Origin of the sequence: Pseudomonas sp. PDM21 (genome assembly GCF_014852505.2) — a bacterium.
In the GTDB taxonomy this organism is placed as follows: Bacteria; Pseudomonadota; Gammaproteobacteria; order Pseudomonadales; family Pseudomonadaceae; genus Pseudomonas.
The window spans coordinates 3976611-4091953 of the sequence record NZ_CM181223.1 but is presented as its reverse complement, the minus strand read 5'-3'; the positions used below and the strand labels follow the sequence as shown (position 1 = coordinate 4091953).

The following is a 115343-nucleotide window of genomic DNA, read 5'->3' as shown; positions in this document are numbered from 1 at the left end:
CGCACGAGGAGGCGTTGCGGCTCGCCTTTGGCCTTGAGCGCAAACAGGGCGAAGGTGACGTCCGAGTACTCGTCGTTGACCAGCGGGCCGATGACGCCTTCGGGCAGGGTCTTCGCCTCGTCACTGATCTTCTTGCGGGCCTGGTAAAACTCCTCGGGGACCTCCGAAGGCGGGGTGCTGTCGAGCAGCGACAGGGTGGTGAACGCCAGCCCTGGCCGCGTATAGGTCTCGCTGCGGTCGTACCAACGCAGCTCCTGCAAGCGCTTCTCGATCTTCTCTGCGACCTGGCCGTGCATCTCCTGGGCGGTCGCGCCGGGCCAGGCCGTCACAATGGTCATCACCTTGACCGTGAACGCCGGATCCTCCGCCCGCCCCAGTTTGAAGAACGCGACAAGGCCCGCCAAAGAGATGAGGCAAACCATGAACAGGGTGATGGAGCGCTCGCGCACCGCAAGCGCCGACAGGTTGAAGCGGCCTCCACTCATCGCGAGGCACCCTCGACTGCAGCAACCTCGGCCTGACCCGCCACCCGCACCTGCTGCCCTTCGCGCAGCAAGTGCGCGCCAAGCGCAACGATCCGGTCGTCGTGCTTGAGCGCGCCGCTGATGCGTGCATGCTCATCATCGAGGCTCAGCACCCTGACAGACCGCCAGGACACTTTTACCGGGTTGCCTTGAATGACCCACACGCCCGGGCCTTTGCCTTCGTCGTACAGCGCGCCAATCGGAATCTGCAGATCGTTCTGCGCCTGCTCCTGCGCCATGCCCGTCGCGATCTGAACGGTGATAGTGGTGCCAAGCGGTGCCTGGGCCAGTTCACCATCGAGCACATACCGCGCCTCGAAAGTACGAGTCAGCCGATCGGCGACATCCGAGAGCTGGCGGAGGCTGGTCACGACACTGACGTTGTCTTTGCCGAACAGCGTGGCGCGGGCAGATGAACCAACCGCTGGACGCAAGGTTTCCGGCAGCTGGACAACCGCTTCACGAGGCCCGGCATGGGCCACCCGAACAACAAGCTGCCCGGCGCTCACAACCTGGCCAGGCTCGACGAGCGTCTCCATGACGACGCCGTCGGCGTCCGCCAGCAAGTCGGCGTACCCGGTCGCATTGGCGGCGACCTCGGCTTGAGCCTCGGCCGCGCTGAGTTGTGCTCGCGCCGTGTCCGCTGCGGCTTTGTACTGGGCATAGGCAGATGCCGATACCGCGCCGGTTCCGCGCAGGGTTCGGTAGCGCGCCTCATCTTCACTTGCTTGTTTCGCTAGCGCCCGGGCAGCGGCCACTGCTTCGCGCTGCGCATGGGCAGCGAGCTTCAAATCGACCGGATCGAGACGGAGCAGGACCTGGCCGCGCTTGACCGATTGGCCGGTATCGACGAGCCGTTCCAGCACCTTTCCGGAGACACGAAAGCCCAAGTCGCTCTGGACTCGTGCCGCAACAATGCCGGTGAACGAGCGCGGTGCGGGCACTGCGGACTGGGGAACGGCAACCCGCACCAGGGGGGCGTCAGTACGTGGGTCGTTAGGCGCTTTTTCGCCGCAGGCGATCAGCGCGATCGGGGTTACACCGATGAGAGTGGACAGAAGGAGGCTGCGCCGACGCATGAGGAGCCCATCGCAAGGAGGTAGGGAACCTCACTTTGTCTCTAGTGACCAATTTAGTCAATGGTCACAATCATTGCGGCGACAAACTACGGAGCACCAGGCTGGATAACAGGACGGGAGCTTCGTCGGTGGAGTCGAGGCTGTATTGCAGAAGTAGCGGGTTGAAATACGGGCGCATAACCAGGTGGACCGCCTTTGTGGCTTCATCGAGCGGGGTCTTGCGCTCGAAGTCGCCGCTCTGCCGACCTTGCTGCAGGATGTCCTGGATGATCTCCTCGATGAGATTTTCATACTCGAAAGTCACCTGCCAGCGTTCGGAAGCTGCGGACACGACAATTTCGTAGAGCTTACGGTCGTGAAACAGCAAGCGCAGGCATGCCTCCACAAGAGCCTTAAACATGCGGCGCAGCTTCTCTGGCGGCCGATCAGCCTCGCTGACAGCGGCCCGGACCTCGGACTCTATTTGGCTAATGCAATTCGAGCAGATCATTTCGCCAATGGCCTGCTTGGACTCGAAGAACTTGTAGATGTAGGCCTTGGAAAATCCGATCGACTTGGCGAGGTCGGAAACGGTGGTTTTTTCGTAGCCATAGCGGCTGAAGTGCTCGGTGGCTGCGGCCACGATCTGATCGCGCACCTCATGATCCGCTGGCCCACGGGTGGTTGTTTTTGCTGTGCGTGTCTTGTTCATGCGCCATAGCCTACATAGCCGTCAGGGGATGGACAACTTGTGACCAAAATGTATTATGGTCACAATCGCCCGGATTTCCTCCGGCAATGAAGAAGGCCATACCTGCCAGGCACCTCTATATCGCGATGATCAGCCGGCAATCCGTGCAGGTGGCCTTCTTCAGCAGCCTGGGCTGATCGAGTTTGTTGGAGTATTCCAACATGCAACGAGCCGATCGCGTAGCTAAGAAGGGGGAACGCAAATTCCGGCGCCCATCCATCCACAACGCGGAGCCCATCACCATGAATGACGTCATCATCATCGGCGGCAGCTTTGCCGGCCTTGCCGCCGCCCTGCAGCTTGGCCGAGCCCGCCGCAACGTCACCGTTCTCGATACCGGCCTGCCACGCAATCGCTTCGCCGGCCACTCGCACGGTCTGCTCGGCCACGATCACAAGCCACCGTTGGATATCCTGGCCGAGGCGCGACAGCAGCTGACGCGTTATCCCACGATTAGGCTCGTCAACGCCCGGGCCGACAGCATCTCCGGCACCATCGATGATTTCTCCGTCTTCACTGGTGAAGGCGAAAGCCTTGGTGCGCGCCGCCTGATCCTGAGCTATGGCATCACCGACCAGATGCCTGACGTTCCGGGCTTTGCCGAAAGCTGGGGCACGTCCATCGTGCCCTGTCCCTATTGCGACGGCTTTGAAGTCGCCGGCCAGCATTGGGGCCTCGTCTGGTCCGGCCCGCAGTCGCACCAATCTGTCAGGCTGTTCGGCGACTGGACTGACAAGTTGACTGTCTTTGCCGATGGTCATGACATTGCGCCCGATATCCAGGCCGATCTGGCGTGCCGAAACATCCCTGTCATCGATGGCCGGATCGTCGAGATCGCCCATCAAAAGGGGCACAGCACCACCGTCAATCTCGATACCCGCCGCAATGTCGCGGTCGACATCCTGTTCGCCCATCCGCGCAACAGGCCGTCCGCAGGCCTGCATGAAGCGCTTTGCCTCGCCACGGTCGAGACTCCCACCGGTATTGTCCTCAAGGTCGACGAGCGCCGCCAAACCAGCACGCCCGGCATCTATGCCGCCGGCGATCTCATGACACCCTTCTTGCCATCGGTCACCCAGGCATCATCGCAGGGCGCGATGGCGGGAATCTTTGCCCAGCAGTCGATGTTGGTCTGAGAGCACAGGTTCCCTTATCTGATTGCGTCATAGCCTTGGAGGCTGGCCTATAAGCCCTGACGAGGGCGGAATGCTTACCAAATTGCAGAGCCAGGGTTACGAAATCTTTCTCTTCCTCAACAGCTACTATCTCATCGTTCGCTCTTGGCAATAGTTGCCGTTGGAGAGAGGCCGCTACCGACCCATAGCGGACGGTCGCGCGTCGATGCACTCTTGGCTCGGCCACTCAGGATTCAAAGCAGGCGTGTGACATCCCCTACCTCGACCCTCGCACACCTGATAACACCACCTAGCCCCCATATGGACGCAACATTCACTTCGATGGACTGGTTCTCCAAGACAGTAAATTCAATCAAATCAATGACATTCTGGTGATTGAAATCCTCAAGAGACAGGTATTGCAGATCGCTGAACAAGAATTCAATCAGGACGCTCCTGATACAGACCATTTCGTAGTCTGCGGTCCCTGCACCGACCTCTTTGTACTGGCGAACGTTGACGCAGAGCCGTGCTGACGTGGCAACCGGATGGCCAGCCATGGCCCTGGTGGCAGACACCGAAATCACTTCCGCATCATGAAAGCCAGGCCAGTAGCCCAGCGCTTCGATTACTTTCTCGGTGTGTTGAACGCAACCTGGGCTTTCCATAAGAGGCTTTCCTTGAGAACGATGCTGCAGTCTAACCAATGCAGAACGGGTGCCCCAATTCGCTTTGGGCAGGCGGAAGCAGCTTTGGGCTCCTAATCCGAAAGGCAGTCACTGGTTATAAACGGAGAAAGTCGAATGTCCGCTTCTGGCCGGTTGCTGCCCATGGCGAGAGGCCGCTACCGCCCCATAGCGCCCCTGCCGTGCCTATAAAGCACAAATCTCGGGCCCTCGAACTCAACTGCTGCCCGAGTTGATTTGCCTGGCTTCCTGCGGGCTTTGTCCACACCACTCCTTGAACGCGCGGGTGAATGCACTGTGCTCCGAGTAGCCCAGCAGCATGGCGATATCCACGATCTGCAGACGTGGGTCGCGCAGATAGGAGAGGGCGAGCTCATGGCGGACCAGGTTCAGCTCTCTGCGAAAGCTGGTGCCAGCTTCCTGCAAACGGCGCTGCAGCGTGCGGGAGGAAAGATGCAGTTCACTGCCAATCCGTTCGACGTTCGGCTCGCCATGGCGCAGGGATCGGCTTATGGCCTTGCGCGTCTGCTCCACGATTTCATCCTGCCGGGGTAACTGCTCCAGCAGGTGTTCAGCATGCTGCTCCAGAATGGAGACCAGCGCCGGATCAGGACTCTTCAACGGCAGTTCGAGCAGTTTCCTGGAAAAGCGCAGGACAGCCTCTGCCTGACCAAAGCGAACCGGGCAGCCGAAGAAGGCCTCGTAGGGACGACTGTCGGCAGGACCGGGATGATTGAAGTCGATTCGAAGCGGTTTAGCGATGCCCCGAACCAGAGCGCGGCAGAACTGCACCATGGCAACGGTGCCCGTCTCGCTCACCAACGGTCCAGGTTGGTATTGGCCGGTATCCCAGACCAGCTCGAACCAGTCCGTACCTTCGCGGCGGCTCATCGGGATAACGTCGAACACCAGGCGCAGATAGCGCTCCAGGCGTTGCAGCGCGGTTTCAAGATTTCCGCAGGCGAGCAGTACCGATCCGAGTACGCCAAGGTGCCGGGCGGTGATGGTCTGGCCCACATGGAGGCCAAGCAATGGATCGCCCAGTAACGCCGATGCCGTCCTGAGCAGATAGTCCCAGCGTTCTACGTCGATTCCACCGGTACTTCCGGAGGCAGATGCGGGCCAAGGCTCGCCAAGTGCCCGTTCCGGGTCATGCCCGAAGGATTCCAGATATTCGTAGAGCAGTTGCACGTAAGTTTCGGGCACCACACGCCGGTACAGAGGCTGGCTCATCGGACTTGCTCTTATTGTTTGGCGCAAAGTGTCAAGCCGCTAGACGGGTAGCGTCAAGCCGCAGTTCCCAGCGTTTCCGAGAATGGCCGCCACCCGCCATTCCAATGGATACCGCCCATGAGCAAGATCACTGAACTCCTGGCCCCCACGACAAGGAGCTTCCTTTCCGGGGGCGTTCAGTGTGTGGCCGATCTCTACCATCCACCAGGTTCCGGCCCTTCACCCGTGGTGGTCATGGCGCACGGGCTGGGTGGCACCCGCAGGATGCGGCTTCCCGCATTCGCGGAGCGCTTCGCTGCGGCGGGTTATGCCTGCCTGGTGTTCGACTACCGCCACTTCGGCGACAGCGAGGGCGAGCCCCGCCAGTTGCTCGATATCCAGCGTCAGCTCGAGGATTGGAAGGCGGCCATTGCCTATGCCCGCCGCCTCGATGGTGTCGATGCCGAGCGGGTCGTTCTCTGGGGGACTTCCTTCGGTGGCGGGCACGTGCTGGCTGCCGCAGCCGAGGATGGCAAGGTCGCCGGTGTCATTTCCCAGTGCCCCTTCACCGACGGGCTGGCTTCGAGCCTTGCCACGCAACCACTGGTGTCGCTCAAGCTCACCGTGCTGGCTGTGGCAGACCGAGTGGGTTCCTGGCTGGGAGCTCGGCCAATTCTGGTTCCCCTGGCCGGTCGGCCGGGTGATACGGCGTTCATGACCTCGCCTGATTCGTGGGATGGATATCACGCGCTGATTGCGCCGGGAGCACGGGTCCGCAACGAGGTAACGGCACGCTTCGCTCTGGACATCATCCGCTACTACCCCGGCCGCAAAGCGGCCCAAATCCTGGCTCCCGTGCTGTTCAGCGTCTGCGATCCAGACAGCGTGGCACCCGCGAAGCAGACGCTGCGCCACGCCGAGCGGGCGCCTCGGCATGAGATACAGCGCTATCCGCACGGGCATTTCGCGATCTACGTCGGCAAGGCCTTCGAGCAGGTGGTACGCGACCAGCTCGACTTCCTCCAGCGCAATGTGCCAGTCACTTCAGTCGTGAAGGCGCATGTGTGAGCGACAAACTCAACCCTCATGCCAGTTCCGTTATCCGCCAAGAGAAGGTTTATTCATGAAGCGCTACTCATTGAACGGTCGTGTCATCGCCATCACGGGAGCCACTGGTGGCCTCGGTCGAGCTGCTGCGCAAGCCCTTCGCGCCAAGGGAGCGAAGCTGGTGCTGCTGGACCTCGATCTGGACGGTCTGAATGCACTGGCGGCCGCCCTGGGTGGTCCGGAGGTTGCCGCCGGCTGGGTGGCCAACGTGCGCTCGATCGAAAGTCTGGAAATCGCCATGAATGAGGCCGCACGGCACTTCGGCGGAATCGACGTGGTGATCGCCGGGGCCGGCATTGGCTCGCCCGAGAGCCTGGAAGCGATCACGCCTACCAGCTTCGAACGCCATATCGATATCAACCTTAACGGTGTCTGGCGTACCTTCCGGGCCGCGCTGCCTTATGTGAAGCCGCGCCAGGGATATCTGCTGGCCATTTCGTCAATGGCGGCGTTCGTGCATTCGCCGCTCAACGCCCACTATACCGCCAGCAAGGCCGGGGTCTGGGCCATGTGCAACAGCGCGCGCCTGGAGTTGCGGTCGCAGGGCGTCGGTGTCGGTTCGCTTCATCCCACGTTCTTCCAGACGCCCATGATGGACGCGGTCGTCGACGGTCCTTGCAGCACACTGGTGTGGAACAACCACCAAGGCATCTGGAGGTTCGTCTCGCTGGAGCAGGTGGTGAACGCCCTGGTCGACTGCATCGAGCGTCGGCGAGACCTGGTAACGGTTCCGGGCAGTAACAGCCTGGTAGCTAAGGCTCCTGGATTGTTCCGCAGGCTCATCGAGCGAATCGGCTTCGACGCTGGAAGAGTCGATGAGGCGGTGCAGTTTTCCCGTGGCGGAAACGCGTCCTGATGCTCTCGCAGTCGGTCTTTTCAAAGGTGTACCAAATGAGAGATCGACTGCTGATACTTCGGTTGGTGCTAAGCCGGCCAATGCCCGCTTCCGCCTGTGATATCGCGCGCGATGCACCCTGGTCCTTCACCGATGTGGAGGACGAATCATGACCACACCCAAAGCGAAAGCCCGCGAACCTTGGAACAAGGGCAAACTCGTCGGGCAAAAAGCGCCGCTAAGACTCAGGGATATCTGGGCTATAAGGGTGCGATTGGAAATCGCAAACAAGGATCGTGATCTGGCGCTGTTCAACCTGGCCATCGACAGCAAGCTACGAGCCTGCGATTTAACGAAGCTGCGCGTCAGAGACATAGCTCATGGTGATCATGTATCGACGCGCGCGATCGTGATGCAGCAGAAGACCCAGCGACCGGTGCAGTTCGAAATCACCGCTCAGACAAGAGCATCGGTTGAAGCTTGGATCCGCGCAGCTCACCGTCGCAACGACGACTTTCTTTTTCCCAGCCGTGCTCGACGCTCAGCTCACCTATCGACAAGGCAGTACGCCCGCATTGTTAAAGGCTGGGTAACCACGATAGGTCTCGACCCCACGCTATACGGAACTCATACGCTTCGTAGAACCAAAGCATCGCTGATCTATCGCAGAACGAAAAACCTGAGAGCAGTGCAGTTGCTGCTCGGTCATACGAAGCTGGAGAGCACTGTTAGGTATTTGGGGATTGAGGTAGATGACGCTCTGGAGATGGCGGAGCAGACTGAGGTTTGACTAAGTTCCCACGTTGGCGCCGGACTTCGAGCCGGCGCCTCCTGCGGCAGCTAGCGACCCATAGCGGACGCACGCAGGCGGCTCGCCCAGGGCGGCGTTGGTATATGCCCGCTTCTGGCGGGAAACGGACGTCCGCAATGTGACCTGCTGTAGCCAGAGTTCACCTGCTCAGCCCAACTGCCCTAGTCTCCCTAATTCCACCAGCGTCTCGACAACGCACTTGACCTTCGGCCGCAAATGGGCCGCCCTTGGCCAGACCGCATGGACGTCGATCAGATCCTGGGTGAATTCATCCAGTACTGTCACCAGACGCCCTTCGGTGATGTGTTCTCGTACCAGTGACTCCGGAATCTGGCACAGCCCCAGACCGGCAAGCGTTGCGTCGACAATCGCATCTCCGTCACCGAGCTGGTGCGTCGCCGGAGGGCTGAATCGTTGTGCCGCCCCCTCGATTGAAACCCGCCAGGATAAGGGCTGGTCGCGCCGATACCCTACGATACCCTGATGAAGCTCGAGGTCATCGAGAGTGACCGGGGTGCCGCGCTTTTCGAGGTACTTCGGCGCACCGCAGATCACCCAACGCTGACTGGTCAAGCGGCGTGCGATCAATTCAGTCGAGTCCTTCGGCTCCCCGAAACGGATCGCCAGGTCAACGCCTTCCTCGATCGGATCAATGAGGTGATCGGCAAATGTCATCGTGAAATGTAGATCGGGATACCGACACCCGATCTCCAGCAGAATCGGCATCATGACCTTGCGTCCGAAGACCACCGGCATGTCGATGCGCAGGCGACCGGATGGACTCATGGCACGGGCCCCCAGGCTGTTCTCGGCGGCGCCTATTTCCTCCAGGGCAGCGGAGCAGGCCGCGAAGTAAGCCTGACCGTCGGCAGACAATGTCACTCGCCGCGTCGTACGGAGAAACAGCTTTACCCCCAACCGCTCTTCCAGGCGGGCAATCGACTTGCCGACCGCAGATTTGGACACGCCCAACTGCGCAGCGGCGTCCGTGAAGCTGTGTGCGCGAGCCGCCACCACGAAGGTGGTGATTCCGCTCAACGATTCGATGGGGAGCATGGGAAGTCTCTGTAGACCTGAAGTCTACATAGTGACAATAAGTAGCGCGTTTATCGAGCTGAAAGTCATCCATAGAATCTCGAGCACGCGCTGGCCGGCTCTCCATCACCTGGTCGGCTCTCACTCGTTTATGGAGACACTATCAATGCCCCTCGCTATCTGGGCCCTCGCGATCGGAACGTTCGGGATCGGCACCACCGAGTTCGTCATCGCCGGGTTGTTGCCGCAAATGGCGGCCGAATATGGCATCACCATCCCACAAGCCGGGTACCTGGCGACCTCCTATGCACTGGGCGTCTTTCTCGGCGCACCGTTGTTGATCATTCTGGGCGGACAGCTGCCGCGTAAACGGATGCTCGCGATCCTGATGGTTCTCTTCGTCCTGGGAAATCTCATGACGGCCGCCGCGACGAGTTTCCCAATGGCACTGCTCGGCCGAGTGATTACCTCGCTGACCCACGGGGCCTTCATTGGTATAGGTTCGATCCTCGCCGCTGAACTGGTAGCTCCCAACAAACGGGTCAGCGCGATTGCCTTCATGTTTTCGGGTATGGCGCTGGCCACCCTGCTCGGTGTGCCTGCCGGCACCTGGTTGAGCCAGTTCATTTCCTGGCGGGCGACGTTCTACGCTATCACCGCTATCGGCATCATCGGCTTGCTAGCGGTGGTCTACATGATTCCCGATGTCGGCGGGAGCAAAGGTGCAAACGTTCGTCAGGAGCTGGCAGCGTTCAAGAACTCCAGGGTACTGCTGGCAATGGGTATCACCGTTCTCGGCCCAGCTTCGTTCTTCACCTCAATCACCTACATTGCGCCCATGATGACGGAAGTCGCCGGCTTCTCTGAGTCCGCAGTTGTATGGCTGATGATGGCCTTCGGCATCGGTCTGTTTGCCGGGAATTCTCTCGGCGGGCGCTTTGCCGATCGCTCACTGATGCCGCTGCTCTACATCACACTGCTCGCTCAGGCGATCGTCCTGTTCGTCTTCGCGTATACCGCTCACAGCCAGTGGATGTCCGTTTTGTGCATTGCGCTGATGGCGGGCTTTGGCTTCGCCACCGTGTCGCCCATTCAGAAGCTGGTTCTGGATAAGGCAGCGGCTGCGGGCGCTCCTACCCTTGCCGCCGCTGTGAACATCGGCCTCTTCAACCTGGGCAATGCCATCGGCGCCTGGGTAGGGGGCTGGGTGATCAGCGCGGGTTTCGGCCTGGTTGCCCCGAATTGGGCCGGCGGACTGTTGTCCCTCGGCGCTCTGGCACTGGCCCTGGTATCTGGCGCACTCGACAGGCGCGAAGCCATGGGCCTTCCGCAGCAGGCTTGAGCGAGGATTAGCGAGGGCCTTCGGCAGAGGGAGAGTGCTCTTTACTACTGAACAAGTGTTCAGCTATAAGGGTGTTCCTGAGCTCATGGCGCGCCGAGCGTCGGCGGAACACCACAGCTTTCTTCCCCAAGGGCGGTTAACTCCGCCTTTTCCCAGCTCTTCGCTGAACCGGAGTGCCCATGCGTAACCAGCTCTTCAGAACTCGCATTACCGAGATGCTCGGGATCCCTCATCCCATTCTTTGTGGCGGTATGGGGCCTGGGGTGTCAGACGCCAACTATGTCGCGTCGGTGGTCAACGCAGGCGGGATGGGATTTGTGGTTGCTGCCGGCTTCCCCGATCTGGAGGAATTCCGCGAACAGCTTCGTCGGTGTCGCAGCCTCACCTCGGGCAAAGGGTTCGGGGTGAATCTCTACCTTTCTGGCCTGGCCGGCGCAACCGAGCGCTTGCGTCAGCAGATGAGGATTCTTGCCGAGGAAGAAGTCCTCTGTGTCGAGACATCGGGTGGTAGCCCGGAAGCTGTTCTACCGGCGCTGCAGGAAGCGGGCATCAAGGTTCTGCACAAGGTTCCGGCGGTTCGCTACGCGCGCTCAGCCGCGCGTCTTGGCGTGGATGCGGTGATCGTCGTTGGCAACGACTGCGGCGGCCATCCAGGAACCTACGGCATCAGCAGCATGGTTCAAGCCGCCCATGCACCGAAAGAGGTTTCCATCCCGGTGGTTATCGGTGGAGGGATCGGCACCGGAAGCCAACTGGCGGCGACGCTGCTGATGGGGGGCGATGCTGTCCTGATGGGGTCGCGAATGCTGGTAGCCGAGGAACTGTGGATTCACCGCCAGTACCAGGAACGACTGGTTGCGAGCGATGGCACAGAAAGCATCATCGTGAAGACCGGCCTGCGGCAACATCACCGAGTCCTCAACAATGACAGCGCCAAGGCTGTCGCCGCATTGGACGCAGCGGGAGCGAGCGATTTCGAAAGCTATCGCCCTCACGTCATGGGCACGCTGACCACCCAAGCCTACAAGACAGGGGATAGCCGCCAAGGCATGCTCGATTACGGCCCATCGATCGTATTTGCCGACGCCGTGCAAAGCGTGGAAGCCATTTTTGATTCGATGCTCGATGATGCGCGCCATGCGATGCGGCGCCTCGAAGGTCTGCGTTGCAATGGGTGAGCGAACACATCTCCAATCTGGGGTTTCAAGCTGCCAAGGAGTGGCGGCAGAATCCGACCCATTGCTGCCGTTCGTGGTGGTAAAGACCAAGCAGTAGCAGCCCCACGTAATCACCATCCAGGAGAGGTCTCGCTGGGGCCAAAAAGCACTACGCGGAGTTCCTCCTTCCTCACGGCTAGAGCTTGTACCCACCACTCGCCTCAATCACTTGAGCTGTAGTCCAACGGCCTTCCTCGGAAGCCAAAAATGCCACGACAGCAGCGATATCCTCAGTTTCGCCGAATCGACCTAAGGCGGTATCAGCCTCGATGGCGGTGACCATGTCGGCGTTCTCGCGCACGGCGGCGTTCATGTCAGTGCGCACCCAGCCCGGCGCCACTGCATTCACCGTGATGCCACGTGGCCCCAATTCCATGGCCAAGGCATGAGTCAGATTGTTTATCGCGGCCTTGGCCATCGAGTAGATGGGCACCACCGGCAAGGGGCGCGCGCCAAGACTGGAAGACAGGTTAATGATTCGTCCGCCATCAGCGAGCCGGCACAATGCTGATTGGACAACGAAAAACGGCGCGCGGGCGTGGACGGCGAATATCCTGTCCCAGCTGTCCGGGTTTGCGTCGGCGAGGCCGCCCCAGCCGGAGTTGCCCGCGTTGTTGATCAGGATGTCGAGAGTATTGCTGCCAGTGTGGGCTATGAGTGCTTTGTCTAGCGCGTCGAATAACGTCGCGATGGCATGGGCGTCAACAAGGTCCGCGTGAAGCGCAAAGGCGTTACCACCGGCTCGCTTGATGGCAGTGACGACCTCCTCAGCGCTAGCTTGGCTTGCATTGTAGGTAAGGGCAACCGTTGCACCTTCCTTGGCCAGACGTTCAGCTATCGCACGACCAATGCCACGCGAGCCTCCGGTTACTAGGGCCGTTTTTCCAACAAGTGACTGGGGCATTCTGGGGTCCTCAAGGGAGTAAGGGGGTGTGGGCAGGTGGTGAGGTGCAGCGCTCAAACGATGCGTTCGCGCTGGATAGGGCCAGGGTTGGCTTCAACAATTGCGGCCCCCAGGCGGAGCAAATTGGCATCGCCGTTGTATTCATGCTCAGCCACTTGATGCAGCAGGACGCCCAGTTGCTCTAGTTGACGCGCGACCTTCAGAGGGCCGGCGTTGATGGGGGTAAACCCGGCGTCTTCGATCAGTTGCCGCGCCACCTGACCGGCGTACTGGTCGTCGGTGACATAGAAAACATTGGCGCGCACGGGGGAAGAAGCCCAGGCCGCAGCTTCAAGAGCTGGCGCCGCTAGCAGGCTGAAGGCCTTGACTACCCGCGCGCCGGGGAGGCGTTCCTGCAGGTACTCGGCGGTCGAGTTGTCGCGCATAAAGTCACGGTCGTGGAAGTGCACAAAGTCGTCGGTTACGCCGAGCGGGTTCATGGTTTCGATCACGATCTTGCCGTTCAGCGCATCGCCCACTTCGGCGATCAGGGCGTCGGTGCGTGGCCAGTAAACCGAGAACAGCACCACGTCACCGAAGGCTGCGGCCTGCTTGATGGAACCGAGCGCCACACGCTCGGCCAGTTCAGCCAGGAGCGGAGCGATCTTGCGCGTCTCGCCGTCTTTGGCAAGAACCAACTGATGGCCAGTGGCAGCCCAGGCCCTGGCGAGCCGGCTACCCACATTGCCCGCATTCAAAATGCCTATCTTCATGTGCGTTATGTATCCGTTTCTGCTGAGAGAAACGGCACTCTAGAACTGCAATGAAACTGGATAAATAGGACAAGAATCCAAACACTGTTGTCGCCAGGAGCATCAGTTTCGGCGCGGGAATCTGAGCGGAAATGGCCGGGATGCCCGGTGGAGGGGCCGAACGCCTGCAACGACGCGTCCGGCCGGACGAGGTTATCGCTGGACTGTATTGGCGCTGGCCAGCTCAAGGAACAGGGCGATATGGATCGGCGGCATCCCTTCCAGTGTGCCGCCGATGGGGGATGGGCGCTCGGCTCTGAGGATCAGTTGGCGGACCTGTTCCGGGGTAATGGGTGTGCCGCTCTGTTGATAGACCCTTTTTGCTTCGTCATCGGACAAGCCTGGCGCGATGGTAGGGGCATAGGGCCAGAAGTAGACCGGAGTATTGGGCTCGATGCGCCAGCTGTCTGCGAGCAAACCCGCGTCCACCACGTTGTAGCCAACGGCCTCGACAAAACGAGCCACGGTAGCTTTGGCATTCAGGTCATCACCGGCTATGGGCAGCGTGGTCCGCTCGCTATCACCTGCGGGCCGGGCGTTGTGTTGCATGTGAATCCAGCCCAGGTTGTGAATGCCCTTGACCACTTTTGCCCCGGGCAGATGCCGTTGCACCAGCTCGCTGGAAGTCAGCTCGCCGTTGTCCAGATCGGCTCGGCGAAAACCGCCGATGCCGGGATAGTAGTTGGTTTGGTCGATGACGATTTTGCCGACGAGCTTGTCCGCCGGTAACGCCTCGAAGTTGGCCAGGGGAATGGCCAACGACACGATGTCCGCCGCGGCGATGGCTTGTTCGACAGTGCCAGCCCGTGCGAGTGGCCCGAGTTCGCTCACCAATTCCGAGAGCGACTCAGGGCCCCGCGAGTTGCTCACCACAACGTGGATACCCGCCGCGACCGCCAGGTGTGCGACGGCTTTGCCAACCAAGCCTGAGCCGATGATTCCGATTGTTTGGGTCATTTTAGTGGTCCCTATATCAACGATAAGAGGCGCAAAGCCGCGACGGACTTCATGCGATGCGCGCCCTCAGGGCGCTGCATGGGGCGCACTCTAGAGGTGGTGTCATTGTTGATAAATAAGGGCTAACACCAAATACTGTTGTCCATGAATACATCAATCGATTTGCCGGAAATGCGAGTTTTCGCGGCCGTTGTTACCGAGGGCTCCTTCACCACCGCCGCCGATCGACTGGGCACCGACAAGGCGCGCATCAGCCGCATCGTTCGGCGTATGGAGGAGAAGCTCGGCGCGCAGCTGCTGACCCGCTCGACTCGCCGCCTGAGCGTGACGGAAGTGGGGCGCGACTATTTCGAACGTGCCATGAGCATCCTGACCGCCGCCGAGGCGGCCGAAGCAGCGGTGGCACAGCAGTCGAGGGAGCCCAAGGGGCTGCTTAAACTCACCGCAGGCTCCGAGTTCGGGACCATGGTCGTGGACGAGTGGATCGCGGCATTCCTGCGACAGGCGCCCAAGGTGACGGTCGAAGCGGAATACACCAACCGCCTGGTGGACATCATTCATGAAGGGTTCGATGTTGCCATTCGCATCGGCACACTTGATGATTCAGGCCTTTCTGCGCGAAAGCTAGGCGAGGTGGATTACGGTCTGTATGCGTCCACGGACTATCTCAAAGGCGCGTCAGTGATTGCCGTCATCGGCGACCTGAAGCAGCACGATCTCATCATGAAAACTACCCGTGGCCGCTCCCACTGGAACTTGGTGAACGGGGGAAGAACCGAGAAGATCACGCTCACTCCACGTTGCGCAGTCAACAGCACGATCGCGGCAAAGAACTTGGCATTGGCGGGAGTGGGAATCGCGCAGTTGCCGCGCTTTATGGCCGAGCCTTACTTGGCGTCAGGTGCGTTGGCGTGCGTGCTGCCTGGTTGGGCCGAGGTGCCTGCGCCCGTCCATGCGGTCTTCCCGTCCAGTCGTTACATGGACCCCAAAGTGCGTAGTTTCGTGGATCTCTGTCTGAGCATTTTTAGGTACGGCAAAGCACGTTGATGGCGGGTAAAGCCACAAGACCGCCCCATTGTTCGTCAGTAAGCCGCCACTAAGCCGAGAAAACTGGCGATGCCCGCTCCCGGCCGTTTGCTGCCTCTAGTGAGAGGCAGCTACCGACCCATAGCGGACGTTTTCCCCATGATGTTAGGGTGTATGGAGTCGAGAAATTTTAGTCCGACTGATGGGGCGCAGGTGACGCTCGTCGAGCTATCTACCTACGGGCAGATATCTATTGGGACAGGACAGCCGCTTTACGATGAAAATACGATTTATCTCAATCCTTCGGGGCAGAGAGATTCGAGCTCTTTATTAACTATCGGACGGTTGAGCGGTTATGAGTGATAATTTTGAAATCTCATGGGACGCACCAATTGTCCCAGGCGCGTCCCTGGCAGGAGTGCCTATAGGTATCAGTAAAAAGTGTCTTGATCTTGTATTGCCTCGATATCTGACTGACTCTAACGAATTCAAGTTTTTAAGGGGGCCATTGCTATGTCTGGAGAGCTATTTTGATGATGAGGATGGCGATGGAATTCTTTATTTTAACCTCTCTGATCGGAGCGTAATAAGTAAGTTTAAGCGAGAGATGCCTGCGCTATCCATGATGTTTAGGGAGGGAAGGCTGTACGCGATAAAAGCCTATGATTTTAGTTTTCCAGGTGACATGGCGGAGCCATTGATTTACCAAGGACGCCTCCCCGGTGAAATTGGCCTCGGCAGCTTGGTTGCGGATTTGTTAAGCTTTTCCGAATTGGAATACGATGATAACGAGCAGTGGTTCTATACTGATGAGAACTTTGGTGTGATGGAGATTACTGGCTGGGATGTCCCACTAGATTATCGGCCTGACCAGCGAATATACGCGCTATGTATAATTAACGGATAAAAATTTGAGGTTGATTCAGCAAGGTGCTCTTGTCGTATGTCCGCTAATGGCCGATTTCTGCAGTTCGTGAGAAGCAGCTACAGACATCATTTTGATTAGCGGATCCGCCGCAGAAGCAGTGCCTTTACCCGCCGGTGGGGGTATCGATCGGCGAAAGCCATAGTCCAATGCTTCAAAGATCGACGCGCGAGATTTCGAAGTCCACTGCACCATCACAAGGAATCGCACCTAACTCGATGTGAAAACCCAGTACTTCGACAAGGCCTGACGATCGATCAAGCACGCGCCCGCACCCTTGATAGGCGTAGGGTCCGACTTTCTGAAGCCTTTCTTTTCCTCTTTCTTCTATTTCATCAGATGGCCAGTCGGAAAGGCTGGCCGCACGTGCGTTAGCATCGAGTGCAAACAGAAAGTTCTCTACCCGATCTCCAGCTTTGAGATAACAGGGGTAACAAAACACCTCGATCTCACCATGAGAACTCTTCAGGGTAACGCTGGCAGACTCGCTGCCTGGGGCGTACGGCTCAACGTGCGCAACAAGGAGTGTGTTCATCCAGACCCCGAAATAATGCAGCCTGAATCCAACATCGCTGCGAACAGTGCAAACGGCGTTAGCCCTGGGCGTTTGTGGCTATTCGAGTGCATAAATCTCCAGGAGATACGGCTCTGCCAAAACCAAGTACTTGGCGTCTGCGCTGAACGAGGCGACAAACCAGTCTCCCGAGAATGTCCTGAAACTCAGAGTTTTGCTCCCTGAAGCGGATTTGATGGTGACTTTCTGAAAATCGTCCTCGGGGACAAAAACGTAGGACAGCTCATACGATCCCGCCTGGGCGATAGGTTCGCGCATAGATACCCCAAACCAATCGGTGCGTTTCAGTTCGAAGTCATTGGGGTGCTCATCGGTGACTTCAACGCTCGCCGGCTCAGACAACGATACCCGGAGCACCTCGTCGTAGTCGCAAATAAGGAACTCACTTGCAACAGGCAGGGTGAAGCCTCTGAAACGTACTGGAATGCGGGGCAAGTCGAGCTTCTGCATGGGTTTTCGCCAATGAGGATGAGCAGGCGAACCGTCGCTGCTCAGAGGGGGCGAGTGTAGCCTGAACTCTAGGGGCGACGGCCAGAATGAGACCATGTTTATGTCCGCTTCTGGCCGATTGCTGCCCCTGGGCAAAGGCAGCTTCCGGGCGGAGGCATCTATCGAACTCGATGAGCAAACGATCTCCGAGGGGGTGCCGTACGCACCGAAGAGATCACCGATCTGGCCTCCTGTGCGCGGCGCACCCGACGAAAAACATGTGGGTGACCTGACGGTAAATGTCTGCTGATCCTGCGGGTAGCGATTTACTGAACGGTGCCATAAAGCGCTGAGCGGAAGTACTCGTTGATCGGATCTGGGAGGAGGTCTTGAGGATGGTCGCCACCCAGGGTGGCAATCCCGCTTTTACCCTCAATCACAGTGGAGCTCTCCGCTTCGCCGGAGAAGACATCCACGATGTCGATCTTTACTTCGACCTTATCGCGCATGAAGTTCCACTCGGTGGCGCGGTCTTCCCAGTGCAGGATGGTGGGGAAAACCAGGTAGCTGTAGCCACCGATACGGGCGCTGTTGAGGGCTTGATCGAAGTCTTCGACGCGATTTGAGCTCGTCACCTTCTGCGAGTTCTTCTGAAGTGCGGACTTAATGGTGCTGGCGGTCATCTTGCCCGAGCCAGGGTAGGGCTTCGCGCCGTACTGCCCATCTTCAGGGAGAGCCACGTAGTAGCTGGAGTGGGAGGGCAGGCCGGTCGACTTGCCGTCTTTGACGAAGTGAGTCGAGTCCATGCAGCCCACTGACGAAAACGCGAATACTGCGACTGCTAGAAGCCTTGAGACTGAAACCGGGATCATCTTCTTTCCTTGGCGTGATGTGCAGCCACCCTCTGGCGAGGGTGAAAGCCGGGTTCAAAGAGTACCCGTGCGCGCCATTGTTTCGCCATGTTTTTACGGCGCCTGGATGCACGACTCGACCGGATCAGCTTTTAAGTGTGTTTCAGTCGGCTGGTAGCGACTTGTCACTTGAGGCAATGCAGCCAGCATGGGCCGAAGCAGCGGACAGCAGACCTACATGATTGATTCGCTGCTGTAGTCCGCGTCTGGCTGGCCTCTGCCCGTCGTGGCGGCCGGCCATCGGCCAGAGACCTCTCGAATGGACAATGGCCGGGCAGTCGACGGAGGTGCCTCAGCTGTGCCGCGCCTGGCTCGCCTGGACCACCCGGTGCGCCGGCACGCGCAATTGCGTCAGCAGGTAATCGGCGAAATCCTGCGAGAAAGGCTGCAGGGCAATGGCGCGCTCCATGCAGCCCAGCCAGGCGGCGCTGAGAGCTTCGTCGACGGGCCACTGGGCGTGGAAGGACGGGATGGAGATGGAGCCGTATTTTTCGCTGAACAGCCTTGGGCCGCCCAGCCAGCCGCTGAGGAAGCAGGCCAGTTTGTCGCGCGACTGCTCCAGGCTTTGCGGGTGCATGCGGCGCAGGTCTGCCGCCTCTGGCAGTTCATCCATCAACCGGTAGAAGTCGTCGACCAGGCGACGCAGGCCGTCGATTCCGCCAGCGGCCTGGTAGGAGGCATCGCCTGTGCCGAAGGGAAGGGTGCTGCTCACGTTCGGGGGCTCGCTGAAGTTTTGGGAAACCCGATCATACCCGGCGCGTCGACGGATGGCCCCAGGCTGGTGCCAGTTCAGACTCAACGCTCCCGCTCTGTGCGCCTCCCGATTCCTTCCTGGCCGGTGCAGCGAACGCCGCACACGCCGGAGTTGGTGCGGAACAAAGAGGCCAGCAGGGCTGGCCTCGGGACCTGCCTGCGGGTGAGGGTTCTTACTTTGCCCTGCTGCGCTGGTTCATCAGCCGCTCGATGATGCCCCAGTAGTTCACCGGCACCAGCCGCTCGATGATCGAGAGGATCAGCGCATCCATGCCGACGATGACCCGCGCGCGGTCTTTCTCGATGCCGTTGAGGATGATGCCGGCTGCCTTGGCCGGTGGCATGCGCAACAGGCGGTTCATTTCCTTGCGCTGGCGTTCGACCTCGGCCGGGTCGATGTCCTTCGGCGCCTTGGCATTCTTGGCGATGGAGGTGGCGATGCCGCCCGGATGGACGACCATCATGTCCACGTTGCTGCCACGCAGCTCGTGGCGCAGGGAATTGCTGAAACCACGCACGGCGAACTTGCTGGCGCTGTAGGCGGCCTGGCCGGGCGGGGAGACCAGGCCGTAGAGGCTGGAGACGTTGACGAACTTGCCGGGCGCGCCATTGCGCTGAAGCACCGGGAGAAAGCCGCGGGTGATATCGACGACGGCGTGGAAGTTGATCGCCATGAGCCAGTCGAAGTCTTCCTCGCTCACCCGGTCGAAGCTGCCGCCGACGGCTACACCGGCGTTGTTGATTACCAGATGGACTGTCGGGTGTTCCTGCAGCACCTGTTCCGGGAGCTGGCGAACGGCATCCCGTTGCGCCAGGTCGAGCACATGCAGGCTGACGTGGCGGCCGGTGCGGGGGAGGCGGGCGAGGGTCTCGCGCAAGCCGGCCTCGTCGCGGTCGACCAGGGCCAGGTGGCAGCCTTTCCCGGCGAGTTGCTCGGCGAGGGCGCGACCGATGCCGCTGGCTGCCCCGGTGAGTACGGCAACCTGATTATCGAGCTTCATGAAGGTTGTCCTGAGTGCGCTGGATGTGGTCGGCGATCAAGCGGGAGAGCTGATGCGCCTGGAACGAGTCGATCTGGTGGCGCATGCCACGGATCACCTGGTGAGTCGCGCGGGGAATAGCTCGGGCGGTGGCTTCGCCGCCGCTGGGGTGGACCATGCGGTCGAGGTCGCCGTGGAGTACCAGGCTGGGCGCGCTGATGGTTTTCAGGTGGGCCGTGCGGTCGCCGGAGCGCAGGATTGCGCCGATCTGCCGGAACAGCGCCCTGGCGTCGGCGCGCTCGCCGTTGCGCACCCAGGCCAGCGCGGAGTAGTCCTGCCACTGGGCCTGCGCATCCGGCGCGTTGGCGTCGCCGATGTGGCTCATCATGGCGCTGTAGCTGGCGATGGCTTCGTCCCGCGACTTCGGCGCCTTGGCCCGCGACAGGCGCCAGAGCGTCGAGTAGGCGGGCTGGCCGACGCGGCGGTTGCCGGTAGTGGAGAAGATCGACACCAGCGACTTCACCCGGCCGGGATGGCGGTAGGCGAGGGTCTGGGCAATCATCCCGCCCATGGACATGCCGACCAGGTGGGCGGCGCCGATATTCAGGTGCTCGAGCAACTGGGCGGTGTCGTCGGCCATCTGCTCCAGGCCGTAGCAGGCGTCCGGAGCCTTGCCGAGCAACTGTTGGAACTGGCTTGGATGGGGCGTCGAGCTGCGGCCGGAGCGCCCGGCGTCGCGGTTGTCGAAGCAGATGACCCGCAGCCCGCCCTCGACCAGTCGATCAATCAGTGCGGCGGGCCAGTAGACCATCTGCAGGCCGAGCCCGGCGATCAGCACCAGCGCCGGCGCTGCCTCGCTACCGTGTTCCGAGTAGCACAGGCGCAGGCCGTTGGGCAGTGTGGCGAAGCGTTCTTCGTGCAGGGCCAGGCTCATGCGTGCGCTCCCCCTGCCTTGGCGGAGATGAACTCCAGGGCCGGGTCGTCGATGCGGCCCTTGCGGAATACCTTCACGTCGGCAGCGTAGTTCCAGGACATGGACCAGGGCTGCGTGCTGCCCTGCCGGGGCAGTTTGTCGAGGGAGCGCTGGACGTAGCCGGCACCGAAGTTCAGCAGTGGTTCGGTCTTCATCGACGGGTCGGCCCTGGGGGTGCAGACCTCATAGCCGCGCTTGTGCATGTAGCCGAGCAGCCGTGTGAAGTGCTCGCACAGCAGGCCGATCTTCAGTGTCCAGGACGAGGAGGTGTAGCCGATTGCGATGGCGAAGTTGGGGATGCCGCTGAGCAGCATGCCCTTGTAGGTGACGCACTGCGACAGCGGCACCGGCTGGCCGTCGATCTTCGGCTGGATGCCGCCCAGCGGCTGCAGGTTCAGGCCGGTGGCGGTGACGATCAGGTCGGCTACGAGATGCTCGCCGGAGCGAAGCTGGATACCGGTCGGGGTGAAGCGCTCGATATGGTCGGTAACGATCGACGCCTTGCCCGAGGAAATCACCCGGAACAGGTCGCCGCCGGGCACCGCGCACATGCGCTGATCCCAGGGGTTGTAGGGCGGGTTGAAGTGAACGTCGACCGGGTAGCCTTCGGGCAGCATCCGCGTGTTCAGCTTATGGATGATCTCGCGGGCCTTGTTCGGGAAGCGCTGACAGAAGGCGTAGACCCAGCGCTGCTTGGCGATATTGAAACGGCGCGTCAGGGCGAACGCCAGGTCGACGCCCAGCCACGGACGCAGCCGGCGCGCGAGCGGGTCCTGCGCGGGCACCGGCAGCACGTAGGTCGGTGTGCGCTGCAGCATGGTGATGTGCGCGGCCTCGTCTGCCATCGAGGGAATCAGAGTCACTGCAGTGGCGCCGCTGCCGATGACGACTACGCGCTTGCCGCGGTAGTCGAGGTTCTCCGGCCAGTGCTGGGGATGCACAATCTGCCCCCGGAATTCGTCCTGGCCCTGGAAGTCGGGAGCGAAGCCCTGGTCGTAGCGGTAGTAGCCGGCGGCGGTGAAGATCCAGCGCGCCTCGATGACTTGTGTCTCATGGGTGTCTTCGCGGCGGATCGTGACCTGCCAGCGCTGCCGTTCGCTCGACCAGTCGGTGTCGGTCACCCGGTGCTGAAAGCGGATGTTCCGGTCGATGCCGTTCTCCCTGGCGGTTTCGGCGATGTAGGCCTTGATCGAGGCGCCATCGGCGATAGCCTTGTTCTCCTTCCACGGTTTGAAGCTATAGCCGAAGGTGAAAAGGTCGGAGTCAGAGCGAATGCCGGGATAGCGGAACAGGTCCCAGGTACCGCCCAGGTCGGCGCGCGCCTCGACGATGGTGTAGGAGAGGATCGGGCAGTCTTTCTGCAGGTGGTAGGCAGCGCCGATGCCGGAGATGCCGGCACCGATGATCAGAACGTCGACGGCAGCAGGGCTGTTGTTTTTTGTTGTAGTCATCGAGTCGCACTCTGGTTGTGGCAACGGATGGTGGTGGCAACGAATGGCTGTGACAGTGAACGGTTGTGACAACGATTGTTGTCAGTTAACTCTGGAGTGTGACAACGCTTGTTGTCAAGGAGTAAGATTTCGCCATGAGTGATTTACCTTCCCACGCCGATATGTCGGCGGAGCGCACCTATTCCGGTGTGGCAGTGGCCGAGCGCGCCGCCCAGCGGCGGCAGCGTTTCATCGAGGCCGGTATCGAGCTGTTCGGTACCGTGGGCTACCACGCCACCACCATGCGCACTCTCACGGCAGCGACGGGCCTGACCAACCGCTACTTCTATGAGTCCTTCGCGACCATGGAGGACCTGCTGGTGGCCTGCTACGAGCAGCTCATGGGCGATTACCGCGAGCGCCTGAGTCAGGTGCTGGACGCGGCGGAAGGCGGCGTGGAGCCGCGCCTGCGTGCGGGCCTGACCTGCTTCTTCGAAGCCATGACCAATCCCCAGTTCGCCCAGGTGACCCACCGCGAAGTGCTGGGTGTCAGCCCGCGGGTCGACGAGCTGTACAGCCGGCACATGGGCGAGTTCGCCGAGCTGATGATGGAGTACCTCGAGCGCGCGGGCGTGCCGATCACTTCCCATGATCCGCGTGAGATGGCGCTGGTCGGCGCAGCATTGGCCGGCTCGGCCATCCACGCTGCCGCCGCCTGGGTGCGCAGCCGCTACTCGGCGCCGATCGGCGTGGTGGTGGAAGCGACCCTGAAGATCTTCCTCGGCGCGGTGGGGCAGTTGCAGGCGCCGCGAAACTGAGGGCCGGCGGTGGCCTGGTCCCCCTGCTTATACAGCGCTCAGTGTGTTGCGTTCGAGGAATGAATCCACAGCCAACCGCCGCCTCTGGACAGAGGCAGCTACCGACCCGTAGCAGAAGTCAGCCAGACGAATATTGCGGCAATCAACCTTGCCGCGCATTCAGGAAGATTGCCCAGCTTCCCATGAGGTTGATATGATAATTATTCCCATTTGCACTCGAAAGATGATTGGCAATGACGAGCCAGGGCCCGATCCGTCAGCTCGAGGTCGGCGACCTCTATAAGGAACAGCACCGTTGGCTGCGTGGCTGGTTGCGCAGCCGTGTGGATTGCAGCCAACTGGCGGCTGACCTGGTTCAGGACGTCTTCGTCCGCCTGCTCGGCAGTACCGACCGGCAGGGGCGCATCGAAGCGGTGCGTGAGCCACGCAGCTTTCTGGCGACGGTTGCACGCCGCCTGATGATCGATCACTACCGCCGTCAGCGCCTGGAGCGCGCGTGGCTACAGGCGCTGGCCGAGGTGCCGGAAGCCCTGGACATATCCGCCGAGGATCGGCTGATCCTGATGGAAACCCTGGTCCAGCTCGACGCCATGCTCGCCGCGCTTGGCGACAAGGTGCGCCAGGCCTTTCTGTTGTCCCAGCTCGACGGCATGACCTACCGCCGCATTGCCCAGACCCTCGGGGTGTCGCTCGTCACGGTGAACCGCTACATCGCGAAGGCCTCGCGTCATTGCATGCTCTATAGCCTGGAGCACGGCTTGTGAGCGGCGCCGGCATCAGCGCTGCGCAACTGGAGTCCATCGAACAGGCGGCAGACTGGTTCAGCCTGTTTGCCAGCGGTGACGCCGTCGCGGCGGATCGCCAAGCCTGGCAGCGCTGGCTGGATGCATCCCCGCACAACGGTTGGGCCTGGCAGCAGGCTGAGAGATTGCAGCGGCGCATGCAGGGTATGCCCGGTGATTTCAGCGGACGTGTCTTCGGCCTGGCGCGGGAGGATAGACGCAGCAACCGTCGCACCGTACTCAAGGGCATGCTGCTGGCCCTCGGGACGGGCGCGCTTGGGCTGGGTGGCTACCGCGAGTTCGAGCAGGGCGCGCTGTTCGCCGATTACCGCAGTGCCATTGGCGAGCGGCTACCGATCACCCTCGCCGATGGCAGCCAGTTGCTGCTCAACACTCAGAGCGCGCTGGACGTCGCTTATGCAGACGGGCAATGCCGGATGATCTTGCGCAGCGGTGAAGTGCTGGTGAGCGCCCTGGCCGGCTCCAGCCTCAGCGTGGCAACGGGGCAGGGTGACGTCCGTGCCGTGGGCGGGCGTTTTTCGGTGCGCCAGTTCGATGCTGTCTCGCAGGTGGAGGTCTACAGCGGACAGGTGCAGGTGCAGCCGAAGAGCGCACTGGGCGCCACCGCGATGGATCAGGGGCAGGCCTGTCGGTTCGATGTCGTCGAGGTGTTCTCCACGCGGAGGCTGGATTACGCCGCTGATGCCTGGTCCCGTGGATTGCTGATCGCCAACGACCAGCGCCTGGCCGACTTCCTGGCCGACCTGGGTCGCTACCGGCCCGGCCTGCTGCGCTGCGACCCGCAGGTGGCGGACTTGCGTCTGAGCGGCACCTTCGAACTGGACGACACCGAGCAGACTTTTCGTGCGCTGGCCAGCGCCTTGCCGGTGCGCGTGGAGCGTCGCACACGCTTCTGGATCACGGTCGTGCCGGCCTGATCGGCAAGAAATAATTCATGTGGGGTGATATCAATTCGCATCTTCGTTCGACCCATGAAAGACGGCCGATTCATACGGTCGGTGACCATGAGAGAAGGACGACGATGAATACCCCGCATACCCCCCCGGCAAATTCCCTGCACCCTCTGCGCGCTCGTGTGCGGCTGGCGATCCTCTGCACCGCCTTGCTGGCGCCCCTGCCGGTGCTGGCCGATACGGTTGCCACACAGCGTTATCAGATTGCCGCGGGTGAACTTGGCCAGGTGCTGACGCGCTTTGCCGCCGAGTCGGGAATCGTGCTGTCGTTCGATTCGCGCTTGACCCGCGGCCTGAACAGCACGGGCCTGGAGGGCCGCTTCCCGGTGGAAGAGGGGTTGCGTACCCTGCTTGCTGGAACGGGCATTCGCGCCGTGCGAGAAAGTGATGGCCGCTTTACCCTGGTGGCTGCGTCCACCGAAGGCGCGCTGGAGATGGACGCCACTTCGGTGATCGGCCAGGGCCTGGGGGAAACCACCGAACACACCGGCTCCTACACCACCGGCAGCACCAGCACCGCCACCAAGCTGCCGTCATCGCTGCGCGAGACACCACAGTCGGTTACGGTGATGACTCGCCAGCGCATCGACGACCAGGCCCTGGCCGACCTCAATGACGTTGTGCAGAGCACCCCGGGCATGGTCATCCGGCGCACGGGGCCGGAGCGCTCCACTTACTACGCCCGTGGCTTTGCCCTCGACAACATCATGTACGACGGCCTGCCCACCAGCCTCGACAGCTCCCAGCTGTCCCAGGATCTGCTGTCCGCAGACATGGCCATGTACGACCGGGTGGAAGTGGTGCGCGGTGCCACAGGTCTGATGCAGGGTGCCGGAAACCCGGCCGCGGCCATCAACCTGATTCGCAAGCGTCCTACGCCAACCTTCCAGGCAAGCATCCAGGGCAGCGCTGGCACCTGGGACCGCTACCGCACCGACCTCGACGTGTCCGGCCCGCTGACCGACAACGGTGCCGTGCACGGCCGGCTGGTCACCGCCTACCAGACCCAGGGCAGCTTCCGCGACTCATTGGATAACGAGCGCAACCTGTTCTACGGGATCGTGGAGGCCGACCTGAACGACAGCACCACCCTGACAGTCAGCGCTTCGCGCCAGCAGGACGACTACAACGGCAACGGCTGGACCGGCCTGCCCGTGGGCTTCGATGGCAGCGACCTGAAGCTGTCGCGCTCCACCTCCCTGAGCAATGACTGGGAGTACTGGAACAAGACCAGCACCTCCGCCTATGCCGCCCTCGAACACGCGCTGGACAACGGGTGGAAACTCAACCTGTCGGCGACCAGGACCTGGGCCGACCTGGACATGCTGGGCACCTACATACTCGGGCGCACCGCCACCCAGACCTATGACCAGTATGTCGGTGCCGGCCATTACCGGGAAAGCCAGAACAGCTTCGATGCCTACGCCAGTGGCCCGTTCCGCCTGATGGACCGCGACCACGAGCTGGTGTTCGGCGCCAGCCATCGCCGCGTGGTGTTCAATGGTGATGTGCCGCCAAACGTGCTGCTGCACAGCAATATCGATATCTACAACTGGAACGGCGACACCCCGAAGATTGCCAGCCAGACCAAATACGGTTGGCAGAACACCAACGCCAAGCTCAACAGCGTTTACGCGACCACCCGACTGAGCCTGGCCGACCCGCTGAAGCTGATTCTGGGCAGTCGCCTGGACTGGTACGAAAACGATACCAGCGCGCCCTACAAAGGCACGGAGACTGAGCTGAAGGTCAACCGTCACGTCACCAAGTACGCCGGCCTGGTGTATGACCTGGACACGCATCATTCGGTGTACGTCAGCTACACCGACATCTTCAAGCCGCAGAGCTACTTCGATTCCTCAGGCTCGGTCATCGAACCGATCACCGGCAAGAACTACGAACTCGGCATCAAGGGCGAGTACTTCGACGGTGCGCTGAATGCCTCCGCCGCCATCTTCCAGCTGGACCAGGAGAACCGCGCCAAGGCCATTACCGACCAGAGCATCTGCCCCAGCTACCCCACGACCTCGTGCTACGAGGCGGCCGGCGAGGTGCGCAGCAAAGGCATCGAACTGGAGCTGCAAGGACAGCTCACGCCCAACTGGCAGCTGGGCGCCGGCTACACCTTTACCGAGGCCAAATACCGCAAGGATGCGAACAAGGCCAACGAAGGGCGCCTGTTCGATACCGACATTCCGCGGCACCTGTTCAAGATGAGCACGACCTACACCTTGCCCGGCGCGCTTGACCAATGGCGCATCGGTAGCTCCCTTTACCGGCAGAACCGCATCTACAACAAGGGCACCACCTACATGGTCGAGCAGGACGCCTTCACGCTGGTGGACTTCCTGGTGGGGTTCAAGCCGACTGCCCATATCGATGCGCAGCTGAACCTGAACAATGCGTTCGACAAGAAGTACTACAACTCGCTGAGCTCCTCCGTCACGGTGCCAAGCAATGTGTATGGGGAGCCGAGGAATATGATGCTGTCGCTCAAGTACAGTTTCTGAACAGGGTGGGCGTGCAGGCCTGCCTCAGCGCCGGGCGGGTGGATTGAATGTCCGCCCCTGGCCGATAGCTACCGCCAGGGAACGGTAGCTATCGTGGCCTGTGCCGATCACTAACGTCTCCGGGCGGCATCAGCCAGCGCTTTGCAACCTGCGTCGCTGTTTGGCCTTGTACATCTCGCGGTCTGCCAGCTTGATCGCTTCCTCGGCGCTCATCTGGCCAGGGGTGATGGCCGCAACACCGACGCTCGCGCCCGCATAGCTGTAGTCGCCCACGTCGCCACCCAGCTCGTAATTGCCGATGGTGGCCCGGGTAAGGCGCTCCTGGAGCAATTGCGCGGCATGCTCCATTTCCAGCGCCGGATCAGCAGGGCAGGCCGTCGGGCCGAGGGCGATCACGACAAACTCGTCACCCCCTGTCCGCCCGAGAATGTCGCTTGAGCGAAGGCCGTGTTTCAGTTGGCCGGCGACGCCGCAGAGGAGTTGATCCCCTGCCAGGTGGCCGAGCGTGTCGTTGATCTGCTTGAACCCATCCAGGTCGATCACCGCGACGAGGACGCAGGTCTTTTCCCGCTGGGCCAGGGCAAACAGGTGCGCGAAACTCTCCAGGATCGCGCGCCGGTTGGAGAGCCCGGTGAGCGAGTCCGTCAGCGCCAGTCTGGCCAGCTCGGCATTGGCGCAATGGAGTTGCTCGACCAGCTGCTCGCGCTCCAGCGAATAGCTCAGCAACCCCGACAGCAGGTTCAGCAGCGGCTCGGCATCGGGCTGTCGGGCCACCTGATCGGAGCTGGCGGCACAGACCGTGCCGAGCACCTTGCCGTCCTGGCCGCGGATGGGCGCGCTCACATAGGTCTTGATGCCCAACGCGGCGGCCGCTTCGGAGTCGCCCCAGCATTGCGCGACGTCGTCCGTGTACAACCGGTTCTCTTCCAGCGCGCGCTTGCACAGGGTATCTGCCCACGGCACCACCAGCCCTTCGGGAATGACCATGTTGCCGACGTTGCGGGCGAATTCGACGCGCTGGATACCTTCCTCGATGTTGATGGTCGTCAGGTAGGTTGATTCCATTCCGGTCACCTTGCTGAGCAGCGACAGCAATGGCCGCGTCAGTTCTTCGAGCGTTCGTGCCTTGGGAACGGTTTCGGAGAGAAGCGACAGTATCTGATCCATTTCGGTACTTCGGTCCCTGGGATTGATACGACGATTGTTAGCGAAACGGCTCTGTACGGAAAGGCCCGGAATGTCTATCAGGCATGCGCTTTTTCGCTGATATGTGGCCTGGGTCGAGTGCCGCTCTTTGCCGGCGAACTTCCTGCCGGTTCGGCGACCTGGCCCAGTAGCAGCACCGCCAACCCAGCAGTTGCATGCCCGAAAACGCGGTGCCCAGTGCTCCGCTAGATCGCTCGAGGAATTCTGTACGGCTGTACAGAAATTTATTGCGCGTCCTGCGCCTTGCTGATAATAATCTGTACAACTGTCCAAAAGCCTTCCGCCAGAGAACGCCTTGGCAGCCGCATTGAGGCGATAACAACTATCAGAAGACCGCAGGTGCCAGTTCGCTCCATGCCTGTACGGTCGTACAAAACTCACGTGTCTTGCGAGGTGTGGGATGAAGGAAAAGCAACCTGGGGAACCATCCTCCGGCGTAACCCGTCGTGACCTGGTGAAAGGGACGATGGGCCTGTTGTGGGCGGGCGTACTGCTGGGAGGCCTGCCGTTGCCGGCGTTCGCCGAGCCGAAGAAGGGCGGGCGGCTGGTGTTCGGCCTGGCCGGGGCGTCGACCACCGACAGCCTCGATCCGGGTCTGGCCGAAGACGATTTCATGATGCTGCTGAGCCAGGCGTTGCGCGGCAACCTGGTGGAGATCGACAGCAGCGGCAATGCCATCCCCGAGCTGGCCGAGTCCTGGGAGTCCTCGCCGGACGCCAAGGTCTGGACCTTCAAGCTGCGCAGCGGCGTGCAGTTCCATAACGGCAAGCCCTTCGTTGCCGACGATGTGGTGGCCACCCTCGACTACCACCGCAAGGACGGCTCCAAGTCCCTCTCCAAGTCCATCGTGTCGCAGATCGATGAGGTCAAGGCGGTCGACGATTCGACGGTGCGCGTCAGCCTCAAGGGCGGCAACGCCGACTTCCCGGTGCTGATGAGCGACTACCACCTGAGCATCCTCCCGCGCGGCGCCGACGGCCAGGTGGACTGGCGCTCCGGCGTGGGGACCGGTGGCTACATGCTCAAGGAATACAACCCCGGCGTGCGCGCCTTCGTGGTCCGCAACCCCAACTACTGGAAGCCGGGCCGCGCCCATGTCGAGGAAGCCGAGCTGATTGCCATCGCCGACCCGGTGGCGCGGCAGAATGCGCTGCTCACCGGCAAGGTCAACGTCATCAACCGCGTGGAGATCAAGACCCTGTCGCTGCTGCAGCGCAGCAACAAGGTGCGCATCGCCGAGGTCACCGGCCTCAACCACGCCACCATGCCGATGATCGCCCAGGTCAGCCCGTTCCAGGACAACAACGTACGCCTGGCACTCAAGCACGCGGTGGACCGCGACCAGTGGGTGAAATCGCTGCTGCGCGGCCACGGCAGCGTCGGCAACGACCATCCCATCGGGCGTCAGCAGAAGTACTTCAACAGCGAACTGCCACAGCGCCAGTACGACCCGGACAAAGCGCGCTTCTACCTCAAGCAGGCCGGCATGGACAGCCTGGACGTGAGCATCAGCGCCGCCGACGCGGCCTTCGCCGGAGCGGTGGATGCCGGCGTGCTGTTCGAGGAAAGCGCACGCAAGGCCGGCATCAACCTCAAGGTGGTGCGCGAGTCCAACGACGGCTACTGGATCAACGTCTGGTCGAAGAAGCCAATGTGCATGTGCTACTGGACCGGCCGCGCCACCCCGGACTGGATCTTCAGCCAGATCTACGCCAGCGGCGCTTCCTGGGGCGACACCCAGTGGAACAACGAGCGCTTCGACAAGCTGCTGCTGCAGGCTCGCTCCGAACTCGATGAGTCCCGGCGCAAGGCCATCTACTGGGACATGCAGGCCATGCTCCGCGACGAGGGATCCACCGTGGTGCCGATGTTCATGAACCACATCATGGGCATGGGCAACGACGTGGTCGCGTCGCCCACCATTGCCGGCGACATGGCGCTGGATGGCATGCGCGCCATCGAGCGCTGGTCGCTGGCATGAAGCGGGAGAGCGAAATGAGCAACCTCGACTGGCATCCGGTCAGCGCCGACGACACCCGCAGCCTGCGCAACGTCTTCGGCACCTTCATGACCGGCGTCACCATCGTCACCACCCGCGAGGCCGATGGCACCCCGCGCGGCTTCACCGCCAACTCCTTCACCTCGGTGTCGCTGAGCCCGGCGCTGGTGCTGGTGTGCATCGCCAAGAGCGCCGGTAGCCTGGCGGTGTTCAGCGCGGCTGAACGCTTCGCCATCAACATTCTCGGCGACTGGCAGCGCGAGCTGTCCAACCGCTTCGCCGGCCGCATGGCGGACAAGTTCGCCGGGGTCGAGCTGCTCTCCTGCGAGTCTGACGTGCCGTGCCTGGCCGATAGCCTGAGCGTGCTCAGCTGCCGCCGCCACAGCCTGGTGGAGGCGGGCGACCACGTGATCCTGATCGGTGAAGTACAGCGTTACCGCAGCAGCGTCGGCAGCCCGCTGGGCTACTTCCGCGGCAGCTACATCGACTTCGCCGAAGGTGCCAAGGCCATCCAGGTGGAGCGCGGCAGTGCGCTCAAGGTCGGTTGCCTGATCGCCCGCGACAGCGGCGTGCTGCTGGTGCGCGAGGCGGGCCAGCAGCACTGGAGCATCCCCGAGGTGTTCTGGCGCGCCGGGGTGAGCCAGAAGGCGGTGATCGACGAGGTATTCCGCCGCGTTGGCCTGGTGGGCGAGGTGTCGTTCATCTACTCGATGTTCGAGGAGGCGGGGGATGACTTCACCCGCCTGATCTTCCGCGCCGACGCCAGCGGCGAGCTGGCGCCGGCTGCCAGCGCCGGGCGCGAAGTGCGCCTGTTCCGCGCTGAGGACGAGCCCTGGCGGCTGGTGCGCGGCGACTACCTCACCAGCATGCTCCATCGCTTCTTCAGCGAGCGCCAGGCCGACAGCTTCGGCATCTACTGCGACACCGCCGATGGCGGACGAATCGCCGGCATCGCGGGCAAGCCCGTGCACTGGCTGGACTGGAAACACTAAGACCACCGAGTGGATAACAACATGGAATTCAACCATTTCCTCAGTTCCTACCTGCCCGATCCGGACGCCTCCGGCAAACAGCTCTACGAGCACATGGTCGAGCAGGCCGTGGTGGCGGAAGAGGTCGGCTACGCCGGCATCTCGATCCCCGAACACCACCTGATCAACATCCTGCTGGTGCCGTCGCCGTTGCAGATGGCGGTGAAAATCGCCTCGGTCACCCGGCACATCGAGCTGGTCACCTCTATCGCCGTGCTGCCGATCCGTGACATGCGCGTCTTCGCCGGCGAAGTGGTGCAGGCCGACGCGTTGTGCGACGGCCGGCTGGTGCTGGGAGTGGGGCGTGGCGCGTTCAAGTACGAGATCGAGATGCTCGGCGTGCCGATGCACGAGACCCGTGAGCGCTTCGACGAATCCCTCGCCGTGCTGCAGGCGCTACTGACGCGCAAGGAAGTGAGCTGGGACGGCAAGTACTACCAGTTCGGCCCGCTGACCGTCATGCCGCGCCCCGACCGGGAGATTCCGCTGGTGGTGGCGAGCATGGCGCCCGAAGGCATCCAGGCCTGCGCGCGCCAGGGCTTCTCGGTGCAGACCACGCCGCTCAGTGGCGACCACCAGATGCTGTTGGACCAGGTCAACGCCTTCCGCCGCGGCAAGGCCGAGGCCAGGCCGAAATCCGCCCGCCGCGCCCGACTCTCGCTGCAGCGCGCCACTTACCTGGCCCGCGATGAAGCCGACGCCCGCGAGAAGCTGCAGCTGGCCTACGAGTACTACCGGCGCTTCGACAACGTCTTCACCGGCCCCGGCATCGTCCATGGCGGTGGCATCGAGGCGCTGCCGCGCCAGCAGTCCATCGAGGAGCTGGGCAAGAACCTGCTGATCTGCACCCGCGAGCAGATGCTCGACCAGCTCTCGGCCTACGCCGAGGCCGGCATCGACGAAGTGATCATGACCGCCAACTTCGGCCAGTCCCAGGAAGACAGCCTGGACATGATGCGGCGCTTCGGCGAGCAGATCATCCCGCACTTCAGCGCCAACACCACGCAACCCGCCATGACCAATATGACAAAGAGGACCGGCTGATGCCCCTGCTTACCGTAGAACTTTTCCCCGGACGAACCCCCGAAAAGAAACGCGAGTTGATCCAGGCGCTGACCGAGACCTACCTGCAGGTCTGCGGCGGCAAGGCCCAGGCCGTCACCATCCTGCTCAAGGAAGTGGATCCGGCGGACTGGGGCGTGGGTGGTCGCAGCTACGCCGACATCATTGCAGACGCCAAGACCCAGGCCTGAGGAGGCGAACGATGAGCAAGGCAATCGATTGCGCCTATGTGGTGGACGGACAGGGCCCGGCCCTGGTGATGGTGCACGGCATCGGCGCACGCAAGACCGGCTGGGACAAGGTCACCGAGGCGCTGAAGGACAGCTTCACCTGCATCCGCTACGACCTGCGTGGCCACGGCGACTCGCCGCTGCCGGGCGAAGACTTCGGCCTGGAAGAACTGGTCGCGGACCTGGAAGCCCTGCGGGCGCGGCTGGGCATCGAGCAGATGCACATCATCGGCCACTCCCTCGGCGGCATGATCGGCCCGGCCTATGCGCACAAGTACCCGCAGCACGTGCTGAGCGTCGGGCTGCTGTCCACCGCGGCGTTCCGTTCGCCGCAGGACAGCGAGAACGTGCGCAAGGTGGTCCGCGCCATGGAAGAAAAGGGTATCGGCCCGGTTCTCGATACCCTGACCCAGCGCTGGTTCACCGAAAGCTTCTGCGCAGCGCACCCGGAGGTCATCGAGTGGCGCAAGCAGCAGGTGATGGCGACACCGGCCGAGGTATTCCTCAACGTCTTCCACATCTATGCGCAGACCGAGATGGCGCCGTGGCTGCATGAGGTCACGCAGCCCTGCCTGGTGCTCACCGGCGAGTTCGACGGCGGCTGCAACCCTGGGCTGAACCGACAGATTGCCGAGGCGCTGCCGCATTCCGAGCTGGTGGTGTTGCCCGATCTCAAGCACGCCATCCTGATCGAAGCGAGCGACAAGGTGGTTCCGCACCTGAAGGCCTTCCTGACCAAGGCCACGCAGTAACGCCTACCGACACGCGGAGGAGGGTGGGCATGGCCTGACCCTCCCCGCAACTGACCAGAAAAATTAGAAAACCGATAACCACAAGAACAACAACGGCCCAACCGATCAGCAGGTCGCTACCATGGCTCTGATTTACCCGATTCTCTTGCGGCGCATTCTTCTCGGAGCCCTGACCCTGTTGGGCGTCTCCGCACTCATCTTCGCGGCAGTCCAGCTGCTGCCCGGCGACATGGCACAGAAGCTCCTCGGCCAGTCCGCCACGCCCGAGGCGCTGAGCGCCCTGCGCCACGAGCTGGGGCTCGACCAGCCGGCGCTGAGCCGCTACCTGCACTGGCTGCTGGGCAGCCTGCAGGGCGACTTCGGCACCTCGCTGTCCAACGGCCGGGCGGTGTCCGAGCTGATCGGACAGCGACTGCTCAACACCCTGTTCCTGGCCGGCTACACGGCGCTGATCGCGGTGCCCCTGGCGCTGCTGCTGGGGCTCTTCGCGGCGCTCTACAAGGACTCGATCTACGACCGCGTGGTGAACATCATCTCCCTGGCGGCGGTGTCGCTGCCGGAGTTCTTCATCGGCTACATCCTGATCCTCTGGCTGGCGGTGAAGCATCCGCTGTTCCCCTCCATTGCCGATGTGCCCGCTTCGGCGAGCCTGCTGGAACACCTGCAGGCGGCCTTCCTGCCGGCGCTGACGCTGACCCTGGTGATCACCGCGCACATGATGCGCATGACCCGCATCGCGGTGCTCGACCTGTTGCAGCTGCCCTACATCGAGATGGCCCGGCTCAAGGGCCTGTCGCGGCTGAAGATCGTCCTGCGCCACGCGCTGCCCAACGCCTGGGCGCCCATCGTCAACGTCATCGCGGTGAACCTGGCGTACCTGATCACCGGTGTGGTGGTGGTCGAGGTGGTGTTCGTCTACCCCGGCCTCGGGCAACTGATGGTGGACTCGGTAATCAAGCGCGACGTCATGGTGGTCCAGGCCTGCTGCTGCATCTTCGCGGTGGTCTATATCGGCATCAACCTGCTCGCCGATGTGCTGTCCATCGTCACCAATCCGCGCCTGTTGCACCGCAAGTGAGGGCCAGCCAATGAATGCCTTGATCGCAACCTTCAAGCAGATGACCTGGACCGCCCGCATTGGCCTGCTGATCATCCTCTTCTACACCTTCCTCGCGCTGTTCGGCCCGCTGGTGGCGCCCTTCGGCGAGACCGAGATCGTCGGCAGCGAATACGACCCCTGGAGCGCGCAGCACTGGCTGGGCACCGACGCACTGGGGCGCGACATGCTCTCGCGGGTGATCTTCGCCGCACGCAACACCATCGGCATCGCGCTGCTGTCCACAGCGCTGGCGTTCTTCATCGGCGGCTCGCTGGGGTTGATCGCCGCCGCGCTGGGCGGCTGGGTGGATGGCGCGCTGTCGCGCCTGGTGGACGTGCTGATGGCGGTGCCGCAGCTGATCTGCGCGCTGCTCCTGCTGACCATCTTCGGCACCAGCATCGCCAACCTGGTGTTCGTCATTGCCCTGGTGGACGCCACGCGGATATTCCGCCTGGCGCGCTCGGTGTCGCTCAACGTGGTGGTGACCGACTACATGGAAGTCGCCCGGCTGCGCGGCGAGGGGCTGCTCTGGCTGGTGGCGATGGAGCTGCTGCCCAACGTGCGCGCGCCGCTGGTGGCGGAGTTCGGCCTGCGCTTCTGCTTCGTGTTCCTGACCATTTCCTCGCTGTCGTTCCTCGGCCTGGGCCTGCAACCGCCGCTGGCGGACTGGGGCAGCATGGTCCGCGAGAACGCTTCGCTGATTTCCTTCGGCGACCTCACCCCACTGATTCCCGCCGCCGCCATCGGTGTGCTGGCGATTGCCGTCAACTTCGTCGCCGACTGGTTCCTCGCCCAGCGGCGATGAACGTCCGCCCCCGTATTGTTTGAGGACACGCAACATGAGCGAACCCTTGCTGAAGATCACCGGCCTGCGCATCGAGGCCGGCGGCGCGGATGGCTGGAACGAGATCGTCCACGGCATCGACCTGCAGCTGCAGCGCGGCAAGATACTCGGCCTGGTCGGCGAGTCCGGCGCTGGCAAATCCACCATCGGCCTCGCCGCCATGGGCTACACCCGCGAGGGCTGCCGCATCAGCGGCGGCGAAATCCTCTTCGACGGCATCGACCTGCGCCAGGTGCCCGAGTCGCAACATCGCGAACTGCTCGGCGCACGCATCGCTTATGTTGCGCAGTCCGCGGCGGCGAGCTTCAACCCGGCGCACCGGCTGATCGACCAGCACTGCGAGAGCGCCCTGGAACACGGCCTGGCTGCTCGCGAGCAGGCACGCCGGGATGCCGTGGAGCTGTACCGCAAGATATCCCTGCCCGAGCCGGAAACCATCGGCGAGCGCTACCCGCACCAGGTCTCCGGCGGCCAGCTGCAGCGGATCATGACCGCCATGGCGATGTCCTGCCGGCCGGACCTGATCATCTTCGACGAGCCGACCACGGCGCTGGACGTCACCACGCAGATCGACGTGCTGCTGACCATCCGCGAGCTGGTCCGCGAATTCCAGGTGGCGGCCATCTACATCTCCCACGACCTCGCCGTGGTGGCGCAGATGGCCGACGAGGTGATGGTGCTCAAGGACGGCCATCTGGTAGAACGCGGCGACAAGCGCCGGGTGATCGCCCAGCCGCAGGCTGACTACACCCGCTCGCTGTGGGCGGTGCGCAACCTCGCCTGCGAGGCGCGCCCGCCGGTAGCCGCCGACCAGCAGCCGCTGCTGGAGCTGCGCGGCATCCGCGCCGGCTACGGCAACAAGCAGGTGCTCGACGATGTGTCGCTGAAGGTCTTCCCCGGGCGCACGCTGGCCATCGTCGGCGAGTCCGGCTCGGGCAAGTCGACCCTCGGGCGCTGTATCACCGGGGCTCTGCCCAGCCGCGAGGGCAGCATCCTGTTCCGTGGCGCGCCGCTGGCCGGGCACTACGCCAAGCGCAGCCGCGACGAGCTGCGGGCGATCCAGATGATCTACCAGATGGCCGACACCGCGCTGAACCCGCGTCAGCGTATCGGCGACATCGTCGGTCGGCCGCTGCAGTTCTACGGCGGCCTGGGCGCCGCGCGGCGCGATGAACGAACCCGCGAACTGCTGTCCGCAGTAGGGCTGGAACCGGGCCGCTTCATGATGCGGCGGCCGGGCGAGCTGTCCGGCGGCCAGAAGCAGCGCGTCGGCATCGCCCGCGCGCTGGCCGCGGACCCGGCGGTGATCGTCTGCGACGAGATCACCAGCGCCCTCGACCAGCTGGTGGCCGAGGGCATCCTGCGGCTGATCGACGACCTCAAGCAGAGCCTGGGTGTCACCTACCTGTTCATCACACACGACCTGTCGGTGGTGAAGTCCATCGCCGACGACGTGCTGGTGCTCAAGGCCGGCCAGGTCGTCGACTTTGGTGAAAAGCAGCGGGTGTTCACGCCGCCCTGCGACAGCTACGTCACCCGCCTGCTCGACAGCATGCCGCAGATGGACCCGGACTGGCTCGACGGCCTGTCACAGCGGGGCGTCGCCTGAATCCAATTCCGCTCAAGGAGCAAACCCATGACCGCAACAACTCGCCAGGACTGGAGCGAACGCGCCGCCGCGCTCGCCATCGAAGGCCGCTGCTTCATCGCCGGCAGCTACAGCGCCGCGCAGGACCAGCGCAGTTTCGACAAGAGCAGCCCGCTGGACGGCCGCAAGCTGGCGGCCATTGCCCGTGGCAGCGCGGCTGACATTGACCGCGCAGTAGCCGCCGCGCGCCGCGTCTTCGACGCCGGACACTGGTCGCGCCTGGCGCCGGTGCAGCGCAAGCGCATCCTGATCCGCTTCGCCGATCTGCTGGAAAGTCATGCCGAGGAGCTGGCCCTGCTGGAAACCCTCGACATGGGCAAGCCCATCGGCCATGCCCTGGCCACCGACGTGCCCGGCGCGGCGAATGCCATCCGCTGGTCCGCCGAGGCCATCGACAAGGTCTACGGCGAGATCGCCGCCACCGCCGAGGACCAGCTGGGTCTGGTCACCCGCGAAGCCGTGGGCGTGGTCGGGGTTATAGTGCCGTGGAACTTCCCGCTGCTGATGGCCAGCTGGAAGCTCGGCCCGGCGCTGGCCTGCGGTAACTCGGTGGTGCTCAAGCCTTCCGAGCGCTCGCCGCTGACGGCCATTCGCATCGCCGCGCTGGCGTGCGAGGCGGGGATTCCCGAGGGCGTGCTCAACGTGGTGCCGGGCTACGGCGCCGAAGCCGGCGACGCCCTGTCCCGGCACATGGATGTGGACGCCATCGCTTTCACCGGTTCGACCGGCGTGGCCAAGCGGCTGATGATCGCTTCCGGGCAGTCGAACCTGAAGCGCGTGTGGACCGAGGCCGGCGGCAAGAGCCCGAACATCGTCTTCGCCGATGCCCCGGACTTGCGCGCCGCCGCCACCAGCGCGGCTTCCGCCATCGCCTACAACCAGGGCCAGGTGTGCACCGCCGGCTCACGGCTGCTGGTGCAGGAGTCGGTGCGCGAGGAGTTCCTCGAGTACCTGCGCGAGGCGCTCGCCGCGTGGACGCCCAGCGATGCGCTCGACCCGGCCAGCCGGTACGGCGCGCTGGTCGACGCGCAACATCTGCAGTCAGTGCAGGGCTATATCGCCAGCGGCCTGGAAGAGGGTGCCCGGCTGGTAACGGGTACCGGCGAAGGCGAGGGCTGCTACCTGGCGCCGGTGGTCTTCGACGGTGTGCGCAACGACATGCGCATTGCCCGCGAGGAAATCTTCGGTGCGGTGCTCTCGGTGATTGCCTTCGAAGATGCCGGGGAGGCGGTTGCCATTGCCAACGACACACCTTACGGTCTGGCAGCGGCCCTGTGGACGTCCAGTCTTTCGCGCGCGCACCAGGTCTCGCGCGCGCTGCGGGCCGGCTCGGTGTGGGTCAACCAGTACTCCGGCGGCGACATGACCGCGCCCTTTGGCGGCTTCAAGCAGTCCGGCAACGGGCGGGACCGCTCGCTGCACGCCTTCGACAAGTACACTGAGCTGAAGGCGACCTGGATCAGGCTCTGAATGAACTAACTTTTGACCATCACGGACCCGGGGCGGAATAATCCGCCCCGAACTGCCAACCTCGGAACCGGCACGCCATGCCCCAGCAGAAAGCGGCGCAACACAAAACCGCCCAGCAGAAAACGAAGAAGGTCTACGACCCCGAACTGCGCCGTGAGGAAATCATCAAGGCGGCCTTCCTCTGCCTGAGCGAGGAGGGCTACGCCAAGCTCTCCGCACGCAAGGTAGCGGCGCGCGCCGAGATGGCGCTGGGGCACATCAGCTACCATTTCAAGGACATGAACGAGCTGCTGGTGGAGGCCTACAAGTACGCCTCGCACCAGCTCTACGAAGCGACACGCGCCGGGCTGGTGGCCGAGCCGCGCACGTCCATGGCGCAGCTCGAGGTTTTCCTGCGCAGCGGCTTCACCAGCACCTTCCTCGACCGCAGCTACCTGTCGGTGCGAATCGACCTGTGGTCCGCCTCGCTGTTCCAGGAGGACATCGCCGACACCGAGTGCAAGCTCTACGCTATCTATCGCGAACGCCTGGTGGAGATCCTGCGCAGGATCGCCGAGGAGCGCGAAGTGGGCAGCGAGCGCATCGAGAAGTCGGCCGATGCCATCATGGCCATGCTCGACGGCCTCTGGCTGGACTGGCAGCGCCGGCGGAACATGAAGGCGATCGAGCATGGCATCAGTGCCTGCCTCGATCTGGTCGCCTTCTACATGCCCGAAAACTCCCGGTAAGCGAAGCCTTCTCAATGCCTCTGGCGTCTCACAGATGCCACTCCAGGTTCAGGAACGGCGTATTGGCCTCGGTGCCTGGCGTGTTGGCGGAGTTGTTGCCGAACTTGTTCTTCCAGTATTCGTAACCCACCCCGGCGAAGAGCGTGTTTTTCCTGCCGAACGTCAGCTCGCCGACGTCTACCAGCACAGCCGCGTGTACCAGCGTCTCGCTCACGGTGTCGTTGCCAAAGCTATCCTTGCCCTTGGGCGGGACGAAGTTGGCGAAACCCTTGAACTTGAGTGATACCGAGTCGAGCTGGAACGGGGTGTCCCAGGCGGTTTCCACATAGTAGGTATCGTCGAAGCGGATATCGTGCTCGCGAGCGAAGGGCAGGCCATTGTGGTTCTTCTCGGTGCGGTACATCAGGCTCAGGTCCCAGAAGCCCGGCACGTCGAAGTTGAGGGTCGGGCCGACGACGAACATGCGTTTTTCCGGCGCGAAGGCGGTGTTCTTCGTGTTCCAGTCGAGGCCGGCCGACAGCGACCAGTCCCGCACGGGGCCCCACTTGAAGTCCTGGCCGGAAATCTTGTTGAGCGACAGTTGATGGCGGTACACCACATAGAATTCCGTGGCGCCGTCGTCGCTGTCTTCAGCGGGGTCGCTGCTGTCGGAAAACAACGCCTGGATGTCGAGAAAGTTGCCGCCGTACTGGTAGCCGTCGACATAGGTGAATTCGACGATGTTCTTGGCAATCGAATCATCGATGCCCGGCTCGGCAAAGCGAGTGCCGTACAGGTAGCTGAAAGAGCTGTCGCTCCATTCGGCAGCGGGCGCCGAAGTGACCGTGCTCAGCGACAGAACGCCGACGGCGAGGGCCTGGCAGGCAGGTAACATAGGTTTCTGCATCTTCTGTTTCCCGTGAGTCATCGCCCCGTTTGCACGGGGGATTCCTGGTTTTTTCCCGGTGGGACTTTGCTCAGGGCGTGTGCTTCCCGGCGCGGCGAAATGAGCCGGGCCAGTCGAGTTGTCCCGAGGGAATGAGGAGGCCGCAGGAGCCCGGCCCGAAGGCGCCATCGCTGGCAAGCCGGCTCCTGCGCGGTGCGTGGATCAGTCGTCGATCTGCATCAGTTGCTGCACGCCGTCCCAGGCTTCGGCGCGCATGCGCTCCAGGTCCAGCCCCGGAATCACGCCGTCATCGACCACCAGCCGTCCCCCGACCATGCTGTAGCGCACGCTGATCGGCTCGCCGGCAGCTACCGGTGCGAGCGCGGCATCGTGGAAGCCGAAGAAGCGCGGATGATCCAGGCTGTAGATGACCAGGTCCGCAGCCTTTCCGATTTCCAGTGTGCCGACCGAGTCCAGCCCCAGCACCCTTGCCCCGCCAGCCGTTCCCCAATGGATCACGTCTTCGACCGTGGTGGCCGACGCGCCTTGCTCCGCGCGATGGATCAGCCAGGCGGTATGCGCTTCGCCGACCATGCTTCCGGACTCGTTCGAGGCGACGCCGTCGACCCCAAGGGAGATCGGCACGCCGGCCTCATACATCTGTGGCACCGGTGCGATGCCGCTGCCCAACCGTGCATTGCTCACCGGGCAGTGGGAGATGCCGGTGCCGGTTTGCGCGAGCATGCGGATTTCGCCTGGCTGCATGTGGACCGCGTGGGCGAACCAGACGTCAGGGCCGAGCCATTCGTGTTCGGCGACGAATTCCACGGGGAGACAGTTGTATTTTTCGCGGCAGAAGTTGACGTAGTTCTGCGTCTCCGAAAGGTGAGTGTGCAGTCGCAGGCCGAGGCCGCGCGCGGAGTGGGCCAGTTCGCGCAGCAGGGTTGGCGGCAGCGAGAAGGTTGGCGTGGTCGGCGCCACCACCACCCGGCGCATCGCATCCGGAGTGTCCTGGTGGTACAGCGATTTGAGGCGCTCGATGTCGCCGACCATCTGATCCAGGGTCTCGGGTTGCAGCGCCGTTTTCGAGAATCCCGGATGTGCGCTTGCCGACTCCAGCGCTCCGCCTCGGCACAGAGCGAAGCGCATCCCGAAAGTCTCGGCCATGTCGAACAGCAGGTCGCCGGTCTCGGTGGTGCCGTTGGCGTGGTAGAGGTAATGGTGATCAGCGCAGGTCGTCACCCCGGACAGCAGCAGCTCGGCCATGCCCAGCCGCGCAGCGATCCGCGCCAGTTGGGGGGTGAAGAGGTTCAGGCGTGGATAGGGCACGCTGGCCAACCAGCCCTGCAGGTCCTGGTTCATCCCTTCTGGTACTGCCTTGAGCAGGTTCTGGAAGAGGTGATGGTGGGTATTGATCCAGCCCGGATACACCACCGAGTCACGAGCGTCGATGACTCGCTCCCCCGGTTGCGCCGTGAGGCCCACCGCCATTTCGGCGATGCGGCCGTCGACGACACGGATGTCTACGCCACCAGCCCGGGCGCGCGGACCGCGCAACCCGGTCATCACCGCCAGGGGATTCTTGATCAGGGTGTTCTGCAGTTGAGTCATGGGCTTCTCCAGTCAGAGGGTGTGGGAGGCGGACTTGCTGCCTGTACTGTCGGGGGCGCTGACGCCATTGAGCGCCGCGTTGAGCAGCACCGACACCAGGCAGGCGATCACCACGCTGCTGTGCAGGAACGGCTGAGACCACTCGGGCAGTTGCTTGAACAAGGTCGGCGCCATCACCGGCACCAGGGCAGCCACGATGGTGAAACCGACGATCAGGACGTTGTAGCGGTTGCGCTCGTAATCGACCTTGGCCAGGGTCTGGATGCCAGCTGCCGCGACCACGCCGAACATGGCGACACCGGCGCCGCCAAGAGCCGCGGTGGGCATCGAGGCGATGATCGCCCCGGCCTTGGGCACCAGCGCCACCGAGCACATCAGCAGCCCGCTGATCGCCACCACCCAGCGGCTGCGCACGCCGGTGAGGATCACCAGTCCGACGTTCTCCATGAAGGCAATGAATGGAAACGCTGCGAACATCCCGGCGATGGTGCTCGCCAGCCCGTTGGCGCGTAGGCCGCCGATCACCTGTTTCTCGCTCACCGGTTTATCGACGATGTCGCCGATGGCGACGAACAGCCCCATGGACTCGACCATCTGCACGATCATCACTACCACCATGGTCGCGATCGGGATCAGGCTGAAGGTCGGCAGGCCGAAGTGGAAGGGGTAGGGCACGGTCAGCCAGGGGGCTTCCTGTACGCTGTGGAAACTGCCCATGCCCAGGCCGTAGGCCAGCCCCGCACCCACCAGCATGCCCAGCAGTACCGCCATGTTGCGCAGCATCGGAGTGCCGTAGCGGTTGACCAGCAGGATGGTCGCCAGCACCACCACGGAGACGGCCAGGTAGGTCGGCGCGCCGAAATCGCTGGCGTGGCGGCCGCCGCCGATCCATTCATAGGCGATCGGGAAGAGTTGCAGGCCGATCACCGTGACGATGCAGCCGGTGACCACCGGTGGGAAGTACCGGCGCAATCGACCCACGAGCGGCGCGGCGAGCAAGGTGAAGATCCCCGCCCCGATCACCGCTCCGCAAACCCCGGCGAAACCCACCTGCGGGTCGCTGCCGATGGCGATGACCGGGCCGACGCTGCTGAAGGCCACGCCCTGGAGGATCGGCAGGCGCACGCCGAACTTCCAGAAGCCGACGCACTGCAGCAGGGTGGCGATGCCGGAGCAGAACAGCGTGGTGCTGATCAGCACCACGGTATCGGCTTCGGACATCTTCAAGGCGCTGGCGACGATCAGGGGCACGGCGATGGCGCCGATGTACGAGACGGCCATGTGCTGCAGGCCGAGGGTGAGCATTTGCCGGACCGGTAATACCTGGTCGACCGGGTGGACGGTGGAGACGGTACTGGCTGACGACATGGGGAATCACCTCTTGCTGTTTTTATTGGGTAGAGAGGGGTATTCGTTCTGCGTGCCCGGAGCCGCCATCCACCGGCGCCGATGCTTTTTCTCAGCCGGCCAGACAGGCCGCGAATCCTTGGTTCAACGCTGCGCGGTCCAGGTCGCGGCCGATGAACACGATCTTGCTGGAGCGTGGTTCCATGCCCCATGAGGTGGAGGCGCGAAACTCGACGAGGCTGTGCACGCCCTGCAGCACGTAGCGCTGATCCTGATCCTTGACCGCCAGCACGCCCTTCATGCGGTAGAGGTTGTCGGCCTGCTCGACGCGCAGCTCGCTGATCCAGCGGTGGAAGGCGCCCAGGTTCACCGCGCCATCCACGGCGATGCCGACGGAGGACACACTGGGATCGTGGTCATGCGCCAGATCGTCGTGGTCGTGATGATGTTCTTCGGTGTGGTGATCGTGGTCCGAGCCGATTTCCATCAGTTTCTGGGTTGACTCGAACGCACCCACGCCGAGGATCTTCGTCAGGTCGATCTCGGCGTAGCTGGAGGTCACCAGATCCGCCGTGGCATTCAGGCCGCGAATCCTCTCGCTCAGGCTCTCCACCTCGACAGCGCTGACCAGATCGATCTTGTTGATGACGATCCGGTCGGCACAGACGATCTGGTCCACGGCCTGGTTGTCCGCGCCGTCGAGCTGCAGGTCCTCCAGGTGCTGGGTGATGTGCCTGGCGTCGACCATGGCCACGATGGCGTCCAGTTCCACTTCCTCGGAAATCGGGTCGTTGATGAAGAAGCTCTGCGCCACCGGGTACGGATCGGCCAGGCCGCTGGTTTCGATGAGGATGTGATCGAGCCGCACCGGGCGCGCCACCAGCTCGCGGACGATGCGCACCAGGTCCTCGCGCACCTCCGCGGTGCAGCACACGCAGCCGTTGACCATCTCGTAGATTTCCTCGGTCTCGGAGCTGAGCACCAGGTCACCGTCGATGCCGACTTCGCCGAACTCGTTTTCGATCACGGCAATCCTGCGACCGTGGTTTTCCTTGAGGATGTAGTTGAGCAGCGTGGTTTTGCCGGCGCCGAGGAAGCCGGTGAGGATGGTCACCGGAATCTTGCGGTTCGGGGTCGGTTGCTGGAGTGGGCTGTTCATGCGAGCTCCTTCGATTGCGAGAAATGGCCGGTGGACGCCGGGCCGGGTTCACCCCAGCGCAGCGCGGTACCGGCGTCGAGGCCGAACAGGTCGAGGACACGGCCAAGGCTGTGATCGACCATTTGCGAAAGGGAGTGCGGGCGGGCATAGAAGGCCGGTACCGGCGGGGCGATGATTCCGCCCATCTCGGTGACGGCAGTCATGTTGCGCAGGTGCGCCAGGGTCAGCGGTGTCTCGCGGGCCATCAGCACCAGCGTTCGGCGCTCCTTGAGGGTGACGTCGGCGGCACGGCCGATCAGGCCGGTGGAGGTCCCGGTCGCGATTTCCGCCAGGGTGCGCATGGAGCACGGCGCGACCACCATGCCCAGGCAGCGGAACGAACCGCTGGCGATGCCGGCGGCTACGTCATCGGCGCGGTGGTAGTGGCTGGCCAGTGCCGTGACGTCCGCCAGCTTGTAGTCGGTTTCATGGGCCATGGTCAGAAGCGCGGCGCGGCTGATGACCAGGTGGCTTTCGATGTCCAGCTCGGCGAGCAATTCCAGCAGCCGTACGCCGTAGATGAAGCCCGACGCACCGCTGATGCCGACCACCATCCGCTGGCGGCTCATGATCCGATGCTCTTGAGCAGATCGCGGGCGCGCTCGACCACGTCCTGGTCCAGTTGCGCCTTGATTCCATCGAATCCCGATCCACGGGTGGCATCCAGGCCCATCCGCGAGGTGGTGCCATTGACCGAGGAGGAGGGGTCCAGCGGACTGCCGGGCAGGCCGTCGACGACGAAGATGTCCTGGTGCGGCTGGAAGTGCGTGGCCAGTGCCCACAGCACCTGGCTGTCATCGGTGATGTCGATGTCGCCGTCCACCGCGATCACGGTTTTCAGGTACGGGTCCCAGCCCAGCAGGGCGAGCATGATCTGCCGCGCTTCGCCATCGCGGCTCTGGTCCAGCGCCACGTAGCAGTGAAAGTGCGTGCCGGAGTTGGGGTAGTGCACGGCGGTGACGGCAGGGAAGCGAGCCTTGAGTTTCTCGCTCATCTCCGCTTCCCGAGGCAGCCTCGCCAGGGTCAGGTGCTCGGCATAGCGTCCTCCGACCACGTCCACCAGCCAGGCGTCCTTGCGGCGCATCAGGGTGTCGACCCGCAGGACGTTGTTGGTCGAGCGGTCCGAGGAGTAGCCGCTGAACTCGCCGAAGGGGCCTTCTTCGGCATACCCGGCCGGGTCTATCGCACCTTCCAGTACGAACTCGGCGTAGGCCGGTACGCCGATGCCATAGCGCGGGGTCCTGACCAGTTCCAGCGGTGCGCCGAACAGTCCGCCGGCCACGGCGCGCTCGTCACTGCCAAACGGCAGCCGGGCGGCAGCAGCCAGCATGAACAGCGGGTGTGCGCCGACTACCATGGCCACGTGCAGTTCTTCGCCGCGCTCGCGGGCGCTTTGCAGCATGCGCCACAGGTGGCCACGGGAGTGCAGGCTGGTGGCGAGGGTCTGCCGGGCGTGGCGCATCGAGCGGTGGTAGCTCATGTTGGCGATGCCGCTGACCGGGTCTTCGGCGATGATGATTGCATTGGTGATGTACGGCCCGCGGTCGCTGTCGAAATGCTTGAGCATCGGCAGCAGTGCCAGGTCCAGCGCTTCGCCCTCGAATATCTCGTCGAGTACCGGGCCGGTTTCCACATGGCGGGGCGGGATCGGTTGGTTGGCACGGCTCTGGAAGGCCTCGTGCAGCTGCGCCGGGGTAACGCCGAAGATCCGCGCGATGCGGGTCCGGGAGGCGAACAGGTTGGTGACCACCGGCACGCCGAGGGTGCCGACGTTTTCGCAGATCAGCAGTGGGTCGCGGCCTTGCGCGGCCAGGGCATCGACCAGCGCGGTGACCTCCTGGTCGGCGGAAAGCGGGGACTCGATGGTGAGCACATCGTCCGGATACTGCCGGCGATAGCTGTCGATGAAATCGTGGAAATCCTGGGTATCGCCGAGCGTGGAAAGGGGCATGCTTTCACCTCCTGAAAAAAACAGGCGCGCAGGGCCGAGGGCGACGTTCGATCGAGAGGCCAGCGGCCTGCCCGATCGAACGCCGGTTCATCTGTGCGCCTGGAAGTCCCGCTGTGTTACAGGTAGGTCTTGCTCAGACGGGCGTCTGCCTCGACCAGGTTCCTGGGTGGCGGTGTCGGCTCGATGCCGCACAGCCGGGCGATGTTGTTGCCCAGGTAGTCCTCGAGGTGGTCCTCATCGATGCCCAGGCCCTGGGGTGCCGGCGAACACAGCACTTCCAGTTCCCGCAGCCACATGCCCGGCTCATTCGGCGGCGAATCGGTGCCGAACACGATCTTGTGGCGCGGCAGGTCCTTGGCGAACTCGACGATTCGCGACTGGAAGCACCAGCCGGATTCGCAGTACACGTTCGGCGTGTCCATGGCCATCCAGAAGGCCTCGAACGAGTAGTTGCCGCCGGTCTGGATGCCGAAGTGGCCGATGATGAAATTGACCATCGGGAACTCGCGGATGATCGGGTAGAACATCGTCGGGATGGTGTAGGGCCCGTCGCCGGTGTGGATCAGCACCACGATGTTGTACTTGGCGCAGACCTTCATGGCCGGGCGCAGCCAGTCGAGTGCGCGGTCCGGGCGGTAGCCGTGCATGTTGGCGTGCAGCTTGAGCATCTTGAAGCCGTATTCCTTGACATGGAACTCCAGCTCCGCCGCACCGTTTTCCGGGCCCCAGCGCGGGTTGAAGGTGAAGTTGCCGATGAAGCGGTCGGGGTAGGTCACGCAGAGTTCGGCGACATAGGACATGTAGTCGCGCACGCCCTCGCGGCCCCGACGGTTGCCGTCGCGGTAGCCAGTGTTGCCCGGCGGCGGCTGGATGAAGCCCATGTCGATGCGGCGCGGTTTGCCGTTGATCATGTACGGGCCGTCCATCAGCTTGAGCATGCGCTCGCCGGTGAAGGGTTCGCCGGTGTGGCGCCAGGCCTCGTCGACCAGGTTGGTGGGGTGCAGATGGGTATCGATGATCATGGGTTCAGCTCCTGGCCTGTTGAGTCGTGACAGGGCGCTTGAGTTGCGCCTCGGCTTCGGAAACGGAACGCGGCGGCGGAGTCGGCTCAAGCCCGATCATTCGCGCGGTGTTGTTGCCCAGGTATTCCTCGAGGGTGTCCTCGTCGAGGTTCAGGCCCTGGGGCGGCTCATGGCAGAGCACTTCCAGCAGGCGCAGCCACATGCCCGGCTCGTTCGGCGGCGTGTCCGTGCCGAAGAGGATCTTGTGCGTCGGCAGGACCTTGGCGAATTCGACGATCCGCGATTGCAGGCACCAGCCCGACTCGCAGTAGACGTTGGGCAGTTCCATCGCCCATTGCATCGGCTCGAACACGTAGACCCCGCCGGTCTGCACGCCGAAGTGGGCCATGATGAAGTTGACGTTGGGGAATTCCTTGATCATCGGCACCCATTCCGATGGGATGCTGTAGGGCCCGTCGCCGGTGTGCAGCTTGACCGGGATGCCCAGCTCGGCGCACTTCTCGAAGGCCGGACGGACCCAGTCCAGCGCCCGGTCCGGGCGATAGGCATGCATGTTGGCCTGCATCTGGACCATCTTGAAACCATGTTCCGTGACATAGCGTTCGATCGCTTCGACGCCGTTCTCCACCCCGCAGCGCGGGTTGTAGACGAAGCAGCCGATGAAGCGGTCCGGGTAGGTCTGGACCATCTTCAGGGTGTAAGCCATGTAGGCGTCGATGGATTCGCGACCGCTGAGTTCGCCGTCGGTCCAGGTGTAGATGGTGTTGCCTTGCGGCGGCTGGATGAAGGCTTTGTCGATGCGGCGAGGTTTGCCGTTGACCATGTACGGGCCATCCATCATCTCCAGCAGACGCTCGCCGGTGAACGGGTCGCCGTCATGCCTCCAGGCCAGGTCAACCTGGTCAGTTGGATAGCAGCTGATATCGATGATCATTGAAGTCGATCTCCTGATAGCGGGGAAGGGAACCTTGCGGTTCGCAGCAACCACGTCCCGGATAATCGGCCGTTTCTATGCGCGACAGACTCGCGCATTCCCTCGCCTGGTCGCATCCGCTCTGGGACGCTGGCTGCTTGGGGGGCAGTATTGGAAGGGGGAGGAAAGTCCGTACAATATTAATTGGGCGAGGTGTTGATATGCGTTCGATATGGGCCACTTGCCGGTGCGGCGTTGCCACCTGTCACCGGCGTGCGCGCAGCGGGTTCAGCCCTGGGTTCGCGAGGCCATTCGCTTGATCAGCTCCACCACGGGCGCCACCCGCTCAGCCTGACCTGGCGGCCACACTGCGTACAGGTTGTAGTGCGCCGGAATCTCGGCCTCGTTCAGCTCTACCAGACGCCCTGCCGAGAGTGCATCCGCCGCCAGCAGGCCACGTACCAACCCTGCACCGACCCCGGCTTCAGCCGCTGCGATCAGGTTCGCCGCGTTGTCGAAGATCACCCGTGCGCCCGGTTCGATCGGCGCCATCCCGGCGGCATCCAGCCACGGAATCCACGAGCGCCGCGTATACCCCAGCAGCGGCAGCTCCAGCACCTGCTCCGGGGTGAGCGGGACCTGCAATCCATGGCGCTCCAGCAACGCCGGGGAAGCCACCGCCATCACCCGGTCGCCGCAGATCTGCGTCATCTCGCAGTCATCCCAGTCGCCATAGCCGTAGCGCAACGCCAGGTCCACCCGCTCGAAGGAAACGCGCTCCGAACGCGGCATCGACAGCAGCGCCACCTCATGCTCAGGCAGCGCATCGAGTAGTTCGGGCAGGCGTGGATTGAGCCAGCTCTGGGCCAGTTCGCTGTCCACATCGAGCGTCAGCCGTTGCGCCACCCTGCGGTTCTTGACCGACGACAGCGCCCGGTCGATCTGCGCCAGGCCATCGGACAGGACGCTGGCGAACAACTGCCCGGCATCGGTCAGCTTGCTGCCGCCGCCTTCGCGTACGAACAGCGCCTGGCCGACGAAGTCTTCAAGGGACCGGATCTGCTGGCTGATCGCGCTGTGGGTCAGGTCGAGCTTGCGCGCAGCGCTGGAGAAGCTGCCGCTGCGCGCGGCCTGGATGAAAGCACTCATGGACTGCACTGACGGGTATCGCTTGTACATGCTGTTAGTCCTGCTTACACACGATGGCAGAAATCGTTGCTGGCCCGAATTTTCCCGGGTTACCACTATTCGGTCACCAGGCCCGCACAAAGACGGGCCGCTCTCCTGGAGCCTGACAATGATCGAGTTAACGGTAAACGGCGAACGACACGAGCTGGCAGGGACGTCCTCGTCCATGCCGCTGTTGTGGGTGTTGCGAGACCACCTGAAACTGACCGGCACCAAGTTCGGATGCGGCATGGGCCTGTGCGGCGCCTGCACTGTGCACCTGGATGGTGTCGCGGTGCGTTCCTGCCAGCTGCCGGTCGCCGCCGTCGCGGGGCACCGCATCACCACCATCGAAGGCTTGTCGCCTTCGGGTGAGCATCCGCTGCAGCTGGCCTGGGTTGCCGAAGATGTTCCGCAATGCGGTTACTGTCAATCCGGCCAGATCATGTCCGCCGCAGCGCTGCTCAATACCGGAGCAGCGGTGACCGATGACTCGATCCGCAACGCCATGTCCGGCAACCTGTGTCGCTGCGGCACCTACGGACGGATCAACAAGGCCATCAAGCGTGCGGCGTCCGCGCCGAAGGAGGCGTGATGCGATTCGTCGATGACATGCCTGTCGAACCCTCGCGCCGGCGTTTCCTCAAGCAGGCGGCCACCGTCGCTTCCGGTCTGGCGATTGCGCTCTACCTGCCCACCGACGCGGCGGCGACGGAGGCCAAGGCCAGGGCACCCAGCAGTGAATTCGAGCCCAATGCCTGGGTCCGGGTGCTGCCCGACGGCACGGTGAAACTGGTGGTGCACAAGCACGACTCCGGCACGGGCACCCAGACCGCGCTGGCTGCGTGCGTAGCGGAGGAACTGGACGTCAACCCGATGACCGTGCAGGTGATCACGCCGGAAGACCCCTTCTTCGAGGCCTACATCCACCCGATCTGGAAGGTCTACTCCACGGGCGGCAGCACCAGCGTTTCGCTGGAGTACGAGCGCTTGCGTACCGCTGGCGCGACCGCCCGCGCGCTGTTGATCTCCGCGGCGGCCGGACAGTGGGGCGTCAGTCCGGACAGCTGCTCGACCGAGGACGGACGGGTACTGCATGCCGCCAGTCAGCGCAGCTGCGGTTATGGTGAGGTGGCCGGGCTCGCCGCGCAGTTGCCGGCGCCGGCCAAGGTCACGCTGAAGGATCCGAGCCAGTTCAGGTACATCGGCAAGCTGCGGCATAAGCGGGATGCGGCTTCCAAGGTCTGCGGGCGCTTCACCTACAGCATCGATGTGACGTTGCCGCAGATGCTGGTGGCGGTGGTTCAGCGCGCGCCGGTGATAGGCGCGAAAGTGCTGACGCTGGATTCCAGCGTGGCGCTGCAGGTGCCGGGGGTGCGCAAGGTGATCGCGATTCCGGGCAGGCCTGATGTGTTGGGCGGAAACCAGGAAGGTGTCGCTGTCCTTGCGGACAATTACTGGGCTGCCCGTCAGGGGCGCGAGTTGTTGCAGGTGCAATGGAGCGATTCGCCCCTGGGCGGGTTCGACAGCGATCAGCTGGCGGCCGCGCAGGCAGCGGCCATTGACGACAAGGCCGCACAACGGGTTACCGCGCTGGCGACGGGGGATGTCACGGCGCAGTGGCCGAAAGCCGCGAAGCTGCTTGAGGCCGACTATCGCATGCCCTACAAGGTGCAGAACCCACTGGAGCCGGTGTGCATCACCGCGCAGATAGCGGACAACGCCATCACTTACTGGGGCGGGGTACAGGTGCCGTCGTCGGCGCTGGAAGCCGCGGAAAAAGTGTGCGGGATCGCCAAGGGCAAGGTCACTATCAATGAGCTGGTCTCCGGCGGCAGTTTCGGTGCGCGTGAGTCCAAGTACTGGCTGTTCGAGGTGGCGTATCTCGCACAGCAAGCCGGAGTGCCGGTCAAGCTGATGAACAGCCGCGAAGACGAAATGCGCGCGCTGTTCATGCATCCGGCCACCTTGCACCGCGCCAAGGGCTCTCTGGACGCCAAGGGGCGCCTGACCGCCTTGCAGCTCGATGCGGTATCGCCGGCCTCGCCGGAGCAATGGGAACCGGGCTATTTCGAGCGGCCGGACCACATGGACTACAGCACCACCGAAGCCATTACCGCGTGGGATTTCGCCTATCGCCCGGCGAATCTGGACCTGGCCTGGGTCCGGCATGAAAGCGGAGTGCCCAGCGGCTGGTATCGCTCGGTGAGCTTCATCCCCAACGTGTTTGCCGTGGAAAGCTTCATGGACGAACTGGCCCACGGCGCGGGGCAGGACCCCCTGGCGTTCCGTCTGGCCAACATGCACGAGCGGCCCCGCCACATTGCGGTGCTCAAGCAAGCGGCCGAGCGTGCTGGCTGGGGCCAGCCATTGCCGGAGGGAATGGCATTGGGCATTGCCACCAACCAGGGGTACACCAGCTTCATTGCGGTGATCGCCCGGCTTTCCAGAAAGGACGGTGCCATCAGCGTCGACAAGCTCACCTGCGTGGTCGATTGCGGTCTGGCGGTGTCGCCAGGGGGCGTCGAGGAGCAGATCTACGGCGGCCTGATGTGGGGCCTCGGCCACGCGTTGTTCGACCGCATGGACATCAAGCAGGGGCGGGTGGTGCAGAGCAACTTCCACGACTACCGGGTGACCCGCATGTCGGACATGCCGGCCGTGGACATCCTGGTGCTGGACGGCGAGCCGGGCAAACCCGGCGGCGTCGGTGAACTGGGCAGTCCTTCGGTGGCACCGGCCATCGCCAATGCCCTGTTCAGCCTGACCGGCGTACGCCAGCGCTCGACACCACTGACCCTGGGGTAGCCCTCATGGACCTGCGCTTGCTGCGGTACTTCATGGCCCTGGCCGACGAGTTGCACTTCGGCCGGGCCGCCGAGCGACTGCACATTTGCCAGCCGCCGCTGAGCCAGCAGATCCGGCTGCTGGAAGAGGAACTGGGGACGCCGCTGTTCGAGCGCAGCCACCATCGTGTCGAGTTGACGGCGGCCGGACAGATGCTCAAGGAGCAGGTGCCACTGGTGTTCGAACAACTGGAGCGCGCATTGGCCCTGACCCGCCAGACCGGTCGGGGCCAGGTGGGCGAACTGGAAATCGGCATGATCAGCTCGGTGATGATCGGCGTGCTGCCACGGGCCCTGCACCTGTTCCGCGAGCGCTACCCGCAGGTATCCTGGCGCCTGCATGAAATGACCCCCGCGGCCCAGGTCAAGGCGCTGAAGGAAAAGCGCATCGATGCCTGTGTGTTCCGGGTCGGTTACGACGATCCGCAGTTGCGTAATGAACTGCTGCTCTACGAGCCTATCCGCGTGGTCATGCCGGCCGATCATCCTTTGGCTCGGCGCGACACCCTGGCGCCGGCGGATCTGGCGCAGGAGCCTTTCGTGGCGCTGGAGCTCAAGCAGTCGCGTTTTGCCGACTTCCTCTATCAGTGCTGCATCAAGGCTGGGTTCACTCCGCAAATCCGCCAGCAGGTCATCGAGGTGCAAACCCTGCTCAGCCTGGTACGGGCCGGATTCGGGGTGGCGCTACTACCCGCGTCCATCGAACCGATGGCGCCCGCCGGACTGGTCTTCCGACGTCTCATGCCCGCACTGCCCGAAGTGCCCCTGTACGCCACCTATCGCGCGGATGATGACTCGCCGGTAATCAAGCTGTTTCTCGATACGTTGCGGGAGTTGGTCAGCAAGGATGAAAGCGATCTCGAAGGGTCGTGCCCGTAGCAGTTTGCCGTATGGTGCGTCGTGCCGAACCTGCCCGCGAGCTTGGCTAGCCGTTACTGGCTCGTTGCTACTCTGTTCACCGCCTTGCTCATCGGGCGGTCGGGCAGGGAGTCCAGCAGTGGGAAGGGAGCTTCAAGGCATACTTTGTCCAGGGCTCGCCGGCGGAAATGGGTTCACATTGGCCAGCAACGTTTACGCAGGATGGCATCCAGCGTGCGGCTGATGGCCGTGCAGTTGCGGACCATCTCCATGCGCTCCCAGGTGGCTTGTTCGCCTTCTCGCACCAGCTTGCGCAACTCGGCCAGGGGCAGCGGCGCAAGGAGTTTGAGCGGGTTGTGCCAGCGCTTGCCGAGGAACAGATTGATGTCGGCGGTGTAATCCTGCGCCAGGATGCTGTAGCCCAGGTGTTGCCAGCGAGCGAGGGTGGGGTTGCGCAGGCGCAGGTGGTCGCGTCCCAGGCGCAGCAGCTGGGTCGCCACACCTTTGCCGAGACGGATCTGCCGGTTCACCGCGCTCTGCAGCAGGTTCGGCCGGGCGTCGGGGTTAGGTGTTAAGAGCAGCGCCGCCGGGTTGGCCATGCTGGAGATGAAGTGGTTGACTCCGTACAGGCGGCCGAGGCGCTTGGCCGGCAGGTCGTCGAGGAAGGAGCCGTCAATCCACTGCTGTTCCGGCAGGTAGGGAACCTGCAGGCCAGCGGCATTCTTCGCCTGCAGGGTGACGGGTGAGTAGATACCGGAGATCGCGCAGGACGCCATGATCGCAGAGCGCACCAGCACCGTCGGAGCCGTGATGGCGTTGAGTAAGCGCGGTGCCTGTCTGGGCTGCAGTCCGGTGACGGTGATGTTCAGGTGGCGGCCACTGACCTTGTACGCTTCGGCGAAGGTCAGGTCCGGAATCAGTCGCTGCAGGTAGCTCGCCAGGTCATTTGATTCAAGCGTCGCGCGTGACAGCGGACGACGCAGGTGCCGTCCCTGCATCAGCAGGTGCTCAGCCTGCAGGTGGTCCGGCAGTTCAGCATCGCTGTGAGTGCAGGCAATGGCAGCGAGAATCGAGCCGGCGCTGGAGCCGGAGATGATCCGGGGCAGCAGCCCCTGTTCGCCCAGTGCCGTGAGCACACCGGCGTGGAAGTAGCCCAGCACCGCGCCGCCACTGAGCATCAGCGCCGAGCGGCCGAAGCAGTGGCTGGCGCGCAGGAAGAAGTCCTTGCGTTCGGCCAGCGGTATGATGCTGTCGTCGACCGCATCGATGGCCTCCAGCGCAAGGCAGACCTCCTCGATGTACTGGTGGATCAGGTGCTTGGTGCCCAGGTGCGAATGGCCGTACAGCGAAGCCCGGCCCATGCCGGCAAGGTTTCCATGAATGCCCTCGTTGAGAGTGAACATCAGGCTGCCGTGGTCTCCGGCGTTGCGCAGGTCGCGCAGTCTCTCGAATCGCTGGCGTACGGTACGGTAGTCGTAGTCTGCACAGACTTCGTTGCGTCGCCAGTCATCCATGCCGGTGGCCTGGTCGTGGGCGGTCGCGTGCTGTGCCCACTCCTGGTAGCTTCGCGCATGGTCCATCCTGTCCTGCCATTGGCGGGCTGCCGACTTCTGCCTGAACATCGTTTCCTTCCTGTGCTGTGCGCGCTGACCTTCGGATTGGGCCGCTCGGTGGGCGGCCCGGATTTCAAGATTTTCCGGGCTCTGCCTGGTCCCGGGTGGCAGAGCGCCTGCGTGGCGCGGCGGGCCTGTCCTCGGCTGGGCCGGGAGGGGTGTCGCGGGCGAGCGCCAGGTACTCGTCGGTGGACTCCTGCAGGCAGGCCATGTACACGTCCATGTCCGGCAGCATCTGCCGGTCGGCGAGCACGCCGAGGATGATCTGCCCGTAAAGGCTGGTGATGCCGTGGCTCAGGCCCATGCCGTCGAGCACCGGCACGATGGGATAGGTGGCGAGGATCTCGGCGCCGGCAAAGTACTTCTTCTCGGCGCCATTGGTCGGCCCTGGCACATTGGTGATCAGGGTGTTCTGCAGGTGCAGATGGCCGACGTAGCGCACCTGATTCTGCAGCCAGCCACCGAGCATGCGCACCGGCGCCGGCAGCATGTCGCCCAGGGAGGTGATCAGCTCGTGCATCACTTCCCTGGCCAGCGGGCCGCCGCGTCGGGTCCGCTCGGTGATGGCCTGCAGGCGCCGCTGTGGGTCCGACAGGTCGGTGCCCATGCCGATGAGCATCATCGAGATCAGGTTGCCCATGTCCCTGCGTGCGCCTTCCGGGCGCATGGCCACCGGGCACAGCGCGACCAGCGACTGGTCCACCGGCAGGGCTTCGCGACGCAGCAGGTAGCGTCGCAGCCCGCCGGCGATAATCGCGATGATCACGTCGTTCAGCGTGGCGCCCGGGGCGCAGCGGCGAATCTGCTTGAGCTCGGCGATCGGCCAGCAGGTGGCGCCGTAGGTGCGGTGTGGCGAAACCGGGGCATTGAACAGCGTGGTCGGCACGCGGTGCTGGTCCGGGCTGGCCTCACCGCGCAACTGCGCGGCCAGTTGCACACTCTTGCGTGCGGCGCAGTAGCCGGCGCGGGCGCTGCGCAGCGATTGCCCGAGCAGGCGTGGCAGGGTCTTGGCCCACATCTGCGCACGGGTCGGCATCCGTTCGTTGAGCGGCTGGCGATACGGGTTCTCGTCGAATTCGACCTGGTCATCCATCAGCAGGGTGGTGATCTCCACCCCGGACTTGCCGTCGACGTAGGCATGGTGGAAGCGCAGCAGCAGGGCGAAGCTGCCCGGCGGGACGCCTTCGACATTGTTCAGCCCCTCGATGATGGTGATGTCCCAGGGCGCACGCTCCATGTCCAGGCTGCGTGACATCACCCGCGCGGTGAAGATGCACAGCTGGCGCCAGTCGCCGGGCTGCGGCAGGCCGACATGGCGGATGTGGTACTCCAGGTCGAAGTGCTTGTCCTCCAGCCAGTACGGGTCGTCCAGGCGGAACGGCGCGTGCTGCAGGCGCCGGCGGAACAGCGAGGTGCCGCTCAGGCGGCTGTCGATGAAGCGGATGATGTCCTTGTGCCGGACCAGGCCGTTGGGCGCCGAGCGCTGGTCACAGATCCACAGGCCACCGATGACCATAGGCTGGTGCGGGGCGTCGGAATAGAAGAACTGCGCGTCCATGGGGGTGAGTTGCTTCATGCTGACTGTTCCGGAGCGGGCCGGCCTCGAGGGGTAGGGATGTCCCGCACCGGGAAGGACCGGTGCGGGAGGGCGTCAGGGCGTGACGATGTTGAACTGCGGGGCGGGGCTGTCGATCATGCCGAGGAAGGCACCCAGCGCCTTGCCGTCGCCGCCGAGCTTGATGGCTCCCTGCTTGATGGCGGTGGGGAAGTCCAGCTTGCGCAGGCTGATCTGGTCCAGCGTGCTCTTGGCCAGGGTGATGGTAACGGTCGGGTTGGCGCTCTTCTCGTCGTTGCGGTGGGTCAGCACGCCGTTGCGCAGCGTCACCCTGTAGTCCTTGCCCAGGTCGCTGAACACCCAGTTCATGACCATGTCGTGCCCCTGGGCCTTGTCCGAATCCAGGCGGATCGCCAGGAAGTCGAAGAACTGGCCGGGCTCCATGCTCTTTACCACATCGGCCTTGGTCGCCCCGGCGTCATACACCGGCACGCCGCCGCGCAGCTCCATGGCGCCGGTCAGGTAGATGTTGCGCCAGAGCGCGTTCTCCGCCTGGTAGCCGAGTTGTTCCAGGGCATCGGCCTGCAGTGCCTTGGCCTGCTGGTTGTCCGGCTGGGCGAAGATCAGGTGGTTGCCCAGGGTCGCCGCCCAGCGGTAATCGCCCTTGTCGATGGCCGCGCGGACCAGCTTGAGCACCACATCGGCGCCACCCAGCGCCTCGACATAGTGGTTGCCGGCGTCCGCCGGGGTAAGCGGGTTGAGGTTCGCCGGGTTGCCATCGTAGAAACCCAGGTAGCGCTGGTAGACGGCGCGCGAGTTGTGGCTGAGCGAGCCGTAGTAACCGCGGGTGTACCACTTCTTCTCCAGCTCGCCGGGCAGCTTGTCCATCTTCTCGGCGATCTCGGTGGAGGTCAGGCCCTGGTTCATCAGGTGCAGGGTGCGGTCGTTGAGGAAGGCGTACATGTCGCGCTGGTCGGCCAGCAGCGTGCGGATGCGCTCGCCGCCCCAGGTCGGCCAGTTGTGCGAGACGAACATCACGTCGGTCTTGTCGCCGTAGCGCTCCAGGCTGGCGTCTAGGTACTGCGACCAGGCCTTGGCGTCACGCACCAGCGCGCCGCGCGGGGTGAGGATGTTGTGCATCATCTGCGTGCTGTTCTCGGACATGCACAGCGCGCGATGCTGCGGGAAGTAGAAGTTCATTTCCGCCGGTGCTTCGGTGCCGGGGGTGAGCTGGAACTCGATCGGGATGCCGGCGACGGTGTGGGTCTCGTACTCGTTGCGGATCAGGTCGGTCGGCGCGATCAGGGTGAAGGTGCCACCCGAGGGCAGCGCCTTGCCCATGCCGACGTCCAGTTGCCCGCGCTCGCCGCGCGGCAGGAAGGTGCCGAACTGGAACTGCGAGCGACGGCTCATGGCGTTGCCGGCGAAGATGTTCTCGCTGATGGCGTGTTCCATGAAGCCCGCCGGGGCGAAGATCCTCACCTTGCCGCTCTTCACGTCGGCCTCGTCGACGACCCCGCGCACGCCGCCGAAGTGGTCGCCGTGGCTGTGGCTGTAGCCCACGCCGACGATGGGCTTCTTCGGCCGGTGCTGGTAGTACAGCTGCAACGCCGCGCGGGCAGTTTCGGCATAGGTCAGCGGATCGATGACGAACAGACCGTCCTTGCCTTCGATGATGGTCATGTTCGACACGTCCATCCCGCGCAGCTGGTAGATGCCGTCCGCGACCTGGAACAGGCCCGCATGGTTGTTCAGCTGGGCAGCGCGCCAGAGGCTCGGGTTGACCGTGTCGGGGGCCTTGTCCGCGTCGAGGAAATCATGCGCCTGGCTGTCCCACACGACCCTTCCGGCGGCGTTGCGAATCTGCCCCTTGAAGGGTGCGACCAGCCCGCGGGTGACCGACTCGTAGTCGCTGCGGTCGCTGAAGGGCAGCACCTTGAGCACCTCGGCATTCTTCGCTGCGGTCAGGCTGCTCGCAGGCTGGCTGGCGTCAGGTTCGGCGGCCAGCAGCGGCAGGTGGAGGCTGGCGGCGATGGCGCCGGCCAGCAGGCTGTGAGGCAGGTAACGACTGATCCGGGACTTCATGCGTGACTCCATGTTCTTGTTCTGGATGCCAAGGCGGGCTATTGGAGGTTGCCGGCCACGGCGATGGTCTGCGCGGTGATGTAGTTGGATTCGGGTGAGCAGAACAGGTACACCGCGTCGGCCGCTTCCTGCACGCTGCCGGGGCGACCCAGCGGATTGCGCTGGGCGAAGGATCTGGCCGCTTCCGGGCTGATGCCGACGCGGATGTCGCGGCCCTCGATGTTCACCGTTGCGCCGGCATGGGCGTCGGCGCGGGTCATGCGGGTTTCGATGAAGCCGAAGGCCACCGCGTTGACGTTGACCTTGAAGCGGCCCCACTCGCGGGCCAGGGCGCGGGTCATGCCGGCGACACCGGCCTTGGCGCCGCTGTAGTTGATCTGCCCGGCGTTGCCGTTGAGCGCGGACACCGAGGAGATGTTCACCACCTTGCGGAACACCTCGCGCCCGGCTTCGGCGTCGGCCTGGGCCTGCGCCTTGATGACCGGGTAGGCTGCCCGGAAGATGCGGAAGGGCGCGGTCATGTGGCAGTCGAGGATGGCGTACCACTGCTCGTCGCTCATCTTCTGCACCACGTCGTCCCAGGTGTAGCCGGCGTTGTTGACGATGATGTCGATGCCCTGGAAGTTCTCCATCGCGGTGCGGATGTAGCGCTCGGCGAAGTCCGGCGCGCTGACGTTGCCGTGGCAGACCGCTGCCGCACCGCCCAGGTCGCGGATCAGCGCTGCGGTTTCCTGCGCCGGTGCCAGGTCCAGGTCGTTGAGCACGATGCGTGCGCCTTCGCTGGCCAGCTTGAGTGCGATGGCCTGGCCGATGCCACGGCCGGAACCGGTGACCAGCGCCACCTTGCCGTCGAGTTTTGCCATGTTCTTGCTCCTTACTGCAGGGCGACGATGGCGTCGCCGACGATGCGGGTTTCGCCGTACTGGTTGGTGGTCTGGATTTCCAGCTTGACGCGCTGTTCGCCCTCGGCCTCGAACTTCTCCACCACCTTGCCGCTGCAGGTGATCTGGTGGCCGAGGTGGGTGATGCCGGCGAAGCGCACGCCGAAGCCGCGCAGCTGGCGCTGGTCGACCCAGCCGGTCAGCAGGCGGCCGAGGTAGGCCATGGACAGCATGCCGTGGGCGAACACGTCGACCATGCCGGCCTTGCGCGCATAGTCGATGTCGATGTGGATCGGGTTGTGGTCGCCCGAGGCGCCGGCGAACAGCGCCAGGGTGGTGCGGTTGACTGGCGCCAGGGTCAGCGGCGGCAGGCTGTCGCCGACCTGCACGGAGTCGTATCGAACAGTGTTCATGGTGGGCCTCCGGATCAGCCGTTGCGGTGGACGAGGGTGGTGCGCAGGGTCGCCACGGGCTCACCGTGCTGGTTGCTGACCTTCGACTCGCGCACCACGAAGCTCAGCGCGCCGCCTTTCTTGTCGTAGATGTCGGTGATGCGCACGTCGTAGTGCAGCGTGTCGCCGGCATAGGCCATGCGCTGGTAGGTGAAGGATTCCTCGCCATGGAGGATGCGCGACGGAACGATGCCCAGCTCGTCGCGCCAGGCCTGGTTGGGCATCTGGAACGCCAGCGAGAAGAGGAAGGTCGGTGGCAGTGGCAGGCCGGGGTGGCCGGCATCGCGGGCGGCCTGCTCATCGAGGTAGACCGGGTCGGTCTCGCCGATGGACTTGGCGAAGAAGCGCAACTGGCCCGCTTCGGCGACCACGCTGAAAGACGGCAGCTGCTTGCCGATGTGCTTGGGATCGATCATCTGAATGCTCCCGCTGTCAGTGCTTCTGGTACACGGTGACCACGCCGGCGCCGCCGAGGCCGAGGTTGTGCTGCACGGCGATGCGCGCCGCGTCGACCTGACGATCCCCTGCGGTGCCGCGCAGTTGGTGGGTCAGCTCGTAGCACTGGGCCAGGCCGGTGGCGCCCAGCGGGTGGCCCTTGGAAAGCAGGCCGCCGGACGGGTTGACTACCCAGCGCCCGCCATAGGTGTTGTCGCCGTCGTTCACCAGCTTCTCGCCTTCGCCCTCGGCGCACAGGCCGAGGCCTTCGTAGGTGAGCAGCTCGTTCTGGGCGAAGCAGTCGTGCAGTTCGATCACGTCGATGTCGTTGACGCCGATGCCGGCCTGTTCATAAGCCTGTTGTGCGGCGAGGCGGGTGACCTCGAAGCCGACCACGCGGATCATGTCGCGGGTGTCGAAGGACGCCGGGATATCGGTGGCCATCGACTGGCCGGCGATCAGCACGTCGGTGCGCAGGCCGTGCTTCTTCGCGAAGGCTTCGGAAACCACAATGGCCGCCGCCGCGCCGCAGGTGGGCGGGCAGGCCATCAGGCGGGTCAGTACACCGGGCCAGAGCACCACGTCGTCCATCACCTGTTCGGTGGTGACCACGTTGCGGAACACCGCCAGCGGGTTGCGCGCGGCGTGGCGGCTGGCCTTGGCGCGGATGGCGGCGAAGGTTTCCAGCTTGGTGCCGTACTTCTGCATGTGCGCGCGGCCGGCGCCGGCGAACTGGCGGATGGCATTGCTGGGCACGTCGATGCCGGTCACCAGCTCGCTGACCACTGCGTTGGCGCGCTCCAGCGCCGCCGGGCGATCCGGCCAGGCGGACTTCAGCGCGCCCGGGTTCATCTGCTCGAAGCCCACCGCCAGCGCGCAGTCCACCGCGCCGCTGGCCACCGCCTGGCGGGCGAGGAAGAGGGCGGAGGAACCGGTGGCGCAATTGTTGTTGACGTTGAGCACCGGGATACCGGTCATGCCGGCGTGATACACGGCCTTCTGGCCGCAGCAGGAGTCGCCGTAGACATAGCCGGCGTAGGCCTGCTGCACCAGACGGTAGTCGATGCCGGCGTCTTCCAGCGCCTGGCGGATCGCCTGGGCCGCCATCACGTCGTAGAAGTCGCTGGTGCCGGGCTTCTTGAACTGGATCATGCCGACGCCGGCGACGAATGCTTTCTGGCTCATGGTTGTTGTCCTTGTGTGATCAGAGCTTGCGCGAGATCAGCTCGCGCATGACTTCGCTGGTGCCGCCGTAGATGCGATTCACCCGCATGTCGACGAAGGCGCGGGCTACCGGGTACTCGAGCATGTAGCCGTAGCCGCCATGCAGCTGGACCATCTCGTCCAGCGCCTTGCCCAGGGTTTCGGTGGCGAACAGCTTGGCAATCGCCGCTTCCTCCAGGGTCAGGCGGCGACGCATGTGCTCGGCCAGGTAGTGATCGATCATCAGGCGCACGGCGGTGGCCTGGGCCTTGATGTCGGCGAGCTTGAAACGGGTGTTCTGGAAGTCCCAGACGGTCTGGCCGAAGGCCTTGCGGCTCTTCACGTAGTCCAGGGTGTGGTCGAGCACCGCCTCCAGTCGCGCGGCGGCAGAGACGGCGATGGAGAAACGCTCCTGCGGCAGTTCGCCCATGAGGTAGGCGAAGCCCTTGCCTTCCTCGCCCAGGCGGTTGGCCACCGGCACACGCACGTTGTCGAAGTACAGTTCGGCGGTGTCCTGGGCATGCTGGCCGACCTTGTCCAGCTTGCGGCCGCGCTGGAAGCCGGCGCGGTCGGTTTCCACGGCGATCAGGCTGATGCCCTTGGCGCCGGCCTCCGGGTCGGTCTTGCAGACGACTATCACCAGGTCGGCGGACAGCCCGTTGCTGATGAAGGTCTTGCTGCCGTTGATCACGTACTCGTTGCCGTCGCGCACGGCGGTGGTGCGCACGGCCTTGAGGTCGCTGCCGGTGCCCGGCTCGGTCATGGCGATGGCGAGGATCAGCTCGCCCGAGCAGGCATCGGGCAGCCAGCGGCGCTTCTGCTCTTCGCTGCCGCAGCGGGCGATGTAGGGGGCGATGATGTCCGAGTGCATGCCCAGCCCGTTGCCGGACAGGCCGGCACGGTTGAACTCCTCGTTGTACACCGCGCTGTGGCCGAAATCGCCGCCACCGCCGCCGTATTCTGTGGGCAGGGTAATGCCCAGCAGGCCTTCACGGCCGGCTTTCAGCCAGGTCTCGCGGTCCCACTGTCCAGCCTGATTCCAGGCTTCCTGGCGTGGCACGCACTCACGTTCGAAGAAGCGCCGCACGGTGGTGCGGAAGATTTCATGGTCGTCGCGAAAGACGCTGCGCTCGATGTGCACGGATGGCTCCTGTGGCCGACCGGCCGGGCCGGTCGTTGGGTGTTGTCGGGGTGTCGCGGCGAGGCGCGAGGGTCTGTTTGTTACGGTAGGGGTGTGCCGGGCGGCGCTACTCCACCCGGCCCGGGTGGTTCAGTCGCGGTCCCAGTCGTAGCGCGAGGGTTCGCCGCGCAGGAAGGCGGATACCGCTTCATCGTGATAGGGGGTGGTGGAGGCGATGCCCTGGGCGAGGCCCTCCAGTTCGGCCATCGTCGCCCATGGGGTTTCGCTGCTCTGGTTGAGCAGGCGCTTGCTCAGGGCGATGGCGTCGCGCGGTGAAGCGAGGAAGCGCCGGGCCAGCCAGTGCGCGGCCGTGGCCAGCTCTTCGGGGCTGTGTATCGAATGCACGATGCCCAGCTCCCGGGCTTCTTCCGCGGCCACTCGGCGGGCACTGAACAGCAGTTCCTTGGCCTTCTGCAGGCCGACTGCCCGCGGCAACGTATAGAGCGCCCCGGAGTCGGGCACCAGGCCGAGCTTGGCGAACGGCAGGCAGAAAGAGGCGCGCTCGGAGGCGAGGATGAAATCCGCCAGCAGGGCGATGGCGAACCCGGCGCCATAGGCCGGGCCATCGACGGCGGCGATCACCGGGATCTCCAGCCCCCGCAGGCGCTCCAGCCAGCCGTGCAGGCGGCGGATGCGCAGGCGCATGGCGTTGGCCGAATTGATTTCAGGGTCGCTGCTGAGCTGGCGCTCCTTGAGCGACCGGATGTCGCCGCCCGCGCAGAAGCTGCCGCCGGATCCGGTGATGATCAGCGCGCGGATGCTGCGATCGGTCTCCAGGCGGTCGAGCATGTCCACGTAGTCCTCACGCAGCTCCAGCGACAACGCATTGCGTGCCGCTGGCTTCAGGTGGGTGAGGGTGGCGATGCCATCGGCGATGGCCAGCTGCGATTCGCGCAGCTCGATCAGTTCGGTGCTCATGGTGGACTCCGCAGGAAGAGTCCATCCATGCTCGGCCGCGCGCGGCCCGTCGCCGCCACCCGGAGTGGGTGGCGGCGTTGCTTCAGCGCGGGGTGCTGTTGGCGGTTTCCGCGTCGCGCAGGCGGGCTACCGCTTCGTCCCGGCTGCCGACGCCGAGCTTGCTGTAGATGTGCCGCAGGTGCCACTTCACGGTTTCGTGGGACAGGCCGAGCGCCCGCGCGATCTTCTTGTTCGGCAGGGCCTGGGCCAGCAGGCGCAGCACTTCCAGTTCGCGCTCGCTCAGCGGCTCCATGCCAGCTCCCAGTTGCAGGCCAGTGGCGCGGGGAGCCGCTTCAGCCGTTGCCGGTTGCGCTGCCACACGGCGTGTGCCGCGCAGGCGCTCGACGTAGAAGGCCAACACCGGGTCGAGTTGCTGGTCGCGGGTGAGCGTCTCGATCAGTTGCAGCGCGTCCGGGTGCGCATCGACCACGCTACGCAGCTGGCCAAATCGCTGGGCCGTGCGCAGCAGCGCCATGACTTTTTCACGGGCCTGGTCGATCTGTCCGCGCTGGGCGTCGAACACCGCGCAGAGCATCTTCAGGCGCGTCACGGCGAGCTGCCGGCCATCCTGCTCGCCGGCTTCGATCATGCGGTTCAGGCGCAGCGTGGCGCTGTGCAGGTCACCATGGGCGGCGTCCCAGCGCACGTGGGCGTTCTCGACGATGATGAAGATGTCCTTGCGATGGCTGGTGGCGGCGTCGGGGTGGCGTGCGGCGATGGCGTCCAGGCGGGCGAGCTTGGTCTCCGCAGCCACCACTTCGCCCAGTTGCAGGTGCCAGTGCACCTGCCAGACCAGCGCATGGGCCATCAACCGGTCGAGCTGGTGCCGCCGAGCGTACTCGTCCAGGTGTTCGAGGTAGGCGAACGCCTCGCGACGGTTGCCGGCCACCCAGTGCGCCTTGCCCAGCACCTCCAGGGCACGCAGCACCGAGTCGGGAATCGAGATGCGCTCAAGCAGGTCGATCTGCGGCTCCAGCAGCTGCAGGGCGTCATCGATCTCGTTGCTCTCATACAGCGTATCGCCGAGCAGCGCCGTCGCCAGGTGCCTGGCGTCGGCGCAGGAGCGGCCGTGGCGCTGGGCTTCGTAGATGACCTCGCGGTAGATGCGCTCGGCCTGGGCGATCTGCCCCTCCATGGCCAGGCTCAGGCCGATCAGGCAGCGACCCTGCAGGGTGCCGCCGGCAGTACCGAGCAGCGGCGCGCCATCCACCAGCAGGGGCGGGCGCTCTAGTTGCACCTGGCGTGCGCGTTCGTACTCGCCGCGGTTCATGTACAGCCAGGAGAGGATGTTCAGGCTGCCGCCGATCATCACCGAGTTGACCCCGGGCGGCGGATTCAGCAATTGCGGGAGGATACCCAGGGCCTCGTCGGTGTTGTCCCGCTGCACCGCCAGTACCGCGCGCAGCATGGCGACACGGAAGCGCGAGTCGTTGTCATCCACCGGAACGTCTTGATCGAGTTCGGCAATGCTTTGTTCGCAGGCAGCGAAGTCGCGGGCGAACACCTGCATGCGGGCCAGCAGCAGGCGCAGGCGGATGCTGGTCTGCACCTGCTCCCTGGGTAGCAGGCGGGCCAGCTCCACCAGGATGCGCAGGTCGCCCTGGGCATACAGCGCTTCCAGGCGCTCCTCGACGAGCTGCGCGGCGGCGGCGGCCTCGCCACCGGCGACGGCATGGCGCACCGCATCGATCAGCTGATCGCGCTCGCGCAGCCAGCTCCAGGCGCGGCTGTGCACGGCGCGCTGGTGTTCGGAGTCGCGGCGGGCGAACAGGCCGAGCAGGGTTTCGCGCAGCAGCGGATGCAGTCGGTACCAGCTTTCCGGGTCGCTGCTGTCCAGGGCAATGAGGAACAGGTTGTCCTGTTCCAGACGAGCCAGCAGCGCCAGGGCCTCGGCCACTGCATCGGGGCGGTTCACCAGCGCGGCGCAGAGCGCCGGACAGAAGCGATTGCAAACGGCGGTGTGCACCAGCAGTTCGACTTCGTCGGGCTCCAGGCGGGCCAGTACGGTGGACTCGAAGTAGCGGGCAAAGGCCTCGTGGTCGCGCAAAGGCGAAGGTGTTTCACCGAGCGCCGTGCCGGTGTCGGCCGGTTTACGCCGGCTGGCGGCGAGCAGTTGCAGGCCGGCGATCCAGCCGTCAGTCAGTTCATGGATCTGCTGCACTTCCGCGGCCGGCAACTCGCCCAGCTGCTGCCGGAGAAACTGCCGGGTTTCGTCGTGGGTGAAGCCGAGATCTCGCAGGTCCAGTTCGAGGATCTGCTCCTGGCTGCGCAGGCGGGCGAGGGACAGCGGCACGGCGCTGCGGGTGCCGAGCACCAGGTGCAGATTGGCCGGGGCATAGTCCAGCAACCACTGCAGGGCCTGGTGGATACCAACATCGGTAAGGCTGTGCAGGTCGTCGAGCACCAGCACCACTTCCTGGCGGCTGCTGGCGATGCCCTGAACCAGTGTGATGATCGTGCGCTCCACCGATTCGCTGTCGAAGCCGTGCGCCTCCATCAGGGAGGCTTCCTGGACCATCTGCAGGTCGATCTGCGCCAGGCTGCCAAGCAGGTAGTCGATGAAGCGGCCCAGTTCGTTGTCGTCATCGCACAGGCTCAGCCAGGCGACCTCGAAGCCCAGCGACAGCAGTTGCTGGCGACAGGCGAGCAGGACGGTGGTCTTGCCCCAGCCGGCGGGACCCTTGACCACGGTGCAGCGCCGCCGGCGGCTTTCCACCAGGCGCTGGACCAGGCGTTCACGCGGGATGACCCGGCCGCCGCTGCGCGGGGGGGCCAGCCGCGAGCGGTCCAGCGTGGTGGTCAGGGCGGGTTCGGCCCGCTCGTCGAGTGGGGCAGGGGCAGTTCTTCTTGTCGTGGTGCTGGGCTTTTCCATGGCATTTCCAGGCAGTCTCGAGCGCCCGCGATTGTTGTCGGTTTGTACGGGCGTCCTTCAGAGAATGCCTACAAGCGCTCGCGTTCACCAGTGCCTTTCGCTATCCGGTCCCGGCCCCTGCCGTGTGCCACCCGACGCGGGTGGCGGCCATGCCCGGCGGGCGTTGTTCCAATGCGGAAAAGCCGCCAATGGGCGGTATCGCTGCGGCAACAGCCGCGCCAGAAAGGCAGGGAACGACGTCAATGGGTGTGTTGAGCGGTATTCGGGTTCTGGAGTTCGAGGCCATCGGTCCGGCGCCTTTCGCCACCATGATGCTGGCGGACATGGGGGCGGACGTGATTCGCATCGACCGGCCCGTGGCCCACGGCGACCTGGGGCCGAAGATGGACGGGCCGAAGGTGGAAATCACCGGCCGCGGCCGGCGCTCGGTCACCCTTGATCTGAAGCGCCCGGAGTCCGCCGGGGTGGTCCTGGAGCTGATCGAGCGTGCCGATGTGCTGATCGAAGGCTTCCGCCCCGGCACGCTCGAGCGCCTCGGGCTTGGGCCGGAGCAGGCGCTCGCACGCAATCCCGGTCTGGTCTACGGCCGCATGACCGGCTGGGGCCAGCACGGCCCGCTGGCCCAGCGCGCCGGTCACGACATCAACTACATCGCGCTGTCGGGTGTGCTCTCAGGCATCGGTCCGGTGGCCGGACGCCCGCTGCCGCCGCTGAACCTGGTCGGCGACTACGGTGGCGGCGGCATGTTGCTCGCCATGGGTGTGCTGGCGGCGCTGGTCAACGTCCAGCGCGGCGGCGCCGGGCAGGTGGTGGACGCCGCCATGGCAGAAGGCGCGGCCCAGCTCGGCTCGGTGTTCTGGGGGCTGCTGGCCTCGGGCAACTGGCGCGAGGAGCGCGGCAGCAACCTGCTCGATGGCGGTGCGCCCTGGTACGACACCTACCGCACCCTGGACGGCAGCTACATGGCCATCGGCCCGGTGGAGTCGCGCTTCTATGCCGAACTGCTGGACAAGCTCGGCCTCGCCGGCGAGGCCCTGCCGGCCCAGCACGACCGGCAGGGATGGCCGCGCCTGCGCGAGGCGTTCATTCGCGCCTTCCTGCAGAGAACCCGCAATGAGTGGTGCGAAATCTTCGCCGACAGCGATGCCTGCGTGGCGCCGGTGCTCGGTTTCGCCGAAGCGGCCCGGCACCCCCATGCCCAGGCGCGCGGCAGCTTCATGGAAATCGGCGGGGTGGTGCAGCCGACACCGGCGCCACGCTTCCTCGGCACCCCCGGCGCCATTCCGCAACCGGCCCCCGCGCGCGGGCAGGGCGGGCAAGCAGCGCTGCGCGACTGGGGGCTGGATGCCGCACTGATCGAGCGCCTGCGTGCCATCGGCCTGGGCGCCGATGCCTGATTGAACCCCGACAACAGCAGAAGAAGAGACCGCCATGTCCAACGCCTACATCCTTTCCCCCGTGCGCACGCCGATCGGCAAGTTCGGCGGCGCGCTCGCCAGCGTGTCGGCGGCGGAGCTGGCCGCGCGCATCCTGCGGGAAGTCCTGCGGCGCAGCGGTGTGCCCGCCGGGCAAGTCGACGAAGTGATAGTCGCGCAGTCCTACCAGTCCAGCGAGGCGCCCTGCATGGGGCGCTACGCCGCGTCCCTGGCCGGCCTGCCTGACGAGGTGGCCGGCTACTCGGTGGACCGGCGCTGCGGGTCCGGCCTGCAGGCGGTGATCGATGCGGCGATGCAGGTCCAGACCGGCGCTGCCGACTGCCTGCTGGTGGCCGGCGTCGAAAGCATGAGCAACATCGAGTACTACAGCACCAGCATGCGCTGGGGCGCACGGCTGGGCGACGTGAAGCTTCATGACCGCCTCGACCGTGGCCGGGTCAACTCGCAGCCGGCGAGCCGCTACGGCGACTGCCCCGGCGGCGCAGTGGAGACCGCCGAGAACCTGGTGCGCGACTACGGCATCAGCCGCGAGGCTTGCGACCGCTGGGCGGTGGGCAGCCACCTGAAGGCCGCGGCTGCCTGGAGCCAGGGGCGTTTCGATGCCGAGGTCATGCCGGTCGAGGTAGCGCAGCGCAAGGGTGAGCCGTTGATCGTCGGCCGCGATGAAGGCATCCGTGAAGAGGCCAGCTATGAAGCCATGGCCAGGCTGGCGCCGGTCATCAAGGGCGGCACCGTTACGGCAGGCAGCGCCAGCCAGCAGAACGACGCGGCGGCGGGCTGCCTGGTGGTCTCCGAGCGCTTCGTCATCCAGCACGGCCTGCGGCCGATGGCGCGTTTCGCCGGCTGGGCCTCGGCCGGTTGCCATCCGCTGCGCATGGGCCTCGGCCCGGTGCCGGCGGTAGCGAAGCTGTTGCAGCGACTGAAGCTGGAACTGGCCGACATGGACCTGATCGAGGTGAACGAGGCCTTCGCCGGGCAGGTGCTCGCCGTGCTGCGCGAGTGGCAGCTGGAAGACGACCCGCGGGTCAACGTCAACGGCTCGGGCATTTCCCTGGGCCACCCCATCGGTGCCACCGGGCTGCGGATCATGACCTCGCTGCTCCACGAGATGCAGCGCCGCAACGCCCGGTACGGCCTGGAAACCATGTGCATCGGCGGCGGGCAGGGGCTCGCCGCGGTGTTCGAACGCGTCTGAGCCAAGGAGCTCCCATGAGTGCACAAACCGAGGCGGTGCCCGGCATCGCCGAACAACCCTGGCGCGAGCGCGATGGTCGCCTGGTCCTGCTGGCCTCGCGCCGCCGGGGCCACGCCGGCCTGCATTTCCCGCCGCTGCCGGAAACCTCGCCATTGCGCGAAGGCTGTGAGCTGGTGGAACTGGACTCCACGCCGCAGCTGTACAGCTTCACCGTCGTGCATTTCAGCCCGAAGGCCAACAAGTCGCCACAGCCGCTGGGCCTGGCCGATTTCCCTGAAGGACTGCGGGTGTTCGCCCGCCTGGACTATCCCGCCGGTCGCCAGCCGCGCATCGGCGAAGCCCTGAGCCTGTGCCTGGTCGACTCCGACAGTGGCCCGATCTACGCCTTCCGTCCGCAGGAGGACGCATGAACAAGCCGGTCTACATCTCCGGTGTGGCGATGACACCTTTCGGCCGTCACACCGCGTCCCTGCAGGACCTCACCCAGCAGTCGGTGTTGCAGGCGCTGGCCGACGCCGGTATCGAGCTGCACGAGCCGCAGGCCTTTTACGCCTGCAACGTGTTCGGCGGCATGGTGCTGGGCCAGGTGCTGCTGCGTGACCTGGGCCTGTCCGGCCTGCCGATCTACAACGTGGAGAACGCCTGCGCCAGTGGCGCCACCGGCGTACACCTGGCCTGCCATGCGCTGCAGGCCGGCATCTACGACACCGTGGTGGTGTTCGGCGTGGAGAAGCTCACCAGCCTGGGCGGTGGCACCATCCCGCTGCAACGCAACGACTACATGACGGAACTCTATGCCCGTGCCGGCATGGCGCTGCCGGCGATCTACGCCATGCGTGCCACCCGCTACCTGCATGAGTTCGGCGTGGGCGCCGAGGTGCTGGGCGAGGTGGCGGTGAAGAACCGTCGTCACGGCGCGCTCAACCCCTACGCGCAGACCCGCACCGAGGTCTCTCTCGACGAAGTGATGAATTCGCGGACGGTCTTCGACCCGCTGACCCTGCTGCAGTGCTGCCCGTCGGCGGTGGATGGCGCCGCCGCGCTGGTGCTCACCACCCGCAAGCCGCAGCAGGCGCGCGCGGTACAGGTGCTGGCATCGGTCATCCAGTCCGGCCGCGCCGAGGAGCCGGATGACGACATTCTGTCCGCCGAGATCACCGCCCGCGCCGCCACGCTGGCGTACCAAGAGGCGGGGGTGAAGCCGGCCGACATCGACGTTATCGAGTTGCACGACGCCTTCAGCATCGCCGAGCTCATCTACTACAACGCCCTCGGTCTGTGCGGCCGTGGCGAGGCCCACGAACTGCTGAAGAGCGGTGCTACCGGGCTGGGCGGCAAGACCGTGGTGAACCCCTCTGGCGGTCTTCTCGCCAAGGGCCACCCGCTGGGCGCCACCGGCGTCGCGCAGATGGTTGAGGCGGTCTGGCAACTGCAACAGCGTGCCGGTGAACGCCAGGCCGAGGGCGCCGAGCTGGCGCTGACCCAATGCACCGGCGGCGGCATCGCCGGCGTCGATCACGCGGCTTCCGCCGTACACATCCTGGGCGTCTGAGGAGACCCACATGAACACGTCCCCCATGAATAAACCGGTCGCCATCGTCACCGGTGGAGCCCAGGGCATTGGCCTGGGCCTGACCCGGGCCCTGCTGGGTGCCGGTTACGCCGTCGCCATGTTCGACCTCAACGGCGAAGCGATGGACAGACTGGTCGCCGAAGCCGGCGCGCAAGCGGACAGCCTGATGGGCGTGAAGGTCGACGTGACCGCCGCCGAGCAGGTGAGTGCCGCGGTGGCCCAGGTCGCGGAGCGCTGGAAGACCCCGGACCTGCTGGTGAACAACGCCGGCCTGACCCGCGACAAGCGCCTGGTGAACATGAGCGAAGCGGACTGGGACCTGGTGCTGGACGTCAACCTCAAGTCGCAGTTCCTCTGCGCCAAGGCCGTGGTGCCGGGCATGGTCGAGCAGGGCTTCGGGCGCATCGTCAACATCTCCTCGCGGGCCTGGCTCGGCGGCTTCGGCCAGGCCAACTACTCGGCGGCCAAGGGCGGCGTGATCAGCCTGACGCGCACCCTGGCCATCGAACTGGCCAGGCACGGCATCACCGCCAACGCCATTGCGCCGGGCGCCATCGATACGCCGATCCTCGCGCCGCTCTCCGAGGAGCAGCGGGCGAAGATCATGGCGACCATTCCCGTCGGCCGCATCGGCAAGCCCGAGGACATCGCCCATGCGGTGCTGATGTTCGCCGACCCGAAGGCGTCCTACATCACCGGCCAGACGCTCTATGTCTGCGGCGGCCGCTCCCTGTCCAGCCCGAGCGCCTGAGCCATGGCCATCCAGTTCCAGATCATCGGCCACGTGGCGCTCATCACCCTCGATGCGCCGGAGTCCATGAATGCCCTGACCATCGGTGACCTGCGCCACCTGCGCAAGGCCCTGGGCACGGCCCAGGACGACGACCAGGTGCGCGCCATCGTCCTCACCGGCGCCGGCGACCAGGCGTTCTGCACCGGCGCCAACCTCAAGGCGACCCTGCCGCCGTCCACCGGGTTTGCCAGCGGAAACTTCAAGAGCCGCACGGCGGAAGCCGAGGAGGGGGGCTACACGCGACTGATCGACCTCGGTGACCTGGACATCTGGAAGCCGATGATCGCCGCCATCCAGGGCTACTGCCTGGGTGGCGGGTTGGAACTGGCCCTGCAATGCGACCTGCGCATCGCCAGCGAGCAAGCCACCTTCGCCCTGCCCGAAGCGCGGGTCGCCAGCGTACCGGCCGTGGGGGGCGTGCAGTACCTGCTGCGCGCCATCCCGGCGGCCCACGCGATGAAACTGGCGCTGACCGGCGAGCGCATCGACGCCGCCCAGGCCCTGCGCATCGGCCTGATCAGCGACTGCGTGCCGCGCGAGCAGTTGCTCACGCTGGCCATGGAGCTGGCGGAGACCATTGCCGCCAACGGCCCGCTGGCAGTGCAGGCGATCAAGCGCCTGGCGGTGGAAACCAGCCACCTGGCGCCGCGCGACTTCGTCGCCCAGGCCAACCTGCACTGGGGCCTGCTACGCGACAGCCGCGACCGCATCGAGGGCCGCAAGGCCTTCGCCGAGAAACGTCGGCCGAAATTCACCGGCCACTGATCCCCGAGTAACCATCGATGAATTTCGCTCCCAATCCCTCCCAGGAAATGATGATCGACGCCGCCCGGCGCATGGTGCGTGACCGTATCGATCCCGTGCTCGCCCGTCACCCCGTGGACAAGCCGCTGCCGCGCAGCGCCATGCTGGAAATCTACGCCGCCCTGGCCGAGCTGGGCATCACCGCGCCGCGCCTGCCCGTCGAGGTCGGCGGCGGAGGGCTGAAGATGCTCGACTACGGGTTGATCCTCGAACAGCTGCCGGCCATCGTCGCGCTCTCGCTGATTTCCCACGAAGGCACCGTGGCGCGCATCTATTCCGGCTGTCCGCCGGAAATCGCCGCGCAGTACCTGCCGGACCTGATCGCCGGGCGCAAGATCGCCTGCACCGCCAACTCCGAGGTCAACGCCGGCTCCGACTCCAACGCGGTGAAGACCCGGCTGCGGGTCGAAGGCGACAGCGCCTACATCAGCGGTCGCAAGATCTGGATCACCAACGCCTCGGTCTGCGACCTGCTCAATGTCTCCTGCACCCTGGGCAACGACGAGCGTGGCCGGCCGATTGCCCAGCGCGCCCTGGTGGACCGCAGCCAGTCGACGGTGGAGGTGCGCGAGATCGGCGTCACCGGCCTGCAGCAGGGCCACCTGAGCGAGGTGCTGTTCGAGGAAACCCGTATTCCCCGCAGCCACCTGATCGGCGAGGCAGGGGATGCCGCCAGGACCCTCACGGTCGGCTGGAACGGCAACCGCCCGCTGATCGGCCTGATGTGCGTACACCTGGCGCAGAAGGCCTTCGAGATGTGCGTGGAGTATGCCGGCGTGCGCGAGCAGTTCGGCAAGCCACTGGCAGCGCACCAACTGGTACAGCAGGACCTGGCGGACATGCAGACGCTGATCGTCAGCGCGCGCCTGCTCTGCTACCAGGCGCTGGACGCGATGGACCGTGACCAGCGCGCCAACGGCAGCTCGGCGATGGCCAAGCGCTACGCCACCCAGGCCTGTGAGCGCGCGCTCGGCCTGGCGATGCAGCTGCACGGCGGCATGGGCATCACCGAGGAACTGGGCATCGAACGCATGTGGCGTGACGCCCGGATGTTCCAGGTGCCCGACGGCATGAACGGCATCCTGGCGTTGATCCAGGGCCGTGAGATCACTGGCGTCAGCGCTTTCCGCTGAGGCTCGCAGAACAGGAATCCGAAGGAGTTCTTCATGAGTTCGCAGATGATGGAAGGCAAGGTCGTCATCGTCACTGGCTCCGGCCGGGGCATCGGCCGTGAGATGGCCCTGCAGATGGCCGCGCAGGGGGCGCGGGTGGTGGTCAACGATGTGGGCGTCAGTGTCAGCGGCGAAGCCGACGACGAGGACCCCGGCCGCGAAGTGGTGGAGGCGATCCGCGCCGCCGGTGGCGAAGCCGTGCTCAGCCGTGACAGCGTGTCGGAGTGGGACAGCGCCCAGCGCATCGTTCAGCAGGCCATGGACAGCTTCGGCCGCCTCGATGCGGTGGTGAACAACGCCGGCATCCTGCGCGACCGGATCTTCCACCAGATGAGCCCGGAGGAATTCGACGCGGTGGTCCGCGTGCACCTCTACGGCAGCTTCTACATGAGCCGCGCAGCGATCACCGGGTTCCGCGAGCAGAAGTCCGGCGCGTTCGTGCACATGACATCCACCTCCGGCCTGGTGGGCAACATCGGCCAGGCCAACTACGCGGCCGCCAAGCTGGGCATCGTCGGGCTGTCCAAGTCCATTGCCCTGGATGGCGCGCGCTACGGGGTGCGCTCCAACTGCATCTCGCCATTCGCCTGGAGCCGCATGGTCGGCTCGATCCCCGCCAGCGATCCGGCCCAGGCTGCGCGGGTGGAGAAGATCAAGTCGATGACCCCGGCGCCGATCGCCGCCATGGCGGTGTTCCTCGCCAGCGACGCGGCCAGCGAGGTCAACGGGCAGATTTTCACCGTGCGCCGCAACGAAGTGTTCCTGATGAACCAGCCGCGCCCGGGGCGCTCCCTGCACCGGGCTGAGGGCTGGACGCCGGAGGCCCTGAGCGAGCACCTGCTGCCGGCGTTCAAGCCGTCGTTCCTGCCATTGGAAACCTCGGCCGACGTGTTCGGCTGGGACCCGGTCTGAGGAGAGCAAGCCCATGGATTTCAACGTACCCGATGACTGGGTGGCGGTAGGCGACGCGCTGATCCGTTTCATCGAACAGGAAGTGCTGCCGCTGGAAAAGCAGCACGCCGACCTGCTGCACAACGAACGCCGGCTGTACACCGAGGATGGCCGCTATGCGCCGCAGGTGATGGAGCTGCGCGCGCAAGTGCGCCGGCTCTCCGCCGAGGCCGGCTTCTACACCGCGCTGGGCGATGCCTCACTGGGAGGCGCCGGCCTGGGCGCCCAGGCGGCGGTCTACCTGCAGGAGCGATTGAATGCCCATGTCGGGCCGTCCCGGCACCTGATCCAGACGGTGATCCTGCCGTCGCCTTTCACCAACGGCCTGACCCCGGTGCTCAAGCACATGCAGCCGTCGGTGCTGGAGGAGTACCTGCCGGCCATCACCAGCGGCGAACGCACCCTGTGCTTCGGCCTCAGCGAGCCGGACGCCGGCTCTGACGTGCTGGCCATGCGAACCCGCGCCGTGCGCGATGGCGACCACTGGATACTCAATGGCAGCAAGCAGTGGATCACCAACGCTCCCTACGCCGACTACGCGATGATCTTCGCCGTCACCGATGAGGAAAAGGTCAGGGCAGGGAAGGGCGGCATCACCGGCTTCTTCCTCTCGACCGACACCCCTGGCTTCTCGGTGCCCAGCGTGATCCCGACCATGGGCCACCTGGGCGCGGACATCGGCATCATCGCGCTGGAAAACGTGCGGGTGCCCGACAGCCAGCGCATCGGCCCGCTCGACCGCGGCCTGCAGGCGGCGCTGGAGGGGGTCAATGCCGGGCGCCTGAGCATGGCGGCGTCCTGCCTGGGGCTGGCCCGCTGGGCCCTGGACCAGGCGCTGGACTACGCCAAGGTGCGCAAGACTTTCGGCCAGCCGATCGCCGAGCACCAGATGGTCCAGGCGATGCTCGCCGAATGTGCGATGGATATCTACGCGGTGAAGAGCATGGTGCGCCATTGCGCGTGGCTGGTGGACGAGGGCCAGCCGGCGACCAAGGAGGTTTCCATCGTCAAGGCCTCCTCCACCGAGGCGCTGTGCCGGGTGATGGACCGTTGCATGCAGGTGCATGGCGGCATGGGCCTGACCAACGAGCTGCGCCTGGAAGAGGGCTTCCGTTTCGCCCGTACCATGCGTATTCCGGATGGCACCTCGGAAATCCAGCGGCGCACCATCGCCCGCCGTCTGCTCGATGGCGATACCTGCTTCTGACCCATAATTCCAACAAGCGGGCCCCAGCCCGCGAACAGGAGGCTTCATGGCCTACAGTCATCCCCACCCGACGCCGCCCGGCGTGGCCGAGCGCCCGAGCGGCCCGCTGGCCGCCGATCCGCGCCATGCCGTCCACCTGCCGGCGCGTCAGGTGCATATTCCGCAAACCAGCATCTTCACCCACCTGCAGACCGCCGAGCGGCGCTATCCGGACAAGACCGCCGTGCAGTTCTTCGGCAGCGCCTACCGCTACGCCGACCTGCTGCGAGACGTCGAGCGGATGGCCGGCTACCTGCAGAGCGTCTGCGGCGTGGAGCGAGGGGACCGGGTGGTGGTGTTCAGCCAGAACTGCCCGCAGTTCATCGCCGCCTACTTCGCCATCCTGCGCGCCGATGCCGTGCTGGTGCCGGCCAACGCCATGCTGCTGCTCGAGGAGATGGAGCACATCGTCAGCGACAGCGGCGCGGTGGCGGCCTTCGTCGCCGAGGAACTGGTGGAGCAGGTCGCCCCGTTGATGGGTCGCACTTCGCTGCGGAGCGTGGTCGTACACGCCTACGGCGATGCGCTGGGTGAGGACGACGCCGGACTGAACATTCCCGACTGGGTGCGCCAGCGCTCCTCGACGCAGCCACTGTTCGCCGGTGGTGAGCGCTGGGCGGCGGCACTGGCCCAGGAGCACGCGCCGGCGCCGCACCGCGCCGGTCCCGACGACCTCTGCATGCTGCCCTACACCTCGGGCACCACCGGTAAGCCCAAGGCCTGCGTACACACCCATCGGACCGTCAGCACCTCCTTCGTCGGCTCCTCCGTATGGCGCCCGACCAACGCCTCCTCGGTGTTCCTCGCGGTGGCACCGCTGTTCCACCTGCTCGGCCTGCAGACCAACGTCAACGCCGCGATCTTCAACGGCAGCACCATCGTGCTGATGCCGCGCTGGGACCGCGAAACCGCCGCCACCCTGATCGAACGCCACGCCGTGACCTTCTGGGCAGCGCTGCCGACCATGCTGGTGGACTTCTTCTCGCAGCCCGGCATCGACCAGCGCGACCTCTCCAGCCTGCGCATCATCACCGGCGGCGGGGCGGCCACGCCGCAGCACATCAGCGACCTGCTCAAGCAGCGCTACGGCCTCGACTACATCGAAGGCTACGGCCTGACGGAGACCGCGTCCTTCCTCTGCACCAACCCGCTGTACAAGCCCAAGCGCGGTTGCTTGGGGGTCCCGACCTTCGGTGTCGACCTGCGCCTGCTTGATCCGGAAACCCTGGAACCGGTCGCCCAGGGCGAGGTCGGCGAAATCGTCGCCCACGCTGGCCAGGCGATGCTGGGCTACTGGAACAATCCGCAGGCCAATGCCGACAGCTTCATCGTCATCGACGGCAAGCGCTTCCTGCGTACCGGCGATCTGGCGAGCATGGACGAGGACGGCTACCTGTTCATGCGCGATCGCCTCAAGCGAATGATCAATGCCTCGGGCTTCAAGGTCTGGCCGGCGGAAGTCGAGGCTTTGCTGCACGGCCACCCGGCGGTATCCGAGGCCTGTGTGATCGCCGTTCCCGACCGCCACCGGGGCGAGACGGTGAAGGCGGTGGTGACCCTGAAGCCCGGCTCCTCGCTGAGCAGCGAGGAGCTGCTCGCCTGGTGCCGCGAACACATGGCCACTTACAAGGCCCCGCGCCTGGCGCAGATCGTCGACAGCCTGCCGAAGAACGCCACCGGAAAGATCGCCTGGCGCGAGCTGCAGGAACAGGAGATGGCCCGGCACGCCTCCTGAGCACCGGGCCCGACAACAACAATTCCAAGGATTCCCCGCATGTACCTGACCCAAGGCCTGCAGCGTTCGCTGCAGCAGACGCCCGAGCGTACCGTCACCCTTTTCGGCGCGCGCCGCCGTACCTTCCGCGAGTTCGGCGAGCGCGTCGCGCGCCTGGCCGGCGCCTTGCGCAACCTGGGCATGGTCGCCGAAGACCGCGTCGGTATGCTCGCACTCAACTCCGACCGTTACCTGGAATACATGCAGGGCACCTGGTGGGGCGGTGGGGTGCTCAACCCGATCAACATCCGCTGGGCGGTGCCGGAAATCGTCTATTCGCTGGATGACTGCAACACCCGCTTCCTGCTGGTCGACGACTACTTCCTGCCGCAGGTCGAGGGCATCCGTGCCCAGGCGCGCAATGCGCCGGTGTTCATCTACGCCGGGGAGAAGGACGCTCCGCCGGGGATGCTCGACTACGAGACGCTGCTGGCCGGCGCCACCCCAGTGGAAGACGCCGGTCGTGGCGGCAACGACCTTGCCTGCATCATGTACACCGGCGGCACCACCGGATTTCCCAAGGGCGTGATGCAGAGCCATTTCAACCTCTGGTCGGCATGCATCCAGCGCATGGCGGAAATCCACCAGGGCGCGGAGCAGCGGGACCTGCACGTCATGCCGCTGTTCCATATCGCCGGGCTGGCGCGGGTGGTCTCCGGTTTCATCGCCGGCGGCTCCCACGTCATCCAGCCGACCTTCGATGCACCGGCGGTGCTGCGCGCCATTGCCGAGGAGGGGGTGACCGACGCGATCCTGGTGCCGACCATGATCCTCGGCCTGCTGGCCCACCCGGAATTCGACCAGCACGATCTGTCCTCGCTTCGGCGCCTGACCTACGGCGCCTCGCCGACCGCCGGCGAGATGATCGAGCAGGTGCTGACCCGCTTGCCGCATCTGCAGCTCTCTCACTCCTACGGGCTGACCGAGGCGTGCCCGATCGTCTCCACCAACCCGCCGCAGAACCATGGCGCCGAGGCCAGGGCCAGCGGCCTGATCCGTTCGGTAGGGCGCGCCGGCCTGGGTGTCAATGTGATGATCGTCGACGAGCAGGGCAGCGAAGTGCCGCGCGGAACGGTGGGCGAGATCATCGTGCGCGGCCCGAACATTATGCTCGGCTACTGGAACAAACCGGAGGAAACCGCCAGGGCGCTGCGTGACGGCTGGCTGTTCACCGGCGATGGCGCCTACATGGACGAGCAGGGCTACCTGTTCATCGTCGACCGCCTCAAGGACATGATCGTCAGCGGCGGCGAGAACGTGTATTCCGCCGAGGTGGAGAACGTCGTCGCTCGTCATCCGGCAGTGCTGATGTGCGCGGTGATCGGCATTCCCCACGAGCAATGGGGTGAGTCGGTGCATGCCATCGTGGTGCGCAAACCGGGGGCGACGGTGGACGAGGACGACCTGCGTCGCTACTGCCGCGAGTACATCGCCAGCTACAAGTGCCCGAAGTCGGTGGAGTTCCGCGACGCGCTGCCGCTCACCGGGGCTGGCAAGATCCTCAAGCGCGACCTGCGCGAACCCTTCTGGGCCGGCAAGAGCCGGGCGGTGAACTGATGGCCGCCGTCGACCTGTCGCAGGCGGCCATTCCGGCGGGCTTTTCGCCGCTGCCGACGCCGCCGGGCTTCGCCCGTCACTGTGGCGGCTTCTACCTGCACGACGAACTGCCGGTGCTCGCTGTACGCATCGGCGAACACTTGCTCAACTCGGTGCGCATCGTTCATGGCGGCTTCCTTGCTACTCTCGCCGACAGTGCCTTCGGCGTAGTATTCCGGCGCGCGTACGATCTGGAGTTTCCGCCGATCACCGTCAACCTCTCCCTCGACTACCTGGGTGCGGTACGCGAGGGCGACTGGCTGGAGGCCCATGTGGAGATTCTCAAGTTCGGCGGCAGTTTCGCCAACGCCGATTGCCGTCTGAAGGTCGGCGAGCGCACGGTGCTGCGGGCCACTGGCATCTTCACCCTGTGGAAGGGGAGTACGGCCGGCGCCCGCTGATTCATCGAGGTTCCCGTCAATCACCCAAGCCCCATCGAACCCTCGATGGGGCTTCGTCTTTTCTGGCCTGGCAGGATGGCTGCGACAGCGCACCATCCGCTGCTTGTCACCCTTGGTAACGTGGCTCGGCGGCAGTCCTGGCGCGGTCTGCGGGCGGGCATGGTGGCATCCGGAAGAATTACCCGATCGGGTGAATTGGCGCACTCCACCCCTCGCTAGCATCGGCTCTCCAAACACTGATCCGCTTTCGGAGCGCCGCATGACAAGAACAACAAAACGCGGAGTTTTTCAGCCGCAGCTGCTGGCCGCCGCCGTCGCCCTGGGCGTCGGTTCGCAGGCCTACGCCGTCGACTTCAATATCGGGGAGATCGAAGGAAAGTTCGACTCCTCCCTGTCGATCGGCGCCAGCTGGTCCACCCAGTCCCCCGACAAACAGTTCATCTCCAACTTCAACTCGATGGGCGTGAAGGGCGGCAAGTCGTCGTCGCGTACCGTGGATGACGGCCGTCTGAACTTCAAGAGTGGCGAGAACTTCTCGACCATCTTCAAGGGGCTGCACGACCTGGAACTGAAGTACGGCGACAGCGGTGCGTTCGTGCGCGGCAAGTACTGGTACGACTCCGAGCTCAAGGATGGCAGCCAGCATTTCTACGATATCGACGACCATGGCCGCGACCAGGCCGCCAAGTCTTCCGGGGCAATGTTCCTCGACAGCTTCGTCTACCACAACTACGAGCTGGGCGACCTGCCGGGTAACGTGCGGCTGGGCAAGCAGGTGGTGAGCTGGGGCGAGAGCACCTTCATCCAGAACGGCATCAACTCGATCAACCCCATCGATGTCGCCGCGCTGCGCCGCCCGGGCTCCGAGGTGAAGGAAGCGCTGGTGCCGGTGAACATGTTCTACCTGTCCCAGGGACTGATGGAGAACGTCACTGCCGAAGGCTTCTACCAGATCGAGTGGGACAAGTCGGTGGCCGACAACTGCGGCACCTTCTTCGGCAATGACGGCATCCCCAAGGGTTGCGATGACCGCCTGGTGGTGTCCGGGCTGGACCTGGCGCCCGGCCAGGCCACCAACAAGGGCAGTGCCCTGGCCATCGCCCGTGGGCTGGATGATGTCTACATCCCGCGGGTCAAGGACAACGATGCGCGCGACGGCGGCCAGTTCGGCGTGGCACTGCGCTGGTTCATCCCCGAGCTGAACGACACCGAAGTCGCGGCCTATGCGATGAACTACCACAGCCGCAACCCGTTCCTCAGCACCGTGCGCACCAAGGGCGCGGGCTCCCCGCCCAACGCCCTGAACGTGCCGCGCAGCGCTGGCTACTTCATCGATTACCCCGAGGACATCCGCCTCTACGGCCTGAGCTTCCAGACCAACATTGGCGGGACCTCGCTGGGTGGCGAGCTGAGCTACCGGCCGAACATGCCGCTGCAGATCAACACCGCCGACCTGCTCAGCGCCACCACCAACGTGCGTGGCACGCCGGGGCTGTCGCCGCTGGTCACCAGCGGCTACATCGCCGACGTGCCCAATGGTGGCGTGATCAACGGTTACAAGCGCATGCCGGTGCTGCAGGCGCAGATGACCGCGACGCAGTTTTTCGACCAGGTGATGGGCGCTGAGCGCCTGACGCTGATCGGTGAGGTGGGCTACAACCGCATCAACGGCCTGGGCGACGCCGATGGCACCGACATCCGTTTCGGCCGCAACCCCGCGTTCGGCTCCGGCATCCTGCCCGGCGCCGCCGGCGCGACCACCTGCGCCGGCACCAACGTCGGCCTGGCCAACGCCAGCAACCCCGCGCAGGAGTGCAACAGCCACGGCTTCTACACCAGTGACTCCTGGGGCTACCGGCTGCGCGGCATGCTCGATTATCCCAACGTCTTCGCCGGGGTGAACCTCAAGCCGAACCTCGCCTGGTCCCATGACGTGGAAGGTCGCGGGCCCAACTTCGAAGAGGGCGCCAAGGCCATCAGCCTGGGCCTGGATGCCGACTACCTGAACACCTACACCGCCAGCCTCAGTTACACCAACTACTTCGACGGCAAGTACAACACCCTGACTGACCGCGACTTCGTCTCGCTCAGTTTCGGCGTGAACTTCTGATCCAGCACAGGCAGATACTCGCATGAAAAAGATCGCATTCCTGCAAACCGGCGTCCTCGCGCTGTCGCTGCTGACCACCAGTGTCATGGCCGCCATTTCCGCGGACGAAGCGGCCCGGCTCGGCACCAGCCTGACGCCGCTGGGCGGCGAAATGGCCGCCAACGCCCAGGGCAGCATCCCGGCCTGGACCGGCGGACTGAAGCCCGGCGCGGCGCCGGTGGATGGCAACGGCTTTCTCGGTGACCCCTTCGCCGCCGACAAGCCGCTGTTCGTCATCACCCGCGCCAACGTCGAGCAGTACAAGGACAAGCTGACCCCCGGCCAGCAGGCGATGTTCCAGCGCTACCCGGACACCTACCGCATCCCGGTCTACCCGACCCGCCGCAGCGCTTCCTCACCGGACTCGATCTACGCGGCGGCGAAGAAGAGCGCCCAGTCCACCGAACTGGTCAACGACGGCGATGGCCTGAGCAACTTTGCCGGGCATTACTACCCCTTCCCGATTCCCAAGTCCGGCGTGGAAGTGGTGTGGAACCACGAGACGCGCTACCGCGGCACCAGCTACACGCAGCAGATCGCCCAGGCCACGCCGCAGGTCAACGGTGACTTCACCGTGGTCGAGATGCAGCAGGATGTCGCTATTCCCTTCCTGATGCCCGACGTGGATGCGCAGAAGGCCGCCAACTACCTGTTCCTGGTCAAGCAGGCGGTGACCGCGCCGTCGCGCATGGCCGGCAACGTGCTGCTGGTGCACGAGACCATCGACCAGGTGAAGGAGCCGCGCAATGCCTGGTCCTACAACGCCGGCCAGCGTCGTGTGCGCCGCGCACCGCAGGTGGCCTACGACGGCCCCGGTACCGCTGCCGATGGCTTGCGCACCGCGGACAACGCCGACATGTACAACGGCTCGCCGGATCGCTACCAGTGGAAGCTGATCGGCAAGCGCGAGATGTACGTGCCGTACAACAACTACCGGCTCTGGTCGCCCAAGCTCAAGTACACCGACATCCTCAAGCCGGGCCACATCGACCAGGACCTGACGCGCTACGAGCTGCACCGGGTCTGGGAAGTGGAGGGCACCCTCAAGCCCGGCCAGCGGCATATCTATGCCAAGCGCCACATGTTCTTCGACGAGGACACCTGGTCGCTGCTGGAGGTGGATCACTATGACGGGCGTGGCCAGCTCTGGCGCGTCGGCGAGGGTTACCAGGTCAACGACTACCAGCACGGCGTCAGCCTCTATGCGGCGCAGGCGCTGTACGACCTGATCGCCGGTCGCTACCTGGTGTTCGGCATGACCAACGAATCGAAGAAGGCCACCCAGTACGACCAGAAGTTCAGCATGAACGACTTCACCCCCGCGGCCCTGCGCAACGCCGGTATCCGCTGAGGCAGTCTGTCCGAACGCGGCGATGCGTCGGTCATCGCCGTGCCTGCGCCGGGGCGTCCTGCTCCCGCTCCGGCGCTATTTGTCCGGGCCACCGGGCATCGCCATCCTGCGGCCGCCACCTGACACGGGTGGCGCCTTTTTCCACGGTGTTTTGCAGTCTGATTACAGACTCGGCGGGCTCCTGTGCCTTCGCACCGCCTGCTGCTCCCGCCACACCATGGATCGAGGCCCATCATGCAAGGTCTGGGTGTCAGTTCGAACTGGGCGTGCGCGCCCGTTGCCATTCTTCCACGGCTCCCGGAGCACCATGTGCCGCGCGGCGCGCTTGCCGCCGCTGTGCGCGATGGCCGGCAGCGCCTGACGTTGCTGTGTGCACCGGCGGGATACGGCAAGACGGTGCTGCTTTGCGAGAGTTTCGCCGGCGGCGCCGCTGGCGAGAACTTGCTGTGGCTGAGCTGCCGCGGGCAGGTGCCGGGGCTGGCCGAACTCTGCTCGAAGATCGCCTTGGCGCTGGGTTTTCCAGCCGCCACCGGCCCGGTGCAACTGCTGCGTCTGCTCGGTCTGCCGGGCCGCCCGTTGCGCCTGGTGCTGGATGACCTGGCGGGTGACCTGTGCCTTGAACTGAACAACTGGTTCGAGCAGTTGCTGCACCTGCCGGAGTGCCGTGTACGCCTGTGCGTCAGCTGCCGCCAGCGGCCCGCGTGGGACCTGCCATCGCTGTTGTTGCGAGGCGACCTTCTGGAGCTGGGCGTGGCTCAACTGTGCATGTCACACCGCGACTATGAGGCGGTCTGCTGCCGTATCGCGGCTGATGCCGACGAAGCGCAGCGCGAGGATATCTGGCTGAGGTGCGGCGGCTGGTGGGGTGCCGCCTGCCTTCTGCTGGCCGGCAACAGCCAGGGAAGGACACTGCTGCGCGACTACCTGCAACGCGAAGTGCTGGTGCGCCTGACGGACGGGGAGCGCCGGGTGTTCCATGGGCTGTGCCACCTGCCCAGGTTCTCCGCCGAGCTTTGCGCCCAGCTCTGGGAAGCCGGTGCCGGCGCCCAGGCACTGGGCCGTCTGCTGCACCTGCAGGTGTTCATCCAGCCGCTGGACGCGGAGGAACACTGGTACCGCGTCCAGCCTCTGGTCGCCAGCCTGCTGCACGATGCCATCGCGCCGGACGAGCTGGCGCGCCTGCGCCTGCACGCCTGCCGCCTGCTCAGCCTGGCAGGGCAGCTGCACGACGCCATCGACCAGGCCCTGCGGGCGCGGCAGCCCGAGGTGGCGGCGACCTATATGGAGCGCCTGAAGCCCAGCTGGCAACTCGCCGACCGTCATTTGCGGCGCGTGCTGGAGTGGCGTCGGCAACTGCCTGGCGAGCTGCTGGAGGGCACCCCACGGTTGATCTACCTCAGTTCGCTGGCGCTGTTGCTCAGTGGTCGGGTCGGCGAAGCCGAGCTTAGCCTGGCTGGCCTGTCGCGCTTCCTGCCGGCGGCCACCGCGGAGCATAACCGACTGCTGCTGGCGCACTGGCAAGCCCTTGCCGGTGGCATCCAGGCGTTCCGCGGTGAGCTTGATGGGGCCGAGCGGCACTGCCGCGAGGCGCTGGCCAACCTGAGGGACGAGCCGAGGGACTGGCTGTCGCACCTGCTCTGCCAGTTCACCCTGGGACGGGTTCTGCAGGCCAGTGGTCGCGTGCGGGAGGCCCAGACGCACTGGCACGCCGCACTGGAACAGGCGCGCCGGCAGGGCTGCCAGGACAGCGAGGCGTTGCTGCAGGGCGAGTGCCTGCGCGGGCTGATGCTGGCCGGTGAGCTGGAGCTGGCCGGGCTGTTGCTCGAGGATGGGCTGCAGGGACGCGCGCAGGCCGGGCTGGATTGGGACCCGGTACTGGGGCGTCTGATGCTCACTCGCGCCGATCTGTTGCTGGCGCAGGGTGCCGTGGAGGATGCCGACCTGGCACTGCGGGCCGCCCTGCCGCACCTGCGCGATTGCGACGCGCCCTTCGTGCTGGGCAGTTACCTTGGGCTGGCCGAGGTGGCTGGGCGTCGCGGCAACCTGGCCCTGGCGCAGGCCCAGGTCCGGCGCGGCGAGCGGGCCATGCAGTGCGCCGGTATCGACCGGCACTGCTACCAGCCAGCGCTGGCCCTGCAGCAATTGAAGGGCCTGGCGCAACAGCGTGACTGGCGTGGCGTGCTCGAAGCCGGCGGCCTGCTCGCCGGGCAGTACCCGGTGGGGGGCGCGCTGTCGACCCTGCTGTCGCCCACCCTGAGCCTGGAGGTGCAATGGCTCGTGGCGCAGGCAGAGCACCACCTGGGGCGGCGCGAGCAGGCTGCAGCGCGATTGCGGGTGATCGTCGAGCACTGCGGCCGGAGCGGGTTTGGCCAGCTGCGCGCGGAGGCACTGCGCTTCCGGCAACAGCAGGAAATCGAAGAGGAGGGGGCCGACGCCGGTGGTTATCAGGAGGAGCTGACGGCCCGTGAAGCGGCCGTGCTCGAGCGGCTCGCCGAGGGCCTGTCGAACCAGGAAATCGCCGATGCCCTGTTCCTCTCGGTGAATACCGTCAAGTACCACGCCAAGAACATCAACGCGAAGCTCGGCACCAGCCGGCGCACCCAGGCGATCGCCTTCGCCAAGGCCCGTGGATTGCTCGCCTGAAGCCGTACCACCTGATCCGGGTGGCGCCCTGCGGCGGGCATAGCCCCAACCATTGCAGCGACTCGCCGGCGCTGTCCGCCGGCCCGATTGTCCAGCTGAGGAGCCCCTGCCATGACCGCCACCGCCCACCCGGATGACGCCGCGATCCGTGCGATCCTGCAGCGCCAGCACGCCGCCAGCCGAGCGGGCGAGCCGTGGAGCGCCGAGCAGCGCATCGAGTTGATCGACCGCGCCATCGACCTGCTGGTCCGTCACGAGGCGGCGCTGATCGAAGCGCTCGACGCGGACTTCGGCCAGCGCAGCCCGACCTTCTCGCGCCATAGCGACGTGCTGTCGCCGCTGGCCACCCTGCGTCAGACCCGTGACGAGTTGCACCAGTGGATGCAGCCGGAGCACCGCCAGGCGCCGCGCGGCGAAGCCTGGGTGCAGTACCAGCCGCTGGGCGTGGTGGGCATCGTCACCGCCTGGAACGTGCCGGCCAATATGGTCTTCAAGGGGATGGCCGGCGCACTGGCGGCGGGCAACCGGGTCATGATCAAACCTTCGGAGTTCAACCCGCAGACCTCGGCACTGATCGCCCGGATGATCCGTGAGGTCTATGCCGAGGACGAGGTGGCGGTGGTCACCGGTCCGGCGGAGGTCGGCCAGGCGTTCTGTCGCCAGCCCTTCGACCACCTGCTGTTCACCGGGGCCGGCAGCATTGGCCGGCACGTGCTGCGCGCGGCAGCCGAGAACCTGGTGCCGGTGACCCTGGAGCTGGGCGGCAAGTCGCCGGCCATCGTGTCCCGCACCGCCGACCTCAAGAGCGCAGCCAGCAAGATCATGCTCGGCAAGCTGATGAACGCCGGCCAGCTGTGTGTTGCGCCGGACTACGTATTTGTTCCCGAAGAGTCGCTGGACGCCTTCGTCGAGATCGCCCGAGCCGTCGTCGCCAAGGTCTTCCCGACGCTGGCCGACAACCCCGAGTACACCGCTGTCATCAACCATCGTCACTACCAGCGCCTGCGCGGCTACCTGGACGAAGCGCGGGCGGCGGGCGTCGAACTGGTCGAACTCAACCCTGCCGGCGAAACACTCGACCCCGCGCGTCGCAAGCTTGCGCCGACGCTGCTGCGTGACCCCGGCGATGGGCTGCAGGTCATGCAGGACGAGATCTTCGGGCCGCTCCTGCCGATCAAGCCGTATCGCCATTTCGACGAGGCCATCGCCTACATCAACGCCCACCCGCGCCCCCTTGGCCTGTACTGGTTCGGCAGCGATGCCGGCGAGGAGCGAGCGGTGCTCGAACGCACCTGTTCCGGCGGCGTGACGCTCAACGAAGTGATGCACCACGCCGGGCTGGAAAGCCTGCCCTTCGGCGGCGTCGGCCACAGCGGCATGGGCGCCTACCACGGCATCGATGGCTTCCGCACCTTCAGCCACGCCAGGGCCATCTATCGCGCCGGTTGACCGGCACCGGCTCCCGTCACCGTCGAATTCCCCTACTGTCGAGAAGGCAAAACATGAAAGCAGCTGTATTCCACCAGGTCGGCGCGCCGCTGAGCATCGAAGACGTCGTCATCAGCAAGCCCGGTCCGCGCGAAGTGCTGATCCGCACCGTCGCCGTGGGCGTCTGTCACTCGGACCTGCACGTGATCGACGGCTCCTATCCCTATCCTGGCCCCCTGGTGCTCGGCCACGAGGCCGCCGGCATCGTCGAGCAGGTCGGCTCCGAGGTACGCACGGTCAAGCCCGGAGATCATGTGGTGACTTGCCTGACGGTTTTCTGCGGCCACTGCGAACACTGTGTGACGGGCCACCTGTCGCGCTGCGTTTCGCCGGAGACCAAGCGTGACAAGGACGAAGAGCCGCGTCTGAGCTATGCGCAGAAGCCCATGCCGCAGTTCGTCAACCTCTCGGCCTTCGCCGAGCAGTTGCTGGTGCACGAGAACGCCTGCGTGGCGATCCGCCGCGACATGCCGCTGGACCGCGCCGCATTGCTGGGCTGTGCCGTAACCACCGGTACCGGTGCGGTCTTCAACACGGCCAAGGTCCGTCCTGGCGAAACGGTCGCGGTGATCGGTTGTGGCGGCATCGGCCTGGCGGCCATCAATGGCGCGGCACTGGCCGGAGCCGGGCGGATCATCGCCATCGACATGCTCGACTCCAAGCTGGAGCTGGCCCGCCAGTTCGGCGCCACCGATGTGGTCAACGGCAAGGGCGGCGACGCGGTGAAGCAGGTGCTGGAGCTGACCCGTGGCGGCGTGCATCACGCCTTCGAGTGCATCGGCCTCAAGCAGACTGCCGAGCAGGCCTTCGGCATGCTCGCGCGCGGGGGCACCGCCACCATCATCGGGATGATCAAGCCGGGCCTGAAGATCGAGGTCGACCCCTACCAGTTGCTCCACGAACGTCGCCTGCAGGGCTCGTTGATGGGTTCCAACCGTTTCCCGGTGGACATGCCCGCGCTGGTGGATTTCTACATGGCCGGCCGGCTCAAGCTCGACGAGATGATTTCCCAGCGCATCCGCCTGGACCAGATCAACCAGGCCTTCGATGAATTGCGTCGCGGCGAGCTGGCTCGCTCGGTGATCGTCTTCGACCAATGACTTGCCCGGGGCCGCCCGCTGGCGGTCCGGCAACAGGAGTTCACTGATGGATATCCATTTCACGCCCGAGGAACAGGCGTTCCGCGAAGAGGTGCGTGCCTTCCTGCGCGCCTCGTTGCCCCCTGAACTGGCGCAACGCATCCTCGCCGGCAAGCGCCTGAGCAAGGAAGACCAGGTGCGCTGGATGCGCATCCTCAACCAGCGCGGCTGGCTGGTGCCGGGCTGGCCCGCGGAGTACGGCGGCCCGGGCTGGGGCGCCATACAGAAGCACATTTTCGAGGAAGAGTGCTTCGCCGCCGGCGCGCCACGGGTGGTCGCCTTCGGCGCGAAGATGGTGGCGCCGGTGCTGATCCGCTTTGGCACGGCCGAGCAGAAGGCGCGCTTCCTGCCTCGCATCCTCGACAGCTCCGACTGGTGGTGCCAGGGCTATTCCGAACCGGGTGCCGGTTCCGACCTGGCCGCGCTGAAGACCCGCGCCGTGCGCGAAGGCGATCACTACGTGGTGAACGGCCAGAAGATCTGGACCACCTTGGCGCATTACGCCGACTGGATGTTCTGCCTGGTCCGCACCGATCCGGATGCGCCCCAGCAGCGCGGCATCAGTTTCCTCCTGATCGACATGAAGACACCGGGCATCACGGTGCGGCCGATCATCACCCTGGACGGCGAACACGAGGTCAACGAAGTGTTCTTCGACAACGTGCGCGTTCCGGTTGAAAACCTGGTGGGCCGCGAGAACGAAGGCTGGACCTGCGCCAAGTACCTGCTCACCCACGAGCGCACCAGCATTGGCGGCATAAACCAGACCAAGGTGCTGCTGCGCAAGCTCAAGCAGGTCGCCGGGCAGGAGCTGCGCAACGGCCGGCCGCTGCTCGACGACCCGCTGTTCCGTGCGCAGGTCGCCGCCGTGGAGATGCAACTGATGGCGGCCGACATGAGCAACCTGCGCGCATTGGTGGCTGCCCGCGACGGCGGGGTGCCGGGTGCCGAAAGCTCGATTCTCAAGGTCAAGGGCACCGAGGTACGCCAGCAGATCGTCTACCTGCTGACCAAGGCCGTGGGCAGCTATGCGCTGCCCTTCCTGGAGGACGAACTGGGCCTGGAGGCCATGCCGGGCGAGGTGCTGCACAGCGCCGACAGTGCCACCGCCACCTATCAGTACCTGGATTCGCGCAAGGCCTCTATCTACGGCGGCTCCAACGAGATCCAGAAGAACATCATCGCCAAGATGATCCTCGAGTTGTAAGGAGCCTGCAGCATGGACTTCAAATTGAGCGAAGAGCAGCAGATGCTGCAGGACACCACGGCACGCCTGGTACGGGACCACTATGGTTTCGAGCAGCGCGAGGCCAGTCGGCGCGAACCGGGCGGCTTCAGCCGGGCCTTCTGGGCGCAACTGGGTGAGCTGGGGCTGTGCGCGGTGCCATTTGCCGAAGCCCATGGCGGGTTTTCCGGCCAGGGTGTGGAAGTGGGCCTGGTCTGCGCCGAGCTGGGTCGTGGCCTGTGCCTGGAGCCCTATCTGTACTCGGTGGTGTATGCCGGCGGCCTGCTGGCGCAACTGAGCAACCCGGCGCAAGGCGCCGAACTGCTGCCGCGAGTCGCCAGCGGCCAGTTGCAACTGGCGCTGGCCGTCGATGAGCCGCAAAGCCATTACCAGCTGCACGATGTGCACAGCACCGCCAGCCTCACGTCTGGCGGCTGGCTGCTGGACGGACGCAAGAGCGTGGTTTTCGGCGGACAGAGCGCCGGGCTGATCCTGGTATCGGCCCGCACCGCCGGGGATCCGCTGGACGAAACGGGCATCAGCCTGTTCCTGGTCGACCCGGACAGCCCCGGCGTGCGTCGCCGGGACTACCCGACGCTGGACGGGCGCATGGCCTGCGACCTGTACCTGGACCAGGTCTTCGTGCCAGCCGCGGCTCTGCTGGGCGCGGAGGGCGGCGCGCTGGCTGCACTGCGCTACCAGCAGGGGCGGGCAATCGCCGCGCAGTGCGCCGAGGCGGTCGGCAGCATGGAGGCGGCCTGCGCGCTGACCCTCGACTACCTGAAAACCCGCCAGCAGTTCGGCAACGTCATCGGTAAGTTCCAGGCCCTGCAGCACCGAATGGTCGACCTGCGTATCGAACTGGACCAGGCCAGCTCCATGGCGCTGCTCGCCGCGTGCCTGGCCGATGAGCCCGAAAGCGTCGAGCGCAGTCGCGCCCTGGCGGCGGCCAAGTACATCGTCAGCCGCGCAGCCCGCCTGATTGCCGACGAGAGTGTGCAGCTCCATGGCGGCATCGGCCTGACCTGGGAATACCAGCTCTCGCACCATGCCAAGCACCTGCTGATGGTGGCCCGTCAGCTGGGCGACGATGACCACCACCTGCAGGTCTTCAGCGACTTGATGGCGCCTGCCTGAGCCGCAGGCATCTCTTGCACCGGGCCGGCGAGGCCCGGTGCCGCAGCCTTCTCCTGGCGGTCTGCTGGTGGCTGAGTTGCAGATATTCGCGAGAGGCAGCTACCGACTCATGGCGGACGTTCAATTGCCCTGTCCGGCGGCAACTAGAACGGCCGATGCAAACAGGTTGGATGTTCAGTGTTGCGCTGAAATTCGAATCCGTGCTGAATGACTGCGCTTCAAGGGTGGCAGTCTCCCGTCTGCTGGATCTGCTATCAATGGAGCCTGGCTCAGGCCGACCTGATCCTGCCCCCTGACGCGGAGACACCCATGCCACATGTCATTATCAAAATGCTCGAAGGCCGAAGTGAGGCCCTCAAGGTCGAGTTGACCGAGGAAATCGCGAATGCACTGAAGTCGGTAGTCGGGTGCGGGGACGAATCGATATCCGTAGCCATTGAAGATGTGGCGCCTGCGGACTGGAAACGGACGGTCTACGACACCGACATCCTCGGTGCAGGCGACAATCTCTACAAAAAGCCAGGTTACAAGCCTTAAGCGTGGTACCCGCGCAGCCTCGATCCCGCTGCTGGGCTGCGCAAGCTTCTCGCCTATTCTCGCGGTGCCCCCGCGTCGGCGTGACCGCGCAAGCACTTGAGGTCCAGCCTGGGCGCGATGCCAAACAGACGACTGTACTCGCGGCTGAACTGGGAGGGGCTTTCATACCCGACCGAGAAGGCCGCCCGTGACACATCCAGGTGCTCGTTGAGCATCAGCCGGCGAGCCTCGTTCAGGCGCAACCACTTCTGGTATTGCAGCGGGCTCATGGCCGTCAGTTGGCGGAAGTGGTGATGGAAGGTCGGCGGGCTCATCTGGACCCTTGCCGCCAGGTCTTCGATCCGCAGAGGCAGGTGGAAATTCTGCTTCAGCCAGTCGACGGCCTTGGCGATCCGGTAACCCTGGCTATCCACCGAGGCGATTTGCCGCAAACGCGCCGCCTGGTCGCTTCGCAGCAGGCGGAAGTGGATCTCGCGCTGGATCAGCGGGGCCAGCACGGGAATCGCATCGGCGTCGTCCAGCAAGTCCACCAGACGCCCGAACGAGGAGAGCAGGCCTGGGCTCATGGTGCCGATCCCCACCCCTCTGCTGACAGCCCGCTCGCGGGTCAGTGGCAGGCCGCCCTGGGCGATGAGTTCGGCCAGGATCCGAAGGTCGAGCTTCAGCACCAGTCCTACGCAGGGGGCTTCCTCGCTCGCCTTCAGCACTTCCGAATTAGCCGGCAGATCCAGCGAGGTGACGAGAAAGCGCGATGGGTCATAGGCATATCCCTCAGCTCCCACCCAGAGCTGTTTCTCGCCCTGGGCGACGAGGACGATGCTGGGCTCGACCATGCAGATGCAGGGCGGTGACGGGCTGTTGCGGCGGAACAGGCTGAGCCCGGCGATTGCAGTGGAAACGTCGCTCGGTTCGGCGATGCGCGCGGCAATGGCCTGTGCCATCGACTGGGCTGGCTGTGTGGTGGTCTCGGTCATGCTGTTCGGGTCTGGCACCTGTTTCGCTAGAAGCTACCGCGAGCTTCGGCTCGCTTTCCATCAAAAAGCTGCACGCCCAGAGGATCAGGCAAGTAATCCAGTGGATTGCGCTACTGATTCAGCCGCGCCTGCCCGGACAATGGCCTCCACGAATTGAAGGAGGGCCATTCCCATGCAAGTCAACGCTTACGGTGCCCACGCGGGCAATCAACCCCTTGAGCCGCTGCGTATCAGCCGACGTGCTCCGAATGCCCACGACGTGCAGATCGAGATCGCTTTCTGTGGCATCTGCCACTCGGACCTGCACCAGGTGCGCTCCGAGTGGGAGGGGACGCAATACCCTTGCGTACCGGGCCATGAGATCGTCGGACGGGTGACTCAGGTCGGCGCGCATGTCTCTGCCTTCAAGCCGGGCGATCTGGTCGGTGTCGGCTGCATTGTCGACAGCTGCCAGCACTGCGAAGACTGCGATGCCGGCCTGGAGAACTATTGCGATGGCATGATCGGCACCTACAACTTCCCGACGCCGGACGCGCCGGGCTGGACGCTGGGTGGTTACTCCCAGGCGATTGTCGTGCACGAGCGCTATGTTCTGCGCATCGGCCACCCCGAGGAGCAATTGGCCGCGGTCGCGCCGCTGCTGTGCGCGGGCATCACCACCTACTCTCCGTTGCGCCACTGGAATGCCGGCCCCGGCAGGAAGGTCGGTGTGGTTGGCATCGGCGGCCTTGGTCACATGGGTATCAAGCTGGCCCACGCCATGGGAGCTCATGTGGTGGCCTTCACCACGTCCGAGAACAAGCGCGAAGCCGCTCTGGAACTGGGCGCCGACGAGGTGGTGGTCTCCCGCGACGCCAGTCAGATGGCTGTCCATGCCAAGAGCTTCGATTTCATCCTCAACACCGTGGCGGCGCCCCATGACCTGGATGCCTTCCTGGTCCTGCTCAAGCGCGACGGGGCCATGACGCTGGTGGGTGCGCCGGCATCGCCGCATACCTCGCCGAACGTCTTCAACCTGATCATGAAGCGCCGCACGCTGGCTGGCTCGATGATCGGCGGCATTGCGGAAACCCAGGAGATGCTCGATTTCTGCGCAGAACACGGCATCGTCGCCGATATCGAACTGGTGCGCGCCGAGCAGATCAACGAAGCGTACGAGCGCATGCTGCGCGGCGAGGTCAAGTATCGCTTCGTGATCGATAATGCCAGCCTCGCCGGCTGAGGGGCGCTGTCGATGACGTCTTCTTCCCGCCCAGCTGCCGCGGAACAGGGTTCCTGGGGCGCGGTGCTCGCCATGTCGATGGCGGCCTTCGCCCTGGTTGCCTCCGAGTTCATGCCGGTGAGCCTGCTGACGCCCATCGCCGCCGACCTGGGAGTCTCCGAAGGTCAGGCAGGGCAGGGCATCTCGGTCTCCGGGTTGTTCGCCTTGCTCACCAGTCTGGTGATTGCCGCAGTGGCGGCGCGGGTCAGCCGCAAGCCGCTGCTGATTGCACTGACCTTGCTGATGGTGCTGTCAGGTGCGTTGGTGGCTTTCGCCCCGAATTACGCGTGGTTCATGGTCGGGCGCGCGCTGATCGGTATCGCCATCGGCGGCTTCTGGTCGTTGTCAGCGGCTACCGCGATGCGCCTGGTGCCACAGGACCAGGTGTCGCGCGCACTGGCCATCGTCAATGGCGGAAACGCCCTGGCCACGGTGATCGCCGCGCCCCTGGGCAGCTACCTCGGCGCGCTGATCGGCTGGCGTGGTGCGTTCTTCTGCGTCGTTCCGGTGGCCGTGGCCGCCGCGCTCTGGCTGTGGATGCACCTGCCGACGCTTCGCATTGAGTCCCGTGCCGCCAGCAGCAATGTATTTCGTCTGCTGCGCCGGGGCCCGGTGGCCTGGGGCATGCTCGCCGTCAGCGTTTTCTTCATGGGCCAGTTCATGTTGTTCACCTACCTGCGCCCGTTCCTCGAGACGGTTACCCAGGTCAGCCCTTCGGGTCTGTCGCTTACGCTTCTGGTGCTGGGAGTGGCCGGGCTGGCCGGAACCTTCCTCATCGAGGCATTCCTCAAGAGCGGCCTCTACCGAACGCTGATGCTCATCCCGCTGCTGATGGCGCTGCTGGCGCTCGCGCTGATCGGCGTAGGGGCTTCCTCGGTGGCCACCGCCACGCTGCTGGGGCTCTGGGGCCTGGTTGCGACGGCCGCGCCGGTAGGCTGGTGGACCTGGCTGGCTCGCAGTCTGCCGGATGACGCAGAGGCAGGTGGCGGCCTGATGGTGGCGATCGTTCAGCTGGCCATCGCGCTGGGGGCCACCGTGGGCGGGGTGGTCTTCGATCTGCAAGGCTATCGGGCAACCTTCGAACTCAGCGCTTTCGTGCTGCTGCTGGCCGCTGGATTCGCGTTCATGGCCTCACGGGAGAGCACATCCGGTTGCGCTTCGGCTTCCCCGAACGGGTGCTGAGCGGGGCGATTCATGAGCCCTGCTAATGAGAGCTATCGGCAAGCGACGGCTGTGCAGGGCGGGGCCCATGCTACCGTCCGAAGAGAACACCAAGACCAACCAACGTGATAGCGGGTGAGCCATGGAACTGCGGATCAACCAGAAAACCTATGAGGTCGACGCCGAGGCGGACACGCCGCTGCTGTGGGTCATTCGCGACGACCTGGGACTGACCGGAACCAAGTACGGCTGCGGCCTGGCCCAGTGCGGCGCCTGCTCGGTGCTGGTCGACGGCAATGTCGTGCGCTCCTGTGTCACGCCCGTCGCCGGCGTGGTGGGCCGTGAAGTCACCACCATCGAGGCCATCGAGGAGGACGAGGTGGGCAAGCGGGTCGTGACGGCATGGGTCGAGCACCAGGTGGCGCAGTGCGGCTACTGCCAGTCCGGGCAGGTCATCGCGGCCACGGCCCTGCTCAAGCAGACCCCGGAACCGACGGATGCACAGATCGATGCCGCGATGATCAATCTGTGCCGCTGCGGCACCTACAACGCCATCCATGCCGCCGTCCACGATCTGGCATCGGCTGCCGCCACCTCGCAGGAGAAGGTCTGATGAGCCAGCCTATCGAGTTCGAAGACCGCGGTGAGGCCGTCAACCTGTCGCGCCGGCGCTTCCTCCTGGCCTCCGCCGGTGCGGCGGCTGGCGCGCTGGTCCTGGGCTTCGGCCTGCCGTTGGGGTCGGCCAGGATGCAAGCCCTGGCGGCGCCCGGCGAGCGCGGCACGCAAGTGGGCGCCTTCCTGGAAATCCGCCCGGACAACCGAGTGCGCCTGCTGTGCCCCTTCATCGAAGGCGGGCAGGGCACTTATACCGCGATGGCGCAGATCGTCGGCGAGGAATTGGACGCCGATCCTGCGACCTTCCTGGTCGAGAGCGCGCCTCCGGGCGAAGCTTACGTGGTGATGGACAACGGCCTACGGATCACCGGCGGGAGCATGTCGGTGCGCATGAGCTACGACACCATGCGCCGGCTCGGCGCGCTGGCCAGGGCGATGCTGCTGCAGGCCGCCGCCGCGCAGTGGAAGGTGCCTGTCGCCAACCTGAGTACCGAGCCGGGCCGGGTGCTGCATGCCGCCTCGGGCCGCTCGCTGACCTACGGAGAACTGGCCGCCCACGCGCTGGATCTGCCGGTACCCGATGCTGCCAGTGTCACCCTGCGTGACCCCGCCCGGTTCCGTTGGATCGGCAAGCCGGTGCGCCGGGTGGACAGCTACGAGAAGTCCACGGGCAAGGCGTTGTATACCATCGACATGAAGGTCGACGGCATGCTCCATGCTGCCGTCCAGCATGCGCCGCGCCTGGGCATGACGGTGGGCGAACTGCGCAATGAAGATCAGGTCAGGGCGATGAAAGGTGTGCATTCGGTACACCGCCTTGACGGCGCGGTAGCGGTGGTCGCCGAGCGCTGGTGGCATGCCAGGCGCGCGGCGGAGGCCATCCAGGTGCAATGGCAGGAGCCGGCGGGGGATTCGCCGCTGCGAATCATGCCGGCGGATTTCTCCAGCGTGGTCTATCGCGAGCAACTGGCCAGGCAGACCGACCCTGGGCGCGAAGCCGAGAAGGAAGGCGATGCGCAAGGCGTCCTGTCCAAGGCCGCCGCCCGGGTCGAGGCCACCTATTACAACCAGTATCTCAACCACGCCCAGTTGGAGCCGCCCGCCACACTGGTGCGATTCAATGCCGATGGCTCGCTGGACATCTGGCTGCCCAACCAGGCCCAGGACATGTTCCTGGGGGATATCGCTAAACGTGCAGGGGTCGATCCGGCCAGGGTCAAGCTGCACACGCCGTTGCTTGGCGGCTTCTTCGGCCGGCACTTTCTCTACCCCACCGCCAATCCCTATCCGCAGGCCATCGAGTTGGCGAAAGCCGTGGGACGCCCGATCAAGCTGATCTGGAGCCGCGAGGAAGAGTTTCTGCGAGACGTGTTGCGACCGATGGCCGTGGTCAGATTCCGTGCCGCGCTGGACGACAAGGGCCTGCCTGTGGCGCTGGAGGCCATCAGCGCTACCGAAGGGCCGACGGAGGGGATTGCCGGCAAGCAGGGCGACAAGCTCGACCCCACCGCGCTCGAGGGCCTGGCCGGCAAATCCTATGTGATCCCCAATCGACGCATCGCCCAGGTCTATGCCAAGGGGCCGGTGATGCTGGGCTACTGGCGCTCAGTGGGCAATTCGCTCAACGACTTCTTCTACGAAGCCTTCCTCGATGAACTGGCTGACAAGGGTGGCCACGATCCCTTCGAGCTGCGCCTGCACCTGTTGCAGGGCAATGCGCGTCTGCTGCACCTGCTGAAAACCGTGGGCGAACTCTCGGGGGGCTGGAAGCGCGGGCCGTTCGACGCCCCGGATGGTTCGCGCCGAGCGCGCGGCGTGGCCATGGCTTCGCCTTTTGGCACGGAGACCGCCGTGATCGCCGAAGTGTCCATCGAGAGTGGGCAGGTCAGGGTGCATGACATCTGGCAGGCGATCGACCCGGGCAGCATCGTCAACCCGGCCATCGTCGAGGCCCAGGTCAATGGCGCGGTGTCCCTGGGCTTGTCCCAGGCCCTGGTGGAGGAAGCCGTATACGTTGACGGCAAGCCACGTGCGCGCAATTACGACCTCTATCCCATCCTGCCGCCCTCACGCATGGCGCGGGTGCATGTGAAGGTGATCGAGAGCGGCGCGAAGATGGGCGGGATCGGCGAGCCGCCGTTGCCGGCTGTGGCACCGGCAGTGGCCAACGCGGTGTCCAGACTCACCGGCCAGCGCATCCGCAGCATGCCGCTGTCGGCTTATGACTTCAGCAAAACCGCCTGACCGGAGGCCTTGCCCATGAGCAGACGCCCATTCGCAAGAACCGTCGGCGCGCTGGCCCTGGGCGGTGTCGCAGTCGCGTGCCTGATGGCCTGGTATGGGACTCGCCAGCCAGGTTCGACTTTCGATTCCGCCGTCAGCAGCGCAACCGACGAGGCGCTGGTCCGCCAGGGGGAGTACGTCGCCCGTGCCAGCGATTGCGTGGCTTGCCACAGCCTGCCAGACGGCCCGGCCTTCGCCGGCGGTTTGAAGATGGCCACGCCGCTGGGTGCGATCTACGCCACCAACATCACGCCGGACGACAACGCGGGAATCGGCAAGTACAGCCTGGCGGACTTTGACCGTGCTGTGCGCCACGGCGTGGCGCCGGGCGGCCGGCGACTCTATCCGGCGATGCCCTATCCGTCCTATGCCAAGCTCCGCGATGAAGACGTGCGCGCGTTGTACGCCTTCTTCATGTCGGGCGTCCGGCCATCGGAGCGGGCCAACATGGCCAGCGAGATACCCTGGCCGTTGAACATGCGCTGGCCCATCGCGCTGTGGAATGCGCTGTTCACCGACTCCTCGCCCTTCACCGATCAAGCGGGCAAGGACGCACAGTGGAACCGTGGCGCCTATCTCGTACAGGGCGCCGGGCACTGTGGCAGCTGCCACACCCCGCGCGGCCTGGCCTTCAACGAGAAGGCGCTGAGCGAGTCAGGCGCGCCATTCCTGGCCGGCGCTCTGCTCGATGGCTGGTATGCCCCGAGTCTGCGCAACGACCCCAACACCGGGCTGGGACGCTGGAGCGAAGAGGAGATTGCGCGGTTCCTCAGGACGGGCCGCAACCAGCATGCAGTGGTCTACGGATCGATGACCGAGGCGTTCAACAACTCCACGCAATTCCTGACCGATGCTGACCTCGGCGCCATTGCCCATTACCTCAAGTCCTTGCCTGGCGACCCTGCTCGTGACGGGCCTGCCTGGCAGTACCAGAGGGCCGAGGCTGCGGCCCTCAGCTCGCCCGGCGGCCATCTCTATCTGACACGCTGCGCGAGCTGTCATGGCGCTGACGGCAAGGGCCAGAACGAATGGATGCCGCCGCTGGCCGGCGCTACTTCGGCGATGACGCCAATCGCCGATTCGGCCATCAACATCAGCCTCAACGGGGCGCTGCGCGTGGTCAGCGCCGGGGTGCCGGATGCGTACCGCATGCCGGCCTTCCGCGAGCAGTTGTCGGACCAGGAAATCGCCGCTGTCGTGAGCTTCGTACGAACCACCTGGGGAAACCAGGGCGGCAAGGTGGACCCGAAGGCCGTCGCCCGGCTGCGCGAGCATACCGATCCGGCCAGTCCGACGCCGATCGTGCTGCATATGCGTTGAGGCAGGCATGACATACACACTGACTCCACCCATCTCAAGCGCTGCCCGGCCATGGCCGGGAACGCCGGCGAGCCGCTCGCGGGAGTTCGCTGATGGATAACGCTGGCGCCGTGAAGTTCGCCTGCGTGGGTTGCGGTGCCTGCTGTCGTGGCCGGTTCGTACCGCTGACCCGGGACGAAGCCTTTGCCTGGCTGGCCCGCGGTGGCGATGTGGCGATCCTGCTGGAAGCATTCCTGCTCGAGCCGGCGCGAAGCCATGAGCCACGCTACGCCCATGACAGTGGTCGCGCTGGCGTTGGCCGGTCGGGCTCTGCAGACCTCAACGTCATTGCAATCTTCGCCGGTGTGGCTCAGCCGCAATGCCCGAACCTCGGCGTCGATAGCCTTTGTGCAATCTATGCGGAGCGGCCCCTGGTTTGCCGGATCTATCCAATGGAGATCAATCCATTCATCCCGCTGAACCCTTCGGCGAAGGATTGTCCGCCGCAATCCTGGGGCCGCGCCGACAGTGACGTGTTGATAGCCACCGACCACCGTGTGAATCCCGAGTTCGCCGCGTTGATCGAGGCGTCGCGCGAGGCGGATCGACGCGATGCTGCGTCGAAGCTGTCTATCTGCCAGGACTTGGGGTATTCGGTGGCGGGTTGGAAAGGCAATGGGCTGACGCTTTACCTGCCTGAGCGGCAACGTCTTGTCGAAGCTTTTTCCGCCGCGACGCAGCGGCCGGTGGTCGTTTCGCAGTGGACCGTACAGGTGCAGGGGAGGGCGTTGGAGGACTCACTGCAGCGCCGGGGAATCCGATTGAACGACACCGCCAGCGAGCACGTTTTCGTGCCGGCTGGGCAATGAGGTTGCGGAGCCTGGATGGAAAGTATCGATCTGTTGGTCCTGCGAACCGCCCGTGACTGGCTGGTAGCGGGCGAGCGCGTGATGCTGGTGACGGTGGCGCGCACCTGGGGTTCTTCTCCGCGGCCGGTAGGCTCGATGATGGCCCTGCGCAACGACGGCCGGGTTGTAGGCAGCGTGTCGGGCGGATGCATCGAGGATGACCTCATTCATCGACATACCACTGCCTACGGCGGAACAGGGTTGCCACAAGCTCGCCCCCAACTGGTTCGCTATGGCGTGAGCGCTGAAGAAGCACACCGTTTTGGCTTGCCTTGTGGCGGCACGCTGGAGCTGATCCTTGAGTTCGAGCCCGACCTGGCGGCTCTGCAACAACTGCTGGGGAGCCTCGACCAGGGGCAACTGATGCGGCGCAAGCTGGACATCGAGACGGGGCGAACGAGCCTCGAAAGCACGGCAACACCGGATGAGTTCATCTTCGACGGCCGGCGGATGGTCAGCACGCTGGGCCCGGGCTACCGCATGTTGCTGATCGGTGCCGGCGCGCTGGCTGAGTACGTCGCCACGATGGCGCAGTTCAACGGGTTCCAGGTCACCCTCTGCGACCCTCGGCCACAGTACCTGGAGAGTTGGAGCGTTGCTGGCGTGCAGCGCATTCAGGACATGCCGGATGACGTCGTCAGAGCTTTCGCGCCGGATGTCCGCAGTTGCGTCATCGCGCTCAGCCACGATCCGAAGCTGGACGATCTGGCCTTGCTGGAGGCGCTGCGTGGCCCGGCGTTCTACATCGGGGCCATTGGCTCGCGGCGCAACAGCGATAGCCGGCGCGCTCGCCTGATCGAGCATTTTGGCGAGACGCAGGAGTCGCTCCAACGACTGCGCGGGCCCATCGGCATCTATATCGGCAGCAAGACCCCGCCGGAAATCGCAGTCAGTGTCATGGCGGAAGTTCTCGCTGCCAAGAACGCCGTCGCTCTGCCTGCGGAACTCGCAGTATCCCATGCCAAGCAACTGCAGGATCGGCGCCGCCGGGCCTGATCGATCACGCCAATCCATCTTCGGAGATGACCAGCATGAGCAAGAAAATTGTCGATGCCGTCCTGTGCGCAGCGGCCATGCAGGCTGCCGTGGCCAGCGCCGCTGAGCCGGCAACTGCAAACACGCAGCAGATCAGCCGTGCCGGAACGCAGGCGTCGATGGCAGGTCCGGAGCAGTACTTCACCGGGCGCGTGCGGATCGATCCGGTCTGGCCTGCCGACGATCAGATCAATGCCTCGGGTGGTCTGGTGACCTTCGAGCCCGGAGCCCGTTCGGCCTGGCACACCCACCCGGCAGGGCAGCGGCTGTTAGTCACTACCGGGGTCGGCCTCACCCAGGAGTGGGGCAAGCCGGTTCAGGTCATTCGCCCTGGCGATGTGGTCTGGTGCCCGGCCGGCGTCAAGCATTGGCATGGCGCCGCACCGGGTACCGCCATGACCCACCTGGCGGTCACTGGCTCGGTGAATGGAAAGAATGTCGAATGGATGGAGAAAGTCACCGATGAACAATACAACGCCGAGCGGGCTGACTGACCCGCGCCGGGCGCCCCGCGTACTCGGGGTCGCACTGGGCCTGGTTTGTACGCTGGGCGTCATGACACAGACATTGGCCGCACAGGAGAACCGATCCATGGCTGAGAACGACACATCAACCCCTCACAGTGAAACGCTCGATGATCGCCAGAGACGCATCGTGCCCATCGCCGCCTTCGCGGCAGCTGGCGATATGGCTGGTCTGAACCGTGCGATCAATCAGGGACTGGATGCCGGGCTGACCATCAGCGAGGCGCGCGAGGTGCTGGTCCAGTTGTACGCCTATGCGGGTTTTCCTCGAAGCCTGAATGCACTGGGCGAGTTGATGAAGGTGGTACAGGCACGCCAACAGCAAGCAATCGTGGACCAACCGGGACGCGAACCCAGCAAATCGATTCCCAAAGGGGATGAGCTGCTGGCGGTGGGCACCGCAAACCAGACCAAATTGTCCGGCGCCCCGGTGGAAGGTGCATTGTTCGACTTCGCGCCGGTCGCCAATGAATACCTGCGCACGCATCTTTTCGGCGACATCTTCGAGCGTGACAACCTGGACTGGCAAAGTCGGGAAATTGCCACCGTGGCGATGCTCTCTGCACTGGAGGGCGTAGCGCCACAACTGCAGGCCCATATCCGTATCGCCATGAACACCGGGGTTACGCCGCAGCAACTCCGTCAGCTGATCCGGGTGCTGGCCGAACAGGTCAGTGCCGACGCATCGCGGCGGGCAAGCGAGGCGTTGGAGCTGCATCTGGCTGCCCAGTAGGCGAGCGTCGCACGCAGTCGGGACGACGGATCGAATACTCGCAACGTTCGCTTCTGGCCGCTGGCGGCCGCTGTATCAGCTTATCCCCAGAGCACGATCCAGCGACCAACCACCTGCGCCGCGTCCGATCAGCAACAGCAGCAGGCCTGCCCAAACCAGGTGGGTGGGCCAGGCGTCCGGATAGACGAAGACCTCGATTACCGTGGTCATCCCCAGCAATGCCAGGGCCGAAACGCGGGTGCAAAGGCCCAGTACCAGCAGCACCGGGAATAGGTGCTCCGCGTAGGTCGCCAGGTGGGCGGCGATCTGCGGTGGCAGCAGCGGCAGCATGTACTCGGTGCGAAACAGCTCGTAGGTGCTCGGGGTGATGGTCAGGAAGCCCTCCACCTTGGTGCGCCCGGAGAGAAAGAAGGTTGCCGCAATCCCGACGCGCGCCACCAGGCAAAGAACAGCGTCGCCGAGCAGGTGTTGCAGGAAGTCGGCAATGCGATTCCAGCGTTGGCGCAGACCGGTCCCGGTTAGAGCATTGCGAGCTATGTCCATGATGACCTCCTCACGCGAGGTTGATGGGACGGAAAACGCCGGCGCCGAGGAGGCGGCCGAACAGGTCGTGGAAGTCGAGGTCCGGATGCGTCTGAAGTGTCAGGGCCGAAGCCTGATCGAGGTCGCTACCGTTCGCACAGGCGTCGAGGAAGTCGCAGCCTCCAGCTTCCAGCGCGTGCCAGGCAACGCCGTCGGCATGGCCAACCAGCAATGCGCCTTCACCTTGCCAGGGCAGCTCCTCCGGTATCGGCACGGCCTCGCGGTTGTAGCGCCAGATGCTGTAGACCGGTTGCTCGGGAAACCAGCTCCAGCGCACGCAGGCGCGCGGCGCCAGGTGGCAGGTGGCAAGGTCCGAGGCGGTCATGCCGGCCAGGCTGACGAGGTCGAGGCGCGCCTCCTGAGGTGCGACGAAGGCCTCTGTCCATAACCGGTCCAGGCGCGCCACGGCGCCAAGGTAGGGCAGTTCCCGTGCCGGTTCGAATGCATCGAGGAAATTGGCAAAGCTCTTGCCATAAAGAACCAGGCGAGCGTCATCCGGCGGAGCCTCGCGGGCGTGAACTGCCGCCGCTGCGCGAATCCAGTCCGTCCCCACCAGGCGTTCGACGGTTGGGAAGTTGTCGCACAATGCGTCGACACAGCCCTTGAGCACGGTGTTGCGATAGACCTCGAAGGCCGCCTGTGTGGTCACGCCTTGCAGCGCAGGAGCAGGGCGCCGGTAGAGGGCTTCGACGAAGGCATCCTGGAAGGTGCCGAGTGAGGTTTTCATGGTTTCATCTCGGCCAGGTTGAGGATCGCCTGCGCGAGCTCGCGCTCGGCCAGCAACTCTTCGAAAGCAGGCAGATGGTCGTCGCGCTCGATCAGGGTCGGCCTAGGGCCGATGCGCTGGATCAGGTGCTCATAGAGCGCCCAGACCGGCTCGGCGACCGGCGCATCGTGGGAGTCGATCAGCAGTTCGCCGGCCTCGTCGAGGCTGTGTCCAGCCACGTGGATCTCAAGGACGGCGGCCGCCGGGAAGCGGTCGAGGTAGCGTCTCGCATCGAAGCCGAGGTTGTGCGAGCTGACGTGTACGTTGTTGACGTCCAACAGCAGGCCGCAGCCGGTGCGCAGCGCGAGTTCCGTGAGGAAATCGATTTCGTCCCAGTCGTGGCCTTCCAGACGCAGATAGTGGCTGGGGTTCTCGATGGCGATACGCCGGCCCAGGGCTTCCTGAGTGCGCTGGATGTTCTCGGTGATGCGCACCAGGGCCGCATGGCTGCGCGGGAAGGGCAGCAGGTCTGGCAGGTACTGGCCGCGCCAGGTCGACCAGGCCAGGTGCTCGGAAATCAAGTGCGGTTGCACACGCTCGACCAGCGCGCGCAGGTGCCGTAGGTGTGCCTCCTCAGGAGCAGCATCGGCCGCCAGGGACAGCGAGACCCCGTGCAGCGAAAGCGGATGCCGTTCGGCGATCCGTTCCAGCCAGGCAAGGCGGGGGCCGCCGACCATGTAGTTCTCCGGATGCACCTCAAACCAGAGACCCTGGGCGGAACAGGCCAGGGCCTGGGCGTAGTGTTCCCCCTTCAGCCCCAGCCCGGCGCCCGGTTGATGGAATGCGTTCATGGTCGGCGGCCTTGGCTCAGGCTTTGCTCGGAGTCAGCGAGCCCATGCCATTGGGCGTCTTGATCGTGGTGCAGGTGCCGGCCGGGACGTTCTTCCAGTGCATACCGTCGTAGTCCTTCTTGGCGCTGCCTGCGCAAGTGGTGCCCGCACCGGCCTTGCAGTCGTTCTTGCCGGCCATGGCAACGCCGTAGCATTTCTCCATGGCCGCGCCATTGCTGGCCTTGGTGTTCATGTCGTCGGCCAGGGCGCTACCGGTGATGGCGGCAAGTGCAATGGCGGCGGTGGCGAGGGTCAGGGTTTTCATGGTGCGGTCTCCCGTTCGATTGAAGGGCCGTGGAAGGCTTTCCGCCGGCTCGATGAGTAGTTCGCCGGGGGCGCCGATCCGGTTACAGCGCGGCGAAATTTTTTTGAGAATTCTTTTGCGTGGCCCTAACGTATTGAACGAAGGCCTGTTTTCTCTTCAGGCCAGTGGTACGCCAGCAGGCTGGGGCGGGACCGGGAAAGAATTCACCTTCCGTGTAACCAGGACGGCCGATGCAACGAACTACCAGCCAGGAAGTGTTGATCGCGCGCGAGACGCAGTTGCAGGCTTTGCTGCTGCGTGGCATGGACGGTGATGACAAGGCATACCGTGAGTTCCTCGGCGCACTCGGCATGCACCTGCGGGCTTTCCTCGGGCGGCGCCTGAGCCAGCGCCCCGGCGAGATCGAAGATCTGCTGCAGGAGGTGCTGCTGGCGGTACACAATGCGCGTCACACCTACCGTGCCGATCAGCCACTGACTGCCTGGGTGCAGGCCATTGCGCGTTACAAGCTGGCGGACCATTTCCGCGCTTTTTCGCGCCGGGAGGCGCTCCATGATCCGCTGGCGGACGACGAGGGAGAGCTGTTCGCAGCCGAGGAGAGCGAGCCCGCACAGGCCAGCCGCGATCTCGGCAAGCTGCTGCAACAGCTCCCCGACAAGCAGCGCCTGCCGATTGTCCACGTGAAGCTGGAAGGTCTGTCGGTGGAAGAAACCGCCAGCCTGACCGGGCTTTCCAGCTCCGCCGTGAAGGTCGGCATCCACCGCGGGCTCAAGGCCCTGGCGAATATCATCCGAGGGTTGCGAAGCGATGAAGACCAATGAACTGATCGACCTGCTGAGCGCTGGCGAGGGCGCAGTGGACCGTCATGCTCTGGGCAAGCGCTTCGCCATCGCCCTGCTGGCTGGTGCCCTGGGCGCACTGCTGTTGATGGCGGCAATTTTCGGTGTACGCCCCGACCTGGGCGAGGTGGCGCGCACACCGCTGTTCTGGGCCAAGGTCGCTCTGCCCGGCAGCCTTGCCCCGCTTGCCCTGTGGCTGAGCAGCCGCCTGGCACGGCCAGGCGTGAGCGGCGGGGCGGCCTGGGTGCTGCTGGCGCTGCCCGTGCTGCTGGTGTGGATCGGCGGAGCGATGGAGCTGGCCGGAGTACCCGCCGACGCCCGCACTGGCCTGATCCTCGGCAAGACCTGGCGCACCTGTCCGCTGAACATCGCGCTGCTTTCGGTGCCGACTTTCATCGGCGTGTTCTGGGCACTGCGCGGCCTCGCACCGACGCGCTTGCGCATTGCCGGCGCCGCCGGTGGCCTGCTGGCGGGAGCCACGGCGACCTTGGCGTACTGCCTGCATTGCCCGGAAATGGGCGTTTCGTTCTGGGGTGTCTGGTACCTGCTCGGCATGCTTCTGCCAACCGTGCTGGGTGCAGTGCTAGGGCCAAGGCTGTTGCGCTGGTAACTGAGCGACAACCAGTCCAGGACGTGCGTTGTGCACGCCGGACCTGGATCTCCCTCGCAGCTTTCGAGTTCCGTCGGTCCTTGCGTCCGTTCAGCGGCAGCTATCGGGCCAATGGATTTTCCCCGAGGCAGGGGCTGCTTCTGTCTCCAGGACGTCCAGAAGCTGGCTACGCTTGATTCAGTTTGTTCTCGGCAGGTCGGCTTTGCTTCCAAGGAGCGATGGGATGGGGCGTTGGATCAGCGCAAGGCTCAGCTTGATGCTGGTGGTATTGGGATTGGCCTGTGCGGTTACAGCCAGGGCCGAACCTGCGTCAGGCTCCGATGTAACCGAGGGCGTCGCCGCTGACCCCGTGGAGCTGAAGATTGCCAACCGCAGCATCGTCGTGTTCCGCGCGACATTGCTGGGCGAGACGCCAGCGGGCCGACAGCAACGGGCCAAGGCAGTCATTGAGGATGTGCTGCAAGGGACTGACGACCTGCAGGTCAGCACTGCGCCCATCCTCCACAGCTACATGGTACTGCTGGGAGGGCGGCGCGCCTTTATCGTTTCACCACAGGACGTCGATTCGCCGGAGGGCTCTGTGCAGGAGGCCGCAGCAAGAGCTGCCGCGAACCTCAAGGTGGTGGTGGAGGAAACCGGCCAGGCGCGCAATCTTCGATTCCTGCTCAAGGCCCTGGGATACTCTGCGGTTGCCACCGTCCTGTACGTGTTGCTGCTGAGGCTGGTGCATTTCCTCAGACGCAAGGTGCGTGGCCGGCTACCTCAACTGATGCGCGAGCGGGCCCGGCAGATCAGGGTGGGGCAACTGCAGCTGTTCGACATGCAGTATCTCTACTACCTGGCGGATCGGCTGATCTGGCTGTTCTGTTGGGCCGTCGTGTTTCTGCTGAGTTACGAGTGGCTCAGCTACGTGCTGTCGCAGTTCCCCTATACCCGGCCCTGGGGGGAAAGCCTCGACGTCTACCTGTTCCGGCTGCTGGATTACCTGCTCAGCGGGATCGTCAGTGCGATACCGGGCATAGCGGTCGCCGTGATGATCTTCTTCATCGCCAAGGGCATCAGCGGATTCAGCAAAAGGTTGCTGGAGCGCCTGTCCCGGCCTGGCACGATTCGCTGGTTGACCGAAGAGACCCTGCAGCCCACCACGCGCCTGACTTCGCTGGCCATCTGGTTGTTCGCCGTCGTCATGGCGTATCCGTACCTTCCCGGTTCGGGTACCGAGGCGTTCAAGGGGCTGTCGGTGCTCGTGGGCCTGATGATCTCGCTGGGGGCCTCCAGCGTCGTGGGGCAGGCTGCTTCCGGTCTGATCCTTACCTACTCGCGGACCCTGCGTGCCGGAGAGTTCGTGCGCATTGGCGACCATGAGGGCACGGTGACGGAAGTCGGTATGTTCAACACCACTATCCGCACCGGCCTCGGAGAGGTGCTGACACTGCCGAACTCGATGATCACCGGATCGGTCACCAAGAACTACTCGCGGATAGTGCAGGGCCAGGGTTACGTCGTCGACACCGTGGTCACCATCGGCTACGACACCCCCTGGCGGCAGGTGGAAGCGATGCTCATCGAGGCTGCCCGGCGTACGGATGGCATCTTGCAGGTCCCGCCGCCTTACGTGTTCCAGACGGCCCTGTCGGACTTCTATCCCGAATACCGACTGGTCGCCCAGGCCATCCCCAGCGAGCCGCGCCCGCGGGCACAATTGCTGAGCATGCTGCATGCCCACATCCAGGACGTGTTCAACGAATACGGTGTACAGATCATGTCGCCGCACTACCTGGGTGACCCTGACGTGGAAAAGGTGGTGTCACGTGAAAACTGGTATGCAGCGCCCGCAAAGCGCCCTGAGGCTGACTAGGGGAAGGCCAGTTTTCGATCGTCAGCGGTCGTCGTGGCAGAGACCGGGGAGACGGGAGATTGTCGTATTGATCACCCACCCTCTGCGGACTCTGAGCTGGTTCCGGTCCTGGCCGATAGCTGCCGGCAGCCCTGGCCTGAAGCAGCCTGCCGCATCGGACAGTCACCCAGCCGGGTGATGGCCGATGCGATGCAGTGCGCGACGCGGTTCAGTCCGAAGACTGAGCCTCGGTGGCAGCGGTGGCAGCGGTGGTATCAGTGGTATCGGCGGCGGCGGGAGTGCGGTTTTTCAGCTTCTCGCGATTGCGGCGCTCCTGGCTGCGTTGCCGGGAAGCCTGCTGCTTCGCGTGCAGCGCCTGGGCGGCGGTCACGGTGCCGACGGGCTGGCCGTTCAGGTCCAGGCGCGGTGCGTTCTCCACCATGCTGGCCCAGTATCGGGTGCCCTTGCACCAGGCCGCGACGCCCAGTTTGAGCTGCTCGCTGCTGATACCCAGTTGCGCCAGGTGTTGCTCGGCATCCTTGAGAATTCCCTCCTTGAGCGGAACCTTGGGTGCCGGATTCACCGGGAAGGCCAACGGAAAATGCCGCTGCAAGCGCCAGATCGCTTCCAGTGCAGGATCCTGCTCACGAGGTTTCTCCTGCGGTGAGGACTTCGGCTTGCGGCGCTTCTCGTTAGCGGCCTTGGCCTGCTCTTTTTCTGCCCGCAGGCGGTCACGTAGCCCAGCTAGTTGTTCAAAACCCATCGTTCAATTCACAGCTTCGAGGTTGATTGCGTGGTGCAAGGTTATTCCATACAGCTCTCGGGATCACCTGTATCAGCACAAATCGTCGCTGTTTTCGTCGGCAAAGGGCGAAGTCGCAGCCGACAGAGGCTCTGCACAAAGCCTTCCGGAGGGCCGAGTGGCTGATCCTGAAACCGTCGCCGGGTGCAGATGAATCTCTACATGGCCTTGCTGGGCGCGGGTCGATGCACTGGGTGTTCCTGGTGGCGTGCCTGGTCAGCGCGGTGGCCTTCGCGCTGTCGTGGTTGCTGCAAGAGGTGCCGCTACGCAAGGCCTGAGCTTGCTCGGAAGAGGCAGCGCTGCTGACTACTGTCCCGCATTCAGACGAAGGGCTGCGCTCTGCCGGCGCAGGTAGACAAATGCCAGGACGAAGGGGACCACGGCAAGGAAGGCGCAAGCCAGGAAGGGGAGCGAAAGGTGGTTCAACGCCGGGGTGAGGCTCAAATCCATGCTTTGCATGATGTAGGGGAGTGTACCGAGGATGCCGCATGCGACGGTCCCGGAAACGGCGCTGACCGCATAAAGCAGAAGAATCAGCCATTGCCCTGTGCTGCCCTTCTCGGCGGGCTTCAATAGCAGGAGTGCGTAGGCGAACGAGATCAGCGAAAGGCCCACGAGCAACATCGTCAAGGGCAGGCTGTTGGGGTAATGCTTGACCCCGTTCAGCAGATTGAACGCACCTGACAGTGCGCTGATGACGGAAACCGCAAACATGACCGCGAGATTGACGCTCCGCATGACGCTTCCTTGTGTGTGGCGATAAGCGCGTGAAACGAACGGACCGTGCCGGGCGTCCGTGCCGGGTGTCGCTGCAGTCCCTTGAGCAATCCCCACCAGCGCTGGCCTGTCGGCAAACCGGGGGAGCGGCTGGTTGCGTGCAGCTTACGAAGACACCGGCAACCTGTCCATTGGGCAGCCGGCCTGGGCCTCACTGATCGCCGAGGCCCATTTCCGCAGAGCACTTGCCTTGCGATCGCGCATAGCGACTTTGCCCAGGCGCCAATAGCCTTGGTGCGGGCGCTGGCATATAGTCGCGCCCCCCAGCGAAGCCGCCAGCTCCCATCGGGCCTGCATCCGGCTACGCAACCACTCAAGGCGCGAGGAGCACGCCAGTCATGAAAACAGAACAGGGCATCCTGCGGCTTTCCATCATCGTTACCGTCCTGCTGGCCGGTTTCGGGATCATCGTCGGCCTGCTTTCGGGATCCTTCTCCATCGTCTTCGACGGCGTCTATTCCCTGGCCGATGCCAGCATGAGCGGCCTGGCGCTGATGGTGGCCACCCTGATCCGCCGCCATACCACCGAGGGCGACGCCAGCCGGCGCCTGGCCGAGCGGTTCAACATGGGCTTCTGGCACCTGGAACCCATGGTGCTGGCGCTCAACGGCACGCTGCTGTCGGGCGTCACGCTGTACGCGCTGATCAACGCCATCGGCCGGTTGCTGACGGGCGGCCATGCGCTGGAGTTCGGTTTCGCCATCCTCTACGCGGCAGTTGCCACGCTGGTCTGTTTCGCCCTGGCGGCGGTGCAGTTCCGCGCCAACAAACGCATTGGCTCGGACTTCGTCGCCCTCGACGCGAAGTCCTGGGTGATGTCCGGCAGCATTTCCCTGGCCTTGCTGATCGCCTTCCTGGTCGGTGATGTGGCCACCGTGAGCGGCTACGCGCACATCGGCCCTTATGTCGACCCGGCGGTGCTGGCGCTGATCTGCCTGGTGATTCTGCCGATTCCCTTCCTGACCATCCGCCAGGCCTTCAAGGACATACTCCTGGTCACCCCGCCGGAGCTCAAGGAGCACGTCGACGAGGTGGCCGCGGCTATCGTCTCGCAGCATGGTTTCCTGGCGTACCAGGCCTACGTCGCCAAGGTCGGGCGAGCGCAGCAGATCGAGCTGTATTTCATCGTTCCGCCGGACTGGCCGGCGCAGACGCTCGCCGAATGGGACAGGCTGCGCGACGAGATCGGCGAGGCCATCGGCGGTGAAGGCCCCAATCGATGGTTGACCATCGCCTTCACCACTGACCCGCTCTGGACCCGCTGAGCGGTATTGGGGCCGGGGATTGCCGCCACTCGCGCGGCGATCGCCTCATTGCCTCTGCATCCGGTACGCGCCGGGCGTGGCGCCATACCAGCGGCGGAAGGCGCGGATGAAGCTGGACTGTTCATCGAAGCCGAGCCGGTCGGCGATCTCGGCGATGGTGCTGGCGGTGGCTTGCAGCAGGTCCACCGCCAGCAGGCGTCGGTGTTCCTCGATGATGCGGCTGTAGGTCCAGCCATCGCGCTGCAATGCGCGGTGCAGAGTGCGTGGCGTCGTGTGCAAGCGAGCCGCTACTTCATCCAGCCCCGGATTGTCCGCCAGCCTGTGCAGGACCTCGGCGCACACGCGCTCAAGCTCCGAGCCGGTTTCGGTCTGCGCGGCGTACTCGCGCAATGACAGCTTCAGCGCCTCATGGATGGCCGGGCTGCCCCCATCGCGTGGCTCCTGCAAGGCGGCGAGGTCAAGGAGCATTTCGTCCCGGCAGGAGGAGAACACCACCGGTGCCCGGATGACCTGCAACCAGGGCCGCGGATCGGACGGCTCCGGGCGCCGCAGGCGCACTTCGCGCAATGCCGGCAATGCGCCGGGAGCGCTGCGCAGGTGGCGCAGTTGGCGAACCATCCAGTAGTCCACCTCAGGAAGGGCCAGCTGATAATCGTTGACGGGCCGAAGAGTCAGTCGCAGGCAGTCGCCATCCTGTTCGAGCCGCTGCTCGAAATGTGCGGCGACCAGCGGCCAGAAATGCAGCATCTGCTGTAACGCCGAATAGCGATCCGGCATCAGCTGCATCAGATAGGCCAGACCCTGCATCTGCACCGGGTCCAGTTGCCGGGCCAGCTCCAGGCCGATGGCCGGATCGGCGCTTTGCTCCAGTGCCACTTCCCAGAAGCGCCGCGCGAGAAACAGTGGCAGGCGCAGATTGCCCACACGCAAGGCCGCAGGGTCGACACCCCACGCCGGGAAGAAATGCGCCAGGTCCACGCCCTGGTCCTCCAGCCCCTGTACCCACGACAGGATGATGGAGCCGCATAAGGCCCCCCTATGTCGGTGCTCGGGAAAACTATTTGTCCCTTCCAGACTATCTGCCGACACCGCGCTGCTCCCATCTTGCCCACGGGCTGCGGTCACTCCGCGCCCGGGACTGGAATTTAGTGGGCGCCTCTGTCGCCGGCAACTCCCCCGAGTCCCTCGACCTGCCAACTACAACAACTACAGGTACGTCTCAGCATGAATCACCTTCTGCATGCCCGGGGAATCGCACGCCCCAGCCTGCTGGCGCTGTGCATCGGCGCCGCCATCAGCCCAGGCGCCCACGGCGTCACCTGGCAGCTCAACGATGACTGGAGCGCCACCTCCAATACCACGCTCAGCCTCGGCACCAGCTGGGCTCTGGACGCTCCCGACAAACATCTGCTGACCGCGGCCGACGCGCGCAGCATCGGCCGCGAGGGCAGCGGCATCAACTACAACGGCGACGACGGCAAGCTCAACTACCGCCGCAACGAGACAATCTCAACGCTGTTCAAGGGCCTGACCGACCTGGATGTGCAGGACGGCAACCAGGGCGTGTTCCTGCGCTTCAAGTACTGGTACGACCAGGCGATGGAGGAGGGCAATGGCGACTTCCAGCGGTTCGACGATTCCGGCTGGCAGGATCTGGCCAGATTCAAGGGTTTCGAGAACCTCGATGCCTACGTCTGGAAGGACTTCCAGGTTGCCGATCGCAAGCTGGGTGTGAAGGTCGGCAAGCAGGTACTCAGCTGGGGCGAGGCGCTGTTCCTGCAGAACGGCATCAACGCCATCAACCCTCTGGATGCGTCGGCTTTCAACCGTCCCGGCGTCGAACTCAAGGAGGGCCAGCTGCCGGTGGAGATGGTCAGCTTCAACTACGACCTCGCGGACTCGCTCAGCCTGGAGGGCTTCTGGCAGTACAACTTCCGCCCGACGGTGCTGGATGGCTGCGGCACCTTCTTCAGCAGCAATGACAACATCGCCGAAGGCTGCCAGGTCGATTACATGGTCTCCGGCGGCACCGGAACCACCGGCCAGGCGCTGGCCCAGGGGCGCTACCTGCAGCGCACCAGCACCGACTACCCCAGCGATACCGGCCAGTATGGCCTGGCCATGCACTACGTGATCGAAGCGCTCAACGACGCGGACCTGGGTGTCTACTACGCCAACTACCACAGCCGTACCCCGCTGATTAACGGGGTGATCGCCCGCAAAGGGCCAGTATCGGCCTCACGCACCAACCTCAATACCGGTGACTACTTCACCGTCTACCCCGAAGACATCCATATGTTCGGCTTGAGCATGAGCGGCGTAGCGGGCACCACCGCGCTGTTCGGCGAACTCAGCTACCGGCCGAACATGCCGCTGGGCTACAACCCTGCGGACCTGGTGGCACTGCTCTCCGGGCAGGCCAATACGCCGATCCTGCCGATGACCGCCGCCGAGCTCGGCGCCGCCAGGGGCGATGAAGTGCAGGGCTACGTGCGCTTGCCAGTCTGGCAGTTCAGCCTTGGCGCCACCGACACGGTGAACAATGTCCTGGGCGCTACTCGCCTGGCCTGGGCAGGAGAGGCAGGGGCCAACCTGATCCAGGGCATCGGTGATGATCGACTGGGCCGAGCCGGCTCGTTCGGACGCACGCCGCCCACCAATGGCGTGCAGTGCAGTGCTGCCTCCGCAGCCGGTATTCCCGGTGGTGTGACGGCCGCGCAGCTGGCCGACTACAACGCCGACAACTGCAACACCGACGGGTTGATGAGTCACTTCTCCTGGGGCTATCGCCTGCGCCTGGCGCTGAACTACGAGGACCTGCTTCCGGCGACGGTGGTTACACCCTCGATCAACTGGCGCCACGACGTGCAGGGCTACGGCCCGAACTTCCAGGAAGGCCAGCAGGCGGCAGGACTCGCCCTGACCTTCGACTACCGCAACAACTACTCGCTGGAGCTGGCCTACAACAGCTTCTTCGGCTCCAACGAGTTCTCCACTGTCGATGACCGTGACTTCGCCTCTGTCACCCTGAAAGCGAGCTTCTAGCCATGCGCCCACTTCTTTGCAAACTTTCCCTGGCTGTCGCTCTCGTAGCCGCTTGCGGCCTGGCGCAAGCCAAACAGACCGACGCCGCATTGCTCGACGGCAAGCTCACTCCGGTAGGCGCCGAACGCGCCGCGAACGCCGACGGCAGCATTCCTGCCTGGACTGGCGGCATGAAGGCCGGCGCTGCCGCCATTGCCAGCAATGGCGACTACAGCGACCCGTTTGCCAGCGAGCAGCCACTGTATGTGGTCAGCAAGGCCAATCTGGCGCAGTACAAGGACCTGCTCAGCCCCGGCCAGCAGGCCATGTTCGTCCGCTACCCCGACTACCGCATGCGTGTCTTCCCCAGTCACCGCAGCGCGGTCATTCCCCAGGCGTACCTGGACGAATCGCGCAAGAACCTCACCCAGACAGGCCTGGCAGACAACGGCAACGGCCTGACCAACTATCACTTCGGCGTTCCCTTCCCGGAACCCACCGAGGCGCTGGAAGTGCTGTGGAACCACATCACCCGCTACCGCGGTGGCTCGATCGCGCGTGACTTCTCCTCGGCCACCGTGCAGGCCAAGGGCGACTACACGCTGGTGACCTACCGGCAACTGGTGGGCTTCCGCGAGAAAATCAGCGACCTCGAGCCGGAAGCGAACCTGCTGTTCTACACCCGTGTGCAGACCAACAGCCCGTCACGTTATGCCGGCGAAGTGACGCTGGTACAGGAGCCGATCAACCAGGTCAGCACCCCGCGTGCAGCCTGGCAGTACAACCCCGGCCAGCGCCGCGTGCGTCGCGCGCCGACGGTGGCCTACGACAACAGCGCACGGTACAGCTTCGGCCAGGTGGTTTCCGACAGCGTCGATGGCTTCAATGGTGCGCCCGATCGCTACGACTGGAAGCTCATCGGCAAGCGCGAAATGCTGGTGGGCTACAACGCCTTCGGCCTCGCCAGCAAGCAGGTCGGCTATGACGAGATGCTCAAGCCGGGCTACATCAACCCGGACGTCAACCGTTACGAGAAGCACCGCGTGTGGGTCATCGAGGCCACCCTCAAACCGGGAGCCCGCCATGTCTACGGCAAGCGTCGCTTCTACATCGACGAAGACACCTGGCAGGTCATGGCCAGCGACATCTACGACAACCGTGGCGAGCTGTGGCGCAACTACGAGTCGTTCCTGACCATGTACCACGACCTGCAACTGCCGATGACCGCGGCCGAAGCCACCTATGACCTGATCTCCGGGATCTATGCGGTGAACTACCTGACCAACGCGATCGATCACCGTGCCGAGTTCGGCAAGGACGTGACGGAGGCTGAGTTCACCCCGGCCGAACTCAAGCGACTGGGCAAGTAAGCGCCGGCAGGGGCCGTGAGGCACGGCCCCTGCGAACCCTATCTCTGAGGATCAATCACAGATGCCATTCTCCAAGCGAACCCGAATCGGCCTGGGGCTGTCCGGTGCTGTGCTGTTAGCCACCGCTGGTGCCGGCTACAGCCTCTATCAACAAGCCCGCGCCACAGCCGAGGCCTACGCCTTTGGCTATCCGCTGGTGATCATGGAGCTGACCAAGCAATACCAGCTTGGTCGCGGCCAGACTTCGGTGAACCAACTCAATCACCGTCTGCGCTTCCCCGATTACCGTTTCAACAGCGTCGTCGCGCCGAACGTCGATACGCTCTATTCGCTGTCTCATCTGGACCTGCGATCGGGGCCGGTGGTGCTGAGTGTTCCCGACACGGACGGGTACTACTACATGATGCCGATCCTGGATGCCTGGACCAACGTGGTGGCCAGCCCCGGCACCCGTACCCAGGGC

The 115343-nt window shown here is 64.8% G+C and carries 105 protein-coding genes (2 of these 105 cut by a window edge); 61 read left to right on the top strand and 44 right to left on the bottom strand.

All coding sequences use genetic code 11. The annotated features are described in order from the left end of the window. From IB275_RS18640 to IB275_RS18630, 3 genes are all read right to left on the bottom strand, one after another. Positions 1–485: the start of an efflux RND transporter permease subunit gene (locus IB275_RS18640; protein WP_192294853.1), read on the bottom strand. The gene continues 2599 nt to the left of window position 1, outside the view; the window shows 485 of its 3084 coding nt (coding positions 1–485); its start codon is at positions 483–485; the stop codon falls past the left edge of the window. Beyond that, a complete protein-coding gene (locus IB275_RS18635) occupies positions 482–1603 on the bottom strand; it encodes an efflux RND transporter periplasmic adaptor subunit (protein WP_192294852.1) in 1122 nt (373 codons plus the stop codon). The genes IB275_RS18640 and IB275_RS18635 overlap by 4 nt, the downstream gene beginning before the upstream one ends. Positions 1604–1673: 70 nt before the next feature. After that, entirely contained in the window at positions 1674–2294 is a 621-nt protein-coding gene (locus tag IB275_RS18630; RefSeq protein ID WP_192294851.1) for a TetR/AcrR family transcriptional regulator, read from the bottom strand. A gap of 281 nt (positions 2295–2575) precedes the next feature. On the opposite strand from IB275_RS18630, the gene IB275_RS18625 reads away from it, so the two are divergent. Beyond that, positions 2576–3469, top strand: a complete 894-nt coding sequence (locus IB275_RS18625) for an NAD(P)/FAD-dependent oxidoreductase (RefSeq protein WP_192294850.1) — start codon at positions 2576–2578, stop codon at positions 3467–3469. A 233-nt stretch (positions 3470–3702) separates the two neighbouring features. Here IB275_RS18625 and IB275_RS18620 read toward each other — a convergent pair whose 3' ends face one another. Both IB275_RS18620 and IB275_RS18615 read right to left on the bottom strand, forming a co-directional pair. Beyond that, the gene (locus tag IB275_RS18620; protein WP_192291629.1) at positions 3703–4116 is read right to left on the bottom strand and encodes an Imm50 family immunity protein; all 414 of its coding nucleotides are present in this window, start codon (positions 4114–4116) and stop codon (positions 3703–3705) included. Positions 4117–4350: 234 nt separating this feature from the next. Continuing rightward, complete coding sequence (locus IB275_RS18615; RefSeq protein ID WP_192294845.1) at positions 4351–5367, bottom strand: AraC family transcriptional regulator; 1017 nt, start codon at positions 5365–5367, stop codon at positions 4351–4353. Positions 5368–5484: 117 nt separating this feature from the next. On the opposite strand from IB275_RS18615, the gene IB275_RS18610 reads away from it, so the two are divergent. The 3 genes from IB275_RS18610 to IB275_RS18600 all read left to right on the top strand — a co-directional run bounded on the left by IB275_RS18610 (position 5485) and on the right by IB275_RS18600 (position 8078). After that, on the top strand, positions 5485–6414 hold the full coding sequence (locus IB275_RS18610) for an alpha/beta hydrolase (protein ID WP_192294844.1): 930 nt from the start codon (positions 5485–5487) through the stop codon (positions 6412–6414). Positions 6415–6469: 55 nt separating this feature from the next. After that, positions 6470–7309 (top strand): SDR family NAD(P)-dependent oxidoreductase, encoded by an 840-nt coding sequence (locus tag IB275_RS18605; RefSeq protein WP_192294843.1) that lies wholly within the window; start codon positions 6470–6472, stop codon positions 7307–7309. Positions 7310–7457: 148 nt separating this feature from the next. Continuing rightward, positions 7458–8078, top strand: coding sequence for a tyrosine-type recombinase/integrase (locus IB275_RS18600; RefSeq protein ID WP_192294842.1), 621 nt, complete (start codon positions 7458–7460; stop codon positions 8076–8078). Positions 8079–8246: 168 nt separating this feature from the next. On the opposite strand, the gene IB275_RS18595 is transcribed toward IB275_RS18600, so the two are convergent. Beyond that, positions 8247–9155, bottom strand: coding sequence for a LysR family transcriptional regulator (locus tag IB275_RS18595; protein WP_151188431.1), 909 nt, complete (start codon positions 9153–9155; stop codon positions 8247–8249). Positions 9156–9300: 145 nt separating this feature from the next. Here IB275_RS18595 and IB275_RS18590 point away from each other — a divergent pair, with 145 nt between their 5' ends. Both IB275_RS18590 and IB275_RS18585 read left to right on the top strand, forming a co-directional pair. After that, entirely contained in the window at positions 9301–10476 is a 1176-nt protein-coding gene (locus IB275_RS18590) for an MFS transporter (RefSeq protein WP_192294841.1), read from the top strand. A gap of 179 nt (positions 10477–10655) precedes the next feature. Then, entirely contained in the window at positions 10656–11654 is a 999-nt protein-coding gene (locus tag IB275_RS18585) for an NAD(P)H-dependent flavin oxidoreductase (protein ID WP_192294840.1), read from the top strand. A 175-nt stretch (positions 11655–11829) separates the two neighbouring features. On the opposite strand, the gene IB275_RS18580 is transcribed toward IB275_RS18585, so the two are convergent. The 3 genes from IB275_RS18580 to IB275_RS18570 form a co-directional block, all read right to left on the bottom strand. After that, the gene (locus IB275_RS18580; RefSeq protein WP_138216968.1) at positions 11830–12597 is read right to left on the bottom strand and encodes an SDR family oxidoreductase; all 768 of its coding nucleotides are present in this window, start codon (positions 12595–12597) and stop codon (positions 11830–11832) included. A gap of 53 nt (positions 12598–12650) precedes the next feature. Continuing rightward, positions 12651–13349: an NADPH-dependent F420 reductase gene (locus IB275_RS18575; RefSeq protein WP_138216967.1), complete on the bottom strand. Its 699-nt coding sequence runs from the start codon at positions 13347–13349 to the stop codon at positions 12651–12653. A gap of 192 nt (positions 13350–13541) precedes the next feature. After that, positions 13542–14345: an NADPH-dependent F420 reductase gene (locus IB275_RS18570; protein WP_138216966.1), complete on the bottom strand. Its 804-nt coding sequence runs from the start codon at positions 14343–14345 to the stop codon at positions 13542–13544. A gap of 144 nt (positions 14346–14489) precedes the next feature. On the opposite strand from IB275_RS18570, the gene IB275_RS18565 reads away from it, so the two are divergent. Together IB275_RS18565 and IB275_RS18560 are read left to right on the top strand one after the other, a co-directional pair. Next, positions 14490–15392, top strand: a complete 903-nt coding sequence (locus IB275_RS18565) for a LysR family transcriptional regulator (RefSeq protein WP_225607784.1) — start codon at positions 14490–14492, stop codon at positions 15390–15392. A gap of 334 nt (positions 15393–15726) precedes the next feature. After that, the gene (locus tag IB275_RS18560; RefSeq protein WP_192296077.1) at positions 15727–16278 is read left to right on the top strand and encodes a hypothetical protein; all 552 of its coding nucleotides are present in this window, start codon (positions 15727–15729) and stop codon (positions 16276–16278) included. 172 nt (positions 16279–16450) lie between these two features. On the opposite strand, the gene IB275_RS18555 is transcribed toward IB275_RS18560, so the two are convergent. The 7 genes from IB275_RS18555 to IB275_RS18525 all read right to left on the bottom strand — a co-directional run bounded on the left by IB275_RS18555 (position 16451) and on the right by IB275_RS18525 (position 22367). Beyond that, positions 16451–16831 (bottom strand): hypothetical protein, encoded by a 381-nt coding sequence (locus IB275_RS18555; RefSeq protein ID WP_192296078.1) that lies wholly within the window; start codon positions 16829–16831, stop codon positions 16451–16453. Positions 16832–16909: 78 nt separating this feature from the next. Continuing rightward, entirely contained in the window at positions 16910–17320 is a 411-nt protein-coding gene (locus IB275_RS18550) for a hypothetical protein (RefSeq protein ID WP_192296079.1), read from the bottom strand. Positions 17321–17625: 305 nt separating this feature from the next. Further along, positions 17626–18105, bottom strand: a complete 480-nt coding sequence (locus tag IB275_RS18545; RefSeq protein ID WP_192294837.1) for a DUF4823 domain-containing protein — start codon at positions 18103–18105, stop codon at positions 17626–17628. 397 nt (positions 18106–18502) lie between these two features. Next, positions 18503–18922, bottom strand: a complete 420-nt coding sequence (locus IB275_RS18540) for a group II truncated hemoglobin (RefSeq protein ID WP_192294836.1) — start codon at positions 18920–18922, stop codon at positions 18503–18505. A gap of 214 nt (positions 18923–19136) precedes the next feature. Continuing rightward, a complete protein-coding gene (locus tag IB275_RS18535; RefSeq protein WP_192294835.1) occupies positions 19137–19964 on the bottom strand; it encodes an SDR family NAD(P)-dependent oxidoreductase in 828 nt (275 codons plus the stop codon). Further along, the gene (locus IB275_RS18530; RefSeq protein ID WP_192294834.1) at positions 19951–20877 is read right to left on the bottom strand and encodes an alpha/beta fold hydrolase; all 927 of its coding nucleotides are present in this window, start codon (positions 20875–20877) and stop codon (positions 19951–19953) included. The genes IB275_RS18535 and IB275_RS18530 overlap by 14 nt, the downstream gene beginning before the upstream one ends. Then, complete coding sequence (locus IB275_RS18525; RefSeq protein WP_192294833.1) at positions 20874–22367, bottom strand: flavin-containing monooxygenase; 1494 nt, start codon at positions 22365–22367, stop codon at positions 20874–20876. Before IB275_RS18525 ends, IB275_RS18530 begins: the two co-directional genes overlap by 4 nt. Before the next feature lie 134 nt (positions 22368–22501). Between IB275_RS18525 and IB275_RS18520 the strand changes: the two genes are divergently transcribed. The 4 genes from IB275_RS18520 to IB275_RS18505 all read left to right on the top strand — a co-directional run bounded on the left by IB275_RS18520 (position 22502) and on the right by IB275_RS18505 (position 27430). Further along, complete coding sequence (locus tag IB275_RS18520; RefSeq protein WP_192294832.1) at positions 22502–23164, top strand: TetR/AcrR family transcriptional regulator; 663 nt, start codon at positions 22502–22504, stop codon at positions 23162–23164. A gap of 233 nt (positions 23165–23397) precedes the next feature. Further along, complete coding sequence (locus tag IB275_RS18515; RefSeq protein ID WP_192294831.1) at positions 23398–23928, top strand: sigma-70 family RNA polymerase sigma factor; 531 nt, start codon at positions 23398–23400, stop codon at positions 23926–23928. Further along, positions 23925–24884, top strand: a complete 960-nt coding sequence (locus IB275_RS18510) for a FecR domain-containing protein (protein WP_285888482.1) — start codon at positions 23925–23927, stop codon at positions 24882–24884. Before IB275_RS18515 ends, IB275_RS18510 begins: the two co-directional genes overlap by 4 nt. 104 nt (positions 24885–24988) lie before the next feature. After that, positions 24989–27430, top strand: a complete 2442-nt coding sequence (locus IB275_RS18505) for a TonB-dependent siderophore receptor (protein WP_192294830.1) — start codon at positions 24989–24991, stop codon at positions 27428–27430. A 129-nt stretch (positions 27431–27559) separates the two neighbouring features. Here IB275_RS18505 and IB275_RS18500 read toward each other — a convergent pair whose 3' ends face one another. Further along, entirely contained in the window at positions 27560–28597 is a 1038-nt protein-coding gene (locus IB275_RS18500; RefSeq protein ID WP_192294829.1) for a sensor domain-containing diguanylate cyclase, read from the bottom strand. Positions 28598–29102: 505 nt separating this feature from the next. On the opposite strand from IB275_RS18500, the gene IB275_RS18495 reads away from it, so the two are divergent. The 10 genes from IB275_RS18495 (at position 29103) to IB275_RS18450 (ending at position 39499) form a co-directional block, all read left to right on the top strand. Beyond that, entirely contained in the window at positions 29103–30617 is a 1515-nt protein-coding gene (locus IB275_RS18495; RefSeq protein ID WP_225601666.1) for an ABC transporter substrate-binding protein, read from the top strand. Between the two features lie 14 nt (positions 30618–30631). Continuing rightward, on the top strand, positions 30632–31627 hold the full coding sequence (locus IB275_RS18490; RefSeq protein WP_192294827.1) for a flavin reductase: 996 nt from the start codon (positions 30632–30634) through the stop codon (positions 31625–31627). A 21-nt stretch (positions 31628–31648) separates the two neighbouring features. Further along, entirely contained in the window at positions 31649–32710 is a 1062-nt protein-coding gene (locus IB275_RS18485; protein WP_192294826.1) for an LLM class flavin-dependent oxidoreductase, read from the top strand. Then, entirely contained in the window at positions 32710–32919 is a 210-nt protein-coding gene (locus IB275_RS18480; protein WP_192294825.1) for a tautomerase family protein, read from the top strand. The genes IB275_RS18485 and IB275_RS18480 overlap by 1 nt, the downstream gene beginning before the upstream one ends. Positions 32920–32930: 11 nt before the next feature. After that, positions 32931–33710, top strand: coding sequence for an alpha/beta fold hydrolase (locus IB275_RS18475; RefSeq protein ID WP_192294824.1), 780 nt, complete (start codon positions 32931–32933; stop codon positions 33708–33710). 121 nt (positions 33711–33831) lie between these two features. Continuing rightward, on the top strand, positions 33832–34788 hold the full coding sequence (locus IB275_RS18470; protein ID WP_192294823.1) for an ABC transporter permease: 957 nt from the start codon (positions 33832–33834) through the stop codon (positions 34786–34788). A 10-nt stretch (positions 34789–34798) separates the two neighbouring features. Further along, complete coding sequence (locus IB275_RS18465; RefSeq protein ID WP_192294822.1) at positions 34799–35614, top strand: ABC transporter permease; 816 nt, start codon at positions 34799–34801, stop codon at positions 35612–35614. Between the two features lie 34 nt (positions 35615–35648). Then, positions 35649–37262: an ABC transporter ATP-binding protein gene (locus tag IB275_RS18460; RefSeq protein WP_192294821.1), complete on the top strand. Its 1614-nt coding sequence runs from the start codon at positions 35649–35651 to the stop codon at positions 37260–37262. Positions 37263–37289: 27 nt separating this feature from the next. After that, positions 37290–38771 (top strand): aldehyde dehydrogenase, encoded by a 1482-nt coding sequence (locus IB275_RS18455; RefSeq protein ID WP_192294820.1) that lies wholly within the window; start codon positions 37290–37292, stop codon positions 38769–38771. A 77-nt stretch (positions 38772–38848) separates the two neighbouring features. Continuing rightward, complete coding sequence (locus IB275_RS18450; protein ID WP_192294819.1) at positions 38849–39499, top strand: TetR/AcrR family transcriptional regulator; 651 nt, start codon at positions 38849–38851, stop codon at positions 39497–39499. 28 nt (positions 39500–39527) lie between these two features. Here IB275_RS18450 and IB275_RS18445 read toward each other — a convergent pair whose 3' ends face one another. From IB275_RS18445 to IB275_RS18405, 9 genes are all read right to left on the bottom strand, one after another. Continuing rightward, positions 39528–40385 (bottom strand): outer membrane protein OmpK, encoded by an 858-nt coding sequence (locus IB275_RS18445; RefSeq protein ID WP_192294818.1) that lies wholly within the window; start codon positions 40383–40385, stop codon positions 39528–39530. Positions 40386–40586: 201 nt separating this feature from the next. Next, positions 40587–41975, bottom strand: coding sequence for an amidohydrolase family protein (locus IB275_RS18440; RefSeq protein ID WP_192294817.1), 1389 nt, complete (start codon positions 41973–41975; stop codon positions 40587–40589). Between the two features lie 12 nt (positions 41976–41987). Continuing rightward, positions 41988–43343, bottom strand: coding sequence for a nucleobase:cation symporter-2 family protein (locus tag IB275_RS18435; RefSeq protein ID WP_192294816.1), 1356 nt, complete (start codon positions 43341–43343; stop codon positions 41988–41990). Between the two features lie 91 nt (positions 43344–43434). Next, complete coding sequence (locus IB275_RS18430) at positions 43435–44481, bottom strand: CobW family GTP-binding protein (protein ID WP_192294815.1); 1047 nt, start codon at positions 44479–44481, stop codon at positions 43435–43437. Continuing rightward, complete coding sequence (locus IB275_RS18425; protein ID WP_192294814.1) at positions 44478–45089, bottom strand: UbiX family flavin prenyltransferase; 612 nt, start codon at positions 45087–45089, stop codon at positions 44478–44480. The genes IB275_RS18430 and IB275_RS18425 overlap by 4 nt, the downstream gene beginning before the upstream one ends. Continuing rightward, the gene (locus tag IB275_RS18420) at positions 45086–46471 is read right to left on the bottom strand and encodes a UbiD family decarboxylase (RefSeq protein WP_192294813.1); all 1386 of its coding nucleotides are present in this window, start codon (positions 46469–46471) and stop codon (positions 45086–45088) included. Before IB275_RS18420 ends, IB275_RS18425 begins: the two co-directional genes overlap by 4 nt. Before the next feature lie 116 nt (positions 46472–46587). Continuing rightward, on the bottom strand, positions 46588–47493 hold the full coding sequence (locus IB275_RS18415; RefSeq protein ID WP_192294812.1) for an amidohydrolase family protein: 906 nt from the start codon (positions 47491–47493) through the stop codon (positions 46588–46590). Positions 47494–47497: 4 nt separating this feature from the next. Beyond that, positions 47498–48427 (bottom strand): amidohydrolase family protein, encoded by a 930-nt coding sequence (locus tag IB275_RS18410; RefSeq protein WP_192294811.1) that lies wholly within the window; start codon positions 48425–48427, stop codon positions 47498–47500. A 267-nt stretch (positions 48428–48694) separates the two neighbouring features. Then, complete coding sequence (locus IB275_RS18405) at positions 48695–49585, bottom strand: LysR substrate-binding domain-containing protein (RefSeq protein WP_192294810.1); 891 nt, start codon at positions 49583–49585, stop codon at positions 48695–48697. Between the two features lie 118 nt (positions 49586–49703). On the opposite strand from IB275_RS18405, the gene IB275_RS18400 reads away from it, so the two are divergent. The 3 genes from IB275_RS18400 to IB275_RS18390 are packed head-to-tail and all read left to right on the top strand — an operon-like array spanning position 49704 to position 53298. Next, entirely contained in the window at positions 49704–50168 is a 465-nt protein-coding gene (locus IB275_RS18400) for a (2Fe-2S)-binding protein (protein WP_192294809.1), read from the top strand. Further along, positions 50168–52381 carry a xanthine dehydrogenase family protein molybdopterin-binding subunit gene (locus IB275_RS18395; RefSeq protein WP_192294808.1) on the top strand — a complete coding sequence of 738 codons (2214 nt, stop codon included), beginning with the start codon at positions 50168–50170 and terminating at the stop codon, positions 52379–52381. Before IB275_RS18400 ends, IB275_RS18395 begins: the two co-directional genes overlap by 1 nt. 5 nt (positions 52382–52386) lie before the next feature. After that, positions 52387–53298 (top strand): LysR substrate-binding domain-containing protein, encoded by a 912-nt coding sequence (locus tag IB275_RS18390; RefSeq protein WP_192294807.1) that lies wholly within the window; start codon positions 52387–52389, stop codon positions 53296–53298. Positions 53299–53471: 173 nt separating this feature from the next. On the opposite strand, the gene IB275_RS18385 is transcribed toward IB275_RS18390, so the two are convergent. The 10 genes from IB275_RS18385 to IB275_RS18340 form a co-directional block, all read right to left on the bottom strand. Further along, a complete protein-coding gene (locus tag IB275_RS18385) occupies positions 53472–54899 on the bottom strand; it encodes a patatin-like phospholipase family protein (RefSeq protein WP_192294806.1) in 1428 nt (475 codons plus the stop codon). Positions 54900–54963: 64 nt separating this feature from the next. Further along, on the bottom strand, positions 54964–56466 hold the full coding sequence (locus IB275_RS18380) for a wax ester/triacylglycerol synthase family O-acyltransferase (protein ID WP_192294805.1): 1503 nt from the start codon (positions 56464–56466) through the stop codon (positions 54964–54966). 75 nt (positions 56467–56541) lie between these two features. Continuing rightward, positions 56542–58530, bottom strand: a complete 1989-nt coding sequence (locus IB275_RS18375; protein ID WP_192294804.1) for an alkyl/aryl-sulfatase — start codon at positions 58528–58530, stop codon at positions 56542–56544. Between the two features lie 38 nt (positions 58531–58568). Then, positions 58569–59393, bottom strand: a complete 825-nt coding sequence (locus IB275_RS18370; protein WP_151187568.1) for an SDR family NAD(P)-dependent oxidoreductase — start codon at positions 59391–59393, stop codon at positions 58569–58571. A gap of 11 nt (positions 59394–59404) precedes the next feature. Continuing rightward, positions 59405–59824: a MaoC family dehydratase gene (locus IB275_RS18365; RefSeq protein ID WP_192294803.1), complete on the bottom strand. Its 420-nt coding sequence runs from the start codon at positions 59822–59824 to the stop codon at positions 59405–59407. A 14-nt stretch (positions 59825–59838) separates the two neighbouring features. Continuing rightward, on the bottom strand, positions 59839–60279 hold the full coding sequence (locus tag IB275_RS18360) for a MaoC family dehydratase N-terminal domain-containing protein (RefSeq protein ID WP_151187566.1): 441 nt from the start codon (positions 60277–60279) through the stop codon (positions 59839–59841). A gap of 16 nt (positions 60280–60295) precedes the next feature. After that, positions 60296–61483, bottom strand: a complete 1188-nt coding sequence (locus tag IB275_RS18355; RefSeq protein WP_151187565.1) for a lipid-transfer protein — start codon at positions 61481–61483, stop codon at positions 60296–60298. Between the two features lie 19 nt (positions 61484–61502). Beyond that, positions 61503–62642, bottom strand: a complete 1140-nt coding sequence (locus tag IB275_RS18350) for an acyl-CoA dehydrogenase family protein (RefSeq protein WP_192294802.1) — start codon at positions 62640–62642, stop codon at positions 61503–61505. Between the two features lie 129 nt (positions 62643–62771). Beyond that, positions 62772–63599, bottom strand: a complete 828-nt coding sequence (locus tag IB275_RS18345; protein ID WP_192294801.1) for an enoyl-CoA hydratase/isomerase family protein — start codon at positions 63597–63599, stop codon at positions 62772–62774. A gap of 82 nt (positions 63600–63681) precedes the next feature. Further along, positions 63682–66510 (bottom strand): winged helix-turn-helix domain-containing protein, encoded by a 2829-nt coding sequence (locus tag IB275_RS18340; RefSeq protein WP_192294800.1) that lies wholly within the window; start codon positions 66508–66510, stop codon positions 63682–63684. 242 nt (positions 66511–66752) lie between these two features. On the opposite strand from IB275_RS18340, the gene IB275_RS18335 reads away from it, so the two are divergent. From IB275_RS18335 to IB275_RS18240, 20 genes are all read left to right on the top strand, one after another. Next, complete coding sequence (locus tag IB275_RS18335; protein ID WP_192294799.1) at positions 66753–67907, top strand: CaiB/BaiF CoA transferase family protein; 1155 nt, start codon at positions 66753–66755, stop codon at positions 67905–67907. A 34-nt stretch (positions 67908–67941) separates the two neighbouring features. After that, entirely contained in the window at positions 67942–69141 is a 1200-nt protein-coding gene (locus IB275_RS18330) for an acetyl-CoA C-acetyltransferase (RefSeq protein WP_192294798.1), read from the top strand. Between the two features lie 14 nt (positions 69142–69155). After that, positions 69156–69551, top strand: coding sequence for a Zn-ribbon domain-containing OB-fold protein (locus IB275_RS18325; RefSeq protein WP_192294797.1), 396 nt, complete (start codon positions 69156–69158; stop codon positions 69549–69551). Next, positions 69548–70693, top strand: coding sequence for a thiolase family protein (locus IB275_RS18320; protein ID WP_192294796.1), 1146 nt, complete (start codon positions 69548–69550; stop codon positions 70691–70693). Before IB275_RS18325 ends, IB275_RS18320 begins: the two co-directional genes overlap by 4 nt. 10 nt (positions 70694–70703) lie before the next feature. Continuing rightward, positions 70704–71465 carry a 3-oxoacyl-ACP reductase FabG gene (gene fabG / locus IB275_RS18315; RefSeq protein WP_192294795.1) on the top strand — a complete coding sequence of 254 codons (762 nt, stop codon included), beginning with the start codon at positions 70704–70706 and terminating at the stop codon, positions 71463–71465. Positions 71466–71468: 3 nt separating this feature from the next. Beyond that, complete coding sequence (locus IB275_RS18310) at positions 71469–72272, top strand: enoyl-CoA hydratase/isomerase family protein (protein ID WP_192294794.1); 804 nt, start codon at positions 71469–71471, stop codon at positions 72270–72272. Positions 72273–72289: 17 nt separating this feature from the next. Next, entirely contained in the window at positions 72290–73444 is a 1155-nt protein-coding gene (locus IB275_RS18305; protein WP_192294793.1) for an acyl-CoA dehydrogenase family protein, read from the top strand. A gap of 33 nt (positions 73445–73477) precedes the next feature. Beyond that, positions 73478–74395 (top strand): SDR family oxidoreductase, encoded by a 918-nt coding sequence (locus IB275_RS18300; protein ID WP_225607783.1) that lies wholly within the window; start codon positions 73478–73480, stop codon positions 74393–74395. Between the two features lie 13 nt (positions 74396–74408). Then, on the top strand, positions 74409–75641 hold the full coding sequence (locus IB275_RS18295; protein WP_192294792.1) for an acyl-CoA dehydrogenase family protein: 1233 nt from the start codon (positions 74409–74411) through the stop codon (positions 75639–75641). Between the two features lie 46 nt (positions 75642–75687). Beyond that, entirely contained in the window at positions 75688–77415 is a 1728-nt protein-coding gene (locus IB275_RS18290; RefSeq protein ID WP_192294791.1) for a long-chain-fatty-acid--CoA ligase, read from the top strand. Positions 77416–77454: 39 nt separating this feature from the next. Continuing rightward, positions 77455–79011 carry a long-chain-fatty-acid--CoA ligase gene (locus IB275_RS18285; RefSeq protein ID WP_192294790.1) on the top strand — a complete coding sequence of 519 codons (1557 nt, stop codon included), beginning with the start codon at positions 77455–77457 and terminating at the stop codon, positions 79009–79011. After that, positions 79011–79451: a PaaI family thioesterase gene (locus IB275_RS18280; protein ID WP_192294789.1), complete on the top strand. Its 441-nt coding sequence runs from the start codon at positions 79011–79013 to the stop codon at positions 79449–79451. The genes IB275_RS18285 and IB275_RS18280 overlap by 1 nt, the downstream gene beginning before the upstream one ends. A 259-nt stretch (positions 79452–79710) precedes the next feature. After that, positions 79711–81561 (top strand): DUF1302 domain-containing protein, encoded by a 1851-nt coding sequence (locus tag IB275_RS18275; RefSeq protein WP_192294788.1) that lies wholly within the window; start codon positions 79711–79713, stop codon positions 81559–81561. 22 nt (positions 81562–81583) lie between these two features. Continuing rightward, positions 81584–82951 (top strand): DUF1329 domain-containing protein, encoded by a 1368-nt coding sequence (locus IB275_RS18270; RefSeq protein WP_192294787.1) that lies wholly within the window; start codon positions 81584–81586, stop codon positions 82949–82951. Between the two features lie 309 nt (positions 82952–83260). Beyond that, positions 83261–85594, top strand: a complete 2334-nt coding sequence (locus IB275_RS18265; RefSeq protein WP_192294786.1) for a helix-turn-helix transcriptional regulator — start codon at positions 83261–83263, stop codon at positions 85592–85594. A 111-nt stretch (positions 85595–85705) separates the two neighbouring features. Next, positions 85706–87043: a coniferyl aldehyde dehydrogenase gene (locus IB275_RS18260; RefSeq protein WP_192294785.1), complete on the top strand. Its 1338-nt coding sequence runs from the start codon at positions 85706–85708 to the stop codon at positions 87041–87043. 53 nt (positions 87044–87096) lie between these two features. Next, on the top strand, positions 87097–88182 hold the full coding sequence (locus IB275_RS18255) for a Zn-dependent alcohol dehydrogenase (RefSeq protein WP_192294784.1): 1086 nt from the start codon (positions 87097–87099) through the stop codon (positions 88180–88182). A gap of 46 nt (positions 88183–88228) precedes the next feature. Next, positions 88229–89428, top strand: a complete 1200-nt coding sequence (locus IB275_RS18250) for an acyl-CoA dehydrogenase family protein (protein WP_192294783.1) — start codon at positions 88229–88231, stop codon at positions 89426–89428. Positions 89429–89440: 12 nt separating this feature from the next. After that, complete coding sequence (locus tag IB275_RS18245) at positions 89441–90583, top strand: acyl-CoA dehydrogenase family protein (protein WP_192294782.1); 1143 nt, start codon at positions 89441–89443, stop codon at positions 90581–90583. Positions 90584–90892: 309 nt separating this feature from the next. Beyond that, positions 90893–91120, top strand: coding sequence for a tautomerase family protein (locus tag IB275_RS18240; RefSeq protein ID WP_081516876.1), 228 nt, complete (start codon positions 90893–90895; stop codon positions 91118–91120). A 53-nt stretch (positions 91121–91173) separates the two neighbouring features. Here the strand turns inward: IB275_RS18240 and IB275_RS18235 are convergent, their stop codons facing one another. Then, entirely contained in the window at positions 91174–92061 is an 888-nt protein-coding gene (locus IB275_RS18235) for an AraC family transcriptional regulator (protein ID WP_412548203.1), read from the bottom strand. Between the two features lie 205 nt (positions 92062–92266). Here IB275_RS18235 and IB275_RS18230 point away from each other — a divergent pair, with 205 nt between their 5' ends. From IB275_RS18230 to IB275_RS18190, 9 genes are all read left to right on the top strand, one after another. Next, on the top strand, positions 92267–93316 hold the full coding sequence (locus IB275_RS18230) for an NAD(P)-dependent alcohol dehydrogenase (protein ID WP_192294780.1): 1050 nt from the start codon (positions 92267–92269) through the stop codon (positions 93314–93316). A 12-nt stretch (positions 93317–93328) separates the two neighbouring features. Continuing rightward, positions 93329–94537, top strand: a complete 1209-nt coding sequence (locus IB275_RS18225; RefSeq protein WP_192294779.1) for an MFS transporter — start codon at positions 93329–93331, stop codon at positions 94535–94537. Between the two features lie 121 nt (positions 94538–94658). Beyond that, positions 94659–95129, top strand: coding sequence for a (2Fe-2S)-binding protein (locus tag IB275_RS18220; RefSeq protein ID WP_192294778.1), 471 nt, complete (start codon positions 94659–94661; stop codon positions 95127–95129). Then, positions 95129–97375, top strand: a complete 2247-nt coding sequence (locus IB275_RS18215) for a xanthine dehydrogenase family protein molybdopterin-binding subunit (protein ID WP_192294777.1) — start codon at positions 95129–95131, stop codon at positions 97373–97375. The genes IB275_RS18220 and IB275_RS18215 overlap by 1 nt, the downstream gene beginning before the upstream one ends. Before the next feature lie 15 nt (positions 97376–97390). After that, positions 97391–98734 (top strand): c-type cytochrome, encoded by a 1344-nt coding sequence (locus tag IB275_RS18210; protein WP_192294776.1) that lies wholly within the window; start codon positions 97391–97393, stop codon positions 98732–98734. Between the two features lie 92 nt (positions 98735–98826). After that, positions 98827–99582 carry a YkgJ family cysteine cluster protein gene (locus IB275_RS18205; protein ID WP_192294775.1) on the top strand — a complete coding sequence of 252 codons (756 nt, stop codon included), beginning with the start codon at positions 98827–98829 and terminating at the stop codon, positions 99580–99582. Positions 99583–99597: 15 nt separating this feature from the next. Further along, positions 99598–100617 (top strand): XdhC family protein, encoded by a 1020-nt coding sequence (locus IB275_RS18200; RefSeq protein ID WP_192294774.1) that lies wholly within the window; start codon positions 99598–99600, stop codon positions 100615–100617. Positions 100618–100652: 35 nt separating this feature from the next. After that, on the top strand, positions 100653–101150 hold the full coding sequence (locus IB275_RS18195) for a (R)-mandelonitrile lyase (protein WP_192294773.1): 498 nt from the start codon (positions 100653–100655) through the stop codon (positions 101148–101150). Continuing rightward, positions 101119–101913 (top strand): carboxymuconolactone decarboxylase family protein, encoded by a 795-nt coding sequence (locus IB275_RS18190; RefSeq protein ID WP_412548200.1) that lies wholly within the window; start codon positions 101119–101121, stop codon positions 101911–101913. Before IB275_RS18195 ends, IB275_RS18190 begins: the two co-directional genes overlap by 32 nt. A 75-nt stretch (positions 101914–101988) precedes the next feature. Here IB275_RS18190 and IB275_RS18185 read toward each other — a convergent pair whose 3' ends face one another. From IB275_RS18185 to IB275_RS18170, 4 genes are read right to left on the bottom strand one after another with little or no spacing between them, the layout of a single operon-like run. Continuing rightward, positions 101989–102456, bottom strand: coding sequence for a DoxX family protein (locus tag IB275_RS18185; protein ID WP_192294771.1), 468 nt, complete (start codon positions 102454–102456; stop codon positions 101989–101991). 10 nt (positions 102457–102466) lie between these two features. Next, positions 102467–103222, bottom strand: coding sequence for an HvfC/BufC family peptide modification chaperone (locus IB275_RS18180; protein ID WP_192294770.1), 756 nt, complete (start codon positions 103220–103222; stop codon positions 102467–102469). Continuing rightward, on the bottom strand, positions 103219–104052 hold the full coding sequence (gene bufB, locus IB275_RS18175; protein WP_192294769.1) for an MNIO family bufferin maturase: 834 nt from the start codon (positions 104050–104052) through the stop codon (positions 103219–103221). The genes IB275_RS18180 and bufB overlap by 4 nt, the downstream gene beginning before the upstream one ends. Positions 104053–104068: 16 nt before the next feature. Further along, entirely contained in the window at positions 104069–104356 is a 288-nt protein-coding gene (locus tag IB275_RS18170; protein WP_045207635.1) for a BufA1 family periplasmic bufferin-type metallophore, read from the bottom strand. A 230-nt stretch (positions 104357–104586) separates the two neighbouring features. Between IB275_RS18170 and IB275_RS18165 the strand changes: the two genes are divergently transcribed. The 3 genes from IB275_RS18165 to IB275_RS18155 all read left to right on the top strand — a co-directional run bounded on the left by IB275_RS18165 (position 104587) and on the right by IB275_RS18155 (position 107663). Continuing rightward, positions 104587–105177, top strand: a complete 591-nt coding sequence (locus IB275_RS18165) for a sigma-70 family RNA polymerase sigma factor (protein ID WP_192294768.1) — start codon at positions 104587–104589, stop codon at positions 105175–105177. Continuing rightward, on the top strand, positions 105164–105805 hold the full coding sequence (locus tag IB275_RS18160) for a DUF1109 domain-containing protein (protein WP_192294767.1): 642 nt from the start codon (positions 105164–105166) through the stop codon (positions 105803–105805). The genes IB275_RS18165 and IB275_RS18160 overlap by 14 nt, the downstream gene beginning before the upstream one ends. A 223-nt stretch (positions 105806–106028) precedes the next feature. After that, positions 106029–107663: a mechanosensitive ion channel family protein gene (locus tag IB275_RS18155; RefSeq protein WP_192294766.1), complete on the top strand. Its 1635-nt coding sequence runs from the start codon at positions 106029–106031 to the stop codon at positions 107661–107663. Positions 107664–107871: 208 nt separating this feature from the next. Here IB275_RS18155 and IB275_RS18150 read toward each other — a convergent pair whose 3' ends face one another. Then, entirely contained in the window at positions 107872–108405 is a 534-nt protein-coding gene (locus IB275_RS18150) for a ProQ/FinO family protein (RefSeq protein WP_192294765.1), read from the bottom strand. A gap of 345 nt (positions 108406–108750) precedes the next feature. Next, complete coding sequence (locus IB275_RS18145) at positions 108751–109182, bottom strand: hypothetical protein (RefSeq protein ID WP_192294764.1); 432 nt, start codon at positions 109180–109182, stop codon at positions 108751–108753. A 377-nt stretch (positions 109183–109559) separates the two neighbouring features. Here IB275_RS18145 and IB275_RS18140 point away from each other — a divergent pair, with 377 nt between their 5' ends. After that, positions 109560–110486 carry a cation diffusion facilitator family transporter gene (locus IB275_RS18140; protein ID WP_192294763.1) on the top strand — a complete coding sequence of 309 codons (927 nt, stop codon included), beginning with the start codon at positions 109560–109562 and terminating at the stop codon, positions 110484–110486. 45 nt (positions 110487–110531) lie between these two features. Here IB275_RS18140 and IB275_RS18135 read toward each other — a convergent pair whose 3' ends face one another. Further along, positions 110532–111575, bottom strand: a complete 1044-nt coding sequence (locus tag IB275_RS18135; RefSeq protein WP_494514416.1) for an AraC family transcriptional regulator ligand-binding domain-containing protein — start codon at positions 111573–111575, stop codon at positions 110532–110534. Positions 111576–111710: 135 nt separating this feature from the next. Between IB275_RS18135 and IB275_RS18130 the strand changes: the two genes are divergently transcribed. From IB275_RS18130 to IB275_RS18120, 3 genes are all read left to right on the top strand, one after another. Then, positions 111711–113531, top strand: a complete 1821-nt coding sequence (locus IB275_RS18130; protein ID WP_192210761.1) for a DUF1302 domain-containing protein — start codon at positions 111711–111713, stop codon at positions 113529–113531. A gap of 2 nt (positions 113532–113533) precedes the next feature. Continuing rightward, positions 113534–114880 carry a DUF1329 domain-containing protein gene (locus IB275_RS18125; protein WP_192294760.1) on the top strand — a complete coding sequence of 449 codons (1347 nt, stop codon included), beginning with the start codon at positions 113534–113536 and terminating at the stop codon, positions 114878–114880. A gap of 61 nt (positions 114881–114941) precedes the next feature. Next, positions 114942–115343: the beginning of a DUF1254 domain-containing protein gene (locus IB275_RS18120; protein WP_192294759.1), read on the top strand. 990 nt of this gene lie beyond the right edge of the window; 402 of the gene's 1392 nt are visible here — the first part of the coding sequence; its start codon is at positions 114942–114944; the stop codon falls past the right edge of the window.

Coding starts and splice junctions, on each gene's coding strand:
- IB275_RS18635 (WP_192294852.1), bottom strand. CDS start 1,603: ATGCGTCGGCGCAGCCTCCTTCTGTCCACTCTCATCGGTGTAACCCCG.
- IB275_RS18630 (WP_192294851.1), bottom strand. CDS start 2,294: ATGAACAAGACACGCACAGCAAAAACAACCACCCGTGGGCCAGCGGAT.
- IB275_RS18625 (WP_192294850.1), top strand. CDS start 2,576: ATGAATGACGTCATCATCATCGGCGGCAGCTTTGCCGGCCTTGCCGCC.
- IB275_RS18620 (WP_192291629.1), bottom strand. CDS start 4,116: ATGGAAAGCCCAGGTTGCGTTCAACACACCGAGAAAGTAATCGAAGCG.
- IB275_RS18615 (WP_192294845.1), bottom strand. CDS start 5,367: ATGAGCCAGCCTCTGTACCGGCGTGTGGTGCCCGAAACTTACGTGCAA.
- IB275_RS18610 (WP_192294844.1), top strand. CDS start 5,485: ATGAGCAAGATCACTGAACTCCTGGCCCCCACGACAAGGAGCTTCCTT.
- IB275_RS18605 (WP_192294843.1), top strand. CDS start 6,470: ATGAAGCGCTACTCATTGAACGGTCGTGTCATCGCCATCACGGGAGCC.
- IB275_RS18600 (WP_192294842.1), top strand. CDS start 7,458: ATGACCACACCCAAAGCGAAAGCCCGCGAACCTTGGAACAAGGGCAAA.
- IB275_RS18595 (WP_151188431.1), bottom strand. CDS start 9,155: ATGCTCCCCATCGAATCGTTGAGCGGAATCACCACCTTCGTGGTGGCG.
- IB275_RS18590 (WP_192294841.1), top strand. CDS start 9,301: ATGCCCCTCGCTATCTGGGCCCTCGCGATCGGAACGTTCGGGATCGGC.
- IB275_RS18585 (WP_192294840.1), top strand. CDS start 10,656: ATGCGTAACCAGCTCTTCAGAACTCGCATTACCGAGATGCTCGGGATC.
- IB275_RS18580 (WP_138216968.1), bottom strand. CDS start 12,597: ATGCCCCAGTCACTTGTTGGAAAAACGGCCCTAGTAACCGGAGGCTCG.
- IB275_RS18575 (WP_138216967.1), bottom strand. CDS start 13,349: ATGAAGATAGGCATTTTGAATGCGGGCAATGTGGGTAGCCGGCTCGCC.
- IB275_RS18570 (WP_138216966.1), bottom strand. CDS start 14,345: ATGACCCAAACAATCGGAATCATCGGCTCAGGCTTGGTTGGCAAAGCC.
- IB275_RS18565 (WP_225607784.1), top strand. CDS start 14,490: ATGAATACATCAATCGATTTGCCGGAAATGCGAGTTTTCGCGGCCGTT.
- IB275_RS18560 (WP_192296077.1), top strand. CDS start 15,727: ATGAGTGATAATTTTGAAATCTCATGGGACGCACCAATTGTCCCAGGC.
- IB275_RS18555 (WP_192296078.1), bottom strand. CDS start 16,831: ATGAACACACTCCTTGTTGCGCACGTTGAGCCGTACGCCCCAGGCAGC.
- IB275_RS18550 (WP_192296079.1), bottom strand. CDS start 17,320: ATGCAGAAGCTCGACTTGCCCCGCATTCCAGTACGTTTCAGAGGCTTC.
- IB275_RS18545 (WP_192294837.1), bottom strand. CDS start 18,105: ATGGACTCGACTCACTTCGTCAAAGACGGCAAGTCGACCGGCCTGCCC.
- IB275_RS18535 (WP_192294835.1), bottom strand. CDS start 19,964: ATGAAGCTCGATAATCAGGTTGCCGTACTCACCGGGGCAGCCAGCGGC.
- IB275_RS18530 (WP_192294834.1), bottom strand. CDS start 20,877: ATGAGCCTGGCCCTGCACGAAGAACGCTTCGCCACACTGCCCAACGGC.
- IB275_RS18525 (WP_192294833.1), bottom strand. CDS start 22,367: ATGACTACAACAAAAAACAACAGCCCTGCTGCCGTCGACGTTCTGATC.
- IB275_RS18520 (WP_192294832.1), top strand. CDS start 22,502: ATGAGTGATTTACCTTCCCACGCCGATATGTCGGCGGAGCGCACCTAT.
- IB275_RS18515 (WP_192294831.1), top strand. CDS start 23,398: ATGACGAGCCAGGGCCCGATCCGTCAGCTCGAGGTCGGCGACCTCTAT.
- IB275_RS18505 (WP_192294830.1), top strand. CDS start 24,989: ATGAATACCCCGCATACCCCCCCGGCAAATTCCCTGCACCCTCTGCGC.
- IB275_RS18500 (WP_192294829.1), bottom strand. CDS start 28,597: ATGGATCAGATACTGTCGCTTCTCTCCGAAACCGTTCCCAAGGCACGA.
- IB275_RS18495 (WP_225601666.1), top strand. CDS start 29,103: ATGGGCCTGTTGTGGGCGGGCGTACTGCTGGGAGGCCTGCCGTTGCCG.
- IB275_RS18490 (WP_192294827.1), top strand. CDS start 30,632: ATGAGCAACCTCGACTGGCATCCGGTCAGCGCCGACGACACCCGCAGC.
- IB275_RS18485 (WP_192294826.1), top strand. CDS start 31,649: ATGGAATTCAACCATTTCCTCAGTTCCTACCTGCCCGATCCGGACGCC.
- IB275_RS18480 (WP_192294825.1), top strand. CDS start 32,710: ATGCCCCTGCTTACCGTAGAACTTTTCCCCGGACGAACCCCCGAAAAG.
- IB275_RS18475 (WP_192294824.1), top strand. CDS start 32,931: ATGAGCAAGGCAATCGATTGCGCCTATGTGGTGGACGGACAGGGCCCG.
- IB275_RS18470 (WP_192294823.1), top strand. CDS start 33,832: ATGGCTCTGATTTACCCGATTCTCTTGCGGCGCATTCTTCTCGGAGCC.
- IB275_RS18465 (WP_192294822.1), top strand. CDS start 34,799: ATGAATGCCTTGATCGCAACCTTCAAGCAGATGACCTGGACCGCCCGC.
- IB275_RS18460 (WP_192294821.1), top strand. CDS start 35,649: ATGAGCGAACCCTTGCTGAAGATCACCGGCCTGCGCATCGAGGCCGGC.
- IB275_RS18455 (WP_192294820.1), top strand. CDS start 37,290: ATGACCGCAACAACTCGCCAGGACTGGAGCGAACGCGCCGCCGCGCTC.
- IB275_RS18450 (WP_192294819.1), top strand. CDS start 38,849: ATGCCCCAGCAGAAAGCGGCGCAACACAAAACCGCCCAGCAGAAAACG.
- IB275_RS18445 (WP_192294818.1), bottom strand. CDS start 40,385: ATGCAGAAACCTATGTTACCTGCCTGCCAGGCCCTCGCCGTCGGCGTT.
- IB275_RS18440 (WP_192294817.1), bottom strand. CDS start 41,975: ATGACTCAACTGCAGAACACCCTGATCAAGAATCCCCTGGCGGTGATG.
- IB275_RS18435 (WP_192294816.1), bottom strand. CDS start 43,343: ATGTCGTCAGCCAGTACCGTCTCCACCGTCCACCCGGTCGACCAGGTA.
- IB275_RS18430 (WP_192294815.1), bottom strand. CDS start 44,481: ATGAACAGCCCACTCCAGCAACCGACCCCGAACCGCAAGATTCCGGTG.
- IB275_RS18425 (WP_192294814.1), bottom strand. CDS start 45,089: ATGAGCCGCCAGCGGATGGTGGTCGGCATCAGCGGTGCGTCGGGCTTC.
- IB275_RS18420 (WP_192294813.1), bottom strand. CDS start 46,471: ATGCCCCTTTCCACGCTCGGCGATACCCAGGATTTCCACGATTTCATC.
- IB275_RS18415 (WP_192294812.1), bottom strand. CDS start 47,493: ATGATCATCGATACCCATCTGCACCCCACCAACCTGGTCGACGAGGCC.
- IB275_RS18410 (WP_192294811.1), bottom strand. CDS start 48,427: ATGATCATCGATATCAGCTGCTATCCAACTGACCAGGTTGACCTGGCC.
- IB275_RS18405 (WP_192294810.1), bottom strand. CDS start 49,585: ATGTACAAGCGATACCCGTCAGTGCAGTCCATGAGTGCTTTCATCCAG.
- IB275_RS18400 (WP_192294809.1), top strand. CDS start 49,704: ATGATCGAGTTAACGGTAAACGGCGAACGACACGAGCTGGCAGGGACG.
- IB275_RS18395 (WP_192294808.1), top strand. CDS start 50,168: ATGCGATTCGTCGATGACATGCCTGTCGAACCCTCGCGCCGGCGTTTC.
- IB275_RS18390 (WP_192294807.1), top strand. CDS start 52,387: ATGGACCTGCGCTTGCTGCGGTACTTCATGGCCCTGGCCGACGAGTTG.
- IB275_RS18385 (WP_192294806.1), bottom strand. CDS start 54,899: ATGTTCAGGCAGAAGTCGGCAGCCCGCCAATGGCAGGACAGGATGGAC.
- IB275_RS18380 (WP_192294805.1), bottom strand. CDS start 56,466: ATGAAGCAACTCACCCCCATGGACGCGCAGTTCTTCTATTCCGACGCC.
- IB275_RS18375 (WP_192294804.1), bottom strand. CDS start 58,530: ATGAAGTCCCGGATCAGTCGTTACCTGCCTCACAGCCTGCTGGCCGGC.
- IB275_RS18370 (WP_151187568.1), bottom strand. CDS start 59,393: ATGGCAAAACTCGACGGCAAGGTGGCGCTGGTCACCGGTTCCGGCCGT.
- IB275_RS18365 (WP_192294803.1), bottom strand. CDS start 59,824: ATGAACACTGTTCGATACGACTCCGTGCAGGTCGGCGACAGCCTGCCG.
- IB275_RS18360 (WP_151187566.1), bottom strand. CDS start 60,279: ATGATCGATCCCAAGCACATCGGCAAGCAGCTGCCGTCTTTCAGCGTG.
- IB275_RS18355 (WP_151187565.1), bottom strand. CDS start 61,483: ATGAGCCAGAAAGCATTCGTCGCCGGCGTCGGCATGATCCAGTTCAAG.
- IB275_RS18345 (WP_192294801.1), bottom strand. CDS start 63,599: ATGAGCACCGAACTGATCGAGCTGCGCGAATCGCAGCTGGCCATCGCC.
- IB275_RS18340 (WP_192294800.1), bottom strand. CDS start 66,510: ATGGAAAAGCCCAGCACCACGACAAGAAGAACTGCCCCTGCCCCACTC.
- IB275_RS18335 (WP_192294799.1), top strand. CDS start 66,753: ATGGGTGTGTTGAGCGGTATTCGGGTTCTGGAGTTCGAGGCCATCGGT.
- IB275_RS18330 (WP_192294798.1), top strand. CDS start 67,942: ATGTCCAACGCCTACATCCTTTCCCCCGTGCGCACGCCGATCGGCAAG.
- IB275_RS18325 (WP_192294797.1), top strand. CDS start 69,156: ATGAGTGCACAAACCGAGGCGGTGCCCGGCATCGCCGAACAACCCTGG.
- IB275_RS18320 (WP_192294796.1), top strand. CDS start 69,548: ATGAACAAGCCGGTCTACATCTCCGGTGTGGCGATGACACCTTTCGGC.
- fabG (WP_192294795.1), top strand. CDS start 70,704: ATGAACACGTCCCCCATGAATAAACCGGTCGCCATCGTCACCGGTGGA.
- IB275_RS18310 (WP_192294794.1), top strand. CDS start 71,469: ATGGCCATCCAGTTCCAGATCATCGGCCACGTGGCGCTCATCACCCTC.
- IB275_RS18305 (WP_192294793.1), top strand. CDS start 72,290: ATGAATTTCGCTCCCAATCCCTCCCAGGAAATGATGATCGACGCCGCC.
- IB275_RS18300 (WP_225607783.1), top strand. CDS start 73,478: ATGAGTTCGCAGATGATGGAAGGCAAGGTCGTCATCGTCACTGGCTCC.
- IB275_RS18295 (WP_192294792.1), top strand. CDS start 74,409: ATGGATTTCAACGTACCCGATGACTGGGTGGCGGTAGGCGACGCGCTG.
- IB275_RS18290 (WP_192294791.1), top strand. CDS start 75,688: ATGGCCTACAGTCATCCCCACCCGACGCCGCCCGGCGTGGCCGAGCGC.
- IB275_RS18285 (WP_192294790.1), top strand. CDS start 77,455: ATGTACCTGACCCAAGGCCTGCAGCGTTCGCTGCAGCAGACGCCCGAG.
- IB275_RS18280 (WP_192294789.1), top strand. CDS start 79,011: ATGGCCGCCGTCGACCTGTCGCAGGCGGCCATTCCGGCGGGCTTTTCG.
- IB275_RS18275 (WP_192294788.1), top strand. CDS start 79,711: ATGACAAGAACAACAAAACGCGGAGTTTTTCAGCCGCAGCTGCTGGCC.
- IB275_RS18270 (WP_192294787.1), top strand. CDS start 81,584: ATGAAAAAGATCGCATTCCTGCAAACCGGCGTCCTCGCGCTGTCGCTG.
- IB275_RS18260 (WP_192294785.1), top strand. CDS start 85,706: ATGACCGCCACCGCCCACCCGGATGACGCCGCGATCCGTGCGATCCTG.
- IB275_RS18255 (WP_192294784.1), top strand. CDS start 87,097: ATGAAAGCAGCTGTATTCCACCAGGTCGGCGCGCCGCTGAGCATCGAA.
- IB275_RS18250 (WP_192294783.1), top strand. CDS start 88,229: ATGGATATCCATTTCACGCCCGAGGAACAGGCGTTCCGCGAAGAGGTG.
- IB275_RS18245 (WP_192294782.1), top strand. CDS start 89,441: ATGGACTTCAAATTGAGCGAAGAGCAGCAGATGCTGCAGGACACCACG.
- IB275_RS18240 (WP_081516876.1), top strand. CDS start 90,893: ATGCCACATGTCATTATCAAAATGCTCGAAGGCCGAAGTGAGGCCCTC.
- IB275_RS18235 (WP_412548203.1), bottom strand. CDS start 92,061: ATGGCACAGGCCATTGCCGCGCGCATCGCCGAACCGAGCGACGTTTCC.
- IB275_RS18230 (WP_192294780.1), top strand. CDS start 92,267: ATGCAAGTCAACGCTTACGGTGCCCACGCGGGCAATCAACCCCTTGAG.
- IB275_RS18225 (WP_192294779.1), top strand. CDS start 93,329: ATGACGTCTTCTTCCCGCCCAGCTGCCGCGGAACAGGGTTCCTGGGGC.
- IB275_RS18220 (WP_192294778.1), top strand. CDS start 94,659: ATGGAACTGCGGATCAACCAGAAAACCTATGAGGTCGACGCCGAGGCG.
- IB275_RS18215 (WP_192294777.1), top strand. CDS start 95,129: ATGAGCCAGCCTATCGAGTTCGAAGACCGCGGTGAGGCCGTCAACCTG.
- IB275_RS18210 (WP_192294776.1), top strand. CDS start 97,391: ATGAGCAGACGCCCATTCGCAAGAACCGTCGGCGCGCTGGCCCTGGGC.
- IB275_RS18205 (WP_192294775.1), top strand. CDS start 98,827: ATGGATAACGCTGGCGCCGTGAAGTTCGCCTGCGTGGGTTGCGGTGCC.
- IB275_RS18200 (WP_192294774.1), top strand. CDS start 99,598: ATGGAAAGTATCGATCTGTTGGTCCTGCGAACCGCCCGTGACTGGCTG.
- IB275_RS18195 (WP_192294773.1), top strand. CDS start 100,653: ATGAGCAAGAAAATTGTCGATGCCGTCCTGTGCGCAGCGGCCATGCAG.
- IB275_RS18190 (WP_412548200.1), top strand. CDS start 101,119: ATGAACAATACAACGCCGAGCGGGCTGACTGACCCGCGCCGGGCGCCC.
- IB275_RS18185 (WP_192294771.1), bottom strand. CDS start 102,456: ATGGACATAGCTCGCAATGCTCTAACCGGGACCGGTCTGCGCCAACGC.
- IB275_RS18180 (WP_192294770.1), bottom strand. CDS start 103,222: ATGAAAACCTCACTCGGCACCTTCCAGGATGCCTTCGTCGAAGCCCTC.
- bufB (WP_192294769.1), bottom strand. CDS start 104,052: ATGAACGCATTCCATCAACCGGGCGCCGGGCTGGGGCTGAAGGGGGAA.
- IB275_RS18170 (WP_045207635.1), bottom strand. CDS start 104,356: ATGAAAACCCTGACCCTCGCCACCGCCGCCATTGCACTTGCCGCCATC.
- IB275_RS18165 (WP_192294768.1), top strand. CDS start 104,587: ATGCAACGAACTACCAGCCAGGAAGTGTTGATCGCGCGCGAGACGCAG.
- IB275_RS18160 (WP_192294767.1), top strand. CDS start 105,164: ATGAAGACCAATGAACTGATCGACCTGCTGAGCGCTGGCGAGGGCGCA.
- IB275_RS18155 (WP_192294766.1), top strand. CDS start 106,029: ATGGGGCGTTGGATCAGCGCAAGGCTCAGCTTGATGCTGGTGGTATTG.
- IB275_RS18150 (WP_192294765.1), bottom strand. CDS start 108,405: ATGGGTTTTGAACAACTAGCTGGGCTACGTGACCGCCTGCGGGCAGAA.
- IB275_RS18145 (WP_192294764.1), bottom strand. CDS start 109,182: ATGCGGAGCGTCAATCTCGCGGTCATGTTTGCGGTTTCCGTCATCAGC.
- IB275_RS18140 (WP_192294763.1), top strand. CDS start 109,560: ATGAAAACAGAACAGGGCATCCTGCGGCTTTCCATCATCGTTACCGTC.
- IB275_RS18130 (WP_192210761.1), top strand. CDS start 111,711: ATGAATCACCTTCTGCATGCCCGGGGAATCGCACGCCCCAGCCTGCTG.
- IB275_RS18125 (WP_192294760.1), top strand. CDS start 113,534: ATGCGCCCACTTCTTTGCAAACTTTCCCTGGCTGTCGCTCTCGTAGCC.